The 112,289-nt window shown below is 70.1% G+C and carries 115 protein-coding genes, 1 tRNA gene and 1 riboswitch (1 of these 117 running past the window's edge); of the genes, 47 read left to right on the forward strand and 69 right to left on the reverse strand.

Annotated features, from left to right (window positions below; translation table 11 throughout):
• Positions 1-88 precede the first annotated feature (88 nt).
• Positions 89-1,405, forward strand: a complete 1,317-nt coding sequence (locus tag EPD65_RS10755; RefSeq protein ID WP_131583996.1) for a M20/M25/M40 family metallo-hydrolase — start codon at positions 89-91, stop codon at positions 1,403-1,405.
• 15 nt (positions 1,406-1,420) lie between these two features.
• Here EPD65_RS10755 and EPD65_RS10760 read toward each other — a convergent pair whose 3' ends face one another.
• From EPD65_RS10760 to EPD65_RS10770, 3 genes are all read right to left on the reverse strand, one after another.
• Positions 1,421-1,672, reverse strand: coding sequence for a hypothetical protein (locus tag EPD65_RS10760; protein WP_131583998.1), 252 nt, complete (start codon positions 1,670-1,672; stop codon positions 1,421-1,423).
• A 67-nt stretch (positions 1,673-1,739) separates the two neighbouring features.
• A complete protein-coding gene (locus tag EPD65_RS10765) occupies positions 1,740-1,973 on the reverse strand; it encodes a DUF5703 family protein (RefSeq protein WP_131584000.1) in 234 nt (77 codons plus the stop codon).
• Position 1,974: 1 nt separating this feature from the next.
• Positions 1,975-2,922 carry an aldo/keto reductase gene (locus EPD65_RS10770; protein WP_131584002.1) on the reverse strand — a complete coding sequence of 316 codons (948 nt, stop codon included), beginning with the start codon at positions 2,920-2,922 and terminating at the stop codon, positions 1,975-1,977.
• 71 nt (positions 2,923-2,993) lie between these two features.
• Here EPD65_RS10770 and EPD65_RS10775 point away from each other — a divergent pair, with 71 nt between their 5' ends.
• Together EPD65_RS10775 and EPD65_RS10780 are read left to right on the forward strand one after the other, a co-directional pair.
• Positions 2,994-3,188, forward strand: coding sequence for a hypothetical protein (locus EPD65_RS10775; RefSeq protein WP_131584004.1), 195 nt, complete (start codon positions 2,994-2,996; stop codon positions 3,186-3,188).
• Between the two features lie 13 nt (positions 3,189-3,201).
• Positions 3,202-4,029: an undecaprenyl-diphosphate phosphatase gene (locus tag EPD65_RS10780; RefSeq protein ID WP_131584185.1), complete on the forward strand. Its 828-nt coding sequence runs from the start codon at positions 3,202-3,204 to the stop codon at positions 4,027-4,029.
• 7 nt (positions 4,030-4,036) lie between these two features.
• Here EPD65_RS10780 and EPD65_RS10785 read toward each other — a convergent pair whose 3' ends face one another.
• Complete coding sequence (locus EPD65_RS10785) at positions 4,037-5,038, reverse strand: magnesium and cobalt transport protein CorA (RefSeq protein WP_131584006.1); 1,002 nt, start codon at positions 5,036-5,038, stop codon at positions 4,037-4,039.
• Between the two features lie 23 nt (positions 5,039-5,061).
• Here EPD65_RS10785 and EPD65_RS10790 point away from each other — a divergent pair, with 23 nt between their 5' ends.
• From EPD65_RS10790 to mshC, 4 genes are read left to right on the forward strand one after another with little or no spacing between them, the layout of a single operon-like run.
• Positions 5,062-5,763, forward strand: coding sequence for an MSMEG_4193 family putative phosphomutase (locus tag EPD65_RS10790; RefSeq protein ID WP_131584008.1), 702 nt, complete (start codon positions 5,062-5,064; stop codon positions 5,761-5,763).
• A 9-nt stretch (positions 5,764-5,772) separates the two neighbouring features.
• A complete protein-coding gene (locus EPD65_RS10795) occupies positions 5,773-6,336 on the forward strand; it encodes a DUF3090 domain-containing protein (RefSeq protein ID WP_131584010.1) in 564 nt (187 codons plus the stop codon).
• Positions 6,329-7,060, forward strand: coding sequence for an SCO1664 family protein (locus tag EPD65_RS10800; protein ID WP_243640550.1), 732 nt, complete (start codon positions 6,329-6,331; stop codon positions 7,058-7,060). The genes EPD65_RS10795 and EPD65_RS10800 overlap by 8 nt, the downstream gene beginning before the upstream one ends.
• Positions 7,061-7,089: 29 nt before the next feature.
• Complete coding sequence (gene mshC / locus EPD65_RS10805) at positions 7,090-8,316, forward strand: cysteine--1-D-myo-inosityl 2-amino-2-deoxy-alpha-D-glucopyranoside ligase (RefSeq protein ID WP_131584014.1); 1,227 nt, start codon at positions 7,090-7,092, stop codon at positions 8,314-8,316.
• Position 8,317: 1 nt separating this feature from the next.
• On the opposite strand, the gene EPD65_RS10810 is transcribed toward mshC, so the two are convergent.
• Positions 8,318-9,163, reverse strand: a complete 846-nt coding sequence (locus EPD65_RS10810; RefSeq protein ID WP_131584016.1) for a PAC2 family protein — start codon at positions 9,161-9,163, stop codon at positions 8,318-8,320.
• A 121-nt stretch (positions 9,164-9,284) separates the two neighbouring features.
• Between EPD65_RS10810 and metH the strand changes: the two genes are divergently transcribed.
• A complete protein-coding gene (metH, locus tag EPD65_RS10815; protein WP_131584018.1) occupies positions 9,285-13,088 on the forward strand; it encodes a methionine synthase in 3,804 nt (1,267 codons plus the stop codon).
• Here metH and EPD65_RS10820 read toward each other — a convergent pair whose 3' ends face one another.
• The gene (locus EPD65_RS10820; RefSeq protein WP_207891512.1) at positions 13,089-14,351 is read right to left on the reverse strand and encodes an MFS transporter; all 1,263 of its coding nucleotides are present in this window, start codon (positions 14,349-14,351) and stop codon (positions 13,089-13,091) included. It abuts the gene before it with no gap.
• Positions 14,352-14,469: 118 nt separating this feature from the next.
• Entirely contained in the window at positions 14,470-14,895 is a 426-nt protein-coding gene (locus EPD65_RS10825) for an SRPBCC family protein (protein WP_131584020.1), read from the reverse strand.
• Positions 14,896-15,029: 134 nt separating this feature from the next.
• Here EPD65_RS10825 and EPD65_RS10830 point away from each other — a divergent pair, with 134 nt between their 5' ends.
• From EPD65_RS10830 to EPD65_RS10840, 3 genes are all read left to right on the forward strand, one after another.
• Entirely contained in the window at positions 15,030-15,383 is a 354-nt protein-coding gene (locus EPD65_RS10830) for a DUF5994 family protein (RefSeq protein WP_131584022.1), read from the forward strand.
• Between the two features lie 5 nt (positions 15,384-15,388).
• Positions 15,389-16,459 carry an acyl-CoA desaturase gene (locus tag EPD65_RS10835; RefSeq protein WP_131584024.1) on the forward strand — a complete coding sequence of 357 codons (1,071 nt, stop codon included), beginning with the start codon at positions 15,389-15,391 and terminating at the stop codon, positions 16,457-16,459.
• Positions 16,460-16,537: 78 nt separating this feature from the next.
• On the forward strand, positions 16,538-17,194 hold the full coding sequence (locus EPD65_RS10840; RefSeq protein ID WP_279387565.1) for an HAD family hydrolase: 657 nt from the start codon (positions 16,538-16,540) through the stop codon (positions 17,192-17,194).
• Between the two features lie 21 nt (positions 17,195-17,215).
• Here EPD65_RS10840 and EPD65_RS10845 read toward each other — a convergent pair whose 3' ends face one another.
• The gene (locus EPD65_RS10845; RefSeq protein WP_131584028.1) at positions 17,216-18,103 is read right to left on the reverse strand and encodes a RecB family exonuclease; all 888 of its coding nucleotides are present in this window, start codon (positions 18,101-18,103) and stop codon (positions 17,216-17,218) included.
• Positions 18,104-18,174: 71 nt separating this feature from the next.
• Between EPD65_RS10845 and EPD65_RS10850 the strand changes: the two genes are divergently transcribed.
• The 14 genes from EPD65_RS10850 to EPD65_RS10915 all read left to right on the forward strand — a co-directional run bounded on the left by EPD65_RS10850 (position 18,175) and on the right by EPD65_RS10915 (position 34,014).
• Positions 18,175-19,344, forward strand: a complete 1,170-nt coding sequence (locus tag EPD65_RS10850) for a site-2 protease family protein (RefSeq protein ID WP_131584030.1) — start codon at positions 18,175-18,177, stop codon at positions 19,342-19,344.
• A 36-nt stretch (positions 19,345-19,380) separates the two neighbouring features.
• Positions 19,381-20,373, forward strand: a complete 993-nt coding sequence (locus tag EPD65_RS10855; RefSeq protein WP_131584032.1) for a tRNA (adenine-N1)-methyltransferase — start codon at positions 19,381-19,383, stop codon at positions 20,371-20,373.
• 87 nt (positions 20,374-20,460) lie between these two features.
• On the forward strand, positions 20,461-22,095 hold the full coding sequence (arc, locus tag EPD65_RS10860) for a proteasome ATPase (protein ID WP_131584034.1): 1,635 nt from the start codon (positions 20,461-20,463) through the stop codon (positions 22,093-22,095).
• A gap of 22 nt (positions 22,096-22,117) precedes the next feature.
• Positions 22,118-23,626: a depupylase/deamidase Dop gene (gene dop / locus EPD65_RS10865; RefSeq protein ID WP_131584036.1), complete on the forward strand. Its 1,509-nt coding sequence runs from the start codon at positions 22,118-22,120 to the stop codon at positions 23,624-23,626.
• An 18-nt stretch (positions 23,627-23,644) separates the two neighbouring features.
• Positions 23,645-23,848 carry a ubiquitin-like protein Pup gene (locus tag EPD65_RS10870; protein ID WP_131584038.1) on the forward strand — a complete coding sequence of 68 codons (204 nt, stop codon included), beginning with the start codon at positions 23,645-23,647 and terminating at the stop codon, positions 23,846-23,848.
• The gene (gene prcB / locus EPD65_RS10875; protein ID WP_131584040.1) at positions 23,845-24,711 is read left to right on the forward strand and encodes a proteasome subunit beta; all 867 of its coding nucleotides are present in this window, start codon (positions 23,845-23,847) and stop codon (positions 24,709-24,711) included. Before EPD65_RS10870 ends, prcB begins: the two co-directional genes overlap by 4 nt.
• Positions 24,708-25,637: a proteasome subunit alpha gene (gene prcA, locus EPD65_RS10880; RefSeq protein ID WP_131584042.1), complete on the forward strand. Its 930-nt coding sequence runs from the start codon at positions 24,708-24,710 to the stop codon at positions 25,635-25,637. Before prcB ends, prcA begins: the two co-directional genes overlap by 4 nt.
• Before the next feature lie 104 nt (positions 25,638-25,741).
• Entirely contained in the window at positions 25,742-27,103 is a 1,362-nt protein-coding gene (pafA, locus tag EPD65_RS10885) for a Pup--protein ligase (RefSeq protein WP_131584044.1), read from the forward strand.
• Positions 27,104-27,177: 74 nt separating this feature from the next.
• Positions 27,178-28,095, forward strand: coding sequence for an FKBP-type peptidyl-prolyl cis-trans isomerase (locus EPD65_RS10890; RefSeq protein ID WP_131584046.1), 918 nt, complete (start codon positions 27,178-27,180; stop codon positions 28,093-28,095).
• Positions 28,096-28,113: 18 nt separating this feature from the next.
• The gene (locus EPD65_RS10895; RefSeq protein WP_131584048.1) at positions 28,114-29,091 is read left to right on the forward strand and encodes a helix-turn-helix transcriptional regulator; all 978 of its coding nucleotides are present in this window, start codon (positions 28,114-28,116) and stop codon (positions 29,089-29,091) included.
• Complete coding sequence (locus tag EPD65_RS10900) at positions 29,088-30,044, forward strand: helix-turn-helix transcriptional regulator (protein ID WP_131584050.1); 957 nt, start codon at positions 29,088-29,090, stop codon at positions 30,042-30,044. The genes EPD65_RS10895 and EPD65_RS10900 overlap by 4 nt, the downstream gene beginning before the upstream one ends.
• Before the next feature lie 54 nt (positions 30,045-30,098).
• Positions 30,099-30,326, forward strand: a complete 228-nt coding sequence (tatA, locus tag EPD65_RS10905) for a twin-arginine translocase TatA/TatE family subunit (protein ID WP_131584052.1) — start codon at positions 30,099-30,101, stop codon at positions 30,324-30,326.
• A 9-nt stretch (positions 30,327-30,335) separates the two neighbouring features.
• Positions 30,336-31,172 carry a twin-arginine translocase subunit TatC gene (gene tatC / locus EPD65_RS10910; protein ID WP_131584054.1) on the forward strand — a complete coding sequence of 279 codons (837 nt, stop codon included), beginning with the start codon at positions 30,336-30,338 and terminating at the stop codon, positions 31,170-31,172.
• 25 nt (positions 31,173-31,197) lie between these two features.
• Entirely contained in the window at positions 31,198-34,014 is a 2,817-nt protein-coding gene (locus EPD65_RS10915; RefSeq protein ID WP_131584056.1) for a DEAD/DEAH box helicase, read from the forward strand.
• A gap of 35 nt (positions 34,015-34,049) precedes the next feature.
• On the opposite strand, the gene EPD65_RS10920 is transcribed toward EPD65_RS10915, so the two are convergent.
• Positions 34,050-34,520: a MarR family winged helix-turn-helix transcriptional regulator gene (locus EPD65_RS10920; protein ID WP_131584058.1), complete on the reverse strand. Its 471-nt coding sequence runs from the start codon at positions 34,518-34,520 to the stop codon at positions 34,050-34,052.
• Positions 34,521-34,561: 41 nt separating this feature from the next.
• On the opposite strand from EPD65_RS10920, the gene EPD65_RS10925 reads away from it, so the two are divergent.
• Positions 34,562-35,653 carry a substrate-binding domain-containing protein gene (locus EPD65_RS10925; protein ID WP_131584060.1) on the forward strand — a complete coding sequence of 364 codons (1,092 nt, stop codon included), beginning with the start codon at positions 34,562-34,564 and terminating at the stop codon, positions 35,651-35,653.
• Here EPD65_RS10925 and EPD65_RS10930 read toward each other — a convergent pair.
• The 12 genes from EPD65_RS10930 to EPD65_RS10980 form a co-directional block, all read right to left on the reverse strand.
• A complete protein-coding gene (locus EPD65_RS10930; RefSeq protein ID WP_165872974.1) occupies positions 35,590-36,369 on the reverse strand; it encodes an urease accessory protein UreD in 780 nt (259 codons plus the stop codon). The genes EPD65_RS10925 and EPD65_RS10930 overlap by 64 nt on opposite strands.
• Positions 36,353-37,066 (reverse strand): urease accessory protein UreG, encoded by a 714-nt coding sequence (gene ureG, locus EPD65_RS10935; RefSeq protein ID WP_131584064.1) that lies wholly within the window; start codon positions 37,064-37,066, stop codon positions 36,353-36,355. Before ureG ends, EPD65_RS10930 begins: the two co-directional genes overlap by 17 nt.
• Positions 37,059-37,727, reverse strand: coding sequence for an urease accessory protein UreF (locus EPD65_RS10940; protein ID WP_207891513.1), 669 nt, complete (start codon positions 37,725-37,727; stop codon positions 37,059-37,061). The genes ureG and EPD65_RS10940 overlap by 8 nt, the downstream gene beginning before the upstream one ends.
• 5 nt (positions 37,728-37,732) lie before the next feature.
• Positions 37,733-39,439: an urease subunit alpha gene (locus tag EPD65_RS10945; RefSeq protein WP_207891514.1), complete on the reverse strand. Its 1,707-nt coding sequence runs from the start codon at positions 39,437-39,439 to the stop codon at positions 37,733-37,735.
• Positions 39,440-39,751: an urease subunit beta gene (gene ureB, locus EPD65_RS16450; protein ID WP_207891515.1), complete on the reverse strand. Its 312-nt coding sequence runs from the start codon at positions 39,749-39,751 to the stop codon at positions 39,440-39,442.
• Between the two features lie 10 nt (positions 39,752-39,761).
• On the reverse strand, positions 39,762-40,064 hold the full coding sequence (locus EPD65_RS10950; RefSeq protein ID WP_131584066.1) for an urease subunit gamma: 303 nt from the start codon (positions 40,062-40,064) through the stop codon (positions 39,762-39,764).
• Position 40,065: 1 nt separating this feature from the next.
• Positions 40,066-40,746 carry an ATP-binding cassette domain-containing protein gene (locus EPD65_RS10955; RefSeq protein WP_131584068.1) on the reverse strand — a complete coding sequence of 227 codons (681 nt, stop codon included), beginning with the start codon at positions 40,744-40,746 and terminating at the stop codon, positions 40,066-40,068.
• Complete coding sequence (urtD, locus tag EPD65_RS10960; RefSeq protein ID WP_207891516.1) at positions 40,739-41,506, reverse strand: urea ABC transporter ATP-binding protein UrtD; 768 nt, start codon at positions 41,504-41,506, stop codon at positions 40,739-40,741. Before urtD ends, EPD65_RS10955 begins: the two co-directional genes overlap by 8 nt.
• Entirely contained in the window at positions 41,503-42,579 is a 1,077-nt protein-coding gene (urtC, locus tag EPD65_RS10965) for an urea ABC transporter permease subunit UrtC (protein WP_131584070.1), read from the reverse strand. Before urtC ends, urtD begins: the two co-directional genes overlap by 4 nt.
• On the reverse strand, positions 42,576-43,460 hold the full coding sequence (gene urtB, locus EPD65_RS10970) for an urea ABC transporter permease subunit UrtB (RefSeq protein WP_131584072.1): 885 nt from the start codon (positions 43,458-43,460) through the stop codon (positions 42,576-42,578). The genes urtC and urtB overlap by 4 nt, the downstream gene beginning before the upstream one ends.
• Positions 43,461-43,572: 112 nt before the next feature.
• On the reverse strand, positions 43,573-44,835 hold the full coding sequence (gene urtA, locus EPD65_RS10975) for an urea ABC transporter substrate-binding protein (protein ID WP_131584074.1): 1,263 nt from the start codon (positions 44,833-44,835) through the stop codon (positions 43,573-43,575).
• A 120-nt stretch (positions 44,836-44,955) separates the two neighbouring features.
• Positions 44,956-45,888, reverse strand: coding sequence for a 5'-3' exonuclease (locus tag EPD65_RS10980; RefSeq protein ID WP_341539059.1), 933 nt, complete (start codon positions 45,886-45,888; stop codon positions 44,956-44,958).
• A 108-nt stretch (positions 45,889-45,996) separates the two neighbouring features.
• Here EPD65_RS10980 and EPD65_RS10985 point away from each other — a divergent pair, with 108 nt between their 5' ends.
• From EPD65_RS10985 to EPD65_RS11000, 4 genes are all read left to right on the forward strand, one after another.
• Positions 45,997-46,941 carry an alpha/beta hydrolase gene (locus EPD65_RS10985; protein ID WP_165872975.1) on the forward strand — a complete coding sequence of 315 codons (945 nt, stop codon included), beginning with the start codon at positions 45,997-45,999 and terminating at the stop codon, positions 46,939-46,941.
• Positions 46,942-47,353: 412 nt separating this feature from the next.
• Positions 47,354-48,853, forward strand: a complete 1,500-nt coding sequence (gene lnt, locus EPD65_RS10990) for an apolipoprotein N-acyltransferase (RefSeq protein WP_131584078.1) — start codon at positions 47,354-47,356, stop codon at positions 48,851-48,853.
• Position 48,854: 1 nt separating this feature from the next.
• Positions 48,855-49,610 (forward strand): polyprenol monophosphomannose synthase, encoded by a 756-nt coding sequence (locus tag EPD65_RS10995; protein WP_243640551.1) that lies wholly within the window; start codon positions 48,855-48,857, stop codon positions 49,608-49,610.
• 4 nt (positions 49,611-49,614) lie between these two features.
• Positions 49,615-50,112 carry an FxsA family protein gene (locus EPD65_RS11000; RefSeq protein ID WP_131584080.1) on the forward strand — a complete coding sequence of 166 codons (498 nt, stop codon included), beginning with the start codon at positions 49,615-49,617 and terminating at the stop codon, positions 50,110-50,112.
• An 11-nt stretch (positions 50,113-50,123) separates the two neighbouring features.
• Here the strand turns inward: EPD65_RS11000 and EPD65_RS11005 are convergent, their stop codons facing one another.
• The 3 genes from EPD65_RS11005 to EPD65_RS11015 form a co-directional block, all read right to left on the reverse strand.
• Positions 50,124-50,510: an RNA polymerase-binding protein RbpA gene (locus EPD65_RS11005; protein ID WP_131584082.1), complete on the reverse strand. Its 387-nt coding sequence runs from the start codon at positions 50,508-50,510 to the stop codon at positions 50,124-50,126.
• A gap of 151 nt (positions 50,511-50,661) precedes the next feature.
• Positions 50,662-52,020, reverse strand: coding sequence for an MFS transporter (locus EPD65_RS11010; protein ID WP_131584084.1), 1,359 nt, complete (start codon positions 52,018-52,020; stop codon positions 50,662-50,664).
• Positions 52,017-52,775 (reverse strand): glycerophosphodiester phosphodiesterase family protein, encoded by a 759-nt coding sequence (locus EPD65_RS11015; protein WP_131584086.1) that lies wholly within the window; start codon positions 52,773-52,775, stop codon positions 52,017-52,019. The genes EPD65_RS11010 and EPD65_RS11015 overlap by 4 nt, the downstream gene beginning before the upstream one ends.
• A gap of 81 nt (positions 52,776-52,856) precedes the next feature.
• Between EPD65_RS11015 and EPD65_RS11020 the strand changes: the two genes are divergently transcribed.
• Positions 52,857-53,123 carry a zf-TFIIB domain-containing protein gene (locus EPD65_RS11020; protein ID WP_131584088.1) on the forward strand — a complete coding sequence of 89 codons (267 nt, stop codon included), beginning with the start codon at positions 52,857-52,859 and terminating at the stop codon, positions 53,121-53,123.
• 60 nt (positions 53,124-53,183) lie between these two features.
• Here the strand turns inward: EPD65_RS11020 and EPD65_RS11025 are convergent, their stop codons facing one another.
• Positions 53,184-54,710, reverse strand: a complete 1,527-nt coding sequence (locus EPD65_RS11025) for a UDP-N-acetylglucosamine 1-carboxyvinyltransferase (RefSeq protein ID WP_131584090.1) — start codon at positions 54,708-54,710, stop codon at positions 53,184-53,186.
• A 132-nt stretch (positions 54,711-54,842) separates the two neighbouring features.
• Between EPD65_RS11025 and EPD65_RS11030 the strand changes: the two genes are divergently transcribed.
• Both EPD65_RS11030 and EPD65_RS11035 read left to right on the forward strand, forming a co-directional pair.
• Positions 54,843-55,859, forward strand: a complete 1,017-nt coding sequence (locus EPD65_RS11030; RefSeq protein ID WP_131584092.1) for a zinc-dependent alcohol dehydrogenase family protein — start codon at positions 54,843-54,845, stop codon at positions 55,857-55,859.
• Positions 55,856-56,323 (forward strand): GNAT family N-acetyltransferase, encoded by a 468-nt coding sequence (locus EPD65_RS11035; RefSeq protein ID WP_243640552.1) that lies wholly within the window; start codon positions 55,856-55,858, stop codon positions 56,321-56,323. The genes EPD65_RS11030 and EPD65_RS11035 overlap by 4 nt, the downstream gene beginning before the upstream one ends.
• Here the strand turns inward: EPD65_RS11035 and EPD65_RS11040 are convergent.
• Entirely contained in the window at positions 56,304-57,776 is a 1,473-nt protein-coding gene (locus tag EPD65_RS11040; protein WP_165872976.1) for a glycosyltransferase family 39 protein, read from the reverse strand. The genes EPD65_RS11035 and EPD65_RS11040 overlap by 20 nt on opposite strands.
• Positions 57,777-58,086: 310 nt before the next feature.
• Positions 58,087-58,581, reverse strand: coding sequence for an asparaginase domain-containing protein (locus EPD65_RS11045; RefSeq protein WP_131584096.1), 495 nt, complete (start codon positions 58,579-58,581; stop codon positions 58,087-58,089).
• A gap of 61 nt (positions 58,582-58,642) precedes the next feature.
• On the opposite strand from EPD65_RS11045, the gene EPD65_RS11050 reads away from it, so the two are divergent.
• A complete protein-coding gene (locus EPD65_RS11050) occupies positions 58,643-59,329 on the forward strand; it encodes an aggregation-promoting factor C-terminal-like domain-containing protein (protein WP_131584098.1) in 687 nt (228 codons plus the stop codon).
• A 42-nt stretch (positions 59,330-59,371) separates the two neighbouring features.
• Here EPD65_RS11050 and EPD65_RS11055 read toward each other — a convergent pair whose 3' ends face one another.
• Positions 59,372-59,725: a VOC family protein gene (locus EPD65_RS11055; RefSeq protein ID WP_131584100.1), complete on the reverse strand. Its 354-nt coding sequence runs from the start codon at positions 59,723-59,725 to the stop codon at positions 59,372-59,374.
• 141 nt (positions 59,726-59,866) lie between these two features.
• Between EPD65_RS11055 and EPD65_RS11060 the strand changes: the two genes are divergently transcribed.
• Positions 59,867-60,541, forward strand: a complete 675-nt coding sequence (locus EPD65_RS11060) for a peptidylprolyl isomerase (protein ID WP_131584102.1) — start codon at positions 59,867-59,869, stop codon at positions 60,539-60,541.
• A 29-nt stretch (positions 60,542-60,570) separates the two neighbouring features.
• Here EPD65_RS11060 and EPD65_RS11065 read toward each other — a convergent pair whose 3' ends face one another.
• Positions 60,571-60,984, reverse strand: coding sequence for an OsmC family protein (locus EPD65_RS11065; protein ID WP_131584104.1), 414 nt, complete (start codon positions 60,982-60,984; stop codon positions 60,571-60,573).
• 74 nt (positions 60,985-61,058) lie between these two features.
• The gene (locus tag EPD65_RS11070) at positions 61,059-61,463 is read right to left on the reverse strand and encodes a LysM peptidoglycan-binding domain-containing protein (protein ID WP_131584105.1); all 405 of its coding nucleotides are present in this window, start codon (positions 61,461-61,463) and stop codon (positions 61,059-61,061) included.
• Positions 61,464-61,601: 138 nt separating this feature from the next.
• Here EPD65_RS11070 and EPD65_RS11075 point away from each other — a divergent pair, with 138 nt between their 5' ends.
• Positions 61,602-62,972, forward strand: coding sequence for a DNA recombination protein RmuC (locus EPD65_RS11075; RefSeq protein WP_131584107.1), 1,371 nt, complete (start codon positions 61,602-61,604; stop codon positions 62,970-62,972).
• Positions 62,973-62,983: 11 nt separating this feature from the next.
• Here EPD65_RS11075 and EPD65_RS11080 read toward each other — a convergent pair whose 3' ends face one another.
• Positions 62,984-63,646 (reverse strand): hypothetical protein, encoded by a 663-nt coding sequence (locus tag EPD65_RS11080; RefSeq protein ID WP_131584109.1) that lies wholly within the window; start codon positions 63,644-63,646, stop codon positions 62,984-62,986.
• Positions 63,647-63,824: 178 nt separating this feature from the next.
• On the opposite strand from EPD65_RS11080, the gene EPD65_RS11085 reads away from it, so the two are divergent.
• Positions 63,825-65,039 carry an SGNH/GDSL hydrolase family protein gene (locus EPD65_RS11085; protein WP_243640553.1) on the forward strand — a complete coding sequence of 405 codons (1,215 nt, stop codon included), beginning with the start codon at positions 63,825-63,827 and terminating at the stop codon, positions 65,037-65,039.
• Between the two features lie 111 nt (positions 65,040-65,150).
• Here EPD65_RS11085 and gcvP read toward each other — a convergent pair whose 3' ends face one another.
• The 13 genes from gcvP to EPD65_RS11150 form a co-directional block, all read right to left on the reverse strand.
• Positions 65,151-68,072, reverse strand: coding sequence for an aminomethyl-transferring glycine dehydrogenase (gene gcvP, locus EPD65_RS11090; RefSeq protein ID WP_131584111.1), 2,922 nt, complete (start codon positions 68,070-68,072; stop codon positions 65,151-65,153).
• Between the two features lie 75 nt (positions 68,073-68,147).
• Positions 68,148-68,240: riboswitch (glycine riboswitch) on the reverse strand.
• A gap of 30 nt (positions 68,241-68,270) precedes the next feature.
• The gene (locus EPD65_RS11095) at positions 68,271-69,476 is read right to left on the reverse strand and encodes a low temperature requirement protein A (RefSeq protein ID WP_131584113.1); all 1,206 of its coding nucleotides are present in this window, start codon (positions 69,474-69,476) and stop codon (positions 68,271-68,273) included.
• Between the two features lie 77 nt (positions 69,477-69,553).
• Complete coding sequence (locus EPD65_RS11100) at positions 69,554-70,108, reverse strand: MerR family transcriptional regulator (protein WP_131584198.1); 555 nt, start codon at positions 70,106-70,108, stop codon at positions 69,554-69,556.
• Positions 70,109-70,326: 218 nt separating this feature from the next.
• Positions 70,327-70,791: a bifunctional nuclease family protein gene (locus EPD65_RS11105; protein WP_131584115.1), complete on the reverse strand. Its 465-nt coding sequence runs from the start codon at positions 70,789-70,791 to the stop codon at positions 70,327-70,329.
• Positions 70,792-70,823: 32 nt separating this feature from the next.
• Positions 70,824-71,549 (reverse strand): transcriptional regulator FtsR, encoded by a 726-nt coding sequence (ftsR, locus tag EPD65_RS11110; protein ID WP_131584117.1) that lies wholly within the window; start codon positions 71,547-71,549, stop codon positions 70,824-70,826.
• 11 nt (positions 71,550-71,560) lie between these two features.
• Positions 71,561-72,058, reverse strand: coding sequence for an FHA domain-containing protein (locus EPD65_RS11115; protein WP_131584119.1), 498 nt, complete (start codon positions 72,056-72,058; stop codon positions 71,561-71,563).
• A gap of 65 nt (positions 72,059-72,123) precedes the next feature.
• Complete coding sequence (gene gcvH / locus EPD65_RS11120) at positions 72,124-72,510, reverse strand: glycine cleavage system protein GcvH (RefSeq protein WP_131584121.1); 387 nt, start codon at positions 72,508-72,510, stop codon at positions 72,124-72,126.
• A gap of 55 nt (positions 72,511-72,565) precedes the next feature.
• A complete protein-coding gene (locus tag EPD65_RS11125; RefSeq protein ID WP_131584123.1) occupies positions 72,566-73,303 on the reverse strand; it encodes a DUF881 domain-containing protein in 738 nt (245 codons plus the stop codon).
• Positions 73,296-73,628 (reverse strand): small basic family protein, encoded by a 333-nt coding sequence (locus EPD65_RS11130; RefSeq protein ID WP_131584125.1) that lies wholly within the window; start codon positions 73,626-73,628, stop codon positions 73,296-73,298. Before EPD65_RS11130 ends, EPD65_RS11125 begins: the two co-directional genes overlap by 8 nt.
• Positions 73,625-74,470, reverse strand: a complete 846-nt coding sequence (locus tag EPD65_RS11135) for a DUF881 domain-containing protein (protein WP_165872977.1) — start codon at positions 74,468-74,470, stop codon at positions 73,625-73,627. The genes EPD65_RS11130 and EPD65_RS11135 overlap by 4 nt, the downstream gene beginning before the upstream one ends.
• Positions 74,463-75,062, reverse strand: a complete 600-nt coding sequence (gene clsA / locus EPD65_RS11140; protein ID WP_131584128.1) for a cardiolipin synthase ClsA — start codon at positions 75,060-75,062, stop codon at positions 74,463-74,465. Before clsA ends, EPD65_RS11135 begins: the two co-directional genes overlap by 8 nt.
• Before the next feature lie 55 nt (positions 75,063-75,117).
• The gene (locus EPD65_RS11145) at positions 75,118-76,155 is read right to left on the reverse strand and encodes a hemolysin family protein (RefSeq protein ID WP_131584130.1); all 1,038 of its coding nucleotides are present in this window, start codon (positions 76,153-76,155) and stop codon (positions 75,118-75,120) included.
• Entirely contained in the window at positions 76,152-77,510 is a 1,359-nt protein-coding gene (locus tag EPD65_RS11150; protein ID WP_131584131.1) for a hemolysin family protein, read from the reverse strand. The genes EPD65_RS11145 and EPD65_RS11150 overlap by 4 nt, the downstream gene beginning before the upstream one ends.
• Before the next feature lie 92 nt (positions 77,511-77,602).
• On the opposite strand from EPD65_RS11150, the gene EPD65_RS11155 reads away from it, so the two are divergent.
• From EPD65_RS11155 to EPD65_RS11165, 3 genes are all read left to right on the forward strand, one after another.
• Positions 77,603-78,433, forward strand: coding sequence for an adenylate/guanylate cyclase domain-containing protein (locus tag EPD65_RS11155; RefSeq protein WP_131584133.1), 831 nt, complete (start codon positions 77,603-77,605; stop codon positions 78,431-78,433).
• Between the two features lie 85 nt (positions 78,434-78,518).
• Positions 78,519-79,193: a hypothetical protein gene (locus tag EPD65_RS11160; RefSeq protein WP_131584134.1), complete on the forward strand. Its 675-nt coding sequence runs from the start codon at positions 78,519-78,521 to the stop codon at positions 79,191-79,193.
• 30 nt (positions 79,194-79,223) lie between these two features.
• A tRNA-Pro gene (locus tag EPD65_RS11165) sits at positions 79,224-79,297 on the forward strand.
• A gap of 66 nt (positions 79,298-79,363) precedes the next feature.
• Here EPD65_RS11165 and hutI read toward each other — a convergent pair.
• From hutI to hutU, 6 genes are all read right to left on the reverse strand, one after another.
• Positions 79,364-80,512, reverse strand: a complete 1,149-nt coding sequence (gene hutI / locus EPD65_RS11170; RefSeq protein ID WP_131584135.1) for an imidazolonepropionase — start codon at positions 80,510-80,512, stop codon at positions 79,364-79,366.
• Entirely contained in the window at positions 80,509-81,696 is a 1,188-nt protein-coding gene (locus EPD65_RS11175; RefSeq protein WP_131584137.1) for an allantoate amidohydrolase, read from the reverse strand. Before EPD65_RS11175 ends, hutI begins: the two co-directional genes overlap by 4 nt.
• 40 nt (positions 81,697-81,736) lie before the next feature.
• The gene (locus EPD65_RS11180) at positions 81,737-83,170 is read right to left on the reverse strand and encodes a purine-cytosine permease family protein (protein ID WP_131584138.1); all 1,434 of its coding nucleotides are present in this window, start codon (positions 83,168-83,170) and stop codon (positions 81,737-81,739) included.
• A gap of 103 nt (positions 83,171-83,273) precedes the next feature.
• Entirely contained in the window at positions 83,274-83,873 is a 600-nt protein-coding gene (locus EPD65_RS11185) for a HutD/Ves family protein (protein ID WP_131584140.1), read from the reverse strand.
• Positions 83,870-85,204 carry a formimidoylglutamate deiminase gene (locus tag EPD65_RS11190; RefSeq protein WP_131584141.1) on the reverse strand — a complete coding sequence of 445 codons (1,335 nt, stop codon included), beginning with the start codon at positions 85,202-85,204 and terminating at the stop codon, positions 83,870-83,872. Before EPD65_RS11190 ends, EPD65_RS11185 begins: the two co-directional genes overlap by 4 nt.
• Entirely contained in the window at positions 85,201-86,859 is a 1,659-nt protein-coding gene (hutU, locus tag EPD65_RS11195) for a urocanate hydratase (protein ID WP_131584143.1), read from the reverse strand. The genes EPD65_RS11190 and hutU overlap by 4 nt, the downstream gene beginning before the upstream one ends.
• Positions 86,860-87,076: 217 nt before the next feature.
• Between hutU and EPD65_RS11200 the strand changes: the two genes are divergently transcribed.
• On the forward strand, positions 87,077-90,328 hold the full coding sequence (locus tag EPD65_RS11200; RefSeq protein WP_165872978.1) for an NAD-glutamate dehydrogenase domain-containing protein: 3,252 nt from the start codon (positions 87,077-87,079) through the stop codon (positions 90,326-90,328).
• Between the two features lie 56 nt (positions 90,329-90,384).
• Here EPD65_RS11200 and EPD65_RS11205 read toward each other — a convergent pair whose 3' ends face one another.
• Both EPD65_RS11205 and hutH read right to left on the reverse strand, forming a co-directional pair.
• Positions 90,385-91,140, reverse strand: a complete 756-nt coding sequence (locus tag EPD65_RS11205; RefSeq protein ID WP_131584146.1) for an IclR family transcriptional regulator — start codon at positions 91,138-91,140, stop codon at positions 90,385-90,387.
• A 20-nt stretch (positions 91,141-91,160) separates the two neighbouring features.
• The gene (gene hutH / locus EPD65_RS11210; protein ID WP_131584200.1) at positions 91,161-92,720 is read right to left on the reverse strand and encodes a histidine ammonia-lyase; all 1,560 of its coding nucleotides are present in this window, start codon (positions 92,718-92,720) and stop codon (positions 91,161-91,163) included.
• Between the two features lie 107 nt (positions 92,721-92,827).
• Between hutH and EPD65_RS11215 the strand changes: the two genes are divergently transcribed.
• On the forward strand, positions 92,828-93,520 hold the full coding sequence (locus EPD65_RS11215) for an acyltransferase (RefSeq protein ID WP_243640554.1): 693 nt from the start codon (positions 92,828-92,830) through the stop codon (positions 93,518-93,520).
• Between the two features lie 2 nt (positions 93,521-93,522).
• Here EPD65_RS11215 and EPD65_RS11220 read toward each other — a convergent pair whose 3' ends face one another.
• The 7 genes from EPD65_RS11220 to aroH all read right to left on the reverse strand — a co-directional run bounded on the left by EPD65_RS11220 (position 93,523) and on the right by aroH (position 99,976).
• Positions 93,523-94,671, reverse strand: coding sequence for a CDP-glycerol glycerophosphotransferase family protein (locus tag EPD65_RS11220; RefSeq protein ID WP_131584147.1), 1,149 nt, complete (start codon positions 94,669-94,671; stop codon positions 93,523-93,525).
• 50 nt (positions 94,672-94,721) lie between these two features.
• Positions 94,722-95,645, reverse strand: a complete 924-nt coding sequence (locus EPD65_RS11225) for an NADH-quinone oxidoreductase subunit E (protein ID WP_131584149.1) — start codon at positions 95,643-95,645, stop codon at positions 94,722-94,724.
• A 73-nt stretch (positions 95,646-95,718) separates the two neighbouring features.
• Positions 95,719-97,110: a ribosome biogenesis GTPase Der gene (der, locus tag EPD65_RS11230; RefSeq protein ID WP_131584150.1), complete on the reverse strand. Its 1,392-nt coding sequence runs from the start codon at positions 97,108-97,110 to the stop codon at positions 95,719-95,721.
• Positions 97,107-97,802 carry a lysophospholipid acyltransferase family protein gene (locus EPD65_RS11235; protein WP_131584152.1) on the reverse strand — a complete coding sequence of 232 codons (696 nt, stop codon included), beginning with the start codon at positions 97,800-97,802 and terminating at the stop codon, positions 97,107-97,109. The genes der and EPD65_RS11235 overlap by 4 nt, the downstream gene beginning before the upstream one ends.
• A complete protein-coding gene (gene cmk / locus EPD65_RS11240) occupies positions 97,802-98,479 on the reverse strand; it encodes a (d)CMP kinase (RefSeq protein ID WP_131584153.1) in 678 nt (225 codons plus the stop codon). The genes EPD65_RS11235 and cmk overlap by 1 nt, the downstream gene beginning before the upstream one ends.
• Before the next feature lie 11 nt (positions 98,480-98,490).
• Complete coding sequence (locus tag EPD65_RS11245) at positions 98,491-99,579, reverse strand: prephenate dehydrogenase (protein ID WP_131584155.1); 1,089 nt, start codon at positions 99,577-99,579, stop codon at positions 98,491-98,493.
• Positions 99,572-99,976, reverse strand: coding sequence for a chorismate mutase (gene aroH / locus EPD65_RS11250; RefSeq protein WP_131584156.1), 405 nt, complete (start codon positions 99,974-99,976; stop codon positions 99,572-99,574). The genes EPD65_RS11245 and aroH overlap by 8 nt, the downstream gene beginning before the upstream one ends.
• A gap of 92 nt (positions 99,977-100,068) precedes the next feature.
• On the opposite strand from aroH, the gene EPD65_RS11255 reads away from it, so the two are divergent.
• Both EPD65_RS11255 and EPD65_RS11260 read left to right on the forward strand, forming a co-directional pair.
• Positions 100,069-100,632, forward strand: coding sequence for an NYN domain-containing protein (locus EPD65_RS11255; RefSeq protein ID WP_131584158.1), 564 nt, complete (start codon positions 100,069-100,071; stop codon positions 100,630-100,632).
• 11 nt (positions 100,633-100,643) lie between these two features.
• Positions 100,644-100,949: a hypothetical protein gene (locus EPD65_RS11260; RefSeq protein ID WP_131584159.1), complete on the forward strand. Its 306-nt coding sequence runs from the start codon at positions 100,644-100,646 to the stop codon at positions 100,947-100,949.
• Here EPD65_RS11260 and EPD65_RS11265 read toward each other — a convergent pair.
• From EPD65_RS11265 to EPD65_RS11290, 6 genes are all read right to left on the reverse strand, one after another.
• Entirely contained in the window at positions 100,946-101,167 is a 222-nt protein-coding gene (locus EPD65_RS11265) for a hypothetical protein (protein WP_131584161.1), read from the reverse strand. The two genes, EPD65_RS11260 and EPD65_RS11265, sit on opposite strands and share 4 nt — an antisense overlap.
• Before the next feature lie 89 nt (positions 101,168-101,256).
• Positions 101,257-102,063, reverse strand: a complete 807-nt coding sequence (locus EPD65_RS11270) for a pseudouridine synthase (RefSeq protein ID WP_131584163.1) — start codon at positions 102,061-102,063, stop codon at positions 101,257-101,259.
• Positions 102,060-102,677 carry an SMC-Scp complex subunit ScpB gene (gene scpB, locus EPD65_RS11275; RefSeq protein ID WP_131584165.1) on the reverse strand — a complete coding sequence of 206 codons (618 nt, stop codon included), beginning with the start codon at positions 102,675-102,677 and terminating at the stop codon, positions 102,060-102,062. Before scpB ends, EPD65_RS11270 begins: the two co-directional genes overlap by 4 nt.
• Positions 102,670-103,542 (reverse strand): segregation and condensation protein A, encoded by an 873-nt coding sequence (locus EPD65_RS11280; protein ID WP_131584167.1) that lies wholly within the window; start codon positions 103,540-103,542, stop codon positions 102,670-102,672. The genes scpB and EPD65_RS11280 overlap by 8 nt, the downstream gene beginning before the upstream one ends.
• On the reverse strand, positions 103,539-103,871 hold the full coding sequence (locus EPD65_RS11285; protein WP_207891517.1) for a hypothetical protein: 333 nt from the start codon (positions 103,869-103,871) through the stop codon (positions 103,539-103,541). The genes EPD65_RS11280 and EPD65_RS11285 overlap by 4 nt, the downstream gene beginning before the upstream one ends.
• On the reverse strand, positions 103,856-104,830 hold the full coding sequence (locus tag EPD65_RS11290; RefSeq protein WP_131584168.1) for a ParA family protein: 975 nt from the start codon (positions 104,828-104,830) through the stop codon (positions 103,856-103,858). Before EPD65_RS11290 ends, EPD65_RS11285 begins: the two co-directional genes overlap by 16 nt.
• 274 nt (positions 104,831-105,104) lie before the next feature.
• Here EPD65_RS11290 and EPD65_RS11295 point away from each other — a divergent pair, with 274 nt between their 5' ends.
• Genes EPD65_RS11295 through EPD65_RS11305 form a run of 3 tightly spaced genes read left to right on the forward strand, consistent with a single transcriptional unit; the run spans position 105,105 to position 107,467 of the window.
• Positions 105,105-106,031 carry a methylenetetrahydrofolate reductase gene (locus EPD65_RS11295; protein WP_131584169.1) on the forward strand — a complete coding sequence of 309 codons (927 nt, stop codon included), beginning with the start codon at positions 105,105-105,107 and terminating at the stop codon, positions 106,029-106,031.
• Positions 106,032-106,064: 33 nt separating this feature from the next.
• On the forward strand, positions 106,065-106,463 hold the full coding sequence (locus tag EPD65_RS11300) for a MerR family transcriptional regulator (protein WP_131584171.1): 399 nt from the start codon (positions 106,065-106,067) through the stop codon (positions 106,461-106,463).
• A 5-nt stretch (positions 106,464-106,468) separates the two neighbouring features.
• On the forward strand, positions 106,469-107,467 hold the full coding sequence (locus EPD65_RS11305) for an aldo/keto reductase (protein ID WP_131584172.1): 999 nt from the start codon (positions 106,469-106,471) through the stop codon (positions 107,465-107,467).
• Between the two features lie 20 nt (positions 107,468-107,487).
• Here the strand turns inward: EPD65_RS11305 and EPD65_RS11310 are convergent, their stop codons facing one another.
• The 4 genes in view from EPD65_RS11310 to EPD65_RS11325 are tightly spaced (at most 10 nt apart) and all read right to left on the reverse strand, a layout consistent with a single transcriptional unit that may run on beyond the window.
• On the reverse strand, positions 107,488-110,010 hold the full coding sequence (locus tag EPD65_RS11310; RefSeq protein WP_131584173.1) for a DEAD/DEAH box helicase: 2,523 nt from the start codon (positions 110,008-110,010) through the stop codon (positions 107,488-107,490).
• Positions 110,007-110,927, reverse strand: a complete 921-nt coding sequence (xerD, locus tag EPD65_RS11315) for a site-specific tyrosine recombinase XerD (protein ID WP_243640561.1) — start codon at positions 110,925-110,927, stop codon at positions 110,007-110,009. The genes EPD65_RS11310 and xerD overlap by 4 nt, the downstream gene beginning before the upstream one ends.
• A gap of 2 nt (positions 110,928-110,929) precedes the next feature.
• Positions 110,930-111,517: an NUDIX domain-containing protein gene (locus EPD65_RS11320; RefSeq protein WP_243640556.1), complete on the reverse strand. Its 588-nt coding sequence runs from the start codon at positions 111,515-111,517 to the stop codon at positions 110,930-110,932.
• A gap of 10 nt (positions 111,518-111,527) precedes the next feature.
• Positions 111,528-112,289, reverse strand: the 3' end of a protein-coding gene (locus tag EPD65_RS11325; RefSeq protein WP_131584175.1) for a CTP synthase. It continues 945 nt past the right edge of the window; the window shows 762 of its 1,707 coding nt (coding positions 946-1,707); the start codon falls outside the window, past its right edge; the stop codon is at positions 111,528-111,530.

The following is a 112,289-nucleotide window of genomic DNA, read 5'->3' on the forward strand; positions in this document are numbered from 1 at the left end:
ACAGTTTGGCCGGCTCTGACATTTCCGAAGTGTCAGCCCGAGCGAAACTGTCACGATCCGGCTTTCGCTGCCGTGTCAGGATGACGGCATGCCCGAGCAGACCCAGCCCCCGGCGTACGACCCGGCCGCAGAGGTCGTCGACATCTGTCGTGACCTGATCCGGATCGACTCCACCAACGACGGCACCGATCAAGGGCCGGGGGAGCGCAAGGCCGCCGAGCACGTCGCCGGCCTGCTCGACGAGGTCGGGATCGAGTCGACGCTGATCGAGTCCCGCCCCGGCCGTACGACGCTGGTCGCCCGCATCGGGTCGGGCGCCGGAGACCCGCTGCTGGTCCACGGCCACCTCGACGTCGTACCCGCTGCAGCCGACGACTGGTCGGTGCACCCGCTCAGCGGCGAGATCCAGGACGGCTACCTGTGGGGCCGGGGCGCGGTCGACATGAAGGACTTCGACGCGATGGCGCTCTCCGTCATCCGCGCCCGTGCGCGTGCCGGCCGGCTGCCTGACCGCCCGATCGTGCTCGCGCTGACGGCGGACGAGGAGGCAGGTGGCCACCTCGGGGCCCAGTGGCTGGTCGAGGAGCACCCGGATCTGGTGGCCGACTGCACAGAGGCCGTCGGCGAGGTGGGCGGATTCTCGACGACCGTCCGCGGTCAGCGGATGTACCTCATCGAGGCAGCCGAGAAGGGCATGGCCTGGATGCGGCTCACCGCCAAGGGCCGGGCCGGCCACGGCTCGATGATCAACCACGACAACGCGGTCACCACGCTCGCTGGTGCGGTTGCCCGGATCGGTTCCTACGACTGGCCCGTGCGCCTCACCCCGACGATGGAGGTGCTGCTCGCGTCGGTCGGAGCGCTGGCGGGTGTGCAGGCCACGCCGGACAACGCCGAGGCGCTGGTCGAGGAGTTCGGGGGAGCGGCGCGCATGCTCGGCGCGGTCATCCGCAACACCGCCAACCCGACGATGCTCGACGCCGGCTACAAGGTCAACGTCGTCCCCGGCGAGGCCACCGCGCACATCGACGGCCGGTTCCTTCCCGGCTACGAGGACGAGTTCTTCGCCACCGTGCACCAGCTGGCGGGACCTGACATCGCCTTCGACTTCGTCTCGCACCAGCAACCCTGGGAGACGTCGTACGACGGGGCGCTGGTGCGCGCGATGGAGCGGTCCCTGCTGGCCGAGGACCCCGAGGCACTCGTCGCGCCGTACCTGATGAGCGGCGGCACGGACGCCAAGCACTTCGGCAAGCTCGGGATGCGCTGCTACGGCTTCGCTCCGCTGAAGCTGCCGGCCGACCTGGACTTCACCGCGCTCTTCCACGGCGTCGACGAGCGGGTGCCCGTCGACGGGCTGGAGTTCGGAGCCCGGGTCTTCGACCGGTTCCTCGAGCAGGCCTGACCTGCACGGGGCCGCTCAGTTGTAGCGGTGGCTCTTGGCCGCGTGCCCACGCTCGCGCGTGCACGTGCGACCGCTCATGTTGCGGTGCCCGCAGGACTCCTCAGACGCCATGGGCGGAGCACTCGCCGGCTTCGCGGCCGCAGCGGGCGCGGCCCGCTTCGCTGGCTGCGCGGCGCCCGCAACAGGTCGGGGTGGCGTGCTCACCCGGGCGCTGTTGGCGGCATACCGCGCCTCTCGGAGGGCGCGCAGGGCATCGTTCTTGCTCATCGTCGGCTCACGGCAGTGACCCTAGGCCAGACCACCGACACCGCCCGCGCGCAGCGTGGCAGGAAGGTCAGATCGGCATGAAGTAGGTCTGCCGCTGCTGCCGGATGATCTTGCGGCGTACGACGATCCGGCGCACCCCGTCGTTGCCGATGCAGAGACGCGACAACTCCCAGCCGCCGGTCTCGGCGAGATCGACCAGGTAGCGCGTGACGAACGACCGACTGACGTCGCGCGGCAGGATGAACTGGTTGAACTCCCATTCGAGTCCGGGCCGGTGTGCCTTGCGCGCGGGTGCAGTCAATTCAGTCTCCTGAGACGTCGTCCAGTGCTTCGGTGATCGCGGGCGGGAGCTCGAGCTCGCCGATGCCGAGTGCGCCCTTGAGCTGGGCGGCGGTGCGGGCACCGACAAGAGGGGCGGCGACGCCGGGCCGGTCGCGCACCCAGACGAGCGCCACCTCGAGCGGCGTCCAGCCCAGGCCATCGGCGGCGCGGCACACGGCCTCGACGATGCGCTGCGAGCGCTCGTTGAGATAAACGCCGACGAAGCCGGCGAAGTGTGAGGACGCCGCGCGCGAGTCGGCAGGCGTGCCGGTGCGGTACTTGCCGGTCAGCACGCCACGACCCAGCGGCGACCAGGGCAGGATGCCGAGCCCGAGGGCCTGCGTCGCGGGCAGGATCTCCGCCTCGATCGAACGGTTGAGCAGGGAGTACTCGACCTGCGTCGAGGCGAGCGTCGCCCGTCCCGGCACGGCGCGCTGCCAGGTCGCGGCCTGCGCGGTCTGCCATCCGGTGTAGTTGGAGACACCGACGTACGACGCGCGGCCGGTCGTGACCGCGTAGTCGAGCGCCGAGAGCGTCTCCTCGAGCGGAGTCTCGTCCACCCAGGTGTGGACCTGCCACAGGTCGACGTGGTCGACACCGAGGCGGCGCAGCGAACCGTCGAGCTCGGCGATCAAACGACCGCGGGAGACGTTGGTCTCGCGCTCGCCGCGGCGGCGCGAGATGCCCGCCTTCGTGGCGATGACGACGTCGTCGCGGGCCACGGCGTCGCCGAGCAGCGAGCCGATCAGCTCCTCCGAGGCACCGTCGCCGTAGCCGGCAGCCGTGTCGAGCAGCGTGCCACCGGCGGCGACGAACGACGTGAGCTGCTCGCGCGCCTCGTACTCGTCGGTGTCACGGCCCCACGTGAGCGTGCCGAGGCCGAGGCTGGAGACCTGGAGCCCGGTGGAGCCCAACGTGCGCTGCTGCATGCGCAAACGGTATCCACAGGGACACACGCGCCCGCGCGCGCCACGCCGCCGTGCGCCGTACGGTCGGACGCATGGCGACGATGCGAGACCGGGCCGAGGCCGACGCGTGGGAGCGGCGCCGGCTGCTGCGGGCGTTCGTGGCAGCGGATCCGGCGCCGGCGCGGGGCGACGGACCCTCGATCTGGCGGTGCCTGCTCGGCAGCGTGGCGCTGGCGATCGTCGTCGTGGCGGGTGTCGTCATGGTTCCGTCATGGATCCACCCGTAGGCTCCCGCCCGTGCTGAACTACTTCGACGCGGTCATCCTCGGAATCGTCGAGGGACTCACCGAGTTCCTCCCGGTCTCCAGCACCGGACACCTGACGATTGCCGAGAAGGCGCTGGGCCTGCCCATCGACGACAAGGCCATCACGGCGTACACCGCGGTGATCCAGGTCGGTGCGATCGCAGCGGTCCTCGTCTACTTCTTCAAGGACATCGTCGCCATCGCGACGGGGTGGGTCGGCGGCATCGTCAACCCCGCCAAGCGGGGCACGCTCGACCACCGCATGGGCTGGTACATCATCGCCGGCTCGCTGCCGATCGCCGTGGTGGGCCTGGCTGCGAAGCCGCTGATCGAGGGGCCCCTCCGGTCGCTCTGGGTCGTCGGCGCGGCCCTCATCCTCTGGAGCGCGGTGATGTGGTTCGCCGAGCGTGGTGCGACGCAGGAGCGCGGCGAGAAGAAGGTGACGCTCAAGGACGCCCTGGTCATCGGAGCGATGCAGTGCGTGGCCCTGATCCCCGGTGTCTCGCGTTCGGGTGCCACGATCTCCGCCGGTCTGTTCCGCGGTCTCGACCGCGTCACCGCCACGCGCCTCAGCTTCTTCCTCGGCATCCCGGCGCTCGTCGCGGCCGGCGCGCTGGAGCTGCTCGACCCGAAGATCCGCGAGCTGGCGGCCGGCCCGATGATCGTCGGCACGCTCGTCGCCTTCGTGGTCGCCTACGCGTCCGTCGCGTGGCTGCTCAAGTTCGTCGCCGGGCACACGATCGTCTCGTTCGTGCCCTACCGCCTGGTGCTCGGCGTCGGCCTGCTGGCGCTGCTCGCCGGCGGCGTCATGTCCGCCACCTGAGCGGACGTCAGAGCCAGCCGGAGCGCTTGAACCGGCGGTACAGGTAGTACGACGTGCCGACCATGAGCAGCACTGCCATCGGGTAGCCGAAAAGCCAGTGCAGCTCCGGCATGTGGTCGAAGTTCATGCCATAGACGCCGGCGATCAGCGTCGGCAGCAGGATCAGCGCGGCGCCCGCCGAGATCTTGCGCATGTCCTCGTTCTGCTGGGCTGACACCTTGGCGAGCTGCAGCGAGATGCGCGCGGTCTGCGCTTCGAATGCCGAGGAGAGCAGCGAGTCCAGGGCGTCGATCGACTCGGCCACGCGTCCGAGGTGGTCGGCGACGTCGCGGAAGTACGGCGCCGCGTCCGGCGTCATGCCCGGCACCATGCCGGTGGCTGCGCGGTTCATCGGCTCCCTCAGCGGGAGTACGGCGCGGCGTACCTCCGCCAGCTCGCGCTTGAGGATGTAGATGCGCTCGGTCTCATCGGTCTCCTCGTCGGAGAAGACCGAGGTCTCGACCTCGTCGACGTCGATCTCCAGCTCCGCGGCGACCTTGAGGTACTCGTCGACCACGCGGTCGCACACGGCGTACGCAACCGCGGACGGGCCGTGGCTCAGGATCGAGGCGTGCTGCTCGAGCATCACCCGGGCGCTGTGCAGCTCCGCGCCCTGGCCGTGGCGGACCGTGACGACGAAGTCCGGGCCCGTGAACACGTTGATCTCGCCGGTCTCGACGGCGTCGGTCTCGTCGACGTACCAGAGCGTCTTGAGGACCATGAAGAGTGAGTGGGGGTAGCGCTCCAGCTTCGGACGCTGGTGGGCCAGCAGCGCATCCTCGACGGCGAGCGGATGCAGGTCGAAGATCGCGGCGACGCGTGCCAGCTCGTCCTTCGTCGGCTCGTGCAGGCCCACCCACACGAACTCGTTGGCCGCATCGCACTGGTCGCGCAGGGCCGTGAGGTCATCGAGCGACCGGTCCAGCGGGACACGGACACCGTCGCGGTAGAGGGCGCTGTCGACGATCACGGGCTGAGCGTACGCTCGCCGGCATGGCAACGGTGATCCTCGTGCGACACGGACGGAGCACGGCGAACACCTCAGGAGTTCTGGCCGGCCGGACCCCCGGCGTGGACCTCGACGACGTGGGCCGCGCACAGGCGGACGCGGTCGCCCAGCGCATCGCGGACGCGCACCCGGTCTCTCTCAGGGTCAGCCCGCTGGACCGGTGCGTCCAGACGGCCGCGCCCATCGCCGCAGCGACCGGTCTCGAGGTCACGATCGAGGAAGCGCTCCAGGAGGTCGGGTACGGCGCCTGGCAGGGCCGAGCAATCACCGAGCTGCTCCACGAGCCGCTGTGGAAGACGGTCCAGGCGACGCCGTCGGTGGCCACGTTCCCGGACGGCGAGTGCCTCGGCGACATGGCAGAACGCATCGCCACCGCGCTGCGCACGCACGACGCCGGGGTCGAGGCGGAGCACGGCACGGGTGCCGTCTGGGTGGCCGTGAGCCACGGCGACCCGATCAAGGCGGCGCTCGCGGACGCGCTCGGCCTGCCCTTCGACCACTTCCAGCGCATTCACGTGGACCCGGGGTCGGTCTCGATCATCCGCTACGGCAGCGTGCGCCCGACGGTTCTGGCGATGAACACCCACGCCGGCGACCTGGCCTGGCTCCGCGCTCCGGTCGCCCACCCGGACGACGCCGAGGTCGGCGGAGGAGCGGGGCCCACCGCGCAGACCGCCGGGTCCTAGGCTGGCGCCATGGATCCGGTGATGCACTCGTTCGACCCGCCCGAGCGGTTCGTGGCGGGCACGGTCGGCGCGCCCGGACAGCGCACGTTCTTCCTCCAGGCCCGCGCGGGGCGCAACGTCGTGAGCGTGGCCCTGGAGAAGCAGCAGGTGACAGTGCTGGCGCAGCGCATCGACGAGCTGCTCGACGACCTCATGCAGCAGGGCGGCACCACGGGCCTGATCCCTGCGGTGGCACCGCTGGACCTCGCTGACGACGGCCCCCTGGAGCAGCCGATCGACGAGCAGTTCCGTGCAGGCACCATGACCTTGTCGTGGGACACCCCGGACGAACGGATCGTGATCGAGGTCTACCCGATCGACACGGCTCCCGAAGACGTCCCGGACGCGACGGAGGAGCCCGCGGTAGGGGAGGTGCTCGTCGTACGCCTGACGGCCGCGTCGGCGCGTGCGTTCGTGGCCCGCGCCCAGAAGGTGGTGGGCGCCGGACGCCCCGACTGCCCGTTCTGCGGTGAGCCGATCGACCCGTCGGGGCACCTCTGCGTCCGTGCCAACGGCTTCAAGCGACGTGGCTGAACTGATCCTCGAGGGCCGGCTCACCACCGCCTCCAATGCGACGTTCCTGGGTCGCCTCGACGACCTGCAGGTCGTCTACAAGCCGATCGCGGGGGAGCGACCGCTGTGGGACTTCCCCCAGGGCCACCTCGCCCACCGCGAGCTCGCGACGTACGCCGTCTCCGAGGCGCTCGGCTGGCACGTCGTGCCCCGCACCTGGCTCGGCGACGGTCCACACGGTCCCGGCATGGTCCAGGAATGGATCGAGGAGGACGCGTACGCCGCGGTCGACGTCGTGCTGCCGGGCGAGCAGCAGCCCGGCCAGGTGGTCGTCCTCGAAGCGCGTGACGAGACCGGTCGGCCGGTGCTGCTCGTGCACGAGGAGTCCGCGGCCCTGCGCCGGATCGCGCTCCTCGACGTCCTGGTCAACAACGCCGATCGCAAGGGCGGGCACGTCCTGAGCCGCGGTGACGCGCGGTTCGGCATCGACCACGGCGTCACGTTCCACACCGATCCGAAGCTGCGCACCGTGCTCTGGGGGTGGATCGGCGACCCGCTCACCGTCGATGAGACCGCCGCGATCGAGCAGGTCCTCCACGACGGCGCTCTCCATGACAGCCTCCGCGCGCTGGTGGCCGACGCCGAGGTCGAGGCCTTCCTCGCCCGCGCAGCCACGCTCCTCACCGCCGGTGCGTTCCCTGCACCAACCGGCGACTGGCCGGCCATCCCGTGGCCTGCGCTGTGAGCGTCACACCGACCGTCTAGAGTTCCAGCATGCGCGCCTGGTCTGCTCCCGAGATCGCCCCTCTGCAGGTCAAGGGACCCGTCGTCCGGGTCCACGACACCGCCACGGGCGGTCTGGTCGAGACCAGCCCCGCCGCTGGCGGCGCCCGCATGTACGTCTGTGGCATCACGCCGTACGACGCCACGCACATGGGCCACGCCGCGACGTACATCGGCATGGACCTGCTCAACCGCGCCTGGCGCAACGCGGGCCACGCGGTCACCTTCGTGCAGAACGTCACCGACGTCGACGACCCGCTCCTCGAGCGCGCCGAGAAGGTCAACGTCGCCTGGGAGGAGCTCGCCCTCCGCGAGACCCAGCTCTTCCGCGAGGACATGGAGGCGCTGCGCGTCCTCCCGCCGGACCACTACGTCGGCGCGGTCGAGTCGATCCCGCTGGTCATCGCGCTCATCCAGAAGCTCCAGGCCGCGGGCGTCGTCTACGACGTCGAGGGCGACCTCTACTTCGAGGTGGCCTCGGACAAGGCCTTCGGCGACGTCTCGGGCCTCGACCGCGAGCAGATGCTGGCGATCTTCGGCGAGCGCGGGGGTGACCCCGAGCGGCCCGGCAAGAAGGACCCGCTCGACTGCGTCCTGTGGCGCGCCGAGCGCGAGGGCGAGCCGAGCTGGGAGAGCCCGTTCGGCAAGGGTCGCCCCGGCTGGCACATCGAGTGCACCGCGATTGCCCTGGAGCACCTGGGCAACGGCTTCGACGTCCAGGCCGGCGGCAGCGACCTCTCGTTCCCGCACCACGAGATGTGCGCCGGCGAGGCGCAGGTGGCCGAGGGTGAGAGGTTCGCGCACGCCTACGTGCACGCGGGCATGGTGGCGTACGACGGCGAGAAGATGTCGAAGTCCAAGGGCAACCTGGTCTTCGTCAACGAGCTCCGCCGCAGCGAGGTCGACCCGGCCGCGATCCGGCTCAGCCTCCTGCAGCACCACTACCGCGAGGACTGGGAGTGGACCGCACAGAACCTCTGGACGGCCGAGGACACCCTCGACCGGTGGCGTGAGGCGCTGCGTCACGGCGTCGGCGCTCCGGCCGGTCCGGTTGTCGAGCAGGTCCTCGCTGCGCTGGCGACCGACCTCGATGCTCCTGCCGCGGTGGCAGCCGTCGACGCCTGGGCCGTCGCCACGACCGGCGGCGACCACAAGGACATCTACGCGGCCGACCAGATCCGCGCCGTCCTCGACGCCGGCCTGGGCCTCAAGGTCTGACCTATTCGTTGTTGCGGCGCTTGAGGTAACGCTCGAACTCGCGCGCGATCGCCTCACCCGACGCCTCGGGCAGGTCCGCGGTGTCGCGCGTCTCCTCCAGCGCCCGGACGTAGTCGCCGATCTCCTCTTCCTCCTCGGCGAGCTCGTCGACGCCACGCTCCCACGCGCGTGCGTCCTCGGGGAGGTCGGCCAGCGGGATCGCACATCCAAGCAGGTTCTCGAGCTCGTGCACGAGGGCCAGCGTGGCCTTGGGACACGGAGGCTGGGCGACGTAGTGGGGGACAGCCACCCAGTACGAGACCGCCGGGATGTCGAGCTTGCCGCACGCGTCCTGGAAGACGCCGACGATCCCGGTCGGCCCCTCGTACGACGACTGCTCGACACGCAGCCGGTCCACCAGCTCGGGCTCGGTCGCGGAGCCCGTCACCGGCAGCGGCCGCGTGTGGGGCGTGTCCGCCAGCAGCGCAGCAAGCGTGATCACGAGCGAGGCGCCGAGCTCGTCGCAGGTGGCGAGCACCTCGGCGCAGAACTGGCGCCAGCGCATGTTGGGCTCGAGACCGCGGATCAGGATGACGTCGCGGTCGAGGCCCGGGGGAGAGGCGATCGCGATCTGCGTCGTCGGCCAGACGATGTGCCGGTGCCCGTCAGGCCCCGACTCGATGTTGGGCCGGTTCATCTGGAAGTCGTAGAAGTCCTCCGGGTCGAGTGCGCCGACCACCTCGGCGTTCCACACGTCCATGAGGTGATCGACGACGGACGACGCGCTGTCGGCGGCGTCGTTCCACCCCTCAAAGGCAGCAATCACCACGGGGTCGACCAGGTCTCGGACGTCTGCGATCTCGATCACCCTGCCAGCCTATAGAGTTGTCCTCGGCCGAGAGGCGTTGCAACGGGACCCGTCGTGAGGACGCGCCCGCCACGCTCGGCTTGAACACCCAAGGACGCCTTCCAGATCTGGAAGGGAACCCGTGTCGAACCCCACGCCGAACATCCGCCCCGACGCCACCGCGGAGCTGACCGCTCTGCTCGGCGAGCGCATCCTCGTCATCGACGGCGCCATGGGCACGATGATCCAGCGGCACACGCCCGGCGAGGCGGAGTACCGCGGCGAGCGTTTCAAGGACTTCCACCTCGACGTCAAGGGCAACTCCGACCTGCTCGTGCTGACGCAGCCGGACATGATCCGCGGCATCCACGAGGAGTACCTCGCGGCCGGCTCGGACATCGTCGAGACCAACACCTTCGGCGCGACCACGATCGCCCAGGCCGACTTCGAGATGGAGTCGCTCGCCTACGAGATGAACGTCGCGGGAGCGCGCCTCGCGCGCGAGGCGTGCGACAAGTTCGCCACGGCGGAGCGTCCGCGCTACGTCGCCGGCGCCCTCGGCCCCACGCCGAAGACGGCCAGCATCTCGCCGGACGTCAACGACCCGGGTGCCCGCAACGTCTCCTACGACCAGCTGGTCGCGGCGTACCTCGAGCAGGCCAACGGCCTCGTCGACGGCGGCGCGGACATCCTCCTGATCGAGACGATCTTCGACACCCTCAACGCGAAGGCGGCGATCTTCGCCGTCGAGACGCTCTTCGAGGAGCGCGGACGCCGCTGGCCGGTCATCCTGTCCGGCACCATCACCGACGCCTCCGGTCGCACCCTGTCGGGTCAGACCACCGAGGCCTTCTGGAACGCCGTTCGCCACGTCAAGCCGCTGGCGATCGGCCTCAACTGCGCGCTCGGCGCCTCCGAGATGCGCCAGTACGTCGCCGAGCTCTCGCGCCTCGCCGACTGCTTCGTCTCCTGCTACCCGAACGCCGGCCTGCCCAACGCCTTCGGTGAGTACGACGAGACCGCCCAGCAGATGGCTGCGGTCGTGAAGGAGTTCGCCGAGTCGAAGCTGATCAACATCCTGGGTGGCTGCTGCGGCACGACCCCGGAGCACATCGGTGAGATGAGCAAGGCCGTCGAGGGCCTCACGCCGCGTGTGCCGTCGGCCATCGAGCCCGCCATGCGCCTGTCGGGCCTGGAGCCGCTCAACATCACCAAGGACTCGCTCTTCGTCAACGTCGGTGAGCGCACCAACATCACCGGCTCCGCGCGCTTCCGGAACCTGATCAAGGACGGCGACTACGACACCGCGCTCCAGGTCGCCGCGCAGCAGGTCGAGGCCGGCGCCCAGGTCATCGACGTCAACATGGACGAGGGCATGATCGACGGCGTCGCCGCGATGGATCGCTTCCTCAAGCTCGTCGCCTCGGAGCCCGACATCAGCCGGGTGCCGATCATGGTCGACTCCTCTAAGTGGGAGGTCATCGAGGCCGGCCTCAAGTGCGTCCAGGGCAAGGCGATCGTCAACTCGATCTCCATGAAGGCTGGCGAGCAGGAGTTCCGCGAGCAGGCCCGCCTGTGCCGCAAGTACGGCGCGGCGGTGGTCGTCATGGCCTTCGACGAGGACGGCCAGGCCGACAACCTCGAGCGGCGCAAGGAGATCTGCGGTCGGGCGTACAAGATCCTGGTCGAGGAGGAGGGCTTCCCGGCCGAGGACATCATCTTCGACCCGAACGTCTTCGCCGTCGCCACGGGCATCGAGGAGCACGCCACCTACGGCGTGGACTTCATCGAGGGCGCGCGCTGGATCACCGAGAACCTTCCCGGGGCCCAGATCTCCGGCGGCATCTCGAACGTCTCGTTCTCCTTCCGCGGCAACAACCCGGTGCGTGAGGCGATCCACGCGGTCTTCCTCTTCCACGCCATCAAGGCGGGGCTGTCGATGGGCATCGTCAACGCCGGCGCCCTGGTCACCTACGACTCGATCGACCCCGAGCTTCGTGACGCGATCGAGGACGTCGTCCTCAACCGCGTCGAGGACACCCAGGCGGCCACCGAGCGCCTGCTCGAGCTGGCCGAGGCCCACCGCGGCACCGGTGAGCAGGCCGAGGCAGCCGCCGAGGAGTGGCGCTCCCTGCCGGTCCGCGAGCGGATCACCCACGCGCTGGTGAAGGGTCTCGACCTGCACGTCGAGGCCGACACCGAAGAGCTGCGCGCCGAGATCGAGCAGGCCGGCGGCCGCCCGATCGAGGTCATCGAGGGCCCGCTGATGGACGGCATGAACGTCGTCGGCGACCTCTTCGGTGCCGGCAAGATGTTCCTTCCGCAGGTCGTGAAGTCGGCCCGCGTCATGAAGAAGGCCGTCGCGTACCTGATCCCCTTCATCGAGGAGGAGAAGGCGAAGTCGGGCAACACCGGCAAGGACACCAACGGCACGATCGTCATGGCGACGGTGAAGGGCGACGTCCACGACATCGGCAAGAACATCGTCGGGGTCGTGCTGCAGTGCAACAACTTCGAGGTCATCGACCTCGGCGTGATGGTGCCGGTGCAGAAGATCCTCGACGCCGCCAAGGAGCACGACGCCGACATCATCGGTCTCTCCGGCCTGATCACGCCGTCGCTCGACGAGATGGTCACCGTCGCGACCGAGATGCAGCGCCAGGGCTTCGACATCCCGCTGCTGATCGGTGGCGCGACCACCTCGCGTGCCCACACGGCGGTCAAGGTCGACAAGAAGTACGACGGCGCCGTGGTCTGGGTGAAGGACGCCTCCCGCTCCGTGCCCGTCGCCGCGACGCTGCTCAACGACGACCTGCGTCCGAAGTTCATGGACGAGATCCAGGCCGACTACGACGCGCTGCGTGAGCGCCACGCGTCGAAGAACGACCGTCCGATGGTGACCCTCGAGGCCGCTCGCGCCAACGCGCCGGAGCTCGACTGGTCGGCGTACCACCCGCCGCGGCCGCACATGCTGGTGCAGCAGAGCCACGACGTCGGTCAGGTGGCGGGACTCGCTGTCAGCGGCCGGGGCGAGACGCAGTACGTGAAGACGTTCAAGGACTACTCCCTCACGGAGCTGCGCAAGTACATCGACTGGCAGCCGTTCTTCAACGCCTGGGAGATGAAGGGTTCGTTCCCCGACATCCTCAACAACCCGGCGTCGGGCCCGGCCGCCCGCAAGCTGTACGACGACGCGCAGGCGATGCTCGACCAGCTGATCGAGGAGAAGTGGCTCAGCGCCTCCGGCGTGATCGGGCTCTTCCCGGCCAATGCCATCGGTGACGACATCGAGCTCTACACCGACGACACCCGGACCGAGGTCCGCACGGTGCTGCACCACTTGCGCCAGCAGGGTGAGCACCGCGAGGGCATCGCCAACAAGGCGCTGTCCGACTTCGTCGCCCCGAAGACGACCGGCCTCAAGGACTACGTCGGTGCCTTCGCCGTCACGGCGGGCCTCGGCTCGGTGGCGAAGGTGAAGGAGTTCAAGGACGCGCTCGACGACTACAACGCGATCCTGCTCGAGTCGCTCGCCGACCGTCTCGCCGAGGCGTTCGCCGAGCGGATGCACGAGCGGGTCCGCAAGGAGTTCTGGGGCTACGCGCCCGACGAGCACCTCGACAACGTCGGCCTGATCAAGGAGCAGTACGCCGGCATCCGTCCGGCTCCCGGCTACCCGGCGTGCCCCGAGCACACCGAGAAGCAGACGCTGTGGGACCTCCTCGATGTCGAGGAGTCCACGGGGATCGAGCTGACCGAGTCGATGGCCATGTGGCCGGGCGCGTCTGTCTCGGGCTTCTACTTCAGCCACCCGGACGCGCAGTACTTCGTCGTCGGTCGCCTCGGGCGCGACCAGGTCGCCGACTACGCCGAGCGCAAGGGCTGGACGCTCGCCGAGGCCGAGCGCTGGCTCTCCGCCAACCTCGCCTACGACCCGGAAGACTGATCAGGACCGATCAACGCTGGACGCCCCGGTCGACTCGTACGAGTCCGCCGGGGCGTTCGCGCGTCGTGACAGCGCGATCAGCGGGACCGCGACGGCGGAGATCGCCGCCGACACGAGGTACGACGCGGCGTACCCGCGGACGTCGGCGACCCGACCCAGCGCGGGCTGCGCCCAGACCCCGCCCGCCGAGCTCATCAGCGAGTCGGCGGAGAGCAGCGTTGCGCGCTGCTTCGACGGGATCAGCCCGTTGAGGTAGCTCTGGCGCACCGGCGTGAACGCCGCGAAGGTCAGGCCCCACAGGCCCGTCAGCGCCAGGACCGCGCCGAAGGAGTCGACGGACCCGATCGCGACCATCGCCGCGGCGGCGATGGCCGAGATCGCCATGAGCGCGGACGTACGGCGCCGGGCAATCCGGCGTACCTGTCCTGCGGCCATGCCGCCGACCATCTGTGCCAGGGCGACGGCAGCTGCGACGAGGCCGGCGATCTGGTAGGCGTGCGGGTCGCCGTACAGCTCGAGCAGGTAGGGCTGGAGCGCGTAGAACGCGTAGAGCCCGACGCCGCCCGTCACGAGCGCCTGCACCATCAGCCAGCGGATCGGCGGGACCTTCCACCCGAGATCGATGGTCTGGCGCGCGAGCCGGGCCATCTCCTGGCCGGTGCTGCCGTGCCGCTCGGGAGTGAAGCCGAGGTCGCGCATGACGACGGCGGCAAAGCCGAACATCAGCACCAGCACCCCTGCGCGGAGCAGATAGGGAACACCCACGCTGGAGTGCTGGGCGATCCAGCCACCGGCGACCGAGCCGACCAGCATGCCGGCCCCGGAGACGATCTGGCCGCGCCCGAAGACGCTGTCCAGCGATCCCTGGAAGCCGGTGCTCGTGAGCGCGTCGACGAGCCAGGCCTCGACGGCTCCCGAGAAGAACGTGAAGCCGAGACCGATCAGCACCGACGCCGCCAGCCACAGCCAGAACGGTCCGTGCACCTGCCACAGGCCGACGTAGAAGAGCGTGGACACGGCCAGCGTCACCGTCCCCAGGAGGTACGACGCGCGGCGGCCGACCGTGTCCGCGACGATGCCGGTCGGGATCTCGAAGAGCACCATGCCGGCCGTGAAGGCAGCGTTCGCGGCGAAGGCCTCGAAGTTCGACAGCCCGGCGTCGAGCAGGAAGATCGTGTTGATGCCCCAGATCAGCGAGGCCGCCAGCGTGTTGCCCAGCATGAGGAACAGGTAGATGCGCTGGACCGAGCGTGGGGTCGTCACGCTTCTCACGCTAGCGGCCCGTGGCCGCCCGGGTGCGGGCGCTTGCGATACCGATCAGTAGCGCCCCTATCCGGGGCGGAGAAGGGCCGTACTGATCGGTATCGCTAGGGCGACGGGGTCAGGCAGCGCGCTTCAGGCGACGGACGTAGGCCTGGAGCAGACCGAGCGAGAGGGCCTTCAGCGCCTTCTGCTCGACGAACGGCACGCGCTGGCGGGCCGTGAGGGTCCAGGTGATCAGGGTGCCGGCCTCGGTCGCGACGAGCGTGACCTCGCCCGCGTAGTCCGCGAACGGGACGCCGCCGAGCGCCTTGTAGCCGAGGCGACCGGGCGCGTCGAACGCCGTGATCTCCTCGACGATGGCCGGAGCCGGACCGGGGGCGGTGATCTTGCGGACCGCACCGACGCCGTTCGGCTCCGTGGTGCCCGGCTTGGTGACGACCGCGGTGACGCCCGGGCCCCAGTCGGTCATGCCGGCGTGGTCGGAGAGGATCCGCCAGGCCTCGTCGATGTTGACGCGGACGATGGCCTTGCTCGAGGCGCGCATGCGCTTGTTCCTTCCAACGGGGACGTGTCGGCCTCATTGTGCCTTGGGGACCGACCTAGGCTGGACGTAGACCTGCACGCGCCACCTCCCGCCGGTTGGCGGCGTCGCAGCACCCCCGTGAGGCGGTGGCAATCATGGCCACTGACAACATCTCCCGACTCACCCTGCGCGACCGCGTCGAGCCGTCGCTGCGCGACGGTGACTGGTGGCCCGAGAGCCGGGTGCTCGAGGACGAGCTGAGTCATCTCTTCGCCCTCTGGCCACCCTCCGCCGGGGAAATCACCCGCGTCCTCTACTCGCCGCCGGACTGGGACGACCACCCGCGTTCGGCACCCGTGCCCGGACGGCGGGTCAAGACGGGTTCCTTCCCCCGCGACGACACCCATCAGCTGGTCCTGGTCATGCGGACTGGACGACGCCTGGCGATCGGCGTGATCCCACCAGGTACCGCTGCCGGAGAGGCTGCGGAACTGCTCGCCGCGAGGTGACGGCCATGTCCTCCGACAAGCTCCTCGGACTGCCTACAACGGCAGGGGAGGACCGACCCTCGGTGACCGGCCACTACCAGGGCGGGTACGGCGATCTGGCCCGCCGCGTGCGGGCGGCCGGGCTGATGCAGCGCCGCCCGGCGGCGTTCGTCCGGCACCTCACGGTCCTGGTCGCCGCAACCGTCGCAGTCGTCGTCCTGATGGCGACGCATCGCGACGCCTGGTGGCTGCTCGCGATGGCACCGCTGATGGCGGTGCTCGCCACCCGCACCAGCTTCCTCGGCCACGACGTGGGCCACCTCCAGATCACCCGGAACACCACAGCCAGCCGTCGCCTCGGCCTGCTGACGGGCAACCTGCTCAGCGGCCTCGGCTACGGCTGGTGGGTGCCGAAGCACAACGCCCACCATGCGCACCCGAACGACCTCGGCACCGACCCCGATGTGCGACCCGGCGCGCTGATCTGGGATCCGGTGCAGGCCACCGGGCGGCGCGGAGCGATGGCGTGGTGGACCCGGCACCAGGCGCTCCTCTTCTTCCCGCTGCTCGTCTTCGAGGCCATCAACCTCCACGTCGCCAGCATCCGTTCCCTGTTCAGCCGGGGCCTCCGCGGACGGACCGGCGAGGCAGCGATGCTGGCCCTGCACTTCGCCGGCTACACGACGCTCCTGGTGCTGACGCTGACCTGGCCCCAGGCGGTGGCGTTCGTGGTCATCCAGAAAGGCCTCCAGGGTCTCTACCTGGGCTGCTCGTTCGCCCCGGGACACAAGGGCATGCCGGTCCTCGACGCAGACACTGCACGCGATCCGCTCCTGCGCCAGGTGCTGACCTCCCGCAACGTGCGCGGTGGCCCGGTTACGGACGCCGTCCTCGGCGGCCTGAACTACCAGATCGAGCACCACCTGTTCCCGAGCATGCCCCGCGCCAACCTGCGCCGCGCTCAACCCCTGGTACGGGCGTTCTGCGCGGAGCACGAGATCCCGTACCTCGAGTATCGGGCGTTCGCCTCGTACGCCGCAGGGTTGCGGCACCTGCGCCGGGTCGGCGCGACCGCAGGCGAGCCCGTGCGCGGGTAACGCCGATAGGCTTCCCGAACGCGTCGGTCCTCGCCCAGAGCCTCGGAGGTCATCCTGAACACCGTCACCCCGGGTGGGATCCGTGCCGTCCTGTGGGACATGGACGGCACCCTCGTCGACACCGAGCCCTACTGGATGGAGGCGGAGTTCGACCTCGCCGAGCAGTACGGGGGCAGATGGACGCACGAGCACGGCCTCGCCCTCGTGGGCAACGACCTGCTGGAGTCGGGTCGCTACATCCTCCAGCACATGTTCGAGCCGGACTCGCCGGGCGCAGCGCTCACGCCGGAGCAGGTCGTCGAGCTGCTGCTCGACGGCGTCGTGGCACGCGTCGAGAAGGCCGTGCCGTGGCGTCCTGGCGCCCGCGAGCTGCTCGACGACCTGCTCGACGCCGGTGTGCCGTGTGCACTCGTCACGATGAGCTACCAGCGCTTCGTCGACCCGATCCTCACGCAGCTGCCGGCAGGCGCCTTCGCCGAGATCGTCACCGGTGACCGGGTCAGCCAGGGCAAGCCGCATCCCGAGCCGTACCTCAAGGCAGCAGCCGGTCTGGGCCTCGCGCCCGAGGAGTGCGTCGCGATCGAGGACTCCAACACGGGTGCCACGTCTGCCGAGGCTGCCGGGTGCACCGTGCTCGTCGTGGAATGCCACGTGCCCGTCGCGCCGGGGGAGCGGCGGGTCTTCCGGGACTCGCTCGAAGGCCTGACGGTCGACGACGTCCTGACGCTGCGCTGACCCGGCTGACGGAAGCCGGCCTCAGTCGTCGGTCAGGTCCGTGCCGAGGTCGCCCGCCGCGGCGAGCGCCTCGCGGACCAGGGGCAGCGGCAGCAGCTCACCACCGAACTCCGGGCAGTGCGCCTGGAACGAGCACCAGTCGCAGAGCCGTGACTTGTTGGGCCGCCAGTCGCCGCTCAGCTCCGCCGAGCGGATGGCGCCGAAGACCGCATTGACCTTCCGCTCCAGCGACCGCAGGTCTGCCTCGTCGGGCGCATAGCTGACGGTCTCGCCGTTGCCGAGGTAGATCAGCTGCAGCATCGCCGGGATGACGCCGCGCGTCTTCCACCAGACGAGCGCGTAGAACTTCATCTGGAAGAGCGCCTTGGCCTCGAAGAACTCGCCAGGACTCCTTCCGGTCTTGTAATCGGAGATCCGCACCCGTCCGTCAGGTGCCTCCTCGACCCGGTCGATGAAACCCCGGATCAGCAGCTTCGAGTCGAGCACGGTCTCGACGTACAGCTCACGCTCGGACGGCTGCAGGCGCGTGGGGTCCTCGAGCGTGAAGTACTTCTCCAGCGAACGCCGACACTCGTCGAGCCAGGCGCCGACCTCGGGGCCTTCCTCGCCAAACATCGAGGCAAGCTCCGGCTCCGCCTCGAGCAGCGCCTCCCACGAGGGGACGACCATCTCCTGAGCCCGCTCGGGGGTGCGGTCCCCGGCATCCAGGTCGAAGAGGTCCTCCAGCACCTTGTGCACGACGGTGCCGCGGACGGCGGCGGGGGACGGAGCCTCCGGCAGCTTGTCGATCGACCGGTAGCGGTACAGCAACGGACAGGTCATGAAGTCGCCGGCCCGGCTGGGGGAGAGCGCGCCGAGCACCTCGACCCCGTCGACGGGGGTGGAATGGGCTTCAGCGGGCGAGCTCATGCCAGCAATCTAGGCGAGGCCACCGACACTGGCCGCGGCGGTCCGCACCGGTGATCCGCTAGCCTCGGGCCGTGCCAGCACATGACGTCCCGTCACCGAGCGAGTCCGACCGCCGGGCTCCCGCTCCGGTCCCGCCGGGTCACTTCCGCGTGGGTCGTTTCCTCGGTGTCGATGTCCTCGTCACACGGTCCTGGTTCTTGCTCGCGGCGTTGATCGCCTTCCTCATGGCTCCGGTCGTCGACGAGGTCGAGCCCGGCCTCGGCGCCTGGAAGTACGTCGCTGGCCTGGTCATCGCGGTCGTCTACGCCTTCACGATCCTCGTCCACGAGGCAGCCCACGCGGTGTCGTCGCGGCGCTACGGCCACCCGGTCGAGTCGATCACGCTGCACTTCCTCGGTGGGCACACGGGTGTCGACGGTGGGCCGCGCAGCGCCCGCCAGGAGTTCGTGATGTCGATCGTGGGGCCGTTGGCCTCGCTCGGCGTCGCGCTGGTCGCGTGGCTGCTGGGCCAGGTCCTGCCCGGCGGACTGATCGGGCTGGTCATTGGCACCCTCGCCTGGGCGAACCTCGTCATCGGCGTCTTCAACCTGCTGCCCGGGCTGCCGCTGGACGGCGGGCGCGTCCTCAAGGCCCTGGTTTGGGGCGCCACGCGCAACGAGGTCCGCGGCACGATCGTCGCGGGCTGGTCCGGCCGGATCGTCGCGCTCCTGACCCTCCTCCTGCCCCTCGTCATGGAGCGCGTGTACGACGTGCGGGCCGACGTCACGTCGTGGGCCTTCGCGGTGCTCCTCGCGGCGTTCATCTGGAGCGGTGCGACGGCGGCCATGCAGGGAGCTCGCCTCCGCCGCACGCTGCCGTCGCTGGTCGCCCGACAGCTCGCGCGGCGTACCCTCGCGGTCCCCGCGGACCTACCCATCGCCGAGGCCGTACGCCGCGCCCAGGAGGCCGAGGCCGGCAGCATCGTGACCGTCGATACCGACGGGCGCCCCGTCGGCATCGTCAATGAGGCCGCCGTCGACGCGACACCCGACGACCGTCGCCCCTGGGTGCCAGCGTCCGCGGTCGCGCGCAGCCTGGTGCCCGGCATGACGCTGCCGGTGGACATCAAGGGCGAGGAGCTGATCCGGGCGATCACCTTCCTGCCCGCCCACGAGTACCTCCTCGTAGATGCCGAAGGCAGCATCTACGGCGTCCTCGCGACGGCCGACGTCGACCGAGCGTTCCGCGAGCGCCACCGCTGAGCGAAGGCACCGGCGTGCGCCGATAGGCTTCCCCTCATGCCTGACGCCACCGAGACGACCCCCGAGACGCCCGCCACGACGAGCGCCCCGCTGGCCGATGTGGCCGCGGAGGCCTGGTCCGGAGTGCACCGCGGACCGCTCCGTGTCGGTGAATGGGTCCGGCTGATCGACTCGAAGGGTCGCAAGCACAACTTCGAGCTGACCGAGGGCAAGCGGTTCTTCAGCAACAAGGGTCACCTCGAGCACGACGAGCTGATCGGTCGCGAGGAGGGCTTCACGGTCCGGTCCTCCGCCGGCGGCGAGTACCTCGTCTTCCGCCCCCTGCTCAGCGAGTTCGTCGTGTCGATGCCGCGCGGCGCTGCGGTGATCTACCCCAAGGACTCCGCACAGATCGTGGCCATGGCCGACGTCTTCCCGGGCGCGGTGGTGGTCGAGGCGGGCGTGGGCTCCGGCGCCCTCACCTGCTCGCTGCTGCGTGCCGTCGGTCCGTTCGGGCAGGTGCACTCGTTCGAGCGCCGCGAGGAGTTCGCCGACGTCGCGCGCCAGAACGTCACGCAGTTCTTCGGTGGTCAGCACCCGTCGTGGCACCTCCAGCTCGGCGACCTCGCCGAGGCGCTGCCGGCGTCCGGCCTCCGCGCCGACCGCGTCATCCTCGACATGCTGGCGCCGTGGGAGTGCGTTGACGCCGCGGCCGACGCGCTGACGCCGGGCGGCATCCTGATCGCGTACGTCGCCACCACCACGCAGCTCTCGCGCTTCGTCGAGACGGTCCGGGTCCACGGCGGCTTCACCGAGCCGCACTCGTGGGAGTCGCTGAACCGTGACTGGCACGTCGAGGGCCTGGCCGTCCGGCCCGACCACAAGATGATCGGCCACACGGCGTTCCTCTGCACCGCGCGGCGCATGGCGCCGGGGGAGAAGCCCCCGCGCAAGACCCGTCGTCCGGCTCCCGGCGCCTACGGTGCCGACTACTTCGGCCCCCGTCCGGCGGACCTCACCGAGCAGTCGCTCGAGGAGCGCGACGCGTAACAGCTCGATGAAGTTGTTGCCTCGGCGCGGCTAACCCCTGTCCTCTCACGCGGATCTGGGTAATGTCGCAGCAAGGAGGTGGCGCACATGTCGGCATCCGACCCGGACCTGAGGCTCCTGGAGGCACAGCGGTCACTCGCTGCTGTCACCGCGCAGAACGAGCGGCTCGCGCAGACGCTGCGGGACGCCCGCGACCAGATCGTCACGCTCAAGGAGGAGGTCGACCGGCTCGCGCAGCCGCCGGCCGGCTTCGGCACGTTCCTCCAGCGCAACGACGACGGCTCCGTCGACGTCTTCACCGGGGGCCGCAAGCTCCGGGTGAACGTCAGCCCGAACGTCGACGCTGCCGCGCTGCAGCGTGGCCAGGAGGTCATGCTCAACGAGGCGCTCAACGTCGTCGACGCGATGGCGTTCGAGCAGGTGGGCGAAGTCGTCATGCTCAAGGAGGTGCTCGCCGACGGAGAGCGCGTCCTCGTGATCGCCAACGCCGACGAGGAGCGCGTCGTGCGGATCGGCGCTCCGCTGCAGGACGAGAAGCTCCGCGCGGGTGACTCGCTGCTGCTCGACGTCCGCTCCGGCTACGTCTACGAGAAGGTGCCCAAGTCGGAGGTCGAAGAGCTGGTCCTCGAAGAGGTCCCCGACATCCACTACTCCGATATCGGTGGCCTCGCCGCCCAGATCGACCAGATCACCGACGCCGTCGAGCTGCCCTACCTCTACCCCGAGCTCTTCAAGGAGCACCAGCTCAAGCCGCCGAAGGGCGTGCTCCTCTACGGCCCTCCGGGTTGTGGCAAGACGCTGATCGCGAAGGCGGTCGCCAACAGCCTCGCGAAGAAGGTGGCGGAGAAGACCGGCCAGGAGGGGAAGTCCTACTTCCTCAACATCAAGGGCCCCGAGCTCCTCAATAAGTACGTCGGCGAGACCGAGCGCCACATCCGCCTGGTCTTCCAGCGTGCGCGGGAGAAGGCCTCCGAGGGCACCCCGGTCATCGTCTTCTTCGACGAGATGGACTCGCTCTTCCGCACCCGTGGATCCGGCGTGAGCTCCGACGTGGAGAACACCATCGTCCCGCAGCTGCTCAGCGAGATCGACGGCGTCGAGCTGCTGGAGAACGTGCTGGTCATCGGTGCCTCCAACCGCGAGGACATGATCGACCCGGCCATCCTGCGCCCAGGTCGGCTCGACGTGAAGATCAAGATCGAACGTCCCGATGCCGAGGCCGCGCGCGACATCTTCTCCAAGTACCTCGTGTCGTCGCTGCCGCTGCACGCTGACGACCTGGCCGAGTTCGGTGGCTCCCGGGACGCGACCGTCGCCGGCATGATCCGGGCGGCCGTCGAGCGGATGTACACCGAGACCGAGGAGAACCGCTTTCTCGAGGTCACCTACGCCAACGGTGACAAGGAGGTCCTCTACTTCAAGGACTTCAACTCCGGCGCGATGATCCAGAACATCGTCGATCGTGCGAAGAAGATGGCGATCAAGGACCTCCTCGACCACGACCAGAAGGGTCTGCGGATCCAGCACCTGCTCCAGGCCTGCGTCGACGAGTTCAAGGAGAACGAGGACCTGCCGAACACCACCAACCCCGACGACTGGGCCCGCATCTCCGGCAAGAAGGGCGAGCGGATCGTCTTCATCCGCACGCTCATCACCGGCAAGCAGGGCACGGAGCCGGGCCGGTCGATCGACACGGTCGCCAACACCGGTCAGTACCTCTGAACCCAGCAGACGGGAGCGCGCGATGAGCGTCGTACGCGTGATGGGCACGGAGGTCGAGTACGGCATCTCGGTCACCGGGCAGCCCAACGCCAATCCGATGCAGGCCTCGTCGCAGATCGTCAACGCGTACGCCTCGGCAACCCTGCGCGCCCGGCGGGCACGCTGGGACTTCGAGGAGGAATCGCCGCTGCGCGATGCACGCGGCTTCGACATGTCGCGCGCCACCGCGGACGCCAGTCAGCTGACCGATGAGGACCTCGGGCTCGCCAACGTCATCCTCACCAACGGCGCGCGCCTGTACGTCGACCACGCCCACCCGGAGTACTCCACGCCCGAGTGCACCAACCCGCTCGACGTCGTCCGGTGGGACCGGGCGGGGGAGCAGGTGATGCTCGAGGCGTCGCGGCTCGCTGCCCAGGTGCCCGGCACCGCCCCGATCCAGCTCTACAAGAACAACACCGACAACAAGGGCGCCTCCTACGGCGCCCACGAGAACTACCTCATGCGACGTTCGACGCCATTCGCGACGATCGTGCGCCACCTGACGCCGTTCCTCGTCAGCCGGCAGGTGGTCTGCGGGGCCGGGCGCGTCGGCATCGGCCAGGACGGCGCGGGCGACGGCTTCCAGATCACCCAGCGCTCGGACTTCTTCGAGGTCGAGGTAGGTCTCGAGACGACGCTGAAGCGTCCCATCATCAACACGCGCGACGAGCCGCACGCCGATCCGGCGATCTACCGGCGGCTGCACGTGATCATCGGCGACGCCAACCTCGCCGAGACCTCGACGTACCTCAAGCTCGGTACGACGTCGCTGGTCCTGGCCATGATCGAGGACGGCTTCATCGACCGCGACCTGGCGCTGGCCACGCCGATCGCGAGCCTGCGCGCGATCAGCCACGACCCGACCTGCACGCTGGCCGTGCCTCTCAAGGACGGTCGGCGGCTGACCGCCGTGCAGCTCCAGCTGGAGTACCTCGACCTCGCCAAGAAGTACGTCGAGGACCGCTATGGCGTGGATGCCGACGCCCAGACCCGCGACGTGCTCCATCGCTGGGAGTCAGTCCTCGACCGCCTCGAGCGCGACCCGATGCTCTGCGCACGCGAGCTCGACTGGGTCGCAAAGCTCCAGCTGCTCCAGTCCTACCGCGACCGCGACGGCCTGGACTGGGCCGATCACAAGCTCCACGCCATCGACCTGCAGTACGCCGACATCCGGCCCGAGAAGGGGCTCTACCACCGCCTCGTGTCACTCGGCCGGATGGCGACCCTCATCGATCCGGCCAGCGTCGATCGCGCCATGCACGAGCCGCCCGAGGACACCCGGGCATGGTTCCGCGGCAAGTGCCTGGAGCGCTACGGCGACGGCATCGCGGCCGCTTCGTGGGACTCGGTGATCCTCGATCTGCCCGGTCACGACACGCTCCACCGGATCCCGACACTCGATCCGCTGCGCGGCACGCGCCACCACGTCGAGGCGCTGCTTGATCGTTGCGAAACTGCTGAGCAATTGTTCCGTGAACTGACCCGCTGATCCGGCTAGTGTCGAGTCATGGCCCAGGAGCAGAAGCACCCCAAGAAGTCTGCGGAGGAGTCGGTCGAAGAGGTCGACGAGGTGACTCCTGACGAGACCGTCGCCGAGCGCAAGGAGCAGCTCGACGAGGACATCGACGCGATCCTCGACGAGATCGACGGAGTGCTCGAGTCCAACGCCGAGGACTTCGTGAAGTCGTTCATCCAGAAGGGCGGCGAATGAGCGCCCTGGGCGGCGCGGCAGGGTCGTTCGTCGGCCTGCCGGCGTCCTTCATGGCGCCCGGCACCTCGTCGTTCGCGGACTTCCTGAGTGCCCACCAGCCCGACCTGCTCCCGAGCTCACGCGTGACCGGCCTCGGCAGCGCCGCGGACCTCGCTCCGCACGGCACCACGATCGTGGCGGCGACCTTCAGCGGCGGCGTCGTCATGGCCGGCGACCGGCGCGCGACCATGGGCAACATCATCGCCCAGCGCGACATCGAGAAGGTCTTCCCGGCTGATGAGTACTCGTGCGTCGGCATCGCCGGCACCGCCGGGCTTGCGGTCGAGATGGTCCGTCTCTTCCAGACCGAGCTCGAGCACTACGAGAAGATCGAGGGCTCGACGCTCTCCATGGACGGCAAGTCCAACCGCCTCGCTGCGTTGATCCGGGGCAACCTCGGTCTGGCGATGCAGGGCCTGGCCGTCGTTCCGCTCTTCGCCGGCTTCGACCTGGACGCAGGCATCGGCCGGATCTTCTCGTACGACGTCACCGGCGGCCGCTACGAGGAGACGGCGTTCCACTCGGTCGGGTCGGGCTCGCTCTTCGCCCGCGGCTCGCTGAAGAAGCTCTACCGGGATGACCTCTCCGCAGATGCGACCGTCCAGGCGGTCGTGGAGGCGCTCTACGACGCCGCCGACGACGACTCGGCCACCGGTGGTCCCGACGTCACGCGCCGGATCTTCCCGGTCGTCCAGGTGATCACCGCTGACGGCGGGCACCGGATGGCCGACGAGGACGTCGCGACCATTGCCGACCGCGTGATCGACGGGCGGATGCGCCGCCCCGATGGACCTGCCGCCGAGCTGGAAGGCCCCCGCCGATGAGCATGCCGGGCATGTACGTCACCCCCGAGCAGATGATGAAGGACCGCGCGGACTTCGCGCGCAAGGGCATCGCCCGCGGTCGCTCCGTCATCGCCGTGCAGTACGCCGACGGCGTGCTCTTCGTGTCGGAGAACCCCAGCCAGGCGCTGCACAAGGTCTCCGAGATCTACGACCGGATCGCGTTCGCCGCGGTCGGTCGCTACAACGAGTTCGAGAACCTCCGGATCGCCGGCGTCCGGCTGGCCGACATGCGCGGCTACGCCTACGACCGCCGGGACGTCACGGGGCGCGCGCTCGCGAACGCCTATGCGCAGACCCTCGGCACGATCTTCAGCAGCGGAGGGGAGAAGCCCTATGAGGTGGAGCTCTTCGTCGCGGAGATCGGCGACGCCGTGGGCGGCGACCAGCTGTACCGCCTGACGTACGACGGCCAGGTCGCCGACGAGCAGGGCTTCGCCGTGATGGGCGGTGCTGCGGACGTGGTCGCGGCGTACCTCCAGGAGCGCTACGTGCCCGGTGCGGACCTCGCCGCCGCCCTGCGGCTCGCTGTCGCCGCGCTCGGGCACTCCGACAGCGCGGACCGGGTCGTGCCCGATGAGGACCTTGAGGTGGCGGTCCTCGACCGGACGCGCACGCAGCCGCGCAAGTTCAAGCGGATCCGGGGCCAGCAGCTCACCGGCCTGCTCGGCCTGCGCGGCCCGGAGCAGCCGGACGGCCCCCACGATGAGGACAGCGACGCGGGCCGTGGCGCCGAGGCGATCCCGGCCGACGATGTCAGCGACCCGACCGACCTCGCGGGCGGCGGCGTACCTCCGCTCGAGAACCCGCTGACCGGCGAGCCGAGCGGGCCGAGCGGGCCGGACGACGCGACCCAGGTGATCCCTCCGGTCGGTCCCGCCACGCCGCCGCCCGCGCCACCTGCCTGAGGCACTGCGCGCTACCGATCAGTAGAGCCCTTTTTTGCGACCCGCGAAGGTCGTACTGATCGGTAGCGCGGGTCTGGGCACCAGCACGGGTCTAGTGTCGGGCCATGGACCGGAGGATCTTCGGGATCGAGAACGAGTACGGCGTGACCTGCACCTTTCACGGGCAGCGTCGCCTGAGTCCTGACGAGGTCGCGCGCTACCTCTTCCGCAAGGTCGTGAGCTGGGGTCGCAGCAGCAATGTCTTCCTGCGCAACGGCGCCCGCCTCTACCTCGACGTGGGCAGCCACCCGGAGTACGCCACCCCCGAGTGCGACGACGTTGCGGAGCTCGTCGCGCACGACAAGGCAGGGGAGCGAATCCTCGAGGGCCTGCTGATCGACGCCGAGAACCGCCTCCATGAGGAGGGGATCGCCGGCGACATCTACCTGTTCAAGAACAACACCGACTCCGCCGGAAACTCCTACGGCTGCCACGAGAACTACCTGGTCAGCAGGCAGGGCGAGTTCAGCCGGCTCGCCGACGTCCTGATCCCGTTCCTCGTGACGCGCCAGATCATCGTCGGCGCGGGCAAGATCATCCAGACGCCGCGGGGTGCGTCGTACTCCGTGAGCCAGCGGGCCGAGCACATCTGGGAGGGCGTCTCCTCGGCGACGACCCGGAGTCGCCCGATCATCAACACCCGCGACGAGCCGCACGCGGACGCCGAGCGCTACCGCCGCCTGCACGTCATCGTGGGCGACTCGAACATGTCGGAGACGACGACCATGCTGAAGGTCGCCAGCTGCGACCTCGTGCTGCGGATGATCGAGGCCGGCGTCGTGATGCGCGACATGACCATGGAGAACCCAATCCGCGCGATCCGCGAGATCGCCCACGACATGACCGGCCGCAAGAAGGTGCGGCTCGCCAACGGGCGCGAAGCGAGCGCGCTCGAGATCCAGCTGGAGTACCTCACGCGGGCCCGCGACTTCGTCGACCGCCGTGACCTTCGTACGCCGGTCATCGACCGCACCCTCGACCTCTGGGAGCGCGGCCTGAAGGCAGTGGAGTCCGGTGACTTCTCGCTCGTCGACCGCGAGATCGACTGGGTGATCAAGTGGAAGCTGATCGAGCGCTATCGGGCCAAGCACGAGCTGCCGCTCGGGCACGCACGCATCGCGCAGCTCGACCTCGCCTACCACGACATCCGGCGCGACCGCGGTCTCTACTACCTGCTCGATCGTCGCGGGGCGGTCGCCCGGGTGACCGACGACCTCGCCGTCTTCCGGGCCAAGTCCGTGCCGCCCCAGGACACGCGGGCACGGCTACGCGGCGACTTCATCAAGGCGGCGCAGGAGCGGCACCGCGACTTCACCGTCGACTGGGTGCACCTCAAGCTCAACGACCAGGCCCAGCGCACCGTCCTGTGCAAGGACCCGTTCCGTGCCGTCGACGAGCGGGTGCAGCGGCTCATCGACGGGATGTGAGTCCGTTCAGGCGCTGCTCAGACGCGTTGGCTAGGCTGCGCGCGACATAGATCCAGCACCTGCAAGGGGAACCCGTGCGCCGCCTCGTCGTCACCTCCACCGTCCTCGCTCTCTCGACCATGGGCCTCGCGGCCTGTGGTGGCACCGACTCCCACGACACCGGTTCGGTGAAGGTGAGCGGTGCGTTTGGCTCCCAGCCGACGGTGAAGTACGACGGCAAGGTCGTCCGCGACAAGACCGAGGTCAAGGTCCTCCACAAGGGCACCGGCGACACGATCGCCGAGGGTGACTCGCTCACGCTGAACATGTATCTCGGCAACGGCTACACGGGCGAGAAGGCGATCAGCTCCTACGACAAGGGCCAGTCGCCGACGCCGATCGACGTGAACTCCTCGACCCTGCCCGCCCTCGAGAAGGCGCTCAAGGGCCAGAAGGTCGGTGCGCGCATCGAGGTCATCGCGGCGCCCAAGGACGCGTTCGGCCCCAACGGTGGCAACCCGGACCTCAATATCGGCAACAAGGACACGACCGTCTGGGTCCTCGACGTGATGAGCAAGGTCGGCGTCAAGGACGTCGACCGCTCGGCCGTCCCGAAGCTCTTCGGCAAGGGTGGCGGCGTCCCGGCCGGCTTCGACTTCACCGCGTCCCCCAAGAAGCCGTCGACGGACCTCCTGCGCGCCACCCTCAAGCCGGGCACGGGCGACCCGATCAAGGCGGGCCAGGCCGTCACGGTGCGTTACCTCGGCAGTGTCTACGGCTCCTCGAAGGTGTTCGACGAGACCTTCAGCAAGGGCAAGAAGCCGATCCCGGTCACCGTCGGCCAGGGTGGTGTCATCAAGGGGTGGGACCTCGGTCTGGTCGGCACCAAGGTCGGCAGCCGCATCGAGCTGGTCATCCCGAGCGACCTCGGCTACGGCGCGCAGGGACGCGAGCCCTCGATCAAGCCGAACGAGGCTCTCGTCTTCGTCATGGACATCGTCAGCGCTTCCTGACGCGGCAACGGGGGTTCCGTGCAGAAGAGTGAGCGGCTGCTCAACCTCCTGATCCTGCTGCTCGTGCAGCGCCGGTACGTCGGCAAGGCGCGTATCCGCGCGCTCATCGACGACTACCGCGATGCGTCCGACGAGGCGTTTGAGCGGATGTTCGAGCGCGACAAGGGCGAGCTGCGCGCGCTCGGCGTACCTGTCGAGACGGGGTTCGTCGACGGCTTCTTCGAGGACGAGCCCGGCTACCGGATCCCGGCGGACGAGTTCGCGCTGCCCGGCATCGAGCTGACGGCGGACGAGGCGGCGGTGCTCGGCCTCGCCACGCGGGTCTGGCGCCACGCCGGTCTGGCCGCGCACACCAGTGACGCCCTCGCCAAGCTGGCTGCGGCCGGGGTCGAGGTCGACCGCGAGCGGCTCGACGTCCTGGCCCCGGAGATCAGCGCCGAGGAGCCGTCGTTCGACGCGCTCTGGCAGGCAACGCTCGATCGTCAGCGGGTCAGCTTCGAGCACCAGCGGGTCGGCGCGAGCGCGCCGACGAAGCGCACCATCGAGCCCTGGGGCCTCGTGTCGACCTCCGGCCGGTGGTACGTCGTGGGCCGAGACCTCGACCGTGAGGCAGAGCGCATGTTCCGTCTGTCGCGCATCCGGAGCCGGATCAGCAAGGTCGGTCGCCCCGGCGCGTACGACGTGCCGGCCGGTGTCGATCTGCGCGCCCTCACACGACGGCTAGGACCCGGGCCACGCACGGAAGCAGCCACGCTCCTCGTGCGTCAGGGCAGTGGCGCCGCGCTGCGGCGTACCGGCACGGTGGTCGAGTCCGGCGTGACCGGACCTGACGGCCACTCGGCATGGGACCGCGTCGCCTTGACCGTCTCCTCGCTCACGTGGCTCGCGGACGAGGTGCTCGCCCACGGCGCCGCCGTTCGCGCGGAATCGCCCGAGGCACTCGTCGCCGACGTCGTACGCCGCCTGGATGCGGCCGCCGCGGGGGAGTCGGCATGAGCTCCGCGAAGGACCAGGTCGGCCGGCTGCTCGCGCTGGTGCCGCTCATCCGTCGGCGGGGAGAGATCCACGTCGACGAGGCAGCTGCGCTCCTCGGTGTCACCGCTGCCCAGCTGGTCACCGACCTTCGCGTCCTGATCTTCTGCGGCTGGCCGGGCTGGCTTCCCGGCGACCTCATCGAGGTCGACCTCGACGCCCTCGAGCCCGGCGGCGACGGCATGATCCGGATCGCCAACGCCGACTACCTCGCCGCACCGCTGCGGCTCAGCCGCGCCGAGGCGTCCGCGCTACTGGTGGCGCTCCAGACGCTGCGGAGCAGCGCCGGCGAGGAGGTGCTGCCCTCCATCGACCGCGCCGTCGCGAAGATCGAGGAAGCCGTCGGCGCCGCTCCCGTGGCGTCGGTCTCCGTGCAGCCGGGCCCGAGGTCCGCCACGCGGTCCACCCTCGAAGGCGCTGTCGCTGCGGGCCGCCAGGTACGACTGCGCTACCTGGTCGCGTCGCGTGACGAGGTCACCGAGCGCGTCGTCGACCCGCTCGGCGTCGTCACCGGTGGGGGAGTCGACTACCTCGACGCCTGGTGCCACCGTGCGGATGACCGACGCTCCTTCCGACTGGACCGGATGCTCGAGATCGAGGTGCTCGACGCTCCTGCGGGCGTGCACGACCTCGACCCGCTTGACCTCTCGGAGGGCATCTTCCGGCCGGCTGCCGACCTGCCGCTGGTCTCACTCAGGCTCGCTCCGCCGGCCCGGTGGGCTGCCGAGTACTACCCGGTCGAGTCCCGTGCCGAAGGACCCGACGGCTCGCTCGAGGTGACCCTGCGGGTTGCCGACGAGGCATGGCTGCGCCGTTTGCTGCTCCGGCTCACACCGCACGTGAGCGTCCTCGGCCCCGACGCGTACGCCGCGGCGTACCGCTCCAGCGTGGCCGACGTCCGGGCGCTGTACACCTGAGGCGTACGATTCAGGCACTTGCTCGGGACACCCGTACTTCTCCAAGAGGTGATCATGCTCAACCCCCTGCTCGGTATGCCTGAGGGCGCCGAATGGCTCGTCATTCTGGCGATCGTCATTCTCGTGTTCGGTGCGGCCAAGCTCCCGGACCTCGCGCGCAGCAGTGGTCAGGCGCTCCGCATCTTCAAGTCCGAGACCAAGGGCCTGCGTGACGGCGACAAGGGCAAGAGCACGGTCGAGGGCGAGGTCGTCAACGACGACAAGCCCGAAGAGACCCGCTGAGGCCCACCCATGATCGGTTCCGGATTCGTCCGGCTGCTGTCGGGTGCGCCCATGCACCCGGTCGGTGCTGACGGCCGGATGCATCTGTCGGACCACTTCCGTGAGTTCCGCGCGCGCGTACTGAAGATCGCTCTCATCTGGATCGTCGGCTTCGCGATCTCGTTGTTCTTCTTCGACCAGATCTACGCGCTGATCAACGACCCGTATCAGCAGGCCCGCGTCGCACTCGGACAGAAGCGAACGATCCCGATCACCCAGGGCCCCGGCGCGGGTCTGATGCTCTACCTGAAGCTCAGCAGCATCGCGACGAGCCTCTTCACCAGCCCGCTCTGGCTCTACCAGGTCTGGGCCTTCGTTCTCCCCGGTCTGCACCGTCACGAGAAGAAGTGGACGGCCGTCTTCGTCGTCGTCGCCGGCCCGCTGTTCCTCGCCGGTGTCGTCCTCGGCTACCTCACGCTGCCGAAGGGCCTCGAGGTGCTGATCGGTTTCAACCCACACGGCGTGACGAACCTTCTCGAGTTCAACGACTACATCACGTTCTTCAGCCGGACCCTGATGCTGTTCGGCATCTCGTTCGACATTCCCGTCTTCGTCGTACTGCTGAACCTTGCCGGCGTCGTGAAGGGCAAGACCCTCGGCGCCTACCGACGGTGGATGATCGTGGGCGTCTTCGTGTTCGCCGCGGTCGCAACGCCGTCGACGGACCCGTTCACGATGACCGCCATGGCCGTGCCGATGGTGATCCTCTTCCTCATCTCCGAGGTGATCGCCCGGATCAACGACAACCGGCGCGCGGCTCGTCGGCCGAACGCGAACCTTTCGCCCGACGAGGCGTCGATCATCTGATCCTGCTGCGGACTAGGGTCGTCGTGTGACCTCTCCGTCCGAGCAGTACGCCGCCTTCCGCCAGCGCCAGGAGTTCCCGGTCTTCGCGGAGTTCGCCTCGCTCTACGACTTCCCGCTGGACGACTTCCAGGTCCGGGCTGCCCACGAGCTCGAGCAGGGTCGTGGTGTGCTCGTGGCGGCGCCGACGGGGTCCGGCAAGACCATCGTCGGCGAGTTCGCGATCCACCTCGCGCTGACGCAGGGCCGCAAGTGCTTCTACACCGCCCCGATCAAGGCGCTGAGCAACCAGAAGTTCCACGACCTCGTCGAGCGCTACGGGCCCGACAAGGTCGGCCTGCTCACGGGCGACAACAGCGTCAACAGCGAGGCGCCGATCGTCGTCATGACGACCGAGGTCCTCCGCAACATGCTGTACGCCGGGTCCCGCACGCTCATGGGTCTCAGCCACGTCGTCATGGACGAGGTCCACTACCTGGCGGACCGCTCGCGTGGCGCCGTGTGGGAAGAGGTGATCATCCACCTGCCGGATTCGGTGGCGCTGGTGGCGCTCTCCGCGACGGTCTCCAACGCCGAGGAGTTCGGCGAGTGGCTCAACACGGTGCGCGACGAGGTCACCACGATCGTCGAGGAGAGGCGGCCCGTGCCGCTCTTCCAGCACGTCATGGTCGGCCGCCACCTGCACGACCTCTTCGCCGACTCCGACGTCGACGCCAAGGCCGGTTTCGTCCGCGAGGGCGCGCCGGTCAACCCGCAGCTGATGAGGGTCGCGCGTGACGACTGGGCCTCGAGCCGCACCCGCGACCGGCGTACGCCGCGCGACAAGCGGCAGGGCAACCAGGGCAGGCCCGGCCAGAAGAACGTCGGCAACGGCCGCCGCGTCTGGATCCCGAGCCGCGTCGAGGTCATCGAGCGCCTCGACCGCGACGGCCTGCTGCCCGCGATCACGTTCATCTTCAGCCGGGTCGGCTGCGACGCGGCCGTGCAGCAGTGCCTGGATGCCAACCTGCGGCTGACCAGCCCCGAGGAGCGCGACGAGATCTTCGCGTACGTCGAGGGCAAGGTCCGCCACCTGCCTGCTGACGACCTCCAGGTGCTGGGCTATCACGAGTTCCTCGACGGCCTGACGCGTGGCGTCGCCGCGCACCACGCCGGCATGCTGCCGACGTTCAAGGAGTGTGTGGAGGAGCTCTTCCAGCGGGGCCTCTGCAAGGTGGTCTTCGCGACGGAGACGCTGGCGCTTGGCATCAACATGCCGGCCCGCACCGTCGTCATCGAGAAGCTCACCAAGTGGAACGGCGAGACGCACGCCGACATCACGCCGGGGGAGTACACCCAGCTGACCGGTCGTGCCGGTCGTCGCGGCCTCGACGTCGAGGGCCACGGCGTGGTGCTGTGGCAGCCGGGCACCAACCCCAAGGAGCTCGCCGGCCTCGCCTCGACCCGCACCTACCCGCTCCGGTCGTCGTTCCGGCCCAGCTACAACATGGCCGTCAACCTGGTGAACCAGGTCGGTCGCGAGCGGGCCCGCGAGCTGCTCGAGGCGTCGTTCGCGCAGTTCCAGGCCGACAAGGCGGTCGTGGGCCTGGCCCGCCAGCACCGCAAGGCCGAGGACGCGCTGGAGGGCTACAAGGAGGCGGCGACCTGCCACCTCGGCGACTTCATGGAGTACGCCGCCCTCCGCCGCCGCATCTCTGACGTCGAGAAGTCGGCGGCTCGTGACCGGCGCAGTGACCGCCGCGACGAGGTCGTCGCCGCGCTCGGGAAGCTCCGCCCCGGCGACGTCATCCGGGTGCCCAACGGCAAGTTCGCCGGCTACGCCGTGATCATCGACCCCGGCATGTCTCCCGAAGGCCCGCGGCCGTACGTCGTGACGCTCGACCGCCAGGCGCGTCGCCTGGCGCTGATCGACTTCCAGGTCCCGGTGGCACCCCTGGCGAAGCTGCGGATCCCCAAGGGGTTCAGCGGGCGCAACCCGCAGCAGCGGCGAGACCTGGCCTCGGCGCTGCGTGAGAAGACCGTCTTCGGGTTCCCTGACGAGCACCGGGAGCACCCCGGTCCGCGGGCCCGGGGCGGGCAGCAGCGCGGTGGCGCGCTGGACGAGGCCGACGCGCTGCGACGTCAGCTGAAGCAGCACCCGTGCCACGGCTGTGACGACCGCGAGGACCACGCCCGCTGGGCGGAGCGGTGGTTCAAGCTGCAGCGCGACTCCGACACCCTGCAGCGACGGATCGAGTCGCGGACCAACACGATCGCGCGCCAGTTCGACCGCGTCTGTGACGTGCTGTCGAGCCTGGGCTACCTCGCCGAGCAGGACGGCACCACCGTCGTCACCGACGAGGGCCGGCACCTGATGCGCATCCACACCGAGATGGACCTCGTGGCGGCCGAGTGCCTCCGCGCAGGCCTGTGGGACGAGCTCGACGCATCCGAGCTCGCAGCGGTCCTGTCGATCCTCGTCTTCGAGGGCCGACGGGCCGACGACTCCGCAGCGCCCCGCCTGCCGGGCGGCATCGTGAAGGACGTCGTGGGCGAGATGGTCCACCTCTGGGCGAAGCTCGACGTCGTGGAGAAGGAGCACCGCCTGGACTTCCTGCGCGAGCCCGATCTCGGGTTCGCCTGGGCTACCTGGCGCTGGGCCGAGGGAGACGAGCTTGACGACGTCCTCCGCGATACCGGCCTCGCTGCCGGCGACTTCGTGCGCTGGACCAAGCAGCTCCTCGACCTCACCGACCAGGTCGCCGCCGCCACGGGGGACGGCGCGATGCGGACGGTTGCCCGCGAGGCCGGCGCCCGGATGCGCCGGGGTGTGGTGGCGTTCTCGACGCTCGGCGAGGACGACTGACCCGCCCGAACCCCGGGTCTCGACGCTGGTTGCGGTCAGGCGTCGACGACGTGCGCCAGCACTGCGAGGTCACGGTGCAGTGCCTCCGCGCGGTCGGCACCGAGCGCGGCGGCCACCTCCGCAGACACCCTGTCCTCGACGACCCGCAGCGCAGCCGCGACATCCGTGCCCCGGGGCGAGAGCGCCACCAGGGCACGGCGCTTGTCTGCACGATCGATCCGGCGGACGACGAGAGCGATCTCGGTCAGCCGATCCACGAGGCGGGTCAGCGTGGCTGCCGGCACGACGGCGGCATCCGCGATCGTGCTCATCGTCAGCCCAGGGTGCAGCTCGAGGACGGCGAGGATTCGCCAGTGGTCGTAGGTGAGGCCGTGCTCGTCGAGGACGGGCTGCAGGCGCAGCCGTACGGCCTGCTCCGCGTGCTTCAGCAGGAGTGACAGCCCGGCGCCCCGCGCCGGGGCGTCGGTGTCCAGCCCGGGCCCGAACCCGGTCGACAGGTCACTCATGCCGATATCCTAGGCGCCACGGCCCCAGTTCCGGAGGCACCATGACGACCGAGTCATCGCGCGCGACACACCGTCGCACGACGCTGCCCATCGCGTTCGTCGTGCCACTCCAGGGGCCGACCGGCATCTACGGCCCCTCGTGCCTTGCCGCCGGCCAGCTGGCTGTCGAGCAGCTCAATGCGGGCCGCGGGATCCTCGGTCGTCAGGTGGAGCTGACCATCGTCGACGGTGGCCGCGATCCCGAGATCGTCGCCGCCGAGGTCGAGCGCCTTGTCGTTGGAGGGCACGTCGAGGCGGTCGCTGGCTGGCACATCTCCGCCGTACGCCAGGCGATCACCCGCAAGATCGGTGGCCGGGTCGTCTATGCGTACGCCGCGATGCACGAGGGCCGTGACGACACACCGGGCGTCTTCATGCTCGGCGAGCGACCGATCAACCAGTTGCTGCCGGCAGCGCACTGGATGCGTGAGCAACTCGGGGCTGGGCGCTGGGCCGTGATCGGCAACGACTACGTCTTCCCGCGCGTCACGGGCGCGACGGCGCGCCTCGCACTCGACGGCGGACCGTCCTCGATCGTCAGCGAGACCTATGTGCCACTCGGGACGCGCGACTTCCGCAGTGTGCTGCGCGAACTCGAGGGCGGCGCCGTCGACGGAGTCATGATGCTGCTGATGGGCCAGGACGCGGTGCACTTCAACCGGCAGTTCGCGCGCTCCGGTCTGGACGATCGACTGGTACGGCTGAGCCCGGCAGTGGAGGAGAACACCCTGCTCGCGGGCGGCGCCGACTCCCACCGCGGCCTGTTCGCCGCCGCGGCGTACTTCGACGGGCACCCGACCGCTGCAGGCTCGAACCTCGCTTCGGCGTACTACGCACGCTTCGGCGCGTGGGCACCGGTCCTCAACGCGGTCGGCGAGTCCTGCTACGAGGCGATCCACTTCCTCGAGCGCGTCGCCGACGTGTGCGGGAGCCTCGACGTCACGGCGGTCGAGGCGATGCAGACGGGCCATGCCTACGCGAGCCCACGGGGTCTGCTGCGCCTCGACGGCAACCTGGTCGATCAGGACGTCTACCTCGCCGAGGCCGTGGGCATGGAGTTCGAGGTCCGGGAGCGGATCGCCCGGGCCACCTGATCCCAGAGGCCATGATCCGCGGCCTCGTGTGCCGAGCCGGCGCACGCTCGATAGACGTGACCGCCCTCCTCAAGGTCGAACCGCACGGTGGATGACGCCGGCTCCTGCGGATCCAGTCCGAGCGTCATCACGGATGCCACGACCGGACGACCGCCGAGCCATGCCTGGCAGCGCGCCGCGTCAACCTCCAGGGCCTCGATCAGCACCGGGTGACCGTCCGGTCGCACACACGCGGTGTGCTGCTCCAGCAGGCCCGGCACCTCACCGTGACGTCCCAGGACGAGCACCTCACGGATCGCGACCCGTGCCTCCTCAGCAGCCACCACGCGCGTCGTACGCCGGACCCGGGCACCGGCGCTGACCACGAAGGGCTCGCCGTGCCAGAGGAGGCTCGCGCCCTCGGAGACGGTCGCGTGAACGTCCCAGCGGGCCGACCGCCCGTCCATGTCGTACGCGACGGTGCCGCCAGGCTCGACGAGCTCCAGCGCCGCACCGGCACCGACCTCGACCACGATCCTCACGTGGTCGTCGGCAAGCAGCAGGGCCCCGTCCGGCACGAGCGCGACCCGTGCTCCTGCGGCATCGCTCGCGAGCAGCATCGGTCGGACCTGAGGCGCCGCCGAGGGCGCGTGCGAGGAGAGCTCGACCCGGACCCGCTCCCCGTCGCACGCCACCCGGACCAGGGTGGTGCTGACCAGGTCAGTGGACGTGGACATGGTCCCCATGACTGTGGGGCGCCATCGGCCCCGGGTCCTGGGGCACGAGCACACCGTCACGGTGGTGCACCAGCTGGTGGCGGACCCATGCGGTGAGCTCGTCGATCGACGCGCGATCCGTCCGGGAGAGCGCGATCACCGGGCGTCCCGAGCGCGCCGCGCGGGCATCGGTGACCATCTGGTCCCGGTCGACGCCGACGTACGGCGCGAGGTCGGTCTTGTTGACGATCAGCAGGTCGGCGCGCTCGATGCCGGGGCCGCCCTTGCGGGCCACGTCGCCGCCACCGGCGATGTCGAGAACGAAGATCTGCACGTCCACCAGCGCGGGGGAGAAGGTCGCGGTCAGGTTGTCTCCACCCGACTCGATCATCACGACGTCGAGGTCCTCGTAGTCGGCCTCGAGCTCCTCCGCGGCGATCAGGTTCGCGGTGATGTCGTCCCGGATGGCGGTGTGCGGACACGCCCCGGTCTCCACCGCGCGGATCCGGTCGGGGTCGAGCACACCCGCTGCACGAAGCATCCGGGCATCCTCGTCGGTGTAGATGTCGTTGGTCACCACGGCCAGCTCGAGATCGGCGGCGAGCTCGCGACAGAGCAGCGCGATCAGGCTGCTCTTGCCGGTGCCGACCGGACCACAGACGCCGACCCGGAGGGCGCGCGGAGCGCAGCCGAGGGAGGAAGCAAACGGATCACGCACTGAACAGTCTCCTCGTGGTGCGGGCGTGGGCCTCAGCCCACGCTTCGAGCTGCGGAGCCCCCGCAGCGGGGATGTCGTCGGGGCTGGTCAGGCCGGCCACGCCCTCGGCCATGGCCTCCACCTCCGGCAGTGCGTCGTGCACCCAGCAGGCAACGTCGGCCGGATCGAGCGGGAGCAGCTTCAGCGCGGCAGAGGCCACGGTCTGCACGTCGTCGTAACCGACCAGTCGGGCGAGGGAGCGCGGCCCCAGGCCGGTCACCGCTGCACAGGATGCGAGGACGGCGGGACGAGAGGGGCTGTCCAGCGCAGCGACTGCCGCTACCGCGGGAGCGTCCGGCCAGAGCCGTACGGCGAGACGCAGCAGCGCCTTCCCCTGTGCCCGCGAGGTACGCCGCATGGCCAGGCTCGGCGTGCGGGCTGCCCAGGCCGCCTCCACCGCGCCGAGCGGCAGCGCCTGGCGCAGGTGGTGCAGCGCCACGACTCCGGCCGCAGCATCGACCCGCGTGACCGTGGTCAGCCGGGTGCGGACGTATCCCGGCACGTCCCGCAGGCCGTCCGCCACCGCCGGCTCCAGCCCACCGGACTGGGTGTGGCCGGCGACCGGAAGGCGCGCGTCCGCGAGCAGCATCAACAGCAGCTCGCTGGATCCCGAGGTAGCCATCGGACTCAGAACATCGTGTAGAGCTGCGCGAGGGGCAGCCGTTCGGCGGGCAGGGGCTCGACACGCTGGCCGTCGATCGAGATCGCGAAGGTCTCGGGGGCGACGTCGATACGCGGCAGGGCGTCGTTGTGGACCATGTCGGCCTTGCCGATGTCTCGGGTGGGCGTGACCCCGACCAGACGGCGCCGCAGCCCCAATCGGTCGGCCAGACCGTCCTCAAGGGCCGACGGGGCGACGAACGTGACCGCGTGGTCGGCCCCCGCACCATCCGCGGGATCCACGAGTGTGTGCCGCATCAGTTGGGGCTGCGGCGTCGGGATCGAGGCGTTCGGGTCGCCGAGCGCACCCCAGACCAGCATGCCGCCCTTGATGACGACCTCGGGCCGGATGCCGAAGAACCGCGGGTCCCACAGCACCAGGTCCGCCAGCTTGCCCTGCTCGACGGAGCCGACCTCGTGGGAGATGCCGTGGGCGATCGCCGGGTTGATCGTGTACTTCGCGACGTACCGCTTGGCACGGAGGTTGTCCGCGGGCCCACCGAGGGGGCCGAGGCGATGCTTCATCACGTGCGCGACCTGCCAGGTGCGGCACACGACCTCGCCGATCCGGCCCATCGCCTGGGCGTCGGAGGAGGTGATCGAGAGTGCGCCCATGTCGTGGAGGAGGTCCTCGGCCGCGATCGTCGTGGCACGGATCCGTGACTCGGCGAAGGCGAGGTCCTCGGGCACCCGCGGGTTGAGGTGATGACAGACCATGAGCATGTCGAGGTGTTCGGCGACCGTGTTGACGGTGTGGGGGAGTGTCGGGTTCGTCGATCCCGGGATGACATGCGGAAGCGAGGCCACCTCGAGGATGTCCGGGGCGTGTCCACCGCCGGCACCTTCAGCGTGGAACGCGTGGATCGAGCGCCCACCGATCGCACGCACGGTCGACTCCAGGTAGCCGGCCTCGTTGAGGCTGTCGGAGTGGAGCGCGACCTGCAGCCCGTGCTCGTCCGCGGCGCGGAGCGCCGCATCGATCGCTGCCGGCGTCGACCCCCAGTCCTCGTGCACCTTGTACGCCGCCGCTCCCGCCAGCGCCTGCTCGGCAAGACCAGCTGCGGAGACCGTGTTGCCCTTTCCCATCAGCAGGATGTTGAGGGGCAGCGAGTCGAGGGCGCGGTGCACCGACTGCAGGTGCCATGCACCCGGTGTCACCGTCGTGGCCTTGGACCCCTCCGACGGCCCCGTGCCTCCTCCACCCACGGTCGTGACGCCCGTTGCCAGTGCTTCGACGAGCTGGGAGCGCGAGAGGAAGTGGACGTGCACGTCGATCGCCCCGGCCGTCAGGATCCGACCCTCGCCGGAGATCACGTCGGTCGACGGACCGATCCTCAGGTCCGGGTGCACGCCGTCACTGATGTCCGGGTTGCCGGCACGCCCGAGCGCCACGATCCGCCCGTCACGGATGCCGACATCGGCCTTGAAGATGCCGCTGTGGTCGAGCACCAATGCGTTCGTGATGACCGTGTCTGGCGCGCCCTGGGCGCGGGTCGTCGTGCCCTGGGCCATCGACTCGCGGATCGACTTCCCGCCGCCGAAGACCGCCTCGTCACCGCCGAACGTGAGGTCCTGTTCGACCTCGATCCAGAGGTCGGTGTCACCGAGCCGGACCTGGTCGCCGACCGACGGGCCATAGAGCGCGGCGTACTGCTCGCGGGTCACGAAAACCACTCAGGACTCCTTGATCTGGATGCCCGGGACGATCCCCGGCCCGCCGAGGGCGACGATGTCGACCTCCCGCGATGCACCCGGCTCGAAACGCCGCGACGTGCCCGACGGGATGTCGAGGCGGAACCCCTGGGCTGCGACCCGGTCGAACTCGAGGGCGCTGTTCGCGTCGGGCAGGTGCAGGTGGGAGCCGATCTGGATCGGCCGGTCACCTGTGTTCAGCAGGACGAGGGTTCGCCGGGGACGCCCGGCGTTCAGCTCGACCCTGCCGTGGGCGATGCGAAGGGCTCCGGGCCCGGTGGTGGAGATGGACATGTGGGCCTCCTCAGGCGATCGGCTGGTGGATCGTCACGAGCTTGCGGCCGTCCGGGAAGGTCGCTTCCACCTGGACCTCACGCAGCATCGAGGCGACCTCAGGCATCACCTGGTCGCGCGTCAGGACGTCGCGCCCGAGGACCATCAGATCGGTGACCTTCAGTCCGTCGCGGGCCCGCTCGATCACCCACGTGGACAGGTACGCCACCGCTTCGGGGTAGTTGAGGCGTACGCCGCGCGCCAGCCGGTCGCGGGCAACCATGCCCGCCACGGAGAGGAGCAGCTTCTCGGTGTCGCTCGGAGTCAGGTGCACGTCAGACCGCCATCGCCGCGCGGACCGCACTCTCGGCACCGTCGCCACCCTCGCCGCTGGAGGTGATCCGGCCCGATTCGAGGACGTAGTACGTGTCCGTGGCACGCAGGGCGAACCCCACGTGCTGCTCCACGAGCAGCACCGACAGGTCGCCGCGTTCGGCGAGGCGGGTGATCACCTGTTCGATCTCCTCCACCACGTTGGGCTGGATCCCCTCGGTGGGCTCGTCGAGGATCAGCAGGCGCGGCCTGGTCAGCAGCGTGCGCGCGATCGACAGCTGCTGGCGCTGCCCACCGGACAGCAGGCCGGCACGCCGGCCGAGCTGGGCACGCAGGGCCGGGAACGTGTCCAGTACGCCGTCCACCGCGCCGCGCTCGGTGCTGACGAGGTGGAGATTCTCGAGCGTGGTCATCTGCGGGAAGCAGAGCTGGCCCTGGGGCACGTAGCCCAGTCCTCGGCGTACGCGGGCGCTCGGGCGCAGCTTTGTCACGTCCTCGCCGTCGAGCAGCACCTGACCCCGCTTGACCGGGAGCAGCCCGCAGGCGACCCGGAGCAGCGTGGTCTTGCCTGCGCCGTTGTGGCCCATGATCGATGCGGCCTTGCCCGTGGGGATGGTGATGCTGACGTCGTCCAGCACCATCGTGCGGCCGTAACCGGCCGTCACCGACTTCAGCTCAAGCATGGACGTTTCCCTTCGCCGTCCGGCCCAGATAGACCTCCTGGACCGCCTCGTTGGCCTGGATCTCCGCGACGCTGCCCTCGGCGAGCACCTTGCCTGCGTGCATCACCGTCACGACGTCCGCGTGGTTGCGCACGAAGTCCATGTCGTGCTCGATCACCACGATGGTCCGCTCACGCCCGATGCGCCTCAGCAGCTCACCGGTCTCGGCACGCTCGTCGGCGCTCATGCCCGCGACCGTCTCGTCGAGGAACATCACCCGGGCGTCCTGCACCAGCAGCATGCCGATCTCCAGCCACTGCTTCTGCCCGTGGGCCAGTACGCCGGCGGGCTTGTGCCGCAGGTCGGACAGGCCGATCTTCTCGAGTGCCTCATCGACTGCCGCGGGAACGCCGTGTCGGGCGAATGCCAGCCGCCACGCCGGCCGGTGCAGACCCGCAGCGATGTCGAGGTTCTGCAGCACGGTGAGCTGGTCGAACACCGTCGCGGTCTGGAACGTGCGACCGACCCCGGCGCGCACGATCTTGTGCGAGCGCAGGCCGAGCAGCTCCTTGCCGCCGTACGACGCGGAGCCGGTGCCCTTGACCAGTCCGGTCAGGGCGTCGACGAGCGTGGTCTTGCCGGCTCCGTTGGGCCCGATCAGGAAGTGCAGCTCGCCCGGCGCGAACGAGACGTCGACGCCGGAGACCGCCTTGAAGCCGTCGAAGCTGACGCTGAGGTCGCGCACGAGGAGTGCATCGGGGTGCAGGTGTCGTTCGGTCATGCCGAGGCCGCCTTCCGGTCGGAGGAGCGCAACCGGGCCAGCAGCCCGGCACCACGCGTGGCGAGGGAGGCGATCCCGCCGGGAAGAGCGATCGTCACGACAATGAAGAGGAGCCCGAGCACGTAGATCCACGTGCCCGGCCACTGCTCCGACAACGTCGACTGGCCGTAGCCGACCGCGAGCGCCCCGAGGACCGGGCCGAACAGTGCAGCGCGACCCCCCAGCGCGACACCGGCGATGAAGAAGATCGACGCCGCGGCGTCCATCGACTTCGGCGCCATGATGCCGACGATCGGCACGAACATCGCGCCGCCGATGCTCGCCATCACCGCTGCGACCACGAAGGCGACGAGCTTGATGTTGGCCGGGTCGTAGCCGAGGAAGCGAACCCGCTCCTCGGCGTCACGCGTCGCAACGAGCAGCTCGCCGAAGCGGCTCCGGTAGAGCTGCCAGGCGACCACCAGGCAGCCGACCAGCAAGGTGGCGGTGATCGTGAAGATCAGCCTGCGGTTGAGCGGGTCGTCGAGGGTGTAGCCGAAGAATGAGGTGAAGCCGGAGAGCCCGGTGTCGCCACCGGTGTACTTGATGGTGCCGCTGATCAGCGTCGCCAGCGCGACGGCCAGTGCCTGGGTCAGGATCGCGAAGTACGCGCCCTTGACCCGGCGCTTGAAGATGGCGAAGCCGAGGATGCTCGCCACCACCACGGGCGCCACGACGATCATCGCGATGGTGAATGCGCCGCTGCGGAACGGCTCCCAGAAGGCAGGGAGCGGGGCGAGCGGGTCGTACAGGATCATGAACGTCGGGATGCCGCCGTCACCCACGGACTCGAGCTGCATGTGCATGCCCATGGCGTAGGCGCCGAGCGCGAAGAACACGCCCTGGCCCATGACCAGCATGCCGCCGCGCCCCCAGGCCAGGCCGATGCCGACAGCCACCATGGCCCAGCAGCAGTACTTGGCCAGGTTGTTCAGACGCAGGTCGCTGAGGACCGCGGGGGCCACCACGAGCAGCGCGATCGCCAGGGCGGCGATGCCGAGGAGCGGCAGGAACGACTTCAGCTTGGTGGTCATGCGAGCCCCCGGGTCCGGACGGTGAACAGGCCCTGCGGGCGGACCTGCAGGAAGATCACGACCAGGACGAAGACGATCACCTGGGCGATGCTGCCGGTCGTCCAGTCGGTGAAGAAGGCAGTCGACACGCCGACCACCCACGCGGCGATGATCGTGCCCTTGAGCTGGCCGAGACCGCCGGCCACGACGACGAGGAACGCCGCGACGATGTACTTCGTGCCGAGGGTCGAGTCGGTCGCGGCGATCAGCGAGATGGCCACACCAGCAACGCCCGCGAGCCCCGAACCGACGAAGAAGGTGATCCGGTCGACCATGCGGGTGGAGACGCCGAGCGTCTCGGCCAGCGCCCGGTTCTGCACCGTCGCCCGGATCTGACGTCCGAAGGACGTGAACTTCAGGAGTGCCGCGAGTGCGCTGAGGCAGGCGCCGGCAAGGAGGATCGTGAAGAGCTGGCGCAGCGGCCACGCGTAGCCGAACACGTCGATCTGGTGGTCGAGCCAGTCAGGGGTCACCACGCCGACTCCCTGGCTCGGGAAGGCGTCCAGCACGAACTGGCGCAGGATCATCGCGACACCGACGGTCGCGAGCAGCGTGTCGAGCGGCCGCTCGTACATCCAGCGGATGACGGTCGCCTCCAGGACCACGCCGAGCGCCCCTGCGACGACGAATGCGATCGGGAGCGCGAGGAGGATCGAGAGATCGGTGCTGGCGATCACCTGCTGCGTGACGTACGCCGTCAGGGCCCCGGCGAGCAGGAACTCGCCGTGCGCCATGTTGATGACGCCCATCTGCCCGAAGGTCAGGGCCAGGCCCAGCGCCGCAATGAGCAGGAGCGCACCGTCTGCGGTGCCGTTGAGAAAGGGAGCGATCAAGGAATCCACGCGGGGACCTTCCGTGACGTTCGTTCAGAGCGTCGATGTGGTGCGTGATGAGAGCCGGGGGAGCGGGGCCCCGCGCCTGAAGACGCGGGGCCCCCTCCGGGGTGGTGCAGGATCAGCCGGCAGCCTTGACGAGCGCGTCGCGCGTCGCGGCCGGGAACCAGTCGTAGCCCTTGAGGTACGGGTCCGGAGCAATCGGCGTACCCGAGGACCAGACGATCTTGAACTGGTTGTCGGGCTGGATCTGACCGATGTTGGCGACCTTGGAGATGTGGTGGTTCTCGCCGTCGAGGGTGATCAGACCCTCGGGGGCGTTGAAGGTGATCTTGTACTTCTTCGCCGCCGCGTTGATCTTGTCGACGTCGAACGAACCCGCCTTCTCCACGAGCTCCTTGTAGAGGTACAGCGAGTCGTACGCCGCCTCCATCGGGTCGGACGTGACACCGGAGTTGCCCGGGTACTTCTTCCAGTCCGCGATGAACTTCGCGTTGGCGGGCGACTTGATCGACTCGAAGTAGTTCCACGAGGCGTAGTTGCCCGAGACGTCGTGGCCCATGGCGGGCGCCTCCTCCTCGGCGATCGAGACCGAGATGATGGGCGTCGTCTTCGGGGACAGGCCGGCGTCGTAGTAGGCCTTGACGAAGCCGACGTTCGACGAGCCGTTGATGGTGTTGAAGACGAAGTCAGGCTTGGCCTTGACGATCTTCGCCACCTGCGTGGTCCAGTCGGCCTTGTCGAGCGGGACGTACTCCTCGCCGACGATCTTGATGCCGAGCTTGGCGGCGTACAGCTTGATGATCGCGTTGGCGGTGCGCGGGAACACGTAGTCGGAGCCGGCGAGGAACAGCGTCTTGACACCCTGGGCCTTGAGGAAGTCCATGGCCGGGATGATCTGCTGGTTGGTCGTGGCGCCCGTGTAGTAGATGTTCTTCGACGACTCCAGGCCCTCGTACTGCACCGGGTAGAAGAAGAGGCCGTTGTACTTCTCGACGACCGGCTTGACGGCCTTGCGGGAGGAGGACGTCCAGCCGCCGAAGGTGGCCGCGACGCAGTCCTTCGTGAGGAGCTTTTCCTCCTTCTCGGCGAAGGTCGGCCAGTCCGTGGCGCCGTCCTCCTGGATCGGGACGATCTTCTTGCCGAGGATGCCGCCCGAAGCATTGATCTCGTCGGCTGCCATGTGCAGCGTCTTGGAGACGGTCTTCTCCGAGATCGCCATGCCGCCGGTGAGTGAGTTGAGGAAGCCGAGCTTGACGGTGTCGCCCGAGGTGTCGACACAAGACTTGGGCGCGGCGGTGGGAGCCGCGTCCTTGGTGGTGGCGCCACCGCAGCTGGACAGGATGAGCCCCGTCGTCAGCGCGGCAGCCGTCACGGACAGCATGCGGTTGCGGGATTTGAACACCTTGGTAAGACCTCTCGGTAGGACCACTCGGTGAAGCACGGATGTGCTCTCGTGGCCCTGACCGTAGGAACCCGGCGTTTCGGTTATTACCGAATGGAATTAAATCCCTGTAACGCGGGCCAGCGTCTCGCTGAGCCGGGTCGTGGAGGTGCCCAGGCCCCACTGGGCAACCAGCCCGTCGAGCACGTCCGGATGCAGGGGGCCGGCGGGAAGCGCGGTGTCCGGCAGCCCGAGGTCGATGTCGCGCGCGACCGCCACGACCGTCGGCGCGACGGCCAGATAGGCCTCCGCGTCACGGAGCTTCGCACGCGGGCCGGGCGCGAGGTCGCTGGTCGGGTCGTCGACCGCCGCCACGAGCGCAGGGATGTCCGCGAAGCGCTGCAGCAGCGTGGCCGCCGTCTTCTCGCCGACCCCCTTGACTCCCGGAAGTCCGTCCGACGCGTCGCCGCGCAGCGTGGCGAAGTCGGCGTACTGGCGGGCCTCGACGGCGTACTTCTCCCGCACCCAGGCCTCGTCGACGCGGTCGTGACGGCTGACCCCGCGACCCACGTAGAGCACCCGGACGCCAGCCGCGTCGTCGACGAGCTGGAACAGGTCACGGTCGCCGGTGACGATGTCGACGGGCATGCCGGCGCCCGTCGCGAGGGTGCCGATGACGTCATCGGCCTCGTAGCCGTCGGCACCGACCACTGCGATGCCGTAGGCCGCGAGGACGTCGCGGATCACCGGCACCTGGACCTGGAGCGGGTCCGGGACCTCCTCCACGTCCGGTCCGAGATCGCGCTCCTCGACGACCCGGTGTCCCTTGTACGAAGGGATCAGGTCGACCCGCCACTGCGGCCGCCAGTCGTTGTCCCAGCAGCAGACCAGATGGGTGGGGGAGTACTCCTCCACGAGGCGGCTGATGTAGTCGAGCAGGCCGCGGACCGCGTTGACGGGCGTGCCGTCGGGCGCCCGCATGGAGTCCGGAACGCCGAAGTAGGCACGGAAGTAGAGCGACGCGGTGTCAAGGAGCATCAGGCGCTGGGTCACCCGGATGATTCTGCCGGACGGCGCCGACATGGCTACTTCTAACCATCTGTCCAGAGAATCATGCCGAAATGGCGACCTCCGGTCTCCCGTGTGTATACCGTCACACCCATGCGCACCGATTTCGGCGGCGGTTCCGTCCAGTCCCAGGTCCTCGGCCTGGTGCTGCGCAGCAGCGCGCGCCTGGTGATCGAGGCCTGGGCCACGGCGCCGTCGCTCCCGTGGCCCTATGGGGTCGTCGACCAGCTCGGCCAGCTGCAGCGCAAGGCGCCCGGCACGTCGTTCGGCCAGACCCGGATCGGCGCGATCCGCGCCCGCGTCGTGCGCCACTCCTCGGCCCGCCCCGGTCGGCACATCCTGTACTTCCACGGCGGGGCGTTCCTCGTCGGCGGCTGGCACCTCCACGGCGGTCTGCTGTCGCGCATCGCCGCCGCAACCGGAGCGACGCTGACCTCAGTCGAGTACCGCCAGTACCCCAAGCACTCCGTCACCCAGTCCACGGCGGACGGCCTCGCGGCGTACCGGCACCTGCTCGGCCAGGGCGTCGCCCCCGACGAGATCGTCTTCATGGGCGACTCCGCCGGTGGGTTCCTGACATTCACCGTCGCCGACGCAGCCCGCGAAGCCGGGCTCCCGATGCCGCGCGCACTCGTCGCCATGTCCCCGCTCATCGACTTCGACTTCATCCGTACGCCGATCGGCCGCACGCGCCGCGGTGACCACGTGTTCGGTCCCCGCGCGTTGAGGACCTTCGGCCGCGTGGTCGGGGGAGCGCCGGGCTCCGTCCACACGCCCGTCGACTGCGACCTCGCGACACTCCCGCCCGTCCTGCTGCAGGTGAGCTCGAGCGAGGCCCTGTATCGCCAGGTCGCCCGGTTCGCCGACCTGCTCGAGGACGCCGGCGTCCCGACGGACCTGCACGTCTGGCCCGGCCAGGTCCATGTCTTCCAGGCGGCCTCGGTCGTGCCGGAGGCCATCGAGGCTGTGGGCGCGATGGCGGCATGGGCAGAACGCGTCTGGTCCAGCAACGCCGGAGCCGCGGCAGCGACCGCCTGAGGACCCCGCGGACGGCGGCGGCGTGTCGTCCACCGACACGCCGGAGCCCGGGAAAATCCCGGGAAATGAACGGTGACGAGGACCCGTCCCTGACCTGCAGGAACGGGCGTTGTCGCTGGTCAGATGAGGGTTGACATCAGCGCCGGAAACCAGCACATTCGGGCAGTCCGCCCGCGCAGCCGTCGCGGTCGAACCGGCCGGAAGGCGCCGTACTCCTCGGGTCCCACCAGTTCCGAACGAGTGCGTTGTCCGCCAGTCGGGGACCCGCTTCGGGGGCAGACGCGCAGGAACCCGACTCCCTAGACAACTTCCCGGGCACAGCAGCCAGCGGCGCTCCGGGTGGGCCCGAAGGGTCGGCCCATTCCTTCGCCTGCGGAGGGAGGGGTGCGGGCACGCCGGTAACCTAGCCGCCGTGCCCACCCGCCTCCTCGTCGCCACGACGGCTGGTGTGATCACCGCACTGGCCTTCGAGCCGGTGACATGGGCCTGGCTGATGCCGGTCGGGCTTGCCGCCTACTTCCTCGCGGTCCGCGGCGCGACCCCGATTCGCGCCGCGGCCGCTGGCGGCGCCTACGGTCTGGGCTTCTTCGGGATGCACCTGATCTGGATGCGCACGCTGGGCACCGACGCGTGGATCTCCATCACCGTGCTCCAGACGGCGTTCCTGGTCGTGCTCGGCGTCGTCCTGGCGCGGCTCGGTGAGCTGCGCCGCTGGCCGCTCTGGTACGCCGTCGCGTGGCTCGCGGGGGAGACGGTCCGCGGTCACCTGCCGTTCGGCGGGTTCACGTGGGGCGACCTCGGCCTCGGCGTGATCGACACCCCCGTGGCGGCGTGGCTTCCGTGGGTCGGCGTTCCCGGTGCGAGCCTCGTGGTCGCCGGGCTGGGTGCCGGTCTGGCCTGGCTGCTCACCGAGGGACGGGGACGCACCGCCACCCTGGTCGTGGTCGGCTTCGTGGTGCTGCTCGCCGTACCTGCGTGGGTGCAGCCGCCTCGCCACAGCACAGGCAGCACGACCGTGGCGCTGGTCCAGGGCGATGTGCCGGGCGACGGCACGCTCGTGGCGACGTACCACTACCAGGTGACGCGGTCGCACTCCGACCTGACCGTTCGACTCGCCCACGACGTCGCGGACGGTCGCGAGCCCGCGCCGGACTTCGTCGTGTGGCCCGAGAACTCCACCGCCGTCGACCCGGCGATCGACCCGCGGGTCCGCCGCGACGTCACCCGGGCGGTGGCCCACATCGGACGTCCGGTGCTGATCGGTGCCATCTCCGACGACCCCCGCGACAGCTCACGCGTGATCAACCAGGGCATCGTGATGGACCCCTTGTCCGGCGCGGGGGAGACCTACGTCAAGGCGCACCCCGTCCCGTTCGGTGAGTTCGTGCCGTGGCGCGGCCTGTTCGGCAAGCGCTTCACGGAGGACATCGGCCTGGTCCGCCGCGACATGGAGGCGGGGACGCGCACGACGCCGCTGGCGATCGCCGGCACCAAGGTCGCGGACGCGATCTGCTTCGACATCGCCTTCACGGAGCCCCTCGCGGCGGAGGTGCGCAACGGCGCGCAGCTCGTCGTCGTCCAGACCTCCAACGCAACCTTCATCAACACGCGGCAGATCGACCAGCAGTTCGCGATGACGCGCGTGCGAGCCAAGGAGCTCGGTCGCAGCATCGCGGTCGCCTCGACCAACGGGCGTACCGGCTTCATCGACGCCGACGGCAACGTGGTCGACACCGCCCAGACCCGCACCAAGGACGTGCTGGTCCGCCCGGTCCGCCTGTACGACAGCCGGCCACCGTCGGTGTGGGTGGGACCTGTCCTCGGACCTGTCGCCGTGGCGTTGACGTTGCTTGGGCTCGTGTTCACGTCTCGCGCGTATCTTCGAAGGCGTGAACAGCGAAGGACGCAGTGACGTGAACGACGGACTCGGCGGTACCGTCATGGTCGTTCCCACGTACAACGAGGCGGAGAACATCGCCTGGATCGTGGGCCGGCTCCGCGCCGCCGAGCCGGAGGTCGACGTGATGATCGTCGACGACGGCTCACCCGACGGCACCGGCGCCCTCGCCGACGCTCTCGCGGCGGAGGACCGGCAGATCCAGGTCGTGCACCGCACGGAGAAGGCCGGCCTCGGTGCGGCGTACCTGCATGGTTTCCAGGTCGCGCTCGCGCAGGGCTACGACGTCATCGGCGAGATGGACGCCGACGGGTCGCACCAGCCGGAGCAGCTCTATCGCCTCCGCTCGGCGCTGCTCGACGCAGATCTCGTCATCGGCTCGCGCTACATCCCGGGCGGCTCGGTCGTGAACTGGCCGCTCTTCCGGCGCCTGCTCTCAGCCTTCGGCAACCTCTACGTCCGCCTTCTCCTGGGCATCAAGGTGCACGACTCGACAGCGGGCTTCCGCCTCTTCCGGCGTACGACGCTGGAGAAGATCGACATCGCGACCGTCAACGTGACGGGCTACGTCTTCCAGACCGACATGGCCTGGCGGACCATCCAGTCCGGCCTCACGGTGCGCGAGGTGCCGATCGAGTTCATCGAGCGCGAGCGCGGTGACTCCAAGATGAGCCGCGCCGTCGCGATCGAGTCGCTGCAGCGGATCACCTGGTGGGGCCTGAAGCAGCGCCGGGCCCAGTTCTTCCGCGCCTTGCGCGGCATGCGACGCTGAGGGAGTGACCACCTCCGTACGCCGCGTCCCCGGCTGGTTCCTCGCCGTCCTGTTCATCGGCGTACCCCTGCTCGAGCTGATCGTCATCGTCAAGGTCGGTCAGACCATCGGAGTCGGCTGGACGATCCTGCTGCTGATCGCCGACAGCGTCTTCGGCGCGTGGTTGCTCAAGCGTGAGGGCCGTCGCGCGCTGGCCGCCCTCGGCACGGCGTTCTCCTCGGGGCGCATGCCGGCGCGCGAGATCGCCGACGGCATGCTGATCCTGGTCGGCGGGGTGCTCATGCTGACGCCGGGCTTCCTCTCCGACATCCTCGGCTTCCTCTGCATCCTGCCGTTCACCCGTCCGATCGCGCGGGGCGCCCTGACCCGCTTCGTTGCCGCACGACTTGTCGCCATGCCCGCTGGTCCGCTGACCGGTGGACCCGCCTTCGGCGGAAATGAGCGACGACCCCGCCCCGAGGGCCACGGTGATGTGGTCCAGGGCGAGGTCGTCGACGACTGAGTCAGCCAGCGTCAGGCGTTGGCCTTCTTCTTGGCCTTGCTCGGGCGGTGCAGGTGGGCCGGGCCGATCTCGCCACCGCGCAGCAGCTCGAGGCGCTCGGTGAGGATGTCCTCGAGCTCCTCGACGGAGCGGCGCTCGAGCAGCATGTCCCAGTGCGTGCGGACCGGCTTCTCGGCCTTCGCCTCGGGCAGGATGCCGGCGGCGCTCAGCGCGACGGTGCCGCAGCGCGGGCACTCCCACTGGGCCGGGATGTCCGCCTCGACCGACATGGTGATCTCGAAGAAGTGCCCCTGCGGGCAGTTGTAACCGACCTGCTGCCGCGCAGCGAACTCGATCCCGCGCTCGTCCTCGAAGCTCTGGCCTCCGAGACGAGCCCCACGCAGTGTGCGCTCTGCCATTGCTACCTCCGGATGACGTCGGGTGGATTGGTGTCTCTCGCAGATGGGACGGACGGGTGTGGTCACCATGACGCGAGCAACGGACACCAGTTGGTGTCGCTGTCATCAAACGTACGGGCAGGGGCAAGGATTCCCGCCCCTGCGCGACGGTTCAGACGTTGCCAGCGTCCCGCATCCCGCGCGCCGTGTCGACCCGGGCCAGGAGGGCGCCGCCGAGCACGAAGAACGCGATGAGCGCAAAGATCGCGGGCCGGTAGGAACCGGTCAGCTGGTAGACCAGACCGAAGGTGAGCGTGCCGAACCACGACGTGCCGCGGTCCATCGCGTGATAGAAGCTGAAGAACTCACCCTCGCGGCCGCGGGGGATCAGCAACGAGAAGTAGGAGCGCGCCAGCGCCTGCGTGCCTCCGAGCACGAGCCCGATCGCCACACCGAGCGCCAGGAAGGGAACCAGCGCCTTCTCGGGCAGCACCAGCGCGACCGTCACGATCACCATCCAGACCACGAGCCCGCCGAGGATGACCTTCTTCGCGCCCATCGACGCGGCCAGTCGTCCGAAGAGCAACGCGCCGAAGAACGCAACGAACTGCACCATCAGGATCGTGCCGATGAGCACCGAGGTGGCGAAGCCGAGCTCCTCCTGGCCGTACGTCGAGGCGGCGTACACGACCGTCTGGATGCCGTCGTTGAAGAACAGGTAGGCAATCAGGAACAGCAGCGCCATCGGATAGCGGCGCAGCTCCTTCAGGGTGACCCAGAGCTGGCCGAAGCTCGCCTGGATGACGCCGCCACCGGCAGCGACCTCGTGCACGGGCGGATGATCGCTCAGGCCCCGCATCGGGATGATCGTGAACGCCGCCCACCACACCGCCGCGGAGAGCATCGAGAGCCGGACGGCCATGGACTCCGAGAGCCCGAACGTGTCGTGCAGCAGGACCATGGCGAGGTTCACGGCGAGCAGGAGCCCACCACCGAGATATCCCCACGCCCAGCCGCGTGAGCTCACCCGGTCGCGGTCGTCCTCCTCGGCGATCAGGGGGAGGAAGGCGTCGTTGACCGTGATCGCCGCACCGAGGCAGATGTTCGCCACGATCATGGCGAGCGCACCGATCTGCCAGTCCGTGCCCTCGACGAAGAAGAGCAGTGCACCGGCCGCCGACCCGACCCAGGTGAATCCTCCGAGCAGGCGCTTCTTCCGGGCGGTCCTGTCGGCGATCGCGCCGATCAGCGGGAGCAGGACCGCGCCGAGGAGCGTGGAGAACGTGACGATGTACGACGGCAGCGCGCCCGGAGCGATGTGCAGCCCGAGCACCGCGAGGTCCCGCGCGCAGTCACGCCCGTCGTCACTCGTGTAGCCACAAGCGGCCTTCTCCGCCACCGCGATGAGGTACGGCGCGAAGAGCACCGTCTGCACCGTCGTGACGAAGGCACTGTTGGCCCAGTCGTACCAGTACCAGGCGCGCTGCTCGCGACGGCGTGCAAGGGGGCGGAGGTCGGCGATCCCGCTCATGAGTCCTCCTCGGTCGTCCACAGGCCCAGCTCGGTCAGGGTGTCACGCAGGACGTCGGTGCGGTCTGTGAAGATGCCGTCGACGCCAAGGTGGTGCAGCCGGCGGATCTCCTCGGCGTCGTCGACCGTCCAGACGTGCACCTCGACACCCGCCTCGTGCGCCTTCTCGACGAAGCGGCGGGTCACCACGAGCACCCGGCCGTGGCGCACCGGCACCTGCAGCGCCTGCGGGCGGCCTCCGGTCAGCCGACGTGCCAGGTGACCCGTGGGCGCCAGGAGAAAGGCCGCGACCTCGACGGGGTGCGCCGACGTGGGCACCTCCGGCCCCGCCACCCGCCGGAACTCGCGGAGCGCGGCGGGGGAGAAGGAACCGACCATCACACGCTCCTGGAGACCGCGCTCGACGATGAACCGCGCGAGCGGGGCCGCTGCACGACGCGACTTGATGTCGATGTTGAAGCTCGCCCCGGGAAAAGCCGCAACCAGCTCCTCCAGCGTGGGCACCGGCTCGCTGCCGCCCACCCGCGCCGCGCGCACCTCGTCGTACGTCAGGTCGGCGATGGCCCCGGTCAGGTCGGTGACGCGGTCCAGCCGTGCGTCGTGGAAGGCGAGCAGCACGCCGTCGCGGGTCACGTGGACGTCGGTCTCGAGGTGCCGGTAGCCGAGCGCCACCGCATGGCGGAACGCCGCCAGGGTGTTCTCCAGGCCCTCGAGATCAGGGTGCCGGGCGCCGCCGCGGTGGGCGAAGGGGGTCATGCAGCCATCGTGGCAAAGAACCTGCGACGCCACATGGAGCGACCTGCTCACAACGGGGCATCAGGGGAGTAGGTTCACCCCATGGATGCGGAGTCGATGGCCTGCCCCCGGTGCGGCGCAGGGATGGTGGAGCGCGGCGTCGGCCGCGTGGTGGTCCAGCAGTGCCCCGATGGGCACGGTGTCTTCCTGCCGCGGGTCGAGCTGGCCGAGCTGATCGACGCCGAGCGCGCTTGGCACGAGTCCGACGGGCGTCACACCATGGCGATCCCGCGGATCACCGCCGACATGACCGCCCCGCCGCCCAAGCCGCCGCGTCCACTCGCCTGGATCGCCACCCTCTTCGACTGACCCCCACACGCACACGAGCCCGCCGCGACCAGGTCGCGGCGGGCTCGTCGTACGTCTGTGTCAGATGTCGCGGAACGTCACGATGTTGGCGCCGAGCTCGTTGAGCCGCTCGGCCAGGTCCTCGTAACCACGGTGGATGACGTACGTCGAGCGGAGCACGCTGGTGCCCTTCGACGCGAGCATCGCGAGCAGGATGACGACGGCCGGACGCAGCGCCGGCGGGCAGACGATCTCGGTGCCGGAGAAGTGCGTCGGACCCTCGACGAGCACGCGGTGCGGGTCGAGCAGCTTGACGTTGCCGCCGAGCTTGGTGAGCTCGGTCAGGTAGATCGCGCGGTTCTCGTAGACCCAGTCGTGCAGCAGGGTCTGGCCCTCCGCGACGGCCGCGATCACCGCGAAGAACGGCAGGTTGTCGATGTTGAGGCCCGGGAACGGCAGCGGGTGGATCTTGTCGAGCGGCGCGCGGAGCTTGGACGGCTTCGGCGTCAGGTCGACGAGGCGCGTGTGGCCGTTCTCGGCGAGGTACTCCTCCGAGATGGCGTAGCGCAGGCCCATCTCCTCGAGGGTCGCGAGCTCGATCTCCATGAACTCGATCGGCACCCGCTGGATGGTGATCTCGGACTCGGTCACGATCGCGGCGGCGAGCAGCGACATCGCCTCGATCGGGTCCTCGGACGGCGCGTAGTCGACGTCGACGTCGATCTCGGCGAGACCCGTGACGGTCAGGGTCGTGGTGCCGACACCCTCGACCGTGACGCCGAGCTTCTGCAGGTAGAAGCAGAGGTCCTGGACCATGTAGTTGGACGAGGCGTTGCGGATGACGGTGGTGCCCGGGTGGAGCGCGGCCGCCATGAGCGCGTTCTCGGTCACGGTGTCGCCACGCTCGGTGAGGACGATCGGCTTGCCCGGCTCGACCGTCCGGTTGACCGACGCGTTGTAGGACCCGTCGGTCGTCTTGACCGTGAGGCCGAACGGACGCAGTGCCGAGAGGTGCGGCTCGACCGTGCGCTCTCCGAGGTTGCAGCCGCCCGCGTAGGGGAGGGCGAACTCCTCCTCACGGTGCAGCAGCGGGCCGAGGAACATGATCACCGAGCGCGTACGACGGGCCGCGGCCTCGTCGATGTTCGACAGGTCGAGCACCGCCGGCGGGATGATCTCGAGGTCGTTGTCGTCGTTGAGCCAGCGGGTCTGCACACCGAGGCTCTCGAGGACCTCGATCAGCCGGTTGACCTCCTCGATCCGGGCGACCTTGCGCAGCGTCGTACGGCCCTTGTTGAGGAGGGAGGCGCACAGCAGCGCGACGCCGGCGTTCTTCGAGGTCTTGACGGCGATGGTGCCGGAGAGCTTCGTGGGGCCGGTGATCCGCAGGTGCGTGGGGCCGGCGCCGAGCGAGACGATCTCGGAGTCGAGGGCAGCACCGATGCGGGCCAGCATCTCGAGCGAGAGGTTCTGGTGGCCCTTCTCGATCCGGTTGACCGCAGACTGGCTGGTGCCGAGCAGATCAGCGAGCTGCTGCTGGGTCAGGCCACGGTGCTTGCGGGCGTCGCGGATCAGGTTGCCGATGCGTCCCAGGTAGTCCTCGGTCATGCCTCCAAGGTATCTCAGATATGAGATACGTCAATGGAACGACGCGTCAGGCGCGCCGGGGGAGCGGCGCCACCAGGTGCCGGTCAGAACGTCGGTGAGTCAGATTTCCGTGAAAGTGCAAGGATCGTTCCCATGCGCGCAACAACGATCCACGGCACCCGCGACATCCGCCTCTCCGAGGTGCCCGACCCCCGCATCGAGAAGCCCACGGACGCGATCGTGAAGGTCGTCGCGGGCTGCATCTGCGGCTCGGACCTCTGGCCCTACCGGGGCGAGAACCCGGTCGTTGCCGGCAACACGATCGGCCACGAGTGCATCGGGGTCGTCGAGGAGGTCGGCGCCGACGTCCGCGACATCAAGGTCGGCGACTTCGTCGTGGTCCCGTTCGACCACTGTGACAACACCTGCGTGCACTGCGCCGCCGGGATGCAGTCCGCCTGCGTGAACCTCGGCTTCACCGTCAGCGGCCAGGCCGAGTACGCCCGCGTGACGCAGGCGGACGGCTCGCTGGTGGCAGTGCCCGGCACGCCGGATGCCTCGCTGATCCCGTCGCTGCTGGCCCTGGCCGACGTCATGCCGACAGGCTGGCACGCTGCTGTCGCCGCCGGCGTACGCCCGGGTGGGACGGCGGTCGTCGTCGGCGACGGAGCCGTCGGCCTCTGCGGCGTCCTCGCCGCGAAGCAGCTCGGCGCAGAGCGGATCATCGCGATGTCCCGCCACGAGCCCCGCCAGCAGATCGCGAAGGCGTTCGGCGCGACCGACATCGTCGCTGTCCGCGGCAAGGAGGCGACCGCGGCGGTGCTCGAGCTCACGGGCGGAGCAGGCGCCGACGCCGTACTCGAGTGCGTCGGCACCGACGACTCGATGAAGACCGCCTTCCACGCCGCCCGGCCCGGCTCGATGGTCGGGTTCGTCGGAGTCCCGCACGGTGTGGTGCTGCCGGTCGGCACGATGTTCGGGCGCAACGTCGGTCTGGCAGGCGGCATGGCGCCGGTGCGGAAGTACCTCCCCGAGCTGCTCGGCCTGGTCCTCGACGGCACCATCGACCCCGGCCGGGTCTTCGACATGACGCTTCCGCTGGAGGGCGTCGCGGAGGGCTACCAGGCGATGGACGAGCGTCGTGCGATCAAGGTGATGCTGCAGCCGTGAACGACCGGCTCGAGATCCGCCACGACGACCTGAGCGGCGGCGAGGTGCAGGCCCTGCTGGCCGAGCACCTCGCGGACATGTACGCCACGTCGCCGGCCGAGTCGGTGCACGCGCTGGACCTCGATGCCCTGCGTGCCCCCGACATCACGTTCTACAGCGCGTGGGACGAGCAGACGCTGCTCGGGTGCGGCGCGCTGCGCGATCTCGGGGACGGCCACCTCGAGATCAAGTCGATGCGGGCTGCGCGTGCGCACCGCGGCCGCGGCACCGGTGCCGCGATCCTGCTGCACCTGCTCGGCGCGGCGACGCGTCGTGGCGCCGTACGCATCTCGCTCGAGACCGGCGTCGAGGACTACTTCGCGCCGGCGAGAAGGCTCTACGAGCGCCACGGCTTCGTGGTGTGCGAGCCGTTCGGCGGCTACCGGCCGGACCCGAACTCCGTGTTCATGACCCGCGAGGGCTGACACACACCAGTGGCGGCCGCTCCACCGAGGCCAGCACGCGTACGTCGACGCCGCAGACCTCTCCGAGATCGCGATAGCGGGCCTCCAGGAGGGGGCGGACCCGGCCCGGCTCGCTGGTGACCACGACCCACGTCGGTGCCCGATCACTGGTGAGCAGGGCGGACAGATCGGCGAGGTCTGGGTCCTTGACGCGCAGCGGAAGGATCCAGAGATAGGGGTACGGCGACTCGAGCCCGGATCCGAACTCGACCTCCGGACTGCCGTAGAGGCTGACGATGGTGTCGCCGGGCGACGCCACCGCGGCGATCGAGCGGCCGAGCCGCATCTCGGGGGAGTGGACCGGGTGGCGCATCTCCCAGGCGATCCCCGGGACGACCGAGGCCACCAGCGCGACGGCAGCGACGGCAGCGGTCACGCGATGCGTGAGCCACCCGTGCGTGGGAGTCGCTGCGGCGATGCCGGCCAGAACCCCGAGCGGCACCATCAGCTGGACCAGGTAGTGGGTCCAGGAGCCACCGCCGGCGACGATCGACGTGACGTCCCAGACAAGGACGACGAGCAGCGCCAGCACAGCGGGGTCGAGCACGCGACGTCGCAGAACGACCAGCGACCAGGCCAGGACCGGGAGCAGCCCACACACCAGCGCGACCCGGACCAGCTCGGTCGGCCGCCCGTTGGCCTGTGACATCCGTGCGGCCGCAGCGTGCGCCTGGACCCGGAACGGGAACATCGCGTCATTGAGCGCCGGGAGGTCGGTGCCGGCCCAGACGGCATGACCGAGCACCGCGCCCATGGCGACCGCTGCGCCGACGATTGCGGCCGCGACGGCGCGGACGAGATCCCGCCAGCGATCACGTGGAAGGTCGCGGCGCAGTGCCAGCACGACCAGCAGGACGACGGCGTAGACGCCCACGTCGATCATGTTCTGCTTGACCAGCACCGCGCAGGCCGCCGCTGCGCCGGCCAGCAGGCCACGGCGTACGGGACGGGTCTGGAGGGCGCCGGTCCACGCCCACAGGCCGAGCGCGACGAACGGCGCAGCCAGCAGCTCGCCGTCGACGACCTGGGAGCCGTCACGCGGGTTGGCCAGCAGGGCCGCGGTGACCAACGCAGCGGGGAGGACAGCACGACGGCCAGCCACGCGGTACGCGGTTGCTGCCGCGAGGAGCACCGTGACCATCACGGCGACGCAGGCGATCAACCGCAGGGCGGTCACGGGGAAGACAACGCTCGCCGCGGCGTCAGCGAGCCGGTAGGGGAGCAGGAGAAGGGGTGGCCGGTCGACCCAGTAGTCGCCGTAGAGGCTGCTGCCGGGGTGCCACTGGCGGGCCAGGACGAGGAAGCCGGCTTCATCATGGGTGGCGACGTCGTCGACGAAGGGCAGCCGGGCCGCTGCTGCAGCGATCGAGGCAAGGCCTGCGCCGGCGTACAGGAGGCGGGTACGTCGGTCCACCCTCGCGAGCGTACGGAGGCGAGCGGTCCGGTTCATGACGAATTCGTGAACCGGTGGCGCATCGGGCGCCGAGAGGTCAGGCGTGCGCGACGCCGGGTGCGTCAGGCGGCGTGCAGCTGCAGCGATCGCAGGGCAGGTAGACGTGGACGGCGTGACCACACGCCGTACACGGAAGATCGTGTGCGAGGTGGACGGTGCTCTCCTCGACGGTGTCCCACATGGCTTGCTCTCCTCTGACGTGCTCGACACAGGTGAGACGGGGCACGGGGGAGTGCGTGACGGCGATTTCTGACCAGTTGTCCGAACTTTTTCAGGGAGCGTCGACGAACACGCCACGCCCGCGGTCCTTGGCCACCTTCCCGGCGGGGAAGACGCGGCCGCTCATCACGATGTGCACACCGGCGGGCAGGAGCTGCACGGCGGTCATTGCCGCCCCGAGGTTGAACGCTGCGTCGCTGCGCCCCATGGCGGCCGGCTGCATCGCACCGGTCAGCACCACCGTCTGGTCTGCCGCCGCCAGATGGGCGTCGAGGAACGCCGCGGTCTCGGGCATCGTGTCCGTGCCGTGCGTGACCACCACATGACGCCCCGGCAGGGCGTCGATCGCCTGGCACAGCACCACGCGGTCGGCGTCAGTCATGTCGAGACTGTCCACGGCGAGCACGGGGGAGACGTCGTACGTCAGGTCGGTCAGGACGGGCGCGAGCAGCGCGTCGACCGACGGCTCACCGATCTCGAGCTCGCCCGCCCGGGAGTAGATCTTGTCGATCGTGCCGCCCGTGGCGACGACGTGGATGTGCGGCATGTCGGCGACGATAGCGAGTGAAGCCTCCCACTCGGGCGCGGGTGTGGGTTAGCGTCCCGGCATGGCACAGGACGGGGTGAGTCGGCGCGGCGTCGCGCCCGGGCGCAGGGCGCTCGGCGTTGCGGCCGCGCTCAGCGTCCTCGCGCTCTCCGCCTGCGAGCCGCTGCTGGCGCCGTCTCCTGGCGTGTCCGCGGCGGACCGGGCCCCGGCGCAGGGGAGTGGCAGCCCCTCCGCCACCTCGTCCGCTACCCCGCCAGTCCAGCACGAAGAGGTGTCACGCAACCGCGACCGGACGCTGTCGCAGGCGCAGCTCTCGGCGATGACACAGGCGCGGATGAGCGTGAGCGACGGCGACATCATGCGGCAGCTGGCCAACACGGCCGAGCGGATCGCGCAGAACCTTGCCGCCGGCGGCGGATCCGCACCCCAGCCCACGAGCGTCCAGCCGGGCACCAACCGGGCACTCGGCTATCACCTGCTGCTCGACTTCGGCTGGCCTGCCTCGGAATGGCCCGCGCTCGACGCCCTCTGGCAGCGAGAGTCCGGCTGGAGCCAGGTCGCCGAGAACCGCTCGTCCGGCGCCTACGGCATCCCGCAATCACTGCCGGCCAGCAAGATGGCGGCGGTCGGAGCTGACTGGAAGACCAATCCGGAGACGCAGATCCGCTGGGGCCTGGCGTACATCGGCGCCAGGTACGGCAGCCCGCACGCCGCCTGGGCGCACTCGGAGAAGTTCGGCTGGTACTGATGCCTGTCTAGCGTGACGACTAGACGTTACGTCAACCTGTCGTCAGGCTGGCTGCCACAGCTCGAGTCGATTGCCCGCAGGGTCGTTGATCCAGGCGAAGCGGCCCACTCCGTCCATCTCCTGGATCTCGCCGATTCTGTGAGAGCCGTTCTGAGCCAACTGCGCGAGCATCGCGTCCAGATCGGCGACCCGGAAGTTGAGCATGACCTGCTGGGCGCGCGCACCGAAGTAATCCGTGTCAGCGGGGAACGCCGCCACGACGGTCGGCCCGGATTCCTGCGTCCAGACGCCGTACGCCGCCATGTCGATGCCCAGCACGTCGCGGTACCACGCTGTCAGCGCGTCAGGATCCTCAGCGCGCACGAAGAAACCACCGATGCCGAGTACGCGTTCCATGAGAGCGATTCTGACAGCGGGGTCCGACAACAGCCCCTCCCGACGCACATCATGATTGTTCCGATAATGGACATTATGTCATTACGCATACGTGGAAGAGCCTCGTCGTACGCCGAACCCCTCCCCGCTACAGTCACCGGCATGCTGACCCGTACGGCGCTGGCCGCCGCTTCGCTCGTCCTGATTCCGGCTGCTGCACTCACTGCGTGCGGCAGCGACACCGACGCCCAGAAGGCGCCGACGTCGGCTGGCGATGCGACGTGCTCGTACCCGTCGTCCGGACAGGCTGCGCGCGACGTCAAGGCCCCCAGCTCGGAGCCGACCGTCGACAACGCCGTCTCTGCCACCATCAAGACGAACGTCGGCGACCTGGGCATCACCCTCGACGGCAAGGCGACGCCCTGCACGGTCAACTCGTTCCTGTCTCTCGCGAAGCAGGGCTTCTACGACGACACGTCGTGTCCGCGACTCGCGAACACCCCGGGCTTCGGCATGCTCCAGTGCGGCGACCCGACCGGCACGACGAGTGGCGGCCCGGGCTACACGATTCCGGACGAGATCACCGGCAAGGAGACCTACCCCGCGGGCACCATCGCGATGGCCAACACCGGCCAGCCCGACTCCGGTGGCTCGCAGTTCTTCCTCGTCTTCGCCGACAGCAGCCTGACCCCCGACTACACGGTCTTCGGCCACCTCGACGCTGCCGCGATCAAGATCCTCAAGGGCGTTGGCGCGAAGGGCGACGACGGCTCCAACCCGTACGGCGGCGGCAAGCCGAACCAGCCGGTCACCATCACGGACGTCGTCGTCAGCTGACACGCGCAGCAGGCTGGGCGAAGCCCGTCTCAGCGCATCACGACCGGCTCTCCCGTCTCCACAGTGCGGCTGACGGTGCAGAGCCGGTCGTGCGTCCGCTGGATCGCTGACGGCAGTACGGCGCGGGCCGCGTCGCCGTCGGGCCCCTCGGGGAACTCGACCTCGAAGGTGACCGTCAGCTCGGTCATCCGGGTGCCGGTCTCGTCACGCACCTTCTCCCCCTCGGCCTTCACGCGGAACGTCGTCGCCGTCGCGCGCCGCGCCGTGATGGGGTCGACGGTCACAGCCGCACACCCCGCAAGTGCCGCAAGCAGCAGCTCGACCGGCGTGAAGTCCGGGTCATCACCGCCGCCGAGGGTGACGACTCCCCCGCGCGCGTTGGTGGCGCGAAAGCGCGCCGGCCCGATCTTCTCCAGCTCGACCTCACGATGCGTGTCACTCATGAGGCGACAGTACGCGGACGGCCGCGGCCCCCAGGCGGGAGTCGCGGCCGTCGTACGTCGTCGGTGCGGTGTGGTCAGTCGACCGGGATCTTGAAGACCTGGCCCGGGAAGATGAGGTCCGGATTCTCGATGTGGTTGATCCGCGCGATCTCGTGCCAGTCGGCGCCGAAGCGGGCGCCGATCTCGGACAGGGTGTCGCCGGAGACGACGGTGTACTCCTTGAACCGCTTCTTCGGCTTCACCGGCTCGTCGACGTGCGGAGCTGCCTTGGGCTCGTCGGCCTTCGGCTCGATGTGCGGCGCCGGCGCTGCCTGCGGCTGCTCCGGAGTGCTCTGCCCGGCGTCGTGTGCGGCGTCGTCCGCCTTCTGACGTGCGGCATCCGCCTGCTCCTGCGCCTTCGCCGCGGCGTCACGCGCCGCATCGGCGATCTCGCCCTTGGAGTTGGTCAGCCCGTCCTTGATCTTGTCCCAGAGGCCCATGGTCCCTGCTCGCTTCCTCGAGAGCGGCCGACGCACCCGATGCACGCCGGCCCAGCGGGGCCGACCCTACCCCGCCCTCTCCCCCGCACCCCGGCGTGTGCGCGGAGTTCTGTCGGTGGTCACTGTTTGGATGGCAGCATGCTCCTGATCGGTCTCCTCCTCGGCCTTCTCGTCGGCGCAGCCCTGGGCTGGCTCGCGGCTCGCGTGCTCTCTGTCTCCGCGCCGGGCACTGTCGTCGAGGACCCGGAGATCGCCGCCGCCCGTCACCGGGCTGACGTTGCCGCGATCCGCCAGGAGGAGTCCGAGGCCCGCGCAACGCTCCAGGCCGATGTCGCGCACGCGGAGGCGACGGTCAGCGGCCTGCGCGACACGGTGGCCGGGCTCCAGCAGGCCCTGAGCACTGCTCGCGACGACCACCGCGCGCTCCTCGAGACGCAGCGCCGTGACCAGCTGGAGCGTGAGCGTGCCGAGAGCGCGCAGGCTCAGGTCCTCAAGACAGTCGCCCCCGTTGCTCAGCAGCTGCGAGCGATGCAGCAGCAGGTCAACGATCTGGAGAAGCAGCGCTCGCTGCAGCACGGCGAGCTTGCCGAGCAGATCCGCACCACCCGGCGTTCGGCCGAGGAGTCACGCAAGGCGGCCGACACCCTGGCCTCGGCGCTGGGCAACAACGCGACCCGTGGCTACTGGGGAGAGACGCAGCTCAAGACGCTCGTCGAGTCTGCGGGGCTCCTCCCCCGCGTCGACTTCACGACGCAGGCATCGATCACCGCGGATTCCGGCGCCCGCCGCCCGGACATGGTGGTCAACCTGCCGGGTGGCAAGCAGATGGCCGTCGACGCCAAGGCGCCGTACTCGTCCTTCGTCGAGGCGTTCCGCGAGTCGGTCGACCCCGGCGAGCGCCAGCGACTCCTCGTGGACCACGCGAAGAAGATCCGCGGTCATGTCGACGCCCTGTCCGGCAAGACCTACTGGACCGGCCTCGAGGCCAGTCCGGAGTTCACGGTCGCCTTCATCCCCAACGAGCAGCTGCTCAGCTCTGCCCTCGAGGTCGACCCTTCCCTGCTCGAGTATGCGTTTGCCAAGGGCGTCGTGCTGGCCACCCCCGCCAACCTCTGGGCCGTGCTCAAGACCGTCGCCTACACCTGGCGTCAGGACGTCCTCACCGAGGATGCCAAGCGCCTCTTCGACCTCGGCCAGGAGCTCTACCGCCGGATCTGCACGCTCGCTGGCCACGCCGAGAAGATGCGTAGCTCGCTGGAGAGCGCCGTGGGCCACTACAACGCGTTCGCGAGCTCGCTCGAGACCCGCGTCCTGGTGACTGCTCGCAAGCTCGACCAGGTCGACGAGGGGAAGCTCCTCCCCTCCCCCACGCTCATCGACAAGACGCCGAAGCGGATCGTCGCGACCGACTTCGAGGCGCTGCGCGAGGTGTCCCGCGACGAGCTTCCGCTCCACCTCGAGGACGCGGTCGAGGCCGAGATCGTCGACGACACCTCAGCGGCCGGCTAGCCGGCAGGGGGTCAGAAGACCGGGAAGTGAGCCGGGGCGAGCAGCAGGAAGGCCGTGATCAGGCCGATTCCGAGCAGCCACACCAGCAGCCGCGCGAAACGTCGACGACCACGACCACGCCGCGCCGACATGCGTGCGGCGCCGCGGCGCCGGAGCTCACGCTCCTCGAGCTTGTCGGCGAAGACACGCAGCGTCGGGTCGTCCGGAGCACGCCAACCCGGGAGTGCCTCACCCTCCGGCGGCGCAAGAGCGACCGCACTCAGGACTGCTTCGGCGGCGACGCGCTGCGTCGGCAGGGTCGGCGCAGGGTGCTGCACGAAGGCAGCAGGAGCGGAAGGGGCAGTCGGCGCTGCCGACGCGGCAGGAGCGGGCGCCACGGGCGCTGCGGGCGCAACCGGCGCCTCCATCGCGGCAGGCGCCGAGACGTCGGGGGATGCCGGCACGCTCACCGGGACAGCAACCTGGACAGGCGCCGCAGCAGGTGCCGGCACCGTGACAGCGGACGGAGCAGGCGTCTCCAGAAGCGGCGCCGTGATCACGGGGATGTTGCCCGTGAGGTGGCTCCAGTCCTGGGGCGGCGGCACGGGAGCGCCGAAGGGAATCCGGCACAGGGTGCACTTCACGGCGTCCGCCGGCGACAACGTGCCGCACCACTCGCAGCGCTTCTCGTCCACGGTTGTCGTCGCTCCTCCCATGATTTGCCCAGCTGAAGAATAGACGGATCTGCCACCCCAGTTGTGCCGTTTCCGGGCGAAACCCACCACCAGAACCTTGGATGTCCAACCTCTATGCACCGGGGCTACTCGCCAGTATCTTGCGGATGTAATCCTCGTCACATCTCAGGAGTTGTTGATGCGTCTTACCCGAGCAATGGCCAGTGCCTGCGGCACCGCCACCATCGTCGTGGCCGGCCTGACGGCGGTCCCCTCCCCTGCCCTGGCTGACGGTCCAGGTGTCGGGTCGCCCTGGATCGTCTCCGTCGGCGATTCGTACATCTCGGGCGAGGCTGGCCGCTGGGCCGGCAACACCAACAATGGCGAGACGCTCCACGACGCCGGCGGCAGCGCGACGTACTTCGACAATGCCAACCACACCGCGGAGGTGATCAACCGCTGCCACCGCGCGTGGACCGCGGAGATCAACATCGGCCGTGGGGTGAACTCCACCAACCTGGCCTGCTCCGGAGCGAAGACCGCCACGGTTGCCTCGGACGGCAGCGGCAACTTCAAGCCCGGCCTCGACTTCTACAACGGGTCCGCCGGTCAGGGCCAGGCGCTCATGCTCCAGAACTTCGCCAGCACGCACAACGTGAAGATGGTCGCCGTCTCCATCGGCGGCAACGACTTCAACTTCGCCGGCATCGTCCAGCAGTGCGTGACCGACTTCCTGGGTTCGCCGACCTGGTTCAAGGACTACTGCAAGGACGACTCGATCGTGACCAACGCGATGTCCTCGTCCAACGTGAGCGCGCGGCGGGCCGACATCAAGAACGCGTTCCTCAACATCCGCACGGCCATGCGCAACGCGGGGTACGCCGACAACAGCTGGACGCTCCTCGTCCAGAACTACATGTCGCCGCTCCCCAACGGCTCGGGCATCCGTTACTCCGAGAGCGGCTACTCCCGGCAGAACACCGGCGGCTGCGGCTTCTGGAATGCCGACGCCGACTACGCGAACGCGACCCTGCTCCCGACCATCAACAACGCCGTCTTCGGAGCCGCCACCGATGCCGGGCTGACCAACGTGAAGACGCTCAACCTGAGCAGTGCGTTCAACGGCCGCCGGCTCTGCGAGAGCACCGTCGGTCTCCTCGAGGAGAAGGGCCTGAGCAGCTGGCAGTCGGCGGGAGCCGTCGACCAGACCGAGTGGATCAACACCATCCGCACCGCCACCGCGACAGGCAACTACTACATCCAGGAGTCCCTGCACCCGAACTACTGGGGACAGGGAGCACTCTCCAACTGCGTCGCCCAGGCGTACAACGCAGGCACCCCGCGGGGCGGCACCTGCGTGCGGGGCGCCAACGGCCTCAACGCATACGGCGAGCCGAACATGTCGCTGAACTGATACCGCCCCACGCCGAGACGGGCCTTGTGCACGGGAAATTCCCGGCACAAGGCCCGTCTCACGTGGGCACAAGGCCCGTGTCGCCGGGGCACGAGCCCCGTCTCGGCGGAGTCAGTCGGCGAACGCCTCCGGCGGCGGGCAAGCACAGACCAGGTTGCGGTCGCCGTAGGCGTTGTCGATGCGACCGACCGGCGGCCAGTACTTGTCCGGGTCGATGCCGGCGGGGAAGACGCCCGTCTCGCGGGAGTAACCGCGGTCCCACTCCCCCACGATCGAACGCGACGTGTGCGGGGCGCGCGCCAGCGGGCTGTCGTCGTGGCTCCACTCCCCCGCCTGCACCTTCGCGATCTCGCCACGGATGGCGATCATCGCGTCGATGAAGCGCTCGAGCTCAGCCAGGTCCTCGGACTCGGTCGGCTCCACCATCAGCGTGCCGGCCACCGGGAACGACATCGTCGGGGCGTGGAAGCCGTAGTCGATGAGGCGCTTGGCCACGTCGTCGACGGTCACGCCGCTCTCCTTGGAGATCCCGCGCAGGTCGAGGATGCACTCGTGGGCGACCAGGCCGTTCTCGCCCTTGTAGAGCACCGGGTAGTGCTCCTCGAGGCGCGCGGCGACGTAGTTGGCCGAGAGGACCGCTGCAGCGGTCGCCTTGGTGAGACCGGCCGCACCCATGAGCCGCACGTACGCCCAGGAGATCGGCAGGATGCCGGCCGACCCGTACGGCGCAGCGCTGATCGGGCCGATGCCCGAGCGCTTCTCGGGGAGCGGGTGCTGCGCGTGCGTCGGCAGGTACGGCGCGAGGTGCGCGCCGACCGCGACCGGACCGACGCCCGGGCCGCCGCCGCCGTGCGGGATGCAGAAGGTCTTGTGCAGGTTGAGGTGCGAGACGTCGCCGCCGAACTCACCCGGACGCGCGTGGCCGAGCAGCGCGTTGAGGTTGGCACCGTCGACATACACCTGGCCACCGTGGGAGTGGACGATCTTGCAGAGCTGCGTGATGCCCTCCTCGTAGACGCCGTGCGTCGACGGGTAGGTCACCATGATCGCGGCGAGGTCGTTGGAGTGAGCGTCGCACTGCGCCTGCAGGTCGTCGAGGTCCACCGTGCCGTCGTCGTTGGACTTCACGACCACGACCCGCATGCCGGCCATCACCGCGGACGCGGCGTTGGTGCCGTGCGCCGAGGCGGGCATCAGGCAGACATCGCGGTGGGTGTCGCCGTTGGCGAGGTGGTACGCGCGAATCGCCAGCAGACCGGCAAGCTCGCCCTGGGAGCCGGCGTTCGGCTGGATCGATACGGCGGCGTAGCCGGTCACCTCGGCGAGCCAGCCCTCGAGCTCGGCGACGAGCTGGTGGTAGCCCGCGGCATCCTCAGCCGGCACGAAGGGGTGCAGGTCGGCGAAGCCGGGCAGCGAGATCGGCTCCATCTCCGTGGTGGCGTTGAGCTTCATCGTGCACGAGCCGAGCGGGATCATGCCCTTGTCGAGGGCGTAGTCGCGGCCCGAGAGGCGCGCCAGGTAGCGCAGCATCTGCGTCTCGCTGCGGTGCGTGTGGAAGACCTCGTGCGTCAGGAACGCCGTGGCGCGGCCCAGCTCGGCGGGCAGCGCGTCGGGCGTGATCCGGTCGAGCTCGTCCAGGTCGAGCGACGTCGTCCCCTCGACGGTCGGGCCGAACGAGGCGAGCACCTTCTCGACCGTCTCGTGCGTCGTGGTCTCCGACGTCGACAGACCGACCGTGTCGGCGTCGACCAGACGCAGGTGCAGACCCGCGGCGCGGGCGCTGGCGACGATCGCCGCAGCGCGGCCGGGGGCCGCCACCGTGAGCGTGTCGAAGAACGACTCCGAACCGAGGGTGTAGCCGAGCGCCTTGAGACCTGCGGCGATGACGGCGGCGTACCGGTGGGTGCGCGTCGCGATCGCGGTCAGGCCGGCGGGGCCGTGGTAGACGGCGTACATCGATGCGGTGATCGCGAGCAGGACCTGCGCGGTGCAGATGTTGGACGTGGCCTTCTCACGGCGGATGTGCTGCTCGCGCGTGCCGAGCGCCAGGCGGTACGCCGGACGGCCCTCGCTGTCGATCGACACACCGACGAGTCGGCCGGGCATGTGGCGCTCGAGGCCCTTGGCGACGGCCATGTAGCCCGCGTGCGGGCCGCCGTAGAAGAGCGGGACGCCGAAGCGCTGCGACGAGCCGACCACGACATCTGCGCCGAGCGCACCCGGCGCCTCGAGCAGGGTCAGCGCCAGGAGGTCGGCGGCCACGACGGCGAGACCGCCCTGGGCGTGCGTCGCCTCGATGACGGCGCGCGGGTCAAGCACACGGCCCGACGCACCCGGGTACTGGATGAGCGTGCCGCAGATGGTGACACCGACGAGCTCGGCCGGCATGCCCTGCGACAGATCGGCGACAACGACCTCGATACCCATCGCCTCGGCGCGCGTGCGCACGACGTCGATGGTCTGCGGGAGCGCATCGGCATCGACCACGAACGGGCCCTCGGCCTTGCGGTTGGCACGACGCACCAGCGTCATCGCCTCGGCGGCCGCGGTGCCCTCGTCGAGCAGCGACGAGTTCGCGACCGGAAGACCGGCGAGGTCGCCGATCATCGTCTGGAAGTTGATGAGCGCCTCGAGGCGGCCCTGCGAGATCTCCGGCTGGTACGGCGTGTACGCCGTGTACCAGGACGGGTCCTCGAGCACGTTGCGGCGGATCACGGGCGGCGTGATCGTGGCGTGGTAGCCCAGACCGATGAGCGGCTCGCCCGGGAAGTTCTGTCCGGCCAGCTCGCGGGCGAGTGCGCCCACCTGGGACTCGGTCATCGCCGGGGGCAGCGAGAGGTCCGCGGCCGGTCGGATGCCCACCGGCACGGCGGCGTCCATCAGGCCCTCGAGCGACTCGTGGCCGAGGGTCGCGAGCATCGACTCGATGTCGGACGGGCTCAGACCGATGTGGCGGTCGACGAACGGCAGGGCGGCGTCGAGGTCGTGCAGGGTGGGCTGGCCACCGTCAGGCTTGGGCAAGGCGATCTCCATCGGAAGCGTCCCCACGGGACGGGTCGGTCTCGCCTCCCCCTCTGTCACGCCGGTGCACAGCGCTCCAGAGTTGCCTCAGTCCGCACGGTCCCTGGCGCCTGAGAGGTTCCGGGGAGGAATTGCCCCTTCGGCGCTCCGCTGACGCGGAGACTCTCCCGCGCGGTGTCAGCAGCGGGGAAAGATTACCTCAGGCCGGCGTCAGGAGTGGTCGTGACCGGCGTGCCGGACACGCGCCCGCTCCTCGGCGTACCTGACGGTCTCGAAGCCGGCGAGCAGCCAGACGAGGACGGCGAGGAGCACCACCTGCGCGAGAGCCGGAACGTCGCCCGAGACAGCCCAACCGATCGCCACCAGGACGACGAGCCCCGCACGCGGCTTGCTGAAGATCCGGAGGGTGCGCAGCTTGAACCCGATGTGCGCGAGCAGATACAGGATCACGCCGCCGAAGAGTGCCGCCGCCGCGATCGTGCCGAGCGGCTCGGAGAGATCGTGGTGCGCCGGGTCGCCGACGTACGCCATCGCCTTCTTCAGACCGAGGGCCAGCAGGGCGATGCCCGCGATCATCGGGAGGTGCAGGAGCGAGTACGCGTCGCGTGCCAGCGAGACCGACCGGCCCTCGCGCAGGACCGCCGCGAGCGCCTCCTCACCCTTGATCGCACTGATGTCGAAGTAGATCCACCACAGGCCCGCGGCGAGGGCGATGCCCGCGAGCGCGGCGCCGACGATCGGCCACGAGATCGGCAGGTCGTTGGTGCCCACGCCGATCGCCACGATCGACTCGCCGAGGGCGATGATCACCATCAGGCCGTGGCGTTCGGCGAAGTGCCCCGCGGAGCGCAGCCGCCAGCCCCGGGCACCGCCGAGGAACGTGCCGCCGTAGTCCGACACCACGGCCCCGAGCCAGAAGAACGTGCGGTGCACCTCGTCGTGGGTGACAGCGCCGAGGACGAGGAAGCCCGTGCTGAGCAGGATGGTCGGGAAGAACCTGATCAGCTGACGACGCAGGCCCTGGTCATCACGCGCGTAGGCCCAGAAGAGCAGCAGATGCGTGATCCGGAAGGCGAAGTAGCCGGCCGCGATGACGTAGGGCCCCGACAGCCCGCCGTCGAGGTCGTGGAAAGACTCCGGGATCGCCAGCGCCACCAGGAACATCACCGACATGGCGAGCATCAGGATCAGCCGGATCTCGCCCTCATCCGCGCGCACGAGGTTGCAGAGCCACGAGTAGCCCACCCAGCCCCACCAGAAGAGGGCCAGCACGAGCATCCCCTGAGCAATGGCCAGCCAGCGCAACGGATCGTTGTGCGCCATGAACGCGGTGACCTGGGTCAGCGCGAAGACGAAGACGAGGTCGAAGAAGAGCTCGAGGGGTGTCGCCGACTGGTGTTCTTCGGTGCGCTCCATGGCGCCAAAGACTAACGGCCCGCTCCCCTGTCGGGGTGCGGGCCGTCGGCCAGAGACGATGTCGGGATCGGCGGAGGTCAGCCGATCTTGCGGGCGGCGCGACGCGCGGCGAGCTCGTCGCTCGCGCTGCTGGCCGAAGCCGAGTCCTCGGCGCGCTCGCTCGGGAGCTCGGCGAGGGTGCCCTCGATCTCGCGCCAGACGCCACCGATCGCGATGCCGAAGACGCCCTGACCGCCCTGGAGGAGGTCGATGACCTCGTCGTTGCTGGTGCAGTAGTAGACCGACGCGCCGTCGCTCATGAGCGTCACGCGGGTCAGGTCCTCGGTGCCGCGCTCACGCAGCTGCGTGACGGCCGTGCGGATCTGCTGCAGCGAGATGCCGGCGTCGAGAAGGCGCTTGATGACCTTGAGGACGAGGATGTCGCGGAACGAGTAGAGACGCTGGGTGCCAGAGCCGGTCGCGCCCCGGACGCTCGGCTCGATGAGGCCCGTGCGCGCCCAGTAGTCGAGCTGGCGGTACGTGATGCCGGCGGCATTGCACGCGGTCGGACCGCGGTAGCCCTGGTCGCTGGGCAGCGGGGACACGTCGTCGGTGAAGAGCAGACCCTGCTCCTCAGCCTCGCCTGCTGCCATCTCGGCAGCGGCGGTGTCCTTCACACCTTCGTTCAGCTCCACGTCGACCTCCGTCGTCTCGCTCCGTTCAGTGCAACTCCCGGGGGAAGGTCCGCAGGTGGAGGACCACAGCGGTGGAGTTACAACGAAGACACTCAAAGGTAAGGCGGGTCATGGACCGGGTCAACGCGACACCCCGGCGTGTCTCACCCTCAAGTTGAACGTGAGGGTCTGTCCGATCAGGGCTCGAAGTCCTCGGGCGTCACGTGGTCGAGGAACTCACGGAACCGCTCGACCTCGTCCTCCTGCTCCTCCGGGACTGCCAGGCCTGCCTCGGCGAGCACCTCTTCGGCACAGACGATCCGGGCACCCGTACGCAGCGCCAGCGCGATGGAGTCGGACGGGCGCGCACTGACCTCGACACCCGACTCGAAGGCGAGCTGGGCGTAGAAGACCCCGTCGCGCATCTCGGTGATGCGGACCTCGGTCAGCGTGTTGCCCGTGCTGGAGATGACGTCGCGGAGCAGGTCGTGCGTCAGCGGGCGCGGCGGCACGACGCCCTGCTGGGCGAAGGCGATCGCCGTCGCCTCGACCGCCCCGATCCAGATGGGCACATAGCGGTCACCAGCAACCTCGCGCAACAGCACGATCGGCTGGTTGGAGGGCATCTCGACCCTGACTCCGATGACGTCCACCTCGTGCACGTCAACCACCCTACTCGCGCACCGGAGATGGCTCAGCGGCTACGGCGCAGGCCGCTCTTGACCAGCGTGGCGTGCAGCCGGACCGAGAGCGCGGCAACCGACGCGGCAGCCTCCTCGGCCCGCGCTGAGGCAGCGGCGTCGCGACCGTTGCGCAGCGGAGCCGTGACCTGCTCGACCAGCCCGACCTCACGGTCAGCGGCAGCCTTGAAGGCGCGCAGGTGGCGCGGCTCGATGCCGAACTCGGCGAGCTCGGCTGCGGTGCGCGCGATGAGCAGCGCGTCCTCGTCGTACAGGCTGGTGCCGGTGCGTGGACGCACCAGGCCGAACTGCTCGAGCTCGGCGAGCTGCTCCTCGGAGATGCCGGCGATCTTGACCAGCTCCTTGCGCGACATCCGCACGTCACCGCGCTGCTGGAAGGACTCGGCACTGGGCATGCCGTCGGGGGCCAGGGCGACGGTCGGGACCGTCGGCACCACGGCAGCGATGGGCGGCGGCTCGAGACCCCGGTCGATGGCGTCGAGGTGCTCGCCGATCACCTTGAGCGGGAGGTAGTGGTCGCGCTGCATCCGCAGGATGTAGCGCAGCCGCTCGACGTCGACCGAGGAGAACTTGCGGTAGCCGGAGGCCGTCCGCTCGGGCTTGATCAGCCCCTCCGCCTCGAGGAACCGGATCTTGGGGATCGTGACCTGGAAGTCCTCACGCAGCAGGTCCATGACCTGCCCGATGTTCATCCGCGCCGCCGCGGATGCTCCCGGCATTGCCCCCATGCTCAGGCCTCGGCGTGACCGGCGAAGAAGACCAGGCGGTACTTGCCGATCTGGACCTCGTCGCCGTCCTGCAGCGTCACCGAGTCGATGCGATCGCGGTTGACGTAGGTGCCGTTGAGCGACCCGACGTCCGAGACGGTGTAGGCCGCGCCGTCGCGGCGGAACTCCGCGTGGCGGCGCGAGACGGTGACGTCGTCGAGGAAGATCTCGCTGTCGGGGTGGCGACCGGCGGTGACGACCTCGGCGTTCAGGAGGAATCGCGAACCCGCGCTCGGACCCCGCTGGACGACGAGCAGGGCCTGGCCCTCGGGCAGCGCGTCGACCGCAGCCGACTCCGCCGAGCCGATGCCGCGCTCAGCGGCATCGAACGTGATCGTGGCGGTCGTCTCGCTCTCGCTCTCGCCAACCGGAGCCGCCGTGGGCGCCAGACGGGTGCCGCACTGGGAGCAGAACCGCGCCTCAGCGGGGTTCTGGTGACCACAGTTCGTGCAATAGGGCATTTCTGCCACCCTCCCTGATCCGGCATCACCCTCAACGGGAGGTCGAGGGTGCTGCCTTCAACGTATCAGCCCTGGAGTGATGCTTCGTAGGCCGCGGCGTCCAGCAAACCGTCGACGTGCGAGGCGTCCGAAGGGACGACCTCGAAGAGCCAGCCCTCGCCGTACGGGTCGGAGTTGACGAGCTCCGGCGTCGCCTCGAGCGCCTCGTTGCGGGCGACGATCTCGCCGGCCACCGGGCAGTAGACGTCGGAGACCGACTTGGTCGACTCGAGCTCGCCGATCGCCGCGCCCGCGCCGACCGTGTCACCGACCTCCGGGAGGGAGACGTAGACGATGTCGCCCAGCGCGTCCTGCGCGAAGTCCGTGATGCCGACGCGCACCGAACCGGCAGCCTCGCCCGGGGTGCGGACCCACTCGTGCTCGCTGGTGTACTTCAGGTCGTCGGGGATCACTGCGACTCCTCAGGAGTTGTCCGCAACAGCATGCGGGGCGGGTTTCACGGGCAGGTTAGCGGTCGGAATCGGGCTGTGCGAACTGGGGCTCGCCGACCGGCACGACCGCATCGACGACGATGTCGTCGTCCTTGGTCGTGGTCAGCTCGCCACCCGCGTCCTCGACCCGCTCGATGGGTCCGAACGGGAAGTCGAGAGCTCCCTCGAGGGCCGAGGACTCTCCGATCACGTCGATGACGTACGGCGCCGTCACGATCTCGCCACCGACACGGATGCCCTCAGCGGAGTCCTCGAACGACGTCTGCGCGGCGACGCGCACCCGGTCGTTGAACTCCATCGCCTCGGCACCCGTGGCACGCAGCTCCTGCACCATGTCGAGCAGGATCGCGGCACTCACCTTGGAATCGGGATCCGTGATCGTGATGCGTACGCCGGGGCCGTGGGCGGCCACCGTGCCGGAGAGGATGCCGAGCGCGATCTCCTCCTGCTTGGCCAGCTTCACCGCGGTCTCGCGACTGCTGGTGCTGGTCTTGAGCCGGTCACGGTCGGTGCGCAGCCGGTCGATCTCCTTCTCGGCCCGCTCTGTGCTCGATGCGAGACCGTCGAAGGCGCGGACCAGGTCCGCCTGGCGCAGGCCGCTCAGGTCATCGTTGGACTGGCGGGCCACCTGCGTCGCGGCACCGAAGCCGAGCACGAAGAGCAACCCCGCCACGATCCAGTGGCCCCGGCCGGGTCGGCCGAAGAACGAGGCCCTGATCCGCTCGCGGGCGTTGTCCTGCTGCTCCTCAGGCATGGAAGACGTGCCTCCGGATGGCAGCGGCGTTGGAGAAGATCCGGATGCCGAGGACGACGATGACGCCGGTCGTCAGCTGGCCGCCGACGCCGAGCTTGTCGCCGAGGAAGACGATCGCCGCCGCGATGAGCACGTTGCTCACGAACGAGACCACGAAGACCTTGTCGTCGAAGATCCCGTCGAGGAATGCACGGAGCGCGCCGAAGACCGCATCGAGCGCGGCGACGACGGCGATCGGCAGGTACGGCACGAACGGCGTCGGCACGTCGGGCTTGAGCAGCAGTCCGACGACGACGCCGGCCAGGAGTCCCAGCACTGCGATCACGGGGCGACCTCCTCGGTCTTGGCGTCCGCCGGCTTCGCACGCACCAGGTCGGGGCGCGCGGCTGCGGGCAGACGCAGATTGGTCTGGTTGTTCATGCTGAAGACGAAGCCGAACCGGGAGCGGAGCCCCAGGAAGTCGACACCCGACGAGGTCTCGACGAAACGGCTCTGCAGGGAGTTGACGTCACCGACCGCCAGCACGACGTACGGCGGGCGGAGGGCGCGGTCGTGGACCAGGATCGCGCTGCCGGCCGTGCGGATGCCGGTGGTCACCGTGAGCCGGATGCCGTTGATCGAGATCGCCTCAGCACCGGCGGCCCAGAGCCCGTCGACCAGCGTCGCGAGGTCCTCGTCGCGGACCACGCCGTCGGCGGATCCGTCGGCGGAGTTGTCGAGGCTTGCCTTCACGCCCCCGCCGCGCACCGCGTGGTAGCCCGCGACCGCACCGACGTCGTCGTTGTGGGCGGCCAGGGAGTTCTCGGTGCGGGTGAGCGACTGCTGGCGTGTGGTCAGCGAGGTGATCTCGTCCTGGAGGTCGCCGATCTCGCGGTTGGCGTCGCGCAGGCCGTCGCGCTTGAGGCCGATCTGGTGCACCAGCTCGTCGCGCGCCAGGGCGTCAGCGCCCGCGGAGGCCTTGGTCTGGACGGCAGCCACCACGAGGAGCAGCCCGAACACGGCGACGATCGCGGCGGCGGGCCAGCGGCGTACTCCCTCGGAGGCGGGCTCGCCCGCGGCCTTCCGCACCTCCGCGACGTGCTGGTAGTCGACATCCAGCGAGTTGCGGATGACGACGTCGAGCAGCGGCATCGTGACGTGTGCCGGCAGCGGAGCGCGCTCAGGCATCCGTACGCGCCGCCCTCGGGTCGGGCGCCGCGAGGAGCTTGCGCACCTGCCATGCATAGAGCAGGCCGGCCCACCAGTAGAGCGTGATGCCCCACCAGGCGAAGGCCCAGCCGAAGACGTTGGCCATCGTCGCGCCGACGGACTCGCCCTGCCCGAGGAGCAGCAGCGGGAACGCATAGAGCAGGTTGAACGTCGCAGCCTTGCCGAGGAAGTGCACCGGCAGCGCGCTGTAGCCGCGCTTGCGGAGGAACGGCACCAGGCACCACAGGAAGAGGTCGCGAGCGGGCAGCAGGACCGCGACCCACCACGGGATCACGTCGCGCATCGCGAAGCCGATCACCACGGCCAGGATGTAGAGACGGTCGGCGACCGGGTCGAGGATCTCCCCGAGCGCCGAGCGCTGGTCGAGCCTGCGCGCCGCGAATCCGTCGGCCCAGTCGGTGACTCCCGCGACCGCGAGGACGCCGAGCGCCCACCAGTCCGCGTGCGGGCCGAGCAGGAGCCACAGGAAGAGGGGTACGCCGGCCAGCCGCACGAAGCTCAGTGCGTTGGGCAGCGTGAGCACCCGGTTGCTGCGTCGTACTGCCTGCACGTCTCCCCTGCCGGTCCTGATCGTCGTGGCGCGTTGCGTTGAACCCTAGTCGGGCTCAGTCCTCGTCGTGGTGAGCCGCGTCGCGAATCTCGCCGACAAGCTCCTCGAGCACGTCCTCGAGGGTTACCAGACCGATGACCTCGCCGGCATCGCTGACTACCCGCGCCATGTGCGCACCGCGGCGCTGCAGGGTCTCCAGCGCGTCGTGCAGGACGTCGTCCGGCTGCACGCTCGCGAAGGGGCGGATCCACTTGTCGTCGATCGGACGCAGCCGACGGGCCTCGTCGGTCTCGAGCACGTCCTTGATGTGCACGTAGCCGAGCCAGTCGCCGTCGTCGCCGGTGACCGGGAAACGCGAGAAGCCCGTCGCGGCACACAGCTCCTCGACGACCGACGCAGCAGCCCCGCGCGGAAGCGTCGTGACGCCGGCGGGGTCCAGCACGACGGACGTGACCGTCCGCTCGGTGAAGCCAAGGGCACCGGCCAGGCGGCCGTACTCGTCATCCTCGAGCAGGCCCTCGCCGCGCGACTCCTCCACCAGCGCAGCGACCTCGTCGCGGGTGTAGGTCGAGGAGACCTCCGACTGCAGCTCGACACCCACGAGCCGCAGGATGCCGGCGGCGAAGGCGTTGACCACCACGATGACGGGGCGCAGCACGACCACGAAGCCCCAGACCGCGGGACCGAGGATCAGCGCCGCGCGGTCAGGGCCGGCGAGCGCGATGTTCTTGGGGATCATCTCGCCGAGGACGACGTGGAGGTAGACGACCACCATCAGCGCCACGACGAACGAGATCGGGTGCTCCAGGTGCCCCGGCACGTGCAGGGCGTGCATCACCGGCTCGAGCAGGCGCGCGACGGCGGGCTCGCCCACCGCACCGAGGACCAGCGAGCAGACGGTGATGCCGAGCTGGTTGACACCGATGACGAGGGAGATGTTCTCCATGGCCTTGAGCGTCGTGCGGGCCAGGGCGGAGCCCGCCTCGGCCTTCGGCTCGATCTGGGTACGCCGGGCCGCGACGAGCGCGAACTCGGCGCCCACGAAGAACGCGTTGCCGAGCAGCAGCGCGACGGCGAGAAGGACCGCGGTCATGCGTCATCCCCCTCGGCCTCGGGCTCGGACTCCTCGACGCTGAGCCGGATCCGGTCGATCCGTCGTCCGTCCATGCGCTCGACGTGCAGCCGCGCCGTACGCCGGAGGGCCGGGTGCTCGGGGTCTGCGGCGAGGTCGACGACGGCGACGTCGCCGGCCATGGGAACGCGGCCGAGGGTGCGCAGGACCAGTCCGGCGATCGTGTCGTAGTCGTCGTGCTCGGGCAGCTCGACACCGGTCTCGTCGTCGACCTCGTCGGGCCGCAGCAGACCGGAGAGCGACCAGGAGCCGTCGCGACGCTGGTGCACACGGGCACCCAGACGGTCGTGCTCGTCGGAGATGTCGCCGACGATCTCCTCGACCACGTCCTCCAGAGTGACGATGCCGGCGTGGCCGCCGTACTCGTCGAGGACGACAGCGAGCTGGAAGCCCTCGCCGCGCAGCAGGGCAAGAAGCGGGTCGAGGCGCAGCGAGTCAGGCACCACGATCGGCGGCACCATGATGTGGCGCACGCGGGTCGTCGTGCGCTCGTGCACGGGCAGGGCCACGGCGTGCTTCACGTGGACCGTGCCGACGACCTCGTCGCCTTCGCCGTAGACGGGAAAGCGCGAGTGGCCGGTCTGGCGCGCCAGCTCGATGACCGCGATGGCGCGGTCCGTCGAGTCGAGGCTGTGCACACGCACGCGCGGCGTCATGATCTCGCCGGCTGTGCGGGCGCCGAACTCCACGGAGCGGTCCATCAGCTCGGCGGTGTCGGCATCGAGCGTGCCCTGGTCGGCGGAGCGCTGGATCAGCGACTGGAGCTCCGCGGGGCTGCGTGCAGAACGCAGCTCCTCCTGAGGCTCCATGCCGAGGCGGCGTACGACCGCGTTGGCGGAGCCGTTGAGGAGCCAGATCGGGAACCGGTTGACGCTCGTGAAGGTCCGCTGGAAGCGCTGGGTGGACCGAGCAACGGCCATTGGGCGAGCGACGGCGAGGTTCTTGGGGACCAGCTCGCCGAAGACCATCGTGAGCAGCGTGCTCAGCGTCAGGCCGATGCCGAGCGCGACCGGCCCGACGGCTCCGTGCGGGAGACCCGCGGCCTTCAGCGGCGCGTCCACGATCTCCGAGATCGCGGGCTCGGCGAGGAAACCGATCGCGAGGTTGGTCACGGTGATGCCCACCTGGGCGCCCGAGAGCTGCGTCGAGAGCGACTTGAGCGCGGTCTGCACTCCCCTCGCTCCGCCGTCACCCTCGGCTGCGAGCCGGTCGACCTGCCCGCGGTCGACGGTGAGGAACGCGAACTCGGCGGCCACGAAGGCGCCGGCGGCCACGATCAGCAGGAGCGAGACGACGAGCAGGATCCACGCGGTCACGGGCGGACCTCCGGGGCACGGGGTGGTTGCACAGGCCCTGGGTCGCACTTCACACCCCGCACCCTACTGGCCTGCGCTAGCGTCACTCCGCGATGGACCTCTCCCCCGGCGCCTCCCTGCTGACGGCAGCGCTCGCCTGTGCGCTGGCCGTGTCGGTCGTGCTCCTCCTCGTCAGCCGCGTGCAGCTGCGGCGTACGCGGCGCCGCCTGGCCGCCGTCGAGAACGCCGCCGAGCCGCTCACCAACCAGGCGGCCAAGGCGGCCGGCTGGGCGGTCCGTGGGGTCGTCGGCACCGCCGTCCGGATCCGTGAGCAGGGCGTCGGCGGCATGCTCCGCTCCTCCATCGAGGAGCTCACCGGCTTCGCGGTCGAGGACAAGCAGGCGATCGACCGCGTGATCGGCGACGACGGCACCGTCACCATCGTCTTCTCCGACATCGAGGACTCGACCGTCCTCAACGAGCGCCTCGGTGACGACGCCTGGGTCGCGCTGCTCGACGCGCACGACCAGGTCATCCGCAAGCTTGTCGCCAAGGCCGGCGGGCACGTCGTGAAGTCCCAGGGCGACGGCTTCATGCTCGCGTTCGGCGACCCGGCTGCCGCGGTCGGCGTGGCGATCGCGATGCAGCGGGCGCTCACCGTCTCGCGGCGCCGCGCGCTCCGTCGTACGCCGATCCGGGTGCGCATCGGCGTCCACGCCGGGCACGTGGTGCACCGCGAGGGCGACTACTTCGGCCTCAACGTCGCGATGGCCGCCCGTGTTGCCGGACTCGCCGTCGGCGGGGAGATCCTGGCGACCGAGGGCGTCCGCGACTCCGTGCCGGACCAGCACTTCCGCCTGCGCATGCCTGCGGCCAGCCTCAAGGGGATCCCCGGCCACCACCAGTTGTGGTCGGTCGACTGGACCCCGGTCCGTCCGAACTAGGGTCCCGAATCTGGCTCAGTTGAGCCAGAAAGTGCCGGTGACCGCTAGATTGGAAGGCACTGCAAACCGCCAGGAAGGAGGACCGGTGACCGTGACCGAAGAGCAGGCTCTCGAGCCGACTCCGCCGGCTCCCGCTGCCATGACGTACGCCGACTTCGGCGAGGCGTTCCTGCGCAAGGTCATCCACCGCCGCCGCGTTCTCGAGGTGATCGAGCGCGTCCTGGGCGAGAAGATCGAGCTCGGCCCGATCGGCGCCGGCCCCGGCCGCAAGTTCGCCAAGGTGCGCGCCACCGGCTGGTTCCAGCCGGTCTCCGGTGTCGAGATCCCCGGCCCGGACATCGGGTTCCGGATCATCGTCCCGGTCGACGTCGACTTCGAGATCGAGATCGCCCGCGACGTCAACCGCTTCCGGGCGCGTCTGCTCGTGCCGATCACCGTGCGGCTCCGTCTCGAGCCCCCGCTCTACCTGCTGGTCGACGTCGCCCTCCCGGAGGAGGACGAGGTCTCGCTCCAGGTCGACACGGACAAGCGCCGGTCCGCTGTGCTGCAGCGCGTCGCGGGTCTGGAGAACGAGCTGCGACGCTTCATGACCCGCGTCATGGAGAAGGAGTTCGCCAAGCCCCACATCCAGCGGATCATGCGCGTCGACCTGCTCCAGCTGGTCGATGACACGTGGCCGGAACTGGTCGACCGGCTGCTGCCGGACGACCCGCCGCCACACCACGACCCTGATGCAGAAGCAGCCGCTCACCTGCTGTAGGGTTCAACCGCTCCCGCCAGCCGGGGGCATCGGGCTGTGGCGCAGTTTGGTAGCGCACTTGACTGGGGGTCAAGGGGTCGCAGGTTCAAATCCTGTCAGCCCGACAGAAAACCGCCTCTGACCTGCTTCACGCAGGTCAGAGGCGGTTTGTCGTTGATGGGGCCGATCGCTCAGGCGCGAACCCCTCCGCGCCACGTCTCCGCGACGAGCGGTACGCCGGGGCGGTAGGCCAGGTGGACGTGTGACGGTGCGTCGAGGACGGCGAAGTCGGCGCGGGCACCGACGGTCAGGCGGCCGACGTCGGTGCGGTCGAGGGCGGCCGCTCCCCCGGCGGTCGCCGCGAGCACGGCCTCGGTCGGCGTCATGCCCATGTCGCGGACCGCGATCGCGATGCAGAACGGCAGCGAGCTGGTGAAGCACGAGCCCGGGTTGCAGTCGCTCGCCAGTGCGACACGGACTCCGGCATCGATGAGCCGCCGTGCGTCGATGTACGGGTGGCGGGTCGAGAACTCGACACCGGGCAGCAGTGTCGCGACCGTGCCGGACTGCGCGAGTGCGTCGACGTCCGCATCCGAGAGATAGGTGCAGTGGTCAACGGCGACCAGCCCGAGCTCGCACGCCAGCTGGACGCCGGAGCCGTAGTTGAGCTGGTTGGCGTGCAGGCGACCGCGCAGGCCGACAGCCGCACCAGCAGTGAGGATCGCCCGGGCCTGGTCGGCGTCGAACGCTCCCTTCTCGCAGAAGACGTCGATCCAGCGGGCGTGGGGCCGAGCCGCCTCGAGCATCGGACCGGTGACCAGGGCGACGTACTCCTCGGGCGTGATGCCCTCCGGAACGACATGGGCGCCGAGAAAGGTCGTCTCGTCGGTGAACTGCCGGGCGATGGCCAGGCTGCGCGCCTCGTCGGCGACGGAGAGGCCGTAACCGCTCTTGATCTCGAGCGTGGTCGTGCCCTGCCGCTGCATCTCGTCCACGAGCCGGCGGACGTGCGCCGTCAGCTCCTCGTCGCTCGCGGACCGCGTCGCGCGCACCGTCGTACGGATGCCGCCGGCGGCGTAGGACTCCCCCGCCATCCGTGCAGCGAACTCCGCCGACCGGTCACCCGCGAAGACCAGGTGGCTGTGCGAGTCGACGAAGCCGGGGATGACCGCGCGCCCACCCATGTCGTACGCCGCGTCAGCAGCGGGTGCCTCGGCTGCGGCGCCGACCCACGCAACGGCCCCGTCGTCGACGACGAAGGCGGCCTGCGTGAGCACCGGCTGCTCCGCATCGCCGGTGACCAGCTCGCCGATGCCGGTGACGAGCAGCGAGCCGGTCATCGGGTCAGCTCCTGCAGCGTGTCAGCCAGGGCGTCGACGCCCGCAACGCAGTCAGCCATCCCGGCCTGCTCGTCGGGCGAGTGGGAGATGCCGGTCGGGTTGCGGACGAAGAGCATCGCGGTGGGGATACCCGCCGTCGAGAGGATGCCGGCGTCGTGACCGGCCTGGGTCGGGATGACCGGCCAGCCGCCGGGAGCCGCGATCCGGGCCGCGAGGTCGGCGTCGAAGTCGACGGCGGTCGACAGTGATTCGGCCGTCACCGCGACGGTCGTGCCGTCGATGCCGGCGCGCTCGGCGGCTGCCTTCTCCAGCGACGCCACGAGGTCGGACAGCATGGCCTCACTCTCGCACCGGGCGTCGAGCCACGCAGCAACCCGCGACGGCACGGCGTTCGTGCCGTTCGGGGTCGCCTCGATCCGTCCGAACGTCGCGCGCTGACCGGTGCGGCGAGCCTCCGTACTGGCGACAAGCGCCGTCTGCGCGAAGGTCAGCATCGGGTCGCGGCGGTCCTCCATGCGGGTCGCACCCGCGTGGTTGGCCTCACCGTCGAAGTCGAAGCGCCACCGCCCGTGCGGCCAGATCCCGCTCGCGACACCGACCGGCGCCTCGAGGTCGACGAGGTTGCGGCCCTGCTCGACGTGGAGCTCGACGTAGCACCCGACCCGGTCCAGCCAGGCCGAGCGACCGAGCGCCGGCTCAAGCCCGGCGTTCGCCATCACGTCCTCGAGCAGCAGGCCGTCGCGGTCGCGCATCAGCCGCGCGTCCTCGACGCTGACCAGACCGGTCGCGAGCTGCGAGCCGAGGCACCCGATGCCGAAGCGTGAGCCCTCCTCGTCGGCGAAGACGCCGATCGCGATCGGACGCCGCGGCGTGAAGCCGCGATCGCGCAGCACGTCGACCGCAGCGAGGGACGAGGCAACGCCGAGCGGGCCGTCGTACGCGCCGCCGTCGAGGACGCTGTCCAGGTGGGACCCGGTCAGGACGGCGTCATCGCCGCTCCCCCACCAGGCCACGAGGTTGCCGTTGCCGTCAGCCTCGAGCTCGAGGCCGCGGCGCGTGCACTCCTCGCTGAACCACGCCCGCATCTCCATCTCGGCCGCGGTGTACGGCTGGCGGAAGTACCCCTGCGTGGAGGCCGACCGGCCCACGGGCGCGATGTCGGCCCACATCTGCTCGAACGTCATGCTCGAAGTCCATCCGTTGCGCGATTGTCCAGCAAGGTCATCAGCGGGCGTGCTGTCCGGCATCCCAGACAGGCTCCGCCACGGCCACGGACGACGTCGTACGACGGGCCCAGGCGTAGTACAGCGCCGAGGTCACCACGAGGCCGACCAGCCAGGAGATGTCTGCGCCACCGAGGGCCTTCGTCGCCGGACCGGTGTAGAGGGTCTGGGCGAGGAACGGGATCTGCGCGACCACGCCCACGGCGTACGACGTGAGGGCGACGAGATTCCACCGTCCGTAGCGGCCGTCGGGGTCGTAGAGCGCGTCACGGTCGATCTGCTCGTGCGAGATCAGGTAGTAGTCGACGAGGTTGATGGCGCTCCACGGCGTGAAGACCATGAGCAGCACCAGCACGAAGTTGCGGAAGCTGGTCAGGAAGTCGGCCGAGGCGAAGATCGCCACAGCGACGGATGCCGCGATGAAGCCGCCGATGTAGAGCGCACGGACGACCTGCCCGACCTGGTTCGTACGCCGGAACGCCGACACCGTGGTCAGCATGGTCATGAAGCCGCCGTAGGCGTTGAGGCAGTTGACCGTGAGCTTGCCGACGACGATGACGAGGTAGATCGCCAGCGCCACGGCACCGCCACCGGCGAGGTCGCCGAGGAAGCCGACCTGGTTGCCCAAGAAGCCGATGCCACCCTGCGAGGCCGGGATCGCTGCCACGAGGGCACCGAGCGTCATGGACCACTGCGAGCCGAGGACGCTGCCGGCGAACGTCGCCCAGAACGTCGCGGGCGCCGGGGTGTCGGACGGCAGGTAGCGCGAGTAGTCCGCGACGTACGGGCCGAAGGTGAGCTGCCAGCCGGCGCCGAGCGAGATCGCGAGCAGGAACGTGACGATGTCGAACGGCTTCGCGCCCAGCAGGCTGCTGATGTCGTGCTGCGTCGCCAGGCGGATGCCGAGGTAGGAGAAGCCGATGATGCCGACGACGGTCGAGACCCGCCCGATCGTGTGGATGTAGCGGTAGCCCAGGGTCGCGAAGACGGCGGTCAGCGCACCGAAGACGACGATGCCGAACCACCGGGCGTCGACGCCGACCGTCTCGTTGATCGCCTGGCCTGCCAGCACCGTGCCGGTGGCAGCGAACCCGAGGTACATCGTGACGACGAGGACGAGCGGAATCGCCGCACTGTAGACGCCGAACTGCGCGCGGCTGCTGATCATCTGCGGCAGACCGAGACGCGGGCCCTGGGCCGAGTGCAGCGCCATCACGGCGCCACCGAGGATGTTGCCGAGGACCAGGCCGATGATCGCCCAGAGCGCGTCGGCGCCGAACACCACTGCAAGGGCGCCGTCGACGATCGCGGTGATCTGCATGTTCGCGCCGAACCACAGCGTGAACTGGCTGCGCGGCGTGCCGTGGCGTTCGGACTCCGGCACGACGTCGATCGTGCGGCTCTCCATGCGGGCGGCGCCCTCGGGACTCGCCATGATGACTCCTCGGATCTGGCCGGCTCGGGACCGGCTGGACGGTAGCGGGTCGTGTGACCTGCCCCTCATTGCACAGGGCTGGAGCCGACGGCCGACAGGTCCGTCAGCCGGGTCGCGTCTGGGATTCCAGACGATCGACCGGGGCAATCCGCACGACGGCACAGCGGCCCGAGCCAGCTGCCGTGAGCGGGCGGTCGGTGACCAGGACGTCCCCCGGAAGGAGGGGTGCAGCTTCCTGACCGGCCGCCGCGTCGATGCTGCCCGTCAGGCCGATCAGCAGGAGCGGCTCGCCGGCGTCCAGGTCGTGCACTGCCCCGGCGCCGGTCAGCTCGAGGATCTCGACGTCCGCGCGGACGCGACCCCGCCGCGTCATCACGTTGAGGTCGCGGGTGGGACCGGCGACGGTGCAGGCAACGCTGAGGCCACCGTCGAAGGCGAAGGGCTGGAACCGCTCGAGCACCTCGGTCACCCGGGGAAAGCGGAGCGTCATCGCCGGTCCGTCCAGCAAGGTGATCACCCGGTCGACACCGGGAAAGAGCGAGAAGTCGCCGGAGCCGTCGACGTCCGCGAAGCTCACCCGCCAGTCGAACGCCGACGCGGCGTCCGCATCCGGCGGCCACGCAGCGACCTCGGCGGTCATGCCCCCGCCGTTGCGCCACGGGCGCCGGACGTGCTCGGCCGAACGACGGAGCTCGAACGTCATTGTCCGAGTCCGACGATCGCGCGGTGGAGCTCGCCGGGCACGTCTTCGAGGGTGACGTGCTGCCGGCCGCGGACGATCTGCCTGCCGCCCACGACGACGTCGGTGACGTCGGGCGCGGACCCGGCGAAGACGGCGGACTCCAGCAACGTGTCCGTGCCCCAGCCCGCGAGCCGCACGGAGTCGAGGGCGATCGCGGTGAAGTCGGCGAGCGCGCCTGCCTCGAGGCGCCCGGCGTCGGCCCAGCCCAGCGAGGCGTGGCCATCAGCGGTCGCCGCGCGGAGCAGCTCGGCGGCCGTCCAGTGGCCCCGGCGTTCGGTGCGCAGGCGTTCGTCCATCTCCAGCCCGCGGGCTTCCTCGAAGAGGTCGATGATCGCGTTGCTGTCGCTGCCCAGGGAGATCCGCGACCCGGCGCTGGTCAGATCGCGGGCCGGGCCGATGCCGTCAGCGAGGTCGCGCTCGGTGGTGGGCGTCATGCAGATCGTCGTGCGCGTGCCGGACAGCAGGGCGATGTCGCCCTCGGTCAGGTGCGTGGCGTGCACCGCGGACGACCGCGCGCCGAGCGCGCCGTGTCGACCGAGCAGCTCCGTCGGCGTACAGCCGTGGTGCTCCTGGCAGGCGGCGTTCTCTGCGCGCTGCTCGGAGAGGTGGAAGTGCAGCGGCGCCTCCCGGTCACGGGCCCAGTCGGCGACGGTTGCCAGCTGGTCGGCGGGCACAGCCCGCACGGAATGGATGGCGGCGCCGACCCGCGCATGGTCGCTGCCGGACAGCGCCGACACGCGGCGGGCCCAGGCATCCGCATCACCGTCGGTGAACCGCAGCTGCGTGCCCGCGAGCGGCTGGCCCGGGCCGCCGGTGAGGTAGCAGGCGTCGAGCAGGGTGATCCGGATTCCGGCCTCGCCCGCAGCCGCGATCAGGGCCTCGCCCATGGCGTTCGCGTCGAGGTAGGCACGACCGGCCGCGGCGTGGTGCAGGTAGTGGAACTCCCCCACCGACGTGATGCCGGCCAGCGCCATCTCGGCGTACGTCGCCCGGGCGAGGTCGAAGTAGGACTCCGGCGTGAGGCGCGACGCGACGGCGTACATGTCCTCGCGCCAGGTCCAGAACGTGCCACCGCCGCGGTGGGTGCGGCCGCGTAGTGCCCGGTGGAAGGCGTGCGAGTGGGCATTGGCCATCCCGGGGATGGTGAGCCCCCGCAGGCGCACAGCGCCTGCGGGGGCAGCCTCGATGCCCGGCGTGACGGACCGGACCCGGTCGCCGTCGACCTCGATGAGGACGTCGGCGTGGGTCTGCTCGCCACCGAGCCAGGCGTGCTCGGCGAGGTACGCCGTCATGCCTTTTCCTGCATGGGGATGCGGACCCCACGCTCAGCAGCAACCTCGGCGGCCTCGTCGTACCCGGCGTCGACGTGCCGGATCACGCCCATGCCCGGATCGTTGGTCAGGACCCGCTCGAGCTTCTCCGCAGCGAGGTCGGTGCCGTCGGCGACGGTGACCTGGCCCGAGTGGATCGAACGACCCATGCCGACGCCGCCACCGTGGTGCAGCGACACCCAGGTCGCGCCCGACGCGGTCGCGGTCAGCGCGTTGAGCAGCGGCCAGTCGGCGATCGCGTCGGAGCCGTCCTTCATGGCCTCGGTCTCGCGGTAGGGCGAGGCGACGGAGCCGCAGTCGAGGTGGTCACGGCCGATGACGATCGGCGCCGACAGCTCGCCGTTCTTCACCATCTCGTTGAACTTCAGGCCGGCCAGGTGGCGCTCGCCGTAGCCGAGCCAGCAGATGCGCGCCGGGAGGCCCTGGTAGTGCACCTTCTCCTGCGCCATGCGGATCCACTTGTGCAGGCGCTCGTTGTCCGGGAAGAGCTCGAGGATCGCCTCGTCGGTCTTGCGGATGTCCTCCGGGTCGCCGGAGAGCGCAGCCCAGCGGAACGGGCCCTTGCCCTCGCAGAACAGCGGCCGGATGTACGCCGGCACGAAGCCGGGGAACTCGAAGGCGCGGTCGTAGCCGCCCTTGCGTGCCTCGTCGCGGATCGAGTTGCCGTAGTCGAAGACCTCGGCGCCGGCGTCCTGGAACTCCACCATGGCGCGCACGTGCGCGGCCATCGAGGCCTGCGCCTCCTTGGTGAAGCCGGCCGGGTCGCGCTCGGCGGACGCCTGCCAGTCCTCGAAGGCGATGCCGATCGGGAGGTACGACAGCGGATCGTGCGCGGAGGTCTGGTCGGTGACGATGTCGATCGGCGCCTTCATCTCCAGCAGCTGCGGGAAGATCTCTGCGGCGTTGCCGAGCAGGCCGATGCTCAGGCCCTTGCGGGCGTCGCGCGCCGCGATGGCCAGCTCGAGCGCGTGCTCGAGGTTGTCGGCCTGGACATCGAGGTAGCGGTGCTCGATCCGGCGCTTGATCCGCGAGTCGTCCACATCGACGCAGATCGCGACACCATCGTTCATCGTGACGGCCAGCGGCTGCGCGCCACCCATGCCGCCGAGGCCGGCGGTGAGGGTGATCGTGCCGGCCAGGGTGCCGCCGAAACGCTTGTCGGCCACGGCCGCAAAGGTCTCGAAGGTGCCCTGCAGGATGCCCTGGGTGCCGATGTAGATCCACGAGCCGGCCGTCATCTGGCCGTACATGGTCAGGCCGAGCTCCTCGAGCCGGCGGAACTCCTCCCAGTTGGCCCAGTCGCCGACCAGGTTGGAGTTGGCGATCAGGACGCGCGGAGCCCACGTGTTCGTCTTCCAGACACCGACCGGCTTGCCGCTCTGGACCAGCATGGTCTCGTCGTCCTCGAGGTCGGTCAGCGTGCGCACCAGGGCGTCGTACGCCTCCCAGCTGCGCGCAGCCTTGCCGGTGCCGCCGTAGACGACCAGGTCGTCGGGGCGCTCGGCGTTCTCCGGGTCGAGGTTGTTCATCAGCATGCGCAGCGGGGCTTCGGTCTGCCACGACTTGGCAGTGAGCTCGGTGCCGCGGGGGCTGCGGACGGGGCGCGCGCCTTCCATGGGCTTCTCCTCATTCTCAGGTGGTCTTGGGGGCTCGTGGCCCATCTCCATTCACGCAGCCGGCCGGGCCGCCGGGAAGGCATGAAGAACGCAACCGGTCTGGGATGACAGACAGTCGCCGGACCGCCGCACACGGCCTGGCGCCTGTCTGGAATCCCGGACAGAGGTGCGGCTCCACCAGTCGCACACGGCCATTGCCCAGGCGCTCAATGGACTCGTGACCACCACCCAGCTCTCGCCCGCTCCCGCCTCCGCTCCCGCCTCCACGGCCTCCGCCCCGGCCGCCGCCCCGCGTGTCCGGATCGCACCTCACGACCAGCCGGGTCACGTTGCCTGCACCGTGACCTGGCCCGCCGAGCCTCCGCTCGTCGCGGACGCCGTTGCGCTCTTCGACAGCCTCGGCCTCCGGGTCGCCCGCCACGGCACCGACCGTGACAGCGACGTATTCGACCTCGTCGGCTCCGTGGGCGACGAGGACCGCTTCGCCGACGCGCTCGCGGCCATCCACCGTGGTCACGCCGAGCAGGACGGCCTGAACCGCCTGGTCACCTCGGCAGCGCTCGACTGGCGCCAGGTCAGCCTGGTCCGCGCTCTGTGTCGCTACCTCCGCCAGGCCGGCAGTGCCCTCGGTCTCGACTACGTCGAGCAGACCCTGGTGCGCAACACGAACGCCGTGCGGGCGATCGTGACGCTCTTCGAGGCGCGCTTCGACCCGGACGCGGAGGAGTCGGCCGAAGAGGTCGCGGAGGCCGAGCTCGTCGCCGCCCTCGACGGCGTCGCCACCCTGGACGAGGACCGCGTGCTGCGCAGCATCGCCGAGGTCGTCCGCGCGACGCAGCGGACCAGCTACTGGTGCCGCGATGCGGCCGGCGACCCGCTCCCCCGGATCACGCTGAAGATCGAGCCCGGGCGCCTCTCGTTCGTGCCGGCTCCCCTTCCGCTGGTCGAGACCTGGGTCTACTCGCCGGAGGTCGAGGGCCTCCACCTCCGGACCGCGCGCGTGGCCCGCGGCGGGCTCCGCTGGTCCGAGCGCCCGGAGGACTTCCGCACCGAGGTGCTCAGCCTGATGAAGGCCCAGGCGGTGAAGAACTCCGTCATTGTCCCGGCCGGGGCGAAGGGCGCCTTCGTCGTGCGTGCGCCCCTCGACGGCCTCGCTGCGGACGCCGCACGCGACGCGGTGCGCGCGGCGTACGCGACGTTCGTACGGGGTCTCCTCGACGTCACGGACAACCTCGTCGGCGGCGCGGAGCAGCCCCCTGTCGGCGTACGCCGCCACGACGGGACCGACTCCTACCTCGTCGTCGCTGCCGACAAAGGCACGGCGACCTTCTCCGACCTCGCGAACTCGGTGGCCGCGGAGTACGACTTCTGGCTCGGCGACGCGTTCGCCTCGGGCGGCTCGGCGGGCTACGACCACAAGGGCATGGGCATCACCGCCCGCGGCGCGTGGGTCTCGGTCGAGGCCCACCTGCGGGAGATCGGCCTGGATCCGACCCGCGACGAGCTGACCGTCGTCGGCATCGGAGACATGTCCGGCGACGTCTTCGGCAACGGCATGCTGCTCTCCGACCGGATCCGCCTCGTGGCCGCCTTCGACCACCGGCACATCTTCCTGGACCCCGACCCCGACCCCACCGCGTCGCACGCCGAGCGGCAGCGGCTCTTCGACCTACCCGGCTCGACCTGGGCGTCGTACGACGCGTCGCTGCTGTCGGCGGGCGGTGGAGTGCACTCCCGGCAGGCCAAGCAGATCCCGCTCACGCCGCGCGTCCGCGAACGTCTCGGCATCACCGAGGATCGCGCGTCGATGACGCCGGACGAGCTGATCGCCGCGCTCCTCGCGGCACCGGTTGCCCTCCTGTGGAACGGGGGCGTCGGCACCTACGTCAAGGCGACCGACGAGACGCACGCCCAGGCGGGCGACACGACCAACGAGGCAGTGCGGATCGACGCCAGTCGCCTCCGCGCCCGGATCGTCGGCGAAGGGGGCAACCTCGGCCTGACGCAGCGGGCACGCATCGAGTTCGCGCAGCACGGCGGACGGGTCAACGCGGACTTCGTCGACAACTCCGCGGGCGTCGACACCTCCGACCACGAGGTGAACCTCAAGGTCCTCATCGACGCGGGCGTTGCCCGCGGCCGGTTCACGCCGGCGGAGCGCGATGACCTGCTCGCCTCGATGCAGGACGACGTCGCCGCCGCGGTCCTTGCCGACAACCGGGACCAGGCGCTCGCGATCAGCCTCGCCGTACGCCGCGGGGCGCTGGGCCTGGACCGCCACTCGCGTCTGATCGCCATGCTCGAGCGCGACGGTCGTCTGGTCCGCAGCCTCGAGAACCTTCCGGACGACGAGGAGCTGGCCCGCCGCCGCGCCCGGGGCGAGGCGCTGAGCCGACCCGAGGTGGCCACGTTGCTGGCCTGGTCGAAGGGCAGTGTCCGCGCTGACCTGCTCGCCTCCGACCTGCCGGACGATGGTGCGGTCCAGGCGATGCTCGACGGCTACTTCCCGCCGCCGGTGCGCGACGCCGCACTGATCGCGGCTCATCCCCTGGTCCGCGAGATCGCCGGCACGGTGCTGGCCAACGACCTGGTCAACCAGGCCGGGCCCGGCTTCTTCTGCCGACTCGAGGAGCGCACCGGTGCCCGCCTGCCCGAAGCCGCGGCGGCGTTCTTCATCGCGCGTGAGGCCCTCGGCCTGCGGGAGCTCTGGCACGAGGTGGTCGCACATCTGGAAACCGCCGAGGTCGAGACCGTCTTCGATGCCCTGGCCCGGGTGCAGGACCTCACCGAGCAGGCGTCGACCTGGCTGCTCCGCCACGACCGCGTAGGCGGCGGGCTGGCCGCTGAGGTCACCCGTCTGGCCCGTCAGATCAGTCAGGTCCGGGACGCGCTCGTCGACGCCCTCGACGAGAGCCAGCAGGCACTGGTCGACGAGGAGAGGGTGCGGTTCGTCGAGGCGGGCCTGCCCGAGGCAACGGCGCAGCGGCTGGCGCTCTGCGGCCCCCTCGCCGCCGCGCTCGACGTCGTGGAAGCAGCGACCCGGGCGGACGCCCTGCCCCTGCAGGCGACCGCGGCGTTCTTCGAGGTCGGCCGGCTGCTGCAGCTCGACTGGCTCCGCTCGCGCGCAGTCGCCACGCCGGGCAATCCGCACTGGGTCGCGCACGCCTGGTCCGCCGTCGCCGACGACCTGCTCTCGCTCCAGGGAGAGCTGACCGTCGCCGCCCTGCTCCGGCCCGCCGACGGGTGCGCCGGCAGCGGTGCTCCCTGCGATCACCAGGACCACCGCTGCGACGCGGTCGCCTCAGCGGCTGCGGACGGCGTCGTGGCCGCCTGGGCTGCCCGGCACCGTCAGGCAGTCGGCAGGGTCGACGCACTCGTCACCGAGCTCCGGGCCGCGCCCGCCGTCGACCTGGCCATGCTGACCGTCGCCGCACAGCAGCTCCGGGCTCTGGCCCGCAGCGCCGCCTGACCGCAGACGAAAGGGCCCGTCCACCGTGAGGTGGACGGGCCCTGTCGGTGTCGGGATCAGCCGCCGCCGAGGCGGCGCGAGAGCAGACGAGCGGTCGCGGTGACGTCGACGACGAGCCGCTGCACCAGATCGCGGGTCTGTTCGGCGACCGGGTAGGTCACCGTCACGGCGGCCACGGGATAGCGCGCGGCGTCCAGCACGGGGACCGCGATGGACGCCAGGCCCTCGGAGACCTCGCCGTCCTCGCTCGCCCAGCCCTGCGCGCGGACGTCCACCAGAAGGCGGCGCAGGTTGGACAGCGACGACGGCGCACCGGCGACCCCGGCGGCGAACGCGTCGCGGTCGGCGTACAGCGCCTTGACCTGGGGTTGCGGCAGGGCCGCGAGCATGGCGCGCCCCGACGCCGTGGTGAACGCCGGGAGCCGGACGCCCACGTCGGTGATCAGCAGCGGCCGCCCGGCGGCGCGCTCCTCGATGACGTAGACGACATCGCGACCGAGCAGCACCGACAGGTGCGCACTGTTGCGGCACCGGTCGGCAAGCGCTGCCAGTGGACGGCGGGCCAGGCGCTGCAACGGCTCCTGCCGGGCATAGCCGCTGCCGAGCTCGTGTGCGGCGACGCCGAGGCCGTAGACCCGCTGGTCGGGGTAGTGCACGACGAAGCCGAACTCGATCAGCGTGTTGAGGAGGTGGTACGTCGTCGAGCGCGGCAGCTGGAGGGAGCGCGCGATCGCAGTCGCCTGGACCGGGCTGGCCTGGCTGGAGAGGTAGCGCAGGATGCCGAGCGTCTGCTCGGCCGCAGGAACGGCCATGGACCCACCTCTCCCAGGACTCAGGCCAGCGTACCGACGACCGACTCCGCCGCGGCGAGGACAGCGCCCTCGGCGACGAGCGCGACGGCAGCCTCGATCTCGGGCGAGAGCCAGCGGTCCACGCCAGGCCCCTGGATACCTGCCTCGCGCAGGCGGCGGATGACTGCGCCCGTCGCCGGCGACGGCTCCAGCGGCGCGCGCAGGTCGAGGGCGCGGGCAGCCGTGAGCACCTCGATCGCGAGGACCCGGGTCAGGCCGTCGACCGACTTCCGCAGCTTGCGGGCAGCGGACCAGCCCATCGAGACGTGGTCCTCCTGCATGGCGCTGGACGGGATGGAGTCCACCGACGCGGGGGCTGCGAGGCGCTTCAGCTCGGAGACGATCGCCGCCTGCGTGTACTGGGCGATCATGTGGCCGCTGTCGACACCCGGGTCGTCGGCGAGGAACGGCGGCAGGCCGTGGTTGCGGGCCTTGTCGAGGAACCGGTCCGTGCGTCGTTCGGAGATGGACGCGACGTCGGCCGCGATGATCGCGAGGAAGTCGAGGACGTAGGCCACCGGAGCGCCGTGGAAGTTGCCGTTGGACTCCACCCGGCCGTCGATGACGACCGGGTTGTCGACCGCGCTGGCGAGCTCGCGGCCGGCCACCGTGGCGGCGTGGGCCATGGTGTCGCGCGCGGCACCGTGCACCTGCGGCGAGCAGCGCAGCGAGTAGGCGTCCTGGACCCGGTTGCAGTCGGGACCGCGGTGCGAGGCGACAACGCCGGAGTCCCGCAGCAGGGTGACGAGATTGGCCGCGCTGAGCGCCTGGCCGGGGTGCGGACGGATCGCCTGGAGCTCCGGGGCGAACACGCGGTCGGTGCCGAGCTGGCCCTCGACGCTCATCGCGGCGGCGATGTCGGCGGTGGCCAGCAGCATCCGGAGGTCCTCGAGGGCGAGCACCAGCATGCCGAGCATGCCGTCGGTGCCGTTGATGAGCGCCAGGCCCTCCTTCTCGACGAACTCGACGGGCGCAAGTCCGGCTGCGCTGAGCGCCTCGGCGGCGGGCATCAGGGTGCCGGCTGCGTCGCGGACCTCGCCCTCGCCCATCAGCGCCAGCGCGCAGTGCGAGAGCGGAGCGAGGTCGCCGGAGCAGCCGAGCGAGCCGTACTCGCGGACGACGGGCGTGATGCCGTGGGTGAGCAGGTCGGCGAGGAGCTGCGCGGTCTGCGGACGTACGCCGGTGTGGCCGGTGGCGAGGGTGGAGAGGCGCAGCAGCATGAGGGCACGGACCACCTCCCGCTCGACCTCCGGACCGGAGCCGGCCGCGTGCGACCGGACGAGCGAACGCTGCAGCTGTGCGCGGAGCTCGGGAGCGATGTGACGCGTGGCAAGGGCGCCGAAGCCGGTGGAGACGCCGTACGCCGGCACGGTGGCGCCGGCCAGCTCGTCGATCACCAGGCGCGCGGCGCCGAGTGCGGTCAGCGCGTCGTCGGAGAGGGTCACGGCGGCGCCGTGGCGTGCGACGGCGACCACGTCCTCGAACGAGACCGGGCCGGTGCCCACGGAGACGGTGGCGGCGGGACGGGCGACGTTGATCATGGCGGTCATGGGTCAATTACAGGACCCCTCGCCCCGATCGAGAATCCCCCCACCGGCCCAACGGTCTGGGATCCCAGACAAACGACGATGCGCGATACCGTTCAGGAGTGCTGATCTCCCACCGCCTGACCGCCCGCGCAATCCACGCGGTGTGGCGTCGCCTCGAGTTCTGGGGTTCGGTGGCGCCCGGCACCGACAAGGCCGACGAGTTCGGCACCTTCGGTCGCCGGTCGATGATCACCTTCCCGTACGCCGCACTCTTCGGCTGCGCGGAGATCCATCTCGGGGAGGACACCCTCATCGGGCGGCACTGCTCCCTGTCCGTGGGCTACGGCGACGACGACCCGTCACTCCCCCAGCGTGGCCTCGTGATCGGCGACCGGTGCGTGATCGGCCAGCGCGCCACCATCACCGCCCACGAGTCGATCGAGATCGGCGACGACGTCTGGTTCGGCCAGGACGTCTTCGTCTCCGACTCCGGCCACGGCTACCAGGACCCGGAGACCCCGATCGGCGTCCAGTGGGGCGAGCGCTCCCCCGTCCTCATCGGCGCGGGATCCTGGGTGGGCCACGGCGCGATCCTGCTCCCGGGCACGCGACTGGGGCGCAACACCGTCGTCGCGGCCGGCAGCGTCGTCCGCGGAGAGTTCCCCGACCACGCCGTCATCGGCGGCGTACCTGCCCGGGTGCTGCGGCGGTTCGAGCCCGGCCTCGGCTGGGCTCCCGCGAGCGGCGAGGGCGAGGTGCGGCCGATCTGGCGCCACGAGGACGTCGAGCGGCTGCTCTCCGGCGAGGCCTGACCTCAGGCGATGACGGACTCGGCCACGTCGAGCAGGCCGAGGTCGCCCAGCAACGCGTCGCGGCGTACGACGAGGTCGCCGACCGTCTCGACGAAGCGCCGGGTGCTGTCACCCACGGCGTTGTCGTCGAAGTAGTGGTGACGCATCGCCACGCGCGCGAGGTGGTGGGTGTCGTGCTCCAGACGATCGGTCACCAGGGACGTCAGGTCGTGGAGGTTGTCGGAGTCGAGCACGTCGGCGCAGCGGCTGACCGGCACCTCGAGGCGCAGGCGGTCCGCGTCGTGGTGGCGATCGGTGATCATGATCGGCTTGTCGGTCTGCAGGTAGAGCCAGTCCAGGCCCACCGACGAGACATCGGTGACCATCGCGTCGCAGCGCGGGAAGACCGCGAGGATGTCACCGGTGAGCACGGACTCGTGCCCGGACGAAGGATCACGTCGGGCCGCGTCCGCGAGCATCTCGATGATGGCGAGGTGGTTGTCGCGAATGTCCGGCGTCTCGCTCGTGCCCACACGCGGGTGCGGCTTGTAGACCACGCGCGTGTCGGGGACCGCCAGCAGGGAGCGCACGATCTCGGGGCCGAAGAGGTCGACCGAGGTGTAGTCGTTGTACTCCGCGTCGCCCTCCCAGGTGGGCGCGTAGAGCACGGTGCGGCGCTCGGAGGCAGCGATGATCGGCTCCGGTCGCAGGTCGAGCTGCGGCCGGCCGATGCGGATCAGCCGCGACTCGTCGAGCTCCATCACGGCAGCGCGCTGGCGCTGCACCGCGGCCTCTCCGGCGACGAAGACCCGGTCGTAGGCCTTGGCGTTGTTGCTCACCATCGACTGCTTGTCGCTCTCGCCGTGGTTGATGTGCACGTGCAGCATCCGGCTCTGGAGCAGCGAGTTGAAGTTGAACATGCTGTTGTTGCAGTAGACGGCGACCTTGGGGTCGATCTCGGCGTACAGCTCGGCGAGGTCGTTGAAGCCCGGCGCATCGAAGACACGGAGCCGCGTGTGCTCCCGGACGATCGCGGCGGTCTCCTCGTTGCGGGTCACGATGCCCGTCGGATGGGTCGCGTCGAGGCGCTCCAGCACCGGCAGCCACTGCAGCAGCTGGTAGACACGGGCCGGGTCGTCGGCGAAGTACGCGATCACGTCGGGGTTCTGCACCCCCCAATTTTACGGGGTCGGAGGGGATGCTCCGGACACACCGGACGCGCTCAGCTCCGGATCGTCGTCACATCCCACTTCTCGCCGCCGTCAGTGCTGCGCGCGACCGCGTCGCCGCCCACGACGACGGCCGTGTCGGAGTCGGTGAAGAGGCCCCACGGGCCGGTCCCCTCGACGCAGTACGCCGTGGTGAAGTCGGTGCCGCCGTCGGTCGAGCGCTGGACCGAGATGCCGTCGCAGCCGTCCTTGTCGGCGAGGGCCAGGGCGGTCGTCGCGGAGACGAAGCCGACCGTCTTCATGTCGCTGTTGTTGCCCAGGATCGACCACTCGTCGCCGCCGGACACGGTGCCGAGCAGACGCCCGTCCGTGCAGGCCAGGCGCGCGACCTTGTCGTCGAGGCCGGTGAGCGACAGGGGCTCGCACGGCACGTCCACCTGACCCGACGGCGCGTGGACGGCGCCGGTGTCATCGGGGACGAGCGACCACATCGTCGGCACGGTGTCGAGCTTCGTCCAGGTGCGTCCGGCGTCGTCGGTGGCGAAGCCGACGCGCTCGCAGGCGCCGTCGACGCCGACCAGCTCGGCCTTCTCCTCCGACTGGACGTTGATCCCGCCCACAGCGCGGAGCCCGTCGACGGTGCGCTCGATGGAGCCACCCGCCGAGCCGATCACGGTGATCGACGCCGATCCGTCGGCGTCGCAGCCGCGCTCCTCCGTGCGTACGGCGAGGCCGTAGCCCGCGCCGACGACCCATGCGTCGGCCGTCGTGGCGGCGGGCTTGGAGCCGGTCGGCTTCGCGGAGTCCGACGCAGCCGGCTTGGACGGCTTCGTCTTCAGCGGATCGGGCAGCTTCGTCGTCATCGACCGCGCAGCGTCGTCCGGCTTCGGCAGTGAGTCGGGCTGGAGGGCGAGGAGTCCGAGACCGACAGCGAGAACTGCACCGGCGCCGAGCGCGAGGTCCGTGTAACGAGGCACGCGGCGAGGCTACCGGTCCCGGACGCGTGACGTGGGGAGGTCGGCCATGCTGCGCCTGACGGCGCAGCATCGATCACCGCTTGCCGGACGGCTTCCGCTTCTCGCGCGCCTGCACCTTGATCTCGATCGGGGTGCCGACGAAGCCGAACTCCTCGCGCAGACGACGCTCGATGAAGCGCTCGTAGCCGGCGTCCAGCTTGCCGGTCGTGAAGAGCTTGAACGTCGGGTGGGCGACAGACACCTGCGAGCCGAAGAGGATGCGCGGCTGCTTGCCACCGCGGACCGGGTGCGGGTGCTCCTGGACCAGGCGGCCGAGGAAGCCGTTGAACGTGCCCGTCGAGATGCGGGTCTCCCAGCCCTCGAGCGCCTTGTCGAGCGCGGGCACGATGCGGTCGATGTGCCAGCCGGTGCGGGCCGTGATGTTGATCCGCGGCGCCCACTGGACCTGGACGAGCTCGCGCTCGATCTCGCGGTCGAGGTAGTAGCGACGCTCCTCGTCGACGAGGTCCCACTTGTTGAACGCGATGATCAGGGCCTTGCCCATCTCGCGGACCATCTGCAGGATCCGGACGTCCTGCTCGGCGATGTTCTGCTCGGCGTCGAGGACCAGGATGGCGACCTCGGCGCGCTCGATCGCCGTGGCGGTGCGCAGGCTGGCGTAGTACTCGTGGCCCGAGGCCTCCTTGACCCGCTTGCGGATGCCCGCGGTGTCGATGAAGCGCCATTCGCGGCCACCGAACTCCACCAACTCGTCGACCGGGTCGACGGTCGTGCCGGCGACGTTGTCCACGACGACGCGGTTCTCACCGGCCAGCTTGTTGAGGAGCGAGGACTTGCCGACGTTCGGGCGACCGACGATGGCGATGCGGCGCGGACCGCCGATCTCCTTGCCCTCGGCCATCGGCGGCGGCTCGGGAAGGACGGCGAGGACGGCGTCCAGCAGGTCGCCGGTGCCGCGACCGTGCGCAGCCGAGATCGGGTAGGGCTCGCCCAAGCCGAGGTTCCACAGCGAGTACGCCTCTGCCTCGAGCTGCTGGTTGTCGACCTTGTTGGCGGTCAGGATGACCGGCTTCTTCGCCTTGCGCAGGATCTTGACGACCGCCTCGTCGTCATCGGTGATGCCGACCGTCGCGTCGACCACGAAGAGCACGGCGTCGGCCAGCTTGACGGCGACCTCGGCCTGCGCGGCGATGTTGAGCGCGAGGCCTTCGGCATCCGGGATCCAGCCACCGGTGTCGACGACGGTGAAGGCGCGGCCGTTCCAGCTGGCGTCGTACGGCACGCGGTCGCGGGTGACGCCCGGGCGGTCCTCGACGACGGCCTCGCGGCGGCCGATGATGCGGTTGACGAGGGTGGACTTGCCCACGTTGGGGCGGCCCACGACCGCCAGCACGGGGACCGGGCCGTTCTCCTCGTCGTCGCCGAATCCGGCGGGGAGGGTCGCTCCGGTGTAGTCGTCGCTCATGCGTGGTCGTCCTGTTCAGCTGGAAGGGTGCCGGGAAGTTCCCGCCCGGTGAGGACCTTCGCGTCCTCGAGCGCGGCCAGCAGATGGCTGCGCAGCGACACCGTGGCCGACCCGACCTGTTCCTGGGTCCGCGGCCACGACACCGCCTGCAAACGGTACGGGGCGCCGAAGACCATGTCGATTCGCGAGCCCCGTGGAGGCAGGCTCTCCGAGCCCGCACCGCGCTCACGGGTGCCGAAGAGCGTGACCGGAACCACGGGGGCACCCGTCACCAGCGCGAGGTACGCCGCACCCCCGTGGATCGCCTCGAACTCGCCGGCGCCGCGCGCACCCTCGGGAAAGATGCCGACGACTCCCCCGCGCTCGAGCACGGCCAGGCACGAGCGGACGGCGGTCGGGTCAGGGTGCGTGCGGTCCACCGGGATCTGCCCCGCCGCGCGGAGGAACGGCGACATCGGGCCCGCGAAGAGCTCCCGCTTGGCCAGCGCGTGCACCGGCCGCGGGGCGAACGTCGCGAGCAGCGGCCCGTCGAGGAAGCCGACGTGGTTGCTGGCCAGGATCACCGGGCCCGTCGCCGGCACCCTCCCAGCGTGGTGCAGCCTGACGTCGTACCGCCGGCGCAGGAGCCAGCGGGCGCCCGGACGGCCACGGCGCAGCAACGCCGTCCGTGGTGCGACGGCGTCCCCGGCCATCAGACGGTTGCGGCCTCGACCAGCGCGACGACCTGCGCGATCACCTCGTCGAGCGTGTACGGCGTCGTGTCGATGTGGTGCGCGCCCTCGGGCATCGTCAGCGGCGCGGTGGCGCGGCTGGAGTCGATCTTGTCGCGGGCGAGCAGCGAGGCCTCGACGGCGGCGGCGTCCGTGCCGCCCTCCTCGAGGGCACGGCGCGCGGCGCGGGCCGCAGCGTCGGCGGTCATGTAGACCTTCACGGGTGCATCGGGCGCCACGACGGAGCCGATGTCACGCCCCTCGACGACGATGCCTCCTGCGCCGATGATCTCGCGCTGCAGCTGCAGCAGACGCGCCCGCACCTCGGGGACCGCGGAGACCGGGCTGACCGCGCCCGTGACGGCCTCTCCTCGGATTGCCTCGGCGACGTCGGTGCCGTCGACGGTGATCGTCGGGGCGAGCGGATCCGTGCCCGAGGCGATGAGCGGCTTGCCCGCGAGAGCGGCGATGGCCGCGGGGTCGGTCAGGTCGACGCCCTGCTCGAGCATGAACCAGGTCATCGCCCGGAACATCGCGCCCGTGTCGAGGTAGCGGAGCCCGAGCCGGTCCGCCACGCCGCGCGACGTGCTCGACTTGCCGGAGCCCGACGGCCCGTCCATGGCGATGACGATGGTGGCGAGGGTGGGCGCGCTGCTCATGAGGCGGGAGCCTACTGGTGGACGGCCCATCCGCGCGCGTCGAGCGAGGAGGCGAGCTCCTCGACGCGGGTCTCGTCGACGACGAGCTCGACCTGACCGCCTGCACGCGCCGGATCGTGGTCGATCCGGACGTCCTCTACGTTGACGCCGACCGCGTCGACGTCGGCGAACAGGCGCGCCAGGTTGCCGGGCTGGTCGGGCACATGGACGAAGACCGAGGAGGTCGGCCGGACCGGGCCTCCGTGCTTGCCCGGGATCGCCCGGGTGCCGGCGACGCCGTTGGCGAGTACGCCGCGGAGCGCGTCGCGGTCCCCGGACTCGATCGCGGACTCGAGACGGTCGAGGTCCGCCCTGATCTGCCCGAGGAGGGCGAGGATCGCCGAGGCGTTGGCGGGCACGATCTGCAGCCACATGCCGGGGTCGGTGCCGGCCACACGGGTGACGTCGCGGACGCCGGGACCCGAGAGGGCCAGGTGACCCTCGGGCGCGTCCGCCAGGCGGCCCGCCACCAGAGCGGCCATCAGGTGCGGAACATGGCTGGTGCGCGCGACGGCGAGGTCGTGCTCGTCCGGCCCGAACGCGAGCGGCATTGCGCCCGTGAGCTCGGCGAGCTCCGTGACGACCTGCGTCGCGACCGGCGACGTCGTCGCGTGCGGCGTCACGGCCCACGGGCGTCCTTCGAACAGCGTCGCGGAGGCAGTCAGGGGGCCGGTGTGCTGCGTGCCCGCCATCGGGTGGCTGCCGCAGTAGCGCGCGACGTCCGCGTGCTCCGCAACCGTCGCGAGCGGCCCCGACTTCACGCTGCCGACATCGGTGACGAACGCCTGCGGGTGGGCTTCGAGAGCGCCCTCGATGACCCGGGCGAGGTGGTCAGGCGGGACGGCGACGACGACGAGCTGAGGCTCCGGCTCCGAGCCCGTGACCGGAACGCCGGCGCCGAGGCCGCTCGCCGTACGCAAGTTGGCCGGGTCGAGGTCCTCCAGCTGGACGTCGATCCCGCGGGCACGCAGCGCGAGCCCGATCGACGCGCCCAGCAGGCCAGCACCGACGATGCGGACCGGACCGACGAGCGCGACCGGGCGGCGGTCGACGTCAGGCATCCGTCGGCGGGGTTGCGTCGTCCGGGACCTCGCGCACCTTGCTCAGGTCGCGACGCAGGTTGGCGGCGCCGTGGAGGTAGACGTGGGTGATGTCGGCGCGAGCCAGGTCGGTCTCGACGTGCGCCATCATCCGCACGACACGCGGCATGGAGCCCTCGATCTCCAGCTCGCGGGCACACACGAGCGGCACGTCGTGGAAGCCGAGGACGCGGGCGGCGTACGCGGGGAACTCGCTGGTCAGGTCCGACGTGGAGGTGAAGATGATCGAGATGAAGTCGTCGACGGTGATGTCGTTGCTCTCCATCACGTCGCGCACCATCTCGGCCACCCGGTCGAGCATCTGCTCGCGGGTGTCGCTGTCGAGCTGGGTGGCGCCTCGCACCGCGCGCACTGCCACGGGTCCTCCTCGGGTCGTTCCGGCGGGGCCAACCCTAGCGGCCCGGGCGCGGACGACGGCGCGGACAGTCCGGGCGCAGTAAGGTCCCCGTCATGGCTGAGGCACCGCGCACGACCTTCGTCCTCGTCGACGGCGAGAACATCGACGCCACGCTCGGTGGCAACATCCTCGGCAGGCGCCCTCGCGCCGACGAGCGCCCCCGCTGGGACCGGGTCCTGCAGTTCGCCGAGGAGCACTGGCGCCAGCCCGCGACCGGCCTCTTCTTCCTCGCCGCCAACGAGAACCTCCCGATGGCGTTCGTCCAGGCGTTGCTCGCGATCGGCTATCGCCCCATCCCGCTGTCGGGAGCACCGGGCGAGAAGGTCGTCGACATCGCCATCCAGCGCACCCTCGACGCGCTGCGTGACCGCGACGACGACGTCATCCTGGTCAGCAACGACGGCGACTTCGTCGACGAGATCGACGAGCTGCTCGACGGTCGCCGCGTCGGCGTCGCGGGCTTCGTGGAGTTCCGCAACAGCGCCTTCCAGCAGCTGGTCAGCGCCGGTCTGGAGACCTTCGACCTCGAGTACGACGTCCAGGCGTTCACGGAGCCGCTCCCCCGCATCCGGATCATCCCGATCCACGAGTTCGACCCGACGCAGTTCCTGCTCTGAGGGAGGGCGACATGGTTGCCAGCAAGGCCGCCCGCGAGCGCAAGGCGGCGAGCGAAGCGGGGACGCTCGCACGCGTGCGGATCACCCTCGACGCAGCCCAGCAGTTCGTCTACACGATCAGCTGCACGGCCTGCAGTGCCCGCGACGACCGGCCGTGGTCGACGTACCGACCGGGGTCGGACAACGGTTACATGGCGGCCATGGACCGGTGGATCTTCCACCTCCACGAGAACCACCGCGACACCGAGGCGCCGTGCCTGGCCTACCTCGGCGCGGCACAGCAGCGCCTGCACGAACGCCGCGAGGGCCAGCGCTAGAGGCGCTCCATCCTCGGGAACGGACTCGCGATCCGGACCCTGCGGGAGCCGAAGTCGACGGTGACCGCGCTGGCCTCCATGCCCACCACCCGCCCGAGGCCGTAGACGTCGTGGGAGACCCGGTCGTCGAGGGCGTAGCACTCGACCACGATCTCGGGGGCGGGTGCAAAGGGGCTCGAGGCGAGGTGTCGCCGTCCGCGTGCGGACATGTCTGTCATCACGTCCAGTATGCGCCCTCGCCGGGCACCCGACGACCACACGAGCGCCGGCGGGCGGCGGGTGTGGTCGTCAGGGACCGCAGGAGGCGTCAGAGGCCGACGATGTCGAGCAGCGCGCCGAGCTCGTCGTCCGTCAGCTCGCGGACCTTGCCCAGGCCCAGCCCCATCAACAGCACCGGGCCGAACGACGTGCGGGTCAGCCGGCGTACCGGGTGACCGACCTCGTCCATCAGGCGCCGGACGATCCGGTTGCGGCCCTCGTGGATGGTGAGCTCGACGATCGAGCGGCCGGTCGGGTTGCCCTTCGGACCCGCGATCAGCTTGACCTTGGTCGGCAGCACCGGGCCGTCGTCGAGGCTTACTCCCCCGCGCAGCGTCTTCAGCGTGGAGGGCCAGACGTCGCCGTCGACCTCCGCGACGTACGTCTTGTCCACCTCGTACGACGGGTGCGCCATGCGGTGCGCGAACTCACCGTCGTTGGTGAGCAGGATCAGGCCCGACGTGTCGGTGTCCAGGCGGCCCACGTGGAAGAGCCGCTCGGGGCGGTCCTCGACGAAGTCGGTGAGCGTCTGCCGACCCTCCGGATCGCTCATGGTCGAGACGACCCCGCGCGGCTTGTTGAGCACGAGGTAGACGTGCGCGGAGACCGGCGGGAGCCGCTTGCCATCCACGTGGATGACCGCGGTGTGCGGGTCGACCTTGGTGCCGAGCTTGGTGATCACCTCACCGTCGACCTCGACCAGGCCGTCGAGCATGAGCTCCTCGCACTTGCGGCGCGAGGCCACACCCGACTGCGCAAGGAACTTCTGCAGGCGGACCTGGCCGTCCTCGTCGGTCTCGACCAGCGCGCGCGTGTGGCGCGTCGTCTTCGCGGGCTTCGTGATGTCATCCGTCATGCCGAGCCCTCCGCGAACGCCGCGGCGAGCTCGTCCTCGAGGTCGTCCATGTCGGGCAGGAACGGGGCGAGCTCGGGCAGCTCCTCCAGGGAGGTGACGCCGATGCGCTCGAGGAAGTAGTTGGTGGTCCGGTAGAGGTTCGCGCCGGTCTGCTCGTCGCTGCCCGCCTCCTCGACCAGGCCACGGGAGAGCAGCGTGCGCATGACTCCGTCGACGTTGACGCCGCGGATCGCGGAGACCCGTGCACGGGACACCGGCTGCTTGTAGGCGACCACCGCGAGCGTCTCGAGCGCAGCCTGGGTGAGCCGCGCCTGCTGCCCGTCGAGGACGAACGCCTCGACCACGGCGGCGTACTCGTCGCGGGTGTAGAAGCGCCAGCCACCGGCGACGTTGCGCAGCTCGAAGCCGCGCCCCTGCTCGGTGTACTCCTCGGCGAGCGTCTGCAGCGCGCCGACCACCTCCTCGACCGGATAGCCCACGGCCGAGGCGAGGGTCACGGAGTCGAGCGGCTGGTCGGCGATCATCAGGATCGCCTCGAGCGCCGGGTTGAGGTCGGCGACCGCAACGGCGAGCGTCGTCTCGTCGGCCGCTGCCTCGGCGGGCTGGTCAGTCATCGCTCTCCTCCGGGAGGGGTACGTCGTCGGTCGGGTCGACGGGCGCGCCGTCGAACTCGTCGATCTCGAAGTCAGTGTCGTCGTCGCCGGTCCAGCGCACCGACAGGTCGCCCAGCGGCGAGACCTGGTCGAACGCGATCGCGCCCTCGCGGTAGAGCTCCAGCAGGCTGAGGAAGCGCGCGACCCGGGTCAGCGTGTCCGGCGCGTCGCCGCAGAGCGCGCGGAAGGTCAGGGTGCCGCTCCGCTTGAGCCGGTCGACCACGATGCCGGCCTGCTCGCGCACGGAGACGGTGTTCTGGTGGATGTGGTGCGTCGGCAGCGCGAGCACCGGCTTGGGCGCCATCGCCTTCGCTGCCAGCGCTGCGAACTGCTCCAGGCCGATGCCGATCAGCACCTCGGGCAGGAGCGAGGCGAAGCGCTCCTCGAGCCCGACGGCCCGGGGGTGACGCTTCTCCTCCCCCACCATCCGGGCCTCGAACACGGACGCCACCTGCTTGAACGCCTTGTACTGCAGCAGGCGTGCGAACAGCAGGTCACGGGCGTCGAGGAGGGCGAGGTCCTCCTCGTCCTCGACGTCGCCCTGCGGCAGCAGCCGCGCGGCCTTGAGGTCGAGCAGCGTGCTGGCCACGAGCAGGAACGACGTCGTCTGCTCGAGGTCCCAGGCCTCGCCCGCCGCCTTCACGTGAGCGATGAACTCGTCGGTGACCTTCGACAGGGCCACCTCGGTGATGGCCAGCTTGTGCTTGGAGATCAGCGACAGCAGCAGGTCGAACGGACCCTCGAAGTTGTCGAGCCGCACCTCGAAGCCGCCGGACTCCGCAGCGCCCTCGATCTCGGCGGTCCGAGCCTCGGGGGCTGCGGTCACCGTGCCCTCAGGCGGCGTACCAGTGCGGAGTCGTCGCCGTGCGCCTCGAACTCGGCGAGGACCAGCGCCACGGCCTCGCGCACGACGCGGCCACGGTCGGCCGCGATGCCGTGCTCGCGGCGTAGCACCAGGCGCGTGTGCTCGATGTCCATCAGCTCGTCGGAGGTGATGTAGACCGTCATCTTCTCGTCGTGCCGGACCCGGCCCGACGAGGACGTGCGCGTGGCCGCAGGGGCCGCCGATGGCGCGGGGTCAGGGACGGCCTGCAGGGACGCGGCCGTCGGGCGGAACAGGTCGTCCGCCGCGGGCATGCTCACGCGTCGAGCCACCGGGCCGCCACCTCCCGCGCGAGCTGGCGGTACTGGTCGGCACCCGACGAGGTCGCGGCGTACGTCGTGATCGGCTCGCCGGCCACGGTGGAGTCGGAGAACTTCACGGTGCGACGGATGACCGTGTGGAAGACGATGTCACTCCAGCCCTTGACCAGGGTCTCCATGACCTCGCGGCTGTGCAGCGTGCGGCCGTCGAACATCGTGCCGAGGAGGCCGTCGATCTGCAGGCCGGGGTTCAGGCGGCTCTTGACCTTGTCGATCGTGTCCTTGAGCAGCGCCACGCCACGCAGGGCGAAGTACTCGCACTCGAGCGGGATGATGACGCCGTGGGCGGCCGTCAGGGCGTTGACCGTGAGCAGGCCGAGCGACGGCTGGCAGTCGATCAGGATGACGTCGTAGCGGTCGCGGACGGCGGCGAGCTTGCTCGCGAGCACCTGCTCGCGACCCACCTCGTGCACGAGCTGGATCTCGGCGGCCGACAGGTCGATGTTGGCGGGCAGCAGGTCCATGCCCTCGACGCCCGTCTCGACGACGACGTCGTCGAAGGTGGTGCCCGGGTCCATGAGCAGCTGGTAGGTGCCGGTCTCGATCTCGTTGGGGTTGAGGCCGAGGCCCACCGAGAGCGAACCCTGCGGGTCGAAGTCGACCAGGAGCACCTTGCGGCCGTACTCCGCCAGGGAGGCACCGAGGTTGATCGTCGTCGTGGTCTTGCCGACGCCACCCTTCTGGTTGCACATGGCGATGACGCGGGCGTTGCCGTGGACCGCGAGCGGCTGGGGCTCGGGGAAGACGGGCAGCGGGCGGCCGGTCGGGCCGATCTCGCCGGTCAGCTCCGGCGTGACGACAGCCGGGGTCGGGAAGGCGCTCACGGTCGCTCCTGCATCGGTCGGGGTCGGCGTGCGCACGAGGGGCGGCATCTCCGTCGCGGTGGTGCCCGTCGGGGTGAATCCGCTCATCTGCCAGCTCTCCTCGAGATCGTTGGTCCGTTTGTCGACTCGGCGACAACTCGCCGTGTGGACCGGACTCTAGGGGGGCCTTCTGACAGGTCACAAGGCGGCCAACGGTTGTCCACCGGGTGTACGGAAATCTGTGTACGACATGTGGAATCGCCCCCGCTTGAGTGCACAGGACGCCGTCGCCTGTGGAGCAATCTGTGGAGGAAACGCCGGGCGATCACTGGCGCACGAGGGCGACCTGCGTGAGGACCCGGCGTACCCCTAGGGTCCTGCCATGGACCTCGCCGCACGCATCCGCGATCGCCAGGGTGGCTTCGTGCTCTTCGCCCTGACGCCGCCTCGCCAGTCGACCGCTCCGGAGCGCGTTGCGGAGATCGCCGCCGCCACGAGCGCGCGCTTGCGGCCGCTCGGACTGGACGGGCTGGTCCTCTACGACATCGACGACGAGAGCGCACGCAACCCGTCCGAGCGCCCGTTCCCGTTCACGCCGACCCTCGACCCGGCGACGTACCTCGCCGACGAGCTCAGCGACTGGCCGACGCCGGTCGTCGTCTACCGCGCCGTCGGCAAGTACGAGCCCACCGCGCTCGAGGCGTGGGCCGCAACGCAGGACGCCGCGCGCGCCCTGACCGTGCTCGTCGGTGCTGCCTCCAGCGGAGCAGCCGCTCCCCTGTCACTGAGTGCAGCCCAGGACCTCGCCCGGTCGAGCAACCCCGACCTGCTCGTGGGTGGCGTGGCCATCCCCGAGCGGCACACCCGCCGCGGCAACGAGCACGAGCGCCTGCTCGCGAAGCAGGCCGCCGGCTGCCGGTTCTTCGTCACCCAGGTCGTCTACGACGTCAACGCCGCCAAGAGCCTCGTCTCGGACTATGCCTACGCCTGTCAGGCCGCCGGCATCGATCCGGTCCCGATCGTCTTCACGTTCTCGGTCTGCGGCTCGATGAAGACCCTCGAGTTCCTGCGGTGGCTCGGCGTCGACGTCCCGCGCTGGATCGAGAACGACCTGCGCCACGCCGAGGACACCCTCCAGGCGTCGTACGACCAGGCACTGGCCACAGCGACCGACCTGATCGCGTACTGCGAGCGACTCGGCGTGCCGTTCGGGCTCAACGTCGAGAGCGTCTCCATCCGCAAGGTGGAGATCGACGCCTCCGTCGAGCTCGCGCGGCGCCTGATCGAGGAGCTCGCCGCCCCCGCTTGACCTCGAGTGCACTCGAAGGCGCAAACTGGGCCGATGTCCTTCACGATCGCCGAGATGGCCGAACAGACCGGGCTCACCCCGCACACCCTGCGCTACTACGAGCGCGACGGCCTGCTGCTCGGCGCCGTCGATCGAGCGACCTCCGGGCACCGTCGCTACTCGGCACAGGATCTGGCGTGGATCACCCTGATCACCCGGCTCCGCGCGACGGGCATGCCGATCCGCGACGTGAAGCGGTACGCCGCCCTGGTCCGCGCAGGTGACGGCAACGAGTCCGAGCGCCTCGACCTGCTGCTCGCCCATCGGGCGCGCGTGGAGGCCCAGCTCGCCGAGATCACCGGCCACCTGCGTGCCGTCGACCACAAGATCGGGATCTACGAGGGAAAGGTCGAGCAGGCCTTGACTTCGAGCGCACTCGAAGCCGTTGAGTAGAGGGCATGAGCACTCCACGACGCACTCTCGGCACTGCTTCCCCGCTCGACGTCTCCGCCCTCGGCCTGGGCTGCATGGGGATGTCGGAGTTCTACGGCACACCTGACGAAGACGGCGGCATTGCAACCATCCACCGCGCGCTCGACCTCGGGGTCACCTTCCTCGACACGGCGGACATGTATGGCCCCTTCACCAACGAGCTGCTCGTCGGCCGCGCGATCGCGGACCGCCGCGACCAGGTCCAGCTCGCCACCAAGTTCGGCAACGAGCGCCTGCCTGACGGCACGCGCGTCGGCATCAACGGCCGTCCCGAGTACGTCCGCGCCGCCTGCGATGCCTCCCTCCAGCGGCTCGGCGTCGACCACATCGACCTCTACTACCAGCACCGCGTCGACAAGACCGTGCCGATCGAGGAGACCGTCGGCGCCATGGCGGAGCTCGTGACCGCCGGCAAGGTGCGCCACCTCGGGCTCTCCGAGGCATCGGCCGTCACCATCCGCCGGGCACACGCGGTGCACCCGATCACCGCGCTCCAGACCGAGTACTCACTCTTCACGCGCGACATCGAGGACGAGATCCGGCCGGTGCTCCGCGAGCTCGGGATCGGGCTGGTGCCCTACTCGCCCCTCGGACGCGGCCTGCTGACCGGCGCCATCACGACGGCGAGCGGGGCCGACGGCACCGCTGACTTCCGGCGCTCGGCGTACTTCCCGCGCTTCCAGGGTGACGCGCTGGCGCAGAACCTGACCCTCGTCGACAACGTCCGGGCCATCGCCGAGGCGAAGGGCGCAACGCCCGGCCAGATCGCGCTGGCCTGGGTGCTCGCACAGGGCGACGACATCGCGCCCATCCCGGGCACCAAGCGGGTCCGCTACCTCGAGGAGAACGTCGGCGCACTCACCGTGGACCTGACGGCAACGGACCTCGCAGATCTCGAGCGGGCAGTGCCGCGGGACGCCGTCGCGGGCGCCCGGTACGGCGACATGTCGCACATCGACGCCTGAGGCTGCCGACTCGCAGCCCGTCAGAGGCAGCGCATCGCGATGCCACGGACGACTGCCTCACCGCAGGCGTCCGTGGCGTCGAGGTCGACCTCGGCCTCGATGACCCAGTCGTTGTTGCCTTCAGGGTCGGCGATCGTCTGGATCGCCTTCCAGACGCGGCCATTGCGCTCGATCGTGAGGAACTTCGGTCCGCGCGCATCCCCCTCGAGCACCATGTCGTCGTGCTCGGCGAAGTACGCCTCCAGTGCCTCGTCCCATCGGCTGCGGGTCATGACGACCTCGGCCGGGGGCTCGGTGCGGTCGGCGGCGTCGCGCTCGAGCCGCATGAGCCCGTCGAGGTTGTCGCGGGCCGCCAGGTCGAGCCGGCGCCACATCGCGTTGCGGATCATCACCAGGAACGCCGGCGTGTCAGTCAACGCGCGGGGCGGCTTCGGCGGCTCGTGGTGGCTCACCTCGGGAGCGACGTGGTCCGGGTGGGCCAGCGCCTCCCACTCGTCGAGGAGGCTCGAGTCGGTCTGGCGGACGGTCTCCCCCAGCCACTCCACGAGCTCCTCGAGCTCTGCCGTGCGGTGTGCGTCCGGCACCGTCTGCCGCAGTGTGCGGTAGGCATCGGTGAGGTAGCGCAGCACCAGGCCCTCGGAGCGCGCCAGCTGGTAGCGGAAGACGAAGTCGGTGAACGACATCGCGCTCTCCCACATCTCCCGGACGATGCTCTTGGGGCTGAGGGCGTCCTCGGGCAGCCACGGGTGCTTCGAGCGATACATCTCGTACGCCGCTCCCAGCAGCTCGGCGAGCGGCTGCGGCCAGGTCACTGCCTCGAGGAGGGCCATCCGCTCGTCGTACTCGACGCCGTCGGCCTTCATCTCCTGCACCGCGGCGCCGCGCGCGGCGTACTGCTGGGCGAAGAGGATCTGCCGCGGTGCCTCGAGCACGGACTCGATGACCGAGACCGTGTCGAGCATCACGGTCTCGGACGCGGGGTCGAGCAGATCGAGCACCTCGACTGCAAAGTGGGCCAGCGGCTGATTGAGGGCGAAGTCGGCCGGCAGCGTGTCGGTCAGTACGTAGCGGCGGCCGAAGCCGTCGACCTCGTCGAGCCGGGTGAGCACTCCGCTGGCGACCAGTGACCGCACCAGCCGGATCGCGCGACGGGTGAGCCGCAGCTGCGAGCGGCGGTCCTCGTGGTTCTCCTGGAGGAGCCGGCGCATCGCCTCCGCGGTGTCCTCGGTGCGCGCCGCCACGTTGAGGAGCATCGAGTTGTCGACCTTCATCCGGCTTTGCAGCGACTCCGGGATGCCGTCGACGAGCTTGCTGAAGGTCGCCTCGGTCCACACGACGGCGCCCTCGGGCGCCTTCCGCAGCTGCGCCTTGGAGTTCTTCTTCCCCGCAGCGCGGCGTTCCTCCGCCTTGGCCTTGGCCTTCTCGTTCTCGATGACGTGCTCCGGCGCCTGGACGACGACGAAGCCGGCGGTGTCGTAGCCGGCACGACCCGCGCGACCGGCGATCTGCAGGAACTCCCGCACGCGCAGCACGCGCGACCGATTGCCGTCGAACTTCGCCAGGCCCGTGAAGAGCACGGTGCGGATCGGCACGTTGATGCCCACACCGAGCGTGTCCGTGCCGCAGATGACGGTCAGCAAGCCCTGCTGTGCGAGCTGCTCCACGAGCCGGCGGTAGCGGGGCAGCATTCCCGCGTGGTGAACCCCGATGCCGGCCTTGAGCAGCTGGCTGAGCGTCTTGCCGAAGCCGGCGCCGAAGCGCACGGTGGCGATCTTGTCGGCGATTCTCTGCTTGTTCTCGGCAGGCACCGAGAGCTTCGCCTTGAGCAGCGACGTCGCGTGCTCGACGGCGTCCTTCTGCGTGAAGTGGACGACGTAGACCGGTGCCTGCTTCGTCGAGACGAGGTCCTCGAGCGTGTCCGCGAGGGGCTCCAGCGACCAGGTGAAGTGGAGCGGAATGGGACGCTCCGCGCCGTCGACCAGCGCCGTCTCCCTGCCCGTACGCCGGGTCAGGTCGGCGCTGATCTCCGTGATGTCGCCGAGCGTGGCGCTCATCAGCAGGAACTGAGCCTGCGGCAGCTCGAGCAGCGGCACCTGCCAGGCCCAGCCACGGTCGGGCTCGGCGTAGTAGTGGAACTCGTCCATGACGACGAGGCCGACGTCGGCGGCCTTGCCCTCACGCAGCGCGATGTTGGCCAGCACCTCGGCGGTGCAGCAGATGATCGGGGCGTCCGGGTTGACGCTCGCGTCGCCGGTCAGCATGCCGACGTCGTCCGGCCCGAAGACCTCACACAGGGCAAAGAACTTCTCGCTCACCAGCGCCTTGATGGGCGCGGTGTAGAAGCTCACCCGGTCATCGGCGAGCGCCGCGAAGTGGGCGGCGATGGCGACCAGCGACTTGCCCGAGCCCGTCGGCGTCGCCAGCACGACGTTGTTGCCGGCGAAGATCTCGAGGACCGCCTCCTCCTGGTGCGGATAGAGGCTGATCCCCTCGCCGTCGGCCCAGGTCGAGAAGGCCTCGTATCCCTGCTCGCTCGCGCTCATCGGGCCCTCGGGTGCGCGGTCGCGAAGACCTCACGCAGGTTGTCGACAGTGACGAGCGTGTAGACCTGCGTCGTCGTCACGCTCGCGTGCCCGAGCAGCTCCTGCACCACACGTACGTCGGCGCCGCCGTCGAGCAGGTGGGTGGCGAACGAGTGGCGCAGCGTGTGCGGCGAGACGTCCTTGGTGACCCCGGCAAGACCGGCCGCCTTGACCAGCACGGCCCATGCCGACTGGCGACTCAGACGCCCTCCGCGGGAGTTGAGGAAGATCGCGCCTGCGGGTGTCGTCGTGCTCATCAGGTCGGGACGGGCATCGCGGAGGTACGCCGCCAGCGCGTCGCGGGCATAGGAGCCGATCGGCACGATCCGCTCCTTCGAGCCCTTGCCCTTCAGCAGCACCTGGCCGAGCTCCAGGTCGATGTCATCGACATCGAGACCGACGGCCTCGGAGATCCGCGCCCCGGTGCCGTAGAGCACCTCGAGCAGCGCGCGGTCGCGGAGCGCGAGCCGCGTGCCCGAAGCCCCGGCGGCCTCGAGGATCGCCTCGACCTCCGACAGCGGGAGCGCCTTGGGCAGCCGCTTCGCCGGCGCAGGCGGCTTCACCGCAGCGGCAGGGTCGTGCGTGGCCAGGCCGTCGAGCACCGCGAACTTGTGGAAGCCCCGGACCGCGACGATCGTCCGCGCCGCGCTCGTCGATCCGAGCGGCGGGTGGTCCGCGTCGCCTTCGCGCAGCTTGACCAGGAACCCGGTCACGGTGGCCTCGGTGATCGCGTCCATCTCCGTCACGCCAGCGGCAGCCAGGTACGCGGCGTACCGACGAAGGTCGCGACGGTAGGAGCTCAGCGTGTTGGCGGCGAGGCCGCGCTCAACGGCGAGGTGGTCCAGCCAGGTGCGGATCGCGCGCTCGACCGGGCCCACACTCACGCGAGGCCCTTGGCGCGCGCCAGCAGCAGGGCCAGCGCGATCGGGGCGTCGGAGATGCGGCCGTCGAGCACCGCGGCGTACAGGTCGTCGAAGGGGGCGCGGAAGACCTGCATCTCCGCTTCCTCGCCGTGCAGCTCGAAGTCTCCACGGCTGACCGGCGTCAGGCCGGTCGCGACGTAGAGGTGGTGCCGCTCCGCGGTGATGCCCGGGCTCGCCCAGACCGACGCGAGGTGCACCCACTCGTCGGCGGCCAGCTCAACCTCTTCGCGGAGCTCGCGCTTCGCGACCTCGAGCGGGTCCTCCCCCGGGACGTCACAGATGCCGGCAGGCAGCTCGACGAAGGCGATGTTCGCCGGGTGGCGGTACTGCTGGAGGCAGAGCACCTGCCCGTCGGCATCCACCGCCAGGACGATCGCGGCACCCGGGTGCTCGAGGACCAGCCGGCGGAACGGCTCCCCCTCGCCCGTGCCGTCGTCGCCGGGGCGGCGTACCTGGTCGGAGCGGAGCGCGACCACCCAGCCGTCCCGGTGGATGTCCTCGGAGGACACCACCGGCCACGACTCGGGACGGTCAGCGATCGTCATCAGGTGCGGGTCAGTCCTCGATGCGGTCGTCGGCCGAGTCCTCGACCTTGTGCAGCTGCGACTCGTCGATCGGGATCCGCAGCTCACGCTGGCGCTCGATCGCCGCCTTCACCAGGCCGGCGAAGAGCGGGTGCGGCCGCGTCGGGCGCGACTTCAGCTCCGGGTGCGCCTGCGTCGAGATGTAGTACGGGTGGACGTCCTTCGGCAGCTCCACGAACTCGACGACGTCGAGGTCGGGGTTGATGCCGGAGAAGACCAGACCCGCGTCCTCGAGCTGCGCGCGGTAGGCGTTGTTGACCTCGTAGCGGTGGCGGTGACGCTCGGTGATGAGCTCCTCGCCGTAGACCTCACGCGCCAGGGTGCCCTTGCCGAGCTTCGCCGGGTAGGACCCGAGGCGCATCGTGCCGCCCAGGTCGCCTGCCCCGTCGACGATCGCCTTCTGCTCCTCCATGGTCGCGATGACCGGCTCGGGCGTCTCCGGGTCGAACTCCGTGGACGCGGCCTTGTCGAGACCGAGCACGTTGCGGGAGTACTCGATCACCATCGACTGCAGGCCGAGGCAGATGCCGAGCGTGGGGATGCCGTGGGTACGGGCGTACTGCAGCGCGCCGAGCTTGCCCTCGAGGCCGCGGATGCCGAAGCCACCGGGGACGAGGACGGCGTCGACGTCGCCGAGGTGCTTCGCGGCACCGGCGGGCGTCTCGCACTCGTCGGAGGCGATCCACTCGACGTTGACCTTCGCCTCGTTGGCGAAGCCACCGGCGCGCAGCGC

This window comes from Nocardioides jejuensis, from assembly GCF_004337475.1.
Classification (GTDB): domain Bacteria; phylum Actinomycetota; class Actinomycetes; order Propionibacteriales; family Nocardioidaceae; genus Nocardioides; species Nocardioides jejuensis.

Excerpts from the sequence above, each read along its gene's own strand:
- EPD65_RS10755 (WP_131583996.1), top strand. The coding sequence starts at position 89 with ATGCCCGAGCAGACCCAGCCCCCGGCGTACGACCCGGCCGCAGAGGTC.
- EPD65_RS10760 (WP_131583998.1), bottom strand. The coding sequence starts at position 1,672 with ATGAGCAAGAACGATGCCCTGCGCGCCCTCCGAGAGGCGCGGTATGCC.
- EPD65_RS10770 (WP_131584002.1), bottom strand. The coding sequence starts at position 2,922 with ATGCAGCAGCGCACGTTGGGCTCCACCGGGCTCCAGGTCTCCAGCCTC.
- EPD65_RS10775 (WP_131584004.1), top strand. The coding sequence starts at position 2,994 with ATGGCGACGATGCGAGACCGGGCCGAGGCCGACGCGTGGGAGCGGCGC.
- EPD65_RS10790 (WP_131584008.1), top strand. The coding sequence starts at position 5,062 with ATGGCAACGGTGATCCTCGTGCGACACGGACGGAGCACGGCGAACACC.
- EPD65_RS10795 (WP_131584010.1), top strand. The coding sequence starts at position 5,773 with ATGGATCCGGTGATGCACTCGTTCGACCCGCCCGAGCGGTTCGTGGCG.
- mshC (WP_131584014.1), top strand. The coding sequence starts at position 7,090 with ATGCGCGCCTGGTCTGCTCCCGAGATCGCCCCTCTGCAGGTCAAGGGA.
- EPD65_RS10825 (WP_131584020.1), bottom strand. The coding sequence starts at position 14,895 with ATGCGCGCCTCGAGCAAGGCCATCGTCCGCGTCAACATCGACGAGGCC.
- EPD65_RS10830 (WP_131584022.1), top strand. The coding sequence starts at position 15,030 with ATGGCCACTGACAACATCTCCCGACTCACCCTGCGCGACCGCGTCGAG.
- EPD65_RS10835 (WP_131584024.1), top strand. The coding sequence starts at position 15,389 with ATGTCCTCCGACAAGCTCCTCGGACTGCCTACAACGGCAGGGGAGGAC.
- EPD65_RS10845 (WP_131584028.1), bottom strand. The coding sequence starts at position 18,103 with ATGAGCTCGCCCGCTGAAGCCCATTCCACCCCCGTCGACGGGGTCGAG.
- EPD65_RS10855 (WP_131584032.1), top strand. The coding sequence starts at position 19,381 with ATGCCTGACGCCACCGAGACGACCCCCGAGACGCCCGCCACGACGAGC.
- arc (WP_131584034.1), top strand. The coding sequence starts at position 20,461 with ATGTCGGCATCCGACCCGGACCTGAGGCTCCTGGAGGCACAGCGGTCA.
- dop (WP_131584036.1), top strand. The coding sequence starts at position 22,118 with ATGAGCGTCGTACGCGTGATGGGCACGGAGGTCGAGTACGGCATCTCG.
- EPD65_RS10870 (WP_131584038.1), top strand. The coding sequence starts at position 23,645 with ATGGCCCAGGAGCAGAAGCACCCCAAGAAGTCTGCGGAGGAGTCGGTC.
- prcB (WP_131584040.1), top strand. The coding sequence starts at position 23,845 with ATGAGCGCCCTGGGCGGCGCGGCAGGGTCGTTCGTCGGCCTGCCGGCG.
- prcA (WP_131584042.1), top strand. The coding sequence starts at position 24,708 with ATGAGCATGCCGGGCATGTACGTCACCCCCGAGCAGATGATGAAGGAC.
- pafA (WP_131584044.1), top strand. The coding sequence starts at position 25,742 with ATGGACCGGAGGATCTTCGGGATCGAGAACGAGTACGGCGTGACCTGC.
- EPD65_RS10900 (WP_131584050.1), top strand. The coding sequence starts at position 29,088 with ATGAGCTCCGCGAAGGACCAGGTCGGCCGGCTGCTCGCGCTGGTGCCG.
- tatA (WP_131584052.1), top strand. The coding sequence starts at position 30,099 with ATGCTCAACCCCCTGCTCGGTATGCCTGAGGGCGCCGAATGGCTCGTC.
- tatC (WP_131584054.1), top strand. The coding sequence starts at position 30,336 with ATGATCGGTTCCGGATTCGTCCGGCTGCTGTCGGGTGCGCCCATGCAC.
- EPD65_RS10920 (WP_131584058.1), bottom strand. The coding sequence starts at position 34,520 with ATGAGTGACCTGTCGACCGGGTTCGGGCCCGGGCTGGACACCGACGCC.
- EPD65_RS10925 (WP_131584060.1), top strand. The coding sequence starts at position 34,562 with ATGACGACCGAGTCATCGCGCGCGACACACCGTCGCACGACGCTGCCC.
- EPD65_RS10930 (WP_165872974.1), bottom strand. The coding sequence starts at position 36,369 with ATGTCCACGTCCACTGACCTGGTCAGCACCACCCTGGTCCGGGTGGCG.
- EPD65_RS10940 (WP_207891513.1), bottom strand. The coding sequence starts at position 37,727 with ATGGCTACCTCGGGATCCAGCGAGCTGCTGTTGATGCTGCTCGCGGAC.
- ureB (WP_207891515.1), bottom strand. The coding sequence starts at position 39,751 with ATGTCCATCTCCACCACCGGGCCCGGAGCCCTTCGCATCGCCCACGGC.
- EPD65_RS10955 (WP_131584068.1), bottom strand. The coding sequence starts at position 40,746 with ATGCTTGAGCTGAAGTCGGTGACGGCCGGTTACGGCCGCACGATGGTG.
- urtD (WP_207891516.1), bottom strand. The coding sequence starts at position 41,506 with ATGACCGAACGACACCTGCACCCCGATGCACTCCTCGTGCGCGACCTC.
- urtC (WP_131584070.1), bottom strand. The coding sequence starts at position 42,579 with ATGACCACCAAGCTGAAGTCGTTCCTGCCGCTCCTCGGCATCGCCGCC.
- urtA (WP_131584074.1), bottom strand. The coding sequence starts at position 44,835 with ATGCTGTCCGTGACGGCTGCCGCGCTGACGACGGGGCTCATCCTGTCC.
- EPD65_RS10985 (WP_165872975.1), top strand. The coding sequence starts at position 45,997 with ATGCGCACCGATTTCGGCGGCGGTTCCGTCCAGTCCCAGGTCCTCGGC.
- EPD65_RS11005 (WP_131584082.1), bottom strand. The coding sequence starts at position 50,510 with ATGGCAGAGCGCACACTGCGTGGGGCTCGTCTCGGAGGCCAGAGCTTC.
- EPD65_RS11010 (WP_131584084.1), bottom strand. The coding sequence starts at position 52,020 with ATGAGCGGGATCGCCGACCTCCGCCCCCTTGCACGCCGTCGCGAGCAG.
- EPD65_RS11015 (WP_131584086.1), bottom strand. The coding sequence starts at position 52,775 with ATGACCCCCTTCGCCCACCGCGGCGGCGCCCGGCACCCTGATCTCGAG.
- EPD65_RS11020 (WP_131584088.1), top strand. The coding sequence starts at position 52,857 with ATGGATGCGGAGTCGATGGCCTGCCCCCGGTGCGGCGCAGGGATGGTG.
- EPD65_RS11025 (WP_131584090.1), bottom strand. The coding sequence starts at position 54,710 with ATGACCGAGGACTACCTGGGACGCATCGGCAACCTGATCCGCGACGCC.
- EPD65_RS11030 (WP_131584092.1), top strand. The coding sequence starts at position 54,843 with ATGCGCGCAACAACGATCCACGGCACCCGCGACATCCGCCTCTCCGAG.
- EPD65_RS11045 (WP_131584096.1), bottom strand. The coding sequence starts at position 58,581 with ATGCCGCACATCCACGTCGTCGCCACGGGCGGCACGATCGACAAGATC.
- EPD65_RS11050 (WP_131584098.1), top strand. The coding sequence starts at position 58,643 with ATGGCACAGGACGGGGTGAGTCGGCGCGGCGTCGCGCCCGGGCGCAGG.
- EPD65_RS11055 (WP_131584100.1), bottom strand. The coding sequence starts at position 59,725 with ATGGAACGCGTACTCGGCATCGGTGGTTTCTTCGTGCGCGCTGAGGAT.
- EPD65_RS11060 (WP_131584102.1), top strand. The coding sequence starts at position 59,867 with ATGCTGACCCGTACGGCGCTGGCCGCCGCTTCGCTCGTCCTGATTCCG.
- EPD65_RS11065 (WP_131584104.1), bottom strand. The coding sequence starts at position 60,984 with ATGAGTGACACGCATCGTGAGGTCGAGCTGGAGAAGATCGGGCCGGCG.
- EPD65_RS11070 (WP_131584105.1), bottom strand. The coding sequence starts at position 61,463 with ATGGGCCTCTGGGACAAGATCAAGGACGGGCTGACCAACTCCAAGGGC.
- EPD65_RS11075 (WP_131584107.1), top strand. The coding sequence starts at position 61,602 with ATGCTCCTGATCGGTCTCCTCCTCGGCCTTCTCGTCGGCGCAGCCCTG.
- EPD65_RS11085 (WP_243640553.1), top strand. The coding sequence starts at position 63,825 with ATGCGTCTTACCCGAGCAATGGCCAGTGCCTGCGGCACCGCCACCATC.
- gcvP (WP_131584111.1), bottom strand. The coding sequence starts at position 68,072 with ATGGAGATCGCCTTGCCCAAGCCTGACGGTGGCCAGCCCACCCTGCAC.
- EPD65_RS11095 (WP_131584113.1), bottom strand. The coding sequence starts at position 69,476 with ATGGAGCGCACCGAAGAACACCAGTCGGCGACACCCCTCGAGCTCTTC.
- EPD65_RS11100 (WP_131584198.1), bottom strand. The coding sequence starts at position 70,108 with ATGGCAGCAGGCGAGGCTGAGGAGCAGGGTCTGCTCTTCACCGACGAC.
- ftsR (WP_131584117.1), bottom strand. The coding sequence starts at position 71,549 with ATGCCGGGAGCATCCGCGGCGGCGCGGATGAACATCGGGCAGGTCATG.
- EPD65_RS11115 (WP_131584119.1), bottom strand. The coding sequence starts at position 72,058 with ATGCCCTATTGCACGAACTGTGGTCACCAGAACCCCGCTGAGGCGCGG.
- EPD65_RS11125 (WP_131584123.1), bottom strand. The coding sequence starts at position 73,303 with ATGCCTGAGGAGCAGCAGGACAACGCCCGCGAGCGGATCAGGGCCTCG.
- EPD65_RS11135 (WP_165872977.1), bottom strand. The coding sequence starts at position 74,470 with ATGCCTGAGCGCGCTCCGCTGCCGGCACACGTCACGATGCCGCTGCTC.
- EPD65_RS11145 (WP_131584130.1), bottom strand. The coding sequence starts at position 76,155 with ATGACCGCGGTCCTTCTCGCCGTCGCGCTGCTGCTCGGCAACGCGTTC.
- EPD65_RS11155 (WP_131584133.1), top strand. The coding sequence starts at position 77,603 with ATGGACCTCTCCCCCGGCGCCTCCCTGCTGACGGCAGCGCTCGCCTGT.
- hutI (WP_131584135.1), bottom strand. The coding sequence starts at position 80,512 with ATGACCGGCTCGCTGCTCGTCACCGGCATCGGCGAGCTGGTCACCGGC.
- EPD65_RS11175 (WP_131584137.1), bottom strand. The coding sequence starts at position 81,696 with ATGACGTTCGAGCAGATGTGGGCCGACATCGCGCCCGTGGGCCGGTCG.
- EPD65_RS11180 (WP_131584138.1), bottom strand. The coding sequence starts at position 83,170 with ATGGCGAGTCCCGAGGGCGCCGCCCGCATGGAGAGCCGCACGATCGAC.
- EPD65_RS11185 (WP_131584140.1), bottom strand. The coding sequence starts at position 83,873 with ATGACGTTCGAGCTCCGTCGTTCGGCCGAGCACGTCCGGCGCCCGTGG.
- EPD65_RS11190 (WP_131584141.1), bottom strand. The coding sequence starts at position 85,204 with ATGACGGCGTACCTCGCCGAGCACGCCTGGCTCGGTGGCGAGCAGACC.
- hutU (WP_131584143.1), bottom strand. The coding sequence starts at position 86,859 with ATGGAAGGCGCGCGCCCCGTCCGCAGCCCCCGCGGCACCGAGCTCACT.
- EPD65_RS11205 (WP_131584146.1), bottom strand. The coding sequence starts at position 91,140 with ATGGCCGTTCCTGCGGCCGAGCAGACGCTCGGCATCCTGCGCTACCTC.
- hutH (WP_131584200.1), bottom strand. The coding sequence starts at position 92,720 with ATGATCAACGTCGCCCGTCCCGCCGCCACCGTCTCCGTGGGCACCGGC.
- der (WP_131584150.1), bottom strand. The coding sequence starts at position 97,110 with ATGAGCGACGACTACACCGGAGCGACCCTCCCCGCCGGATTCGGCGAC.
- EPD65_RS11235 (WP_131584152.1), bottom strand. The coding sequence starts at position 97,802 with ATGGCCGGGGACGCCGTCGCACCACGGACGGCGTTGCTGCGCCGTGGC.
- cmk (WP_131584153.1), bottom strand. The coding sequence starts at position 98,479 with ATGAGCAGCGCGCCCACCCTCGCCACCATCGTCATCGCCATGGACGGG.
- EPD65_RS11245 (WP_131584155.1), bottom strand. The coding sequence starts at position 99,579 with ATGCCTGACGTCGACCGCCGCCCGGTCGCGCTCGTCGGTCCGGTCCGC.
- EPD65_RS11255 (WP_131584158.1), top strand. The coding sequence starts at position 100,069 with ATGGCTGAGGCACCGCGCACGACCTTCGTCCTCGTCGACGGCGAGAAC.
- EPD65_RS11260 (WP_131584159.1), top strand. The coding sequence starts at position 100,644 with ATGGTTGCCAGCAAGGCCGCCCGCGAGCGCAAGGCGGCGAGCGAAGCG.
- EPD65_RS11265 (WP_131584161.1), bottom strand. The coding sequence starts at position 101,167 with ATGACAGACATGTCCGCACGCGGACGGCGACACCTCGCCTCGAGCCCC.
- EPD65_RS11270 (WP_131584163.1), bottom strand. The coding sequence starts at position 102,063 with ATGACGGATGACATCACGAAGCCCGCGAAGACGACGCGCCACACGCGC.
- scpB (WP_131584165.1), bottom strand. The coding sequence starts at position 102,677 with ATGACTGACCAGCCCGCCGAGGCAGCGGCCGACGAGACGACGCTCGCC.
- EPD65_RS11290 (WP_131584168.1), bottom strand. The coding sequence starts at position 104,830 with ATGAGCGGATTCACCCCGACGGGCACCACCGCGACGGAGATGCCGCCC.
- EPD65_RS11295 (WP_131584169.1), top strand. The coding sequence starts at position 105,105 with ATGGACCTCGCCGCACGCATCCGCGATCGCCAGGGTGGCTTCGTGCTC.
- EPD65_RS11300 (WP_131584171.1), top strand. The coding sequence starts at position 106,065 with ATGTCCTTCACGATCGCCGAGATGGCCGAACAGACCGGGCTCACCCCG.
- EPD65_RS11305 (WP_131584172.1), top strand. The coding sequence starts at position 106,469 with ATGAGCACTCCACGACGCACTCTCGGCACTGCTTCCCCGCTCGACGTC.
- EPD65_RS11310 (WP_131584173.1), bottom strand. The coding sequence starts at position 110,010 with ATGAGCGCGAGCGAGCAGGGATACGAGGCCTTCTCGACCTGGGCCGAC.
- EPD65_RS11320 (WP_243640556.1), bottom strand. The coding sequence starts at position 111,517 with ATGACGATCGCTGACCGTCCCGAGTCGTGGCCGGTGGTGTCCTCCGAG.